The organism is Synechococcus sp. CS-197, assembly GCF_025128215.1.
GTDB lineage: Bacteria > Cyanobacteriota > Cyanobacteriia > PCC-6307 > Cyanobiaceae > Synechococcus_C.
In genome coordinates, this window is the sequence record NZ_JAHLZC010000020.1 from 1 (window position 1) to 110430 (window position 110430).

Consider the following 110430-nt stretch of genomic DNA (forward strand, 5'->3'; position numbering starts at 1 on the left):
CTCGGTTGTGAAACGCAGCAGCGGCGACGATATTTGGGGGGTAGCCCCCTGAGAAAATAGCTCGATGCCAGGTAAAACATTCTGATCACGGACGTGATCCAAAGAAAGCCATCCCGGTAGGGGTGGCTTTTTTTGTGGCTTTGATCCAGAGCCAAGCTCAGAGTTTGATCTCGCCCAGATTGTGGATCATTTGATGATCACCGCCATCGCTAAATGGATTGCCTTCGCGCAAGCAAAATCGGGTTTCCATTCCTGCTTCGGCTGCCGCATCGCATTCTCTAGGGTGATCGCTCACAAAGAGAATTGATGCTGGCTTGAGGCCAATGGATTGACTAATGATTCGATAGCTATCTGCATTGAGCTTTGGCCCTGTGCGCGTGTCAAACCATTGGCTGAATCGATTGGTGATATCTCCGTCGGTTGTGTGGGCATAGAGCAACTGTTGTGCTTTGACACTCCCCGATGAATACACGGCGAGTGTGATTCCTTGCTGTGTCCATGCATTGAGAGCAGGAACGACGTCTCCATATAAAGGAGACTGGAGTTCGCCAGCGGCATAGCCTTGCTCCCATATGATTCCTTGGAGCTCCTTCAGTGCCGTTGATTTTCGATCATTTTGTATGAGATGGTCGAAATAGTGAATGATGTCCTCTGATGTCGGTTGGTTCTGATTGCTTGCCCGAAGTAAGAGTGCTTGGCTTTTGGATTCGGGATCATTCTTCCATTCGGCAATGGCCTCTTCGATTGCCGCTGTCACATTGGATGGTCGGTTCTCGCTGCAAATTGTTTTTGAGAGTTGTCGGCGTGCAAAGGGGAACAGCGTCTGTGACACAAAAGTGACAGGGCATGTTGTCCCTTCGATATCAAGAACAATGGCTTTTATCACAGTGTTCTGTTGAGTAGATGTTGTCTCCATGAAAGCTCAAGCAGGAATTCAATGATTTCAGTATGCCGCTGGGCTTGAAAAAGATCCTCCCCCCATGCGTAAAGGCCATGACCTGCGACCAGCAAGCCTGAGGGTGCTTCCTTTAAGAAGTGGCTTGCTTGTTTGCTTAGGACCTCTAAATCCTGATTGTTTTTGATGATCGGCAGCTCAACTGTTGTGTCGTGGGTGCTGATGCCTGACAGCCCCTTCAGCATCTCCCAGCCCTCCAGTTCTAAGTGACCAGCTGCCTGATGCAAGCTGGAAAGGAGAGTTCCATTCACTGAATGGGTGTGCAGAACAGCTCCTGCAGAGCACTGTTTGACGATTTGCAGATGCATCAATGTTTCTGCACTGGCCTTCCCTTCGCCATTGATCACCTCTCCGTGACCATTGACTTCAATCAGATCTGTTGCATTTAAGGATCCCTTGTCAACGCCGCTGGGAGCCATGATCAGTTTCAGTGGATCTTGTTCAGCTACGACGCTGAAATTTCCGCCGGTGCCGTCACACCACCCGCGGTTGTGAAAGTTGCGGATGGTGTTGATCAATCGCTGTCTGTAAGCGTGCTGTCGCATGGTTCAACGTTGGCAGACAGGACACCAGTGGGTGCTGCGTCCTCCGAGGCGTTGCCGTTCGATAGGAGTGCCGCAAGCCAGGCAGGGTTGGCCTGTTCGCCGATAGACCGATGCCTGGCCCCCATAGTTGCCATTCACACCTTCGAGGTCGCGAAAATCACTGAAGGTCGTCCCTCCGGCTCCGATGCTCATTTCGAGCACATCCACCAGGCATGTGCACAAGCGTTCCAGTTCAGGGAGGTTGAGTTCACCCGCCTTGCGATGGGGGGCAATGCCCGCTGCAAAGAGGCTTTCGTCGGCATAGATGTTGCCAGCGCCAGCTACCACCGCTTGATCCAAAAGAGCGGCCTTGATCGATCGCGTTGACCCCTTCAGTTTTTGTTCTAAGTAGGTTGCGTTGAACTCTTCACTGAAGGGCTCAGGACCCAACCGTTGGAGCCCTGTCATCACAGCGTCGATCGAAACGTTCTGGGGCACAAACCACATTTCCCCAAAACTGCGCAGATCGACAAACCGCAGTTCCTCGCCAGCGGTATTCCAGAGGCGAACGCGTGTGTGACGGCAGGGTTCAGTTGGTGTTGGGTGCCATTGAAATTGCCCCGTCATGCGCAGATGAACACCCCACACACCGTTGCAATGTCCCGTTTGCGGATCGTGGAGCTGCGCGACCAGGTACTTCCCTCGTCGGCTCCAGGCACCGACCTTTTGCCCACGCAGACCAAGGCGCAGAGCCTGCGGTCCTCCTGGACTCGCGACTGCGCGGTCACGAAGAACCTCGATGTCGTCAATCACGAACGACTGGAGACGATTCGCTAATCCTCGGCGAACCGTCTCAACTTCCGGAAGTTCCGGCAACGGACTCAGGCTGGCTCGAGTTCCGATTCAGCGAAGTTGTTCGTATTGATGCCGCCTTCGGAACCGGAGATGCCGTTGTAGTTCACCTGCTCGAAGCGAACCACAACCGGATAACGAATGCCGGAGGTATCGATGGAAGCCACTTTGCCGACTTCGTTGTACCAGTAGGACTCGGGGCGCTTGATGCGCACCATGTCACCGCGGGAGATCGCCATCGCTGCGCTGAAACTGGGATGCATCAGGAGCGTATCTCGGTGTCGGCACCCCGTTGCTGATGCGTCACACAATGTCTTCGTGAGGTTTCACCTGCTCCGGCGGGTGGCATGGCAGCATCCAACCTCTGTTGTGATGCGGTTCGTGTTGCCCTCGTCCCCTGAACCTCCAATGTTGGAGCTCGATCTGCCCGATCCGGAGCAGGACGACATCAGCACCATGGAGTTTCTGGCTCGGCTGGAGGAGGCATGGACGGTGTGCGACAAGTTCGACCTGCAGACCGAGATCTGGAGAGGACGAATTCTCAAGGCTGTGCGTGATCGCGAAAAGCGCGGTGGTGAGGGACGGGGTGCGGGGTTTCTGCAGTGGCTTCGAGAACGTGAGATCAGCAAGACGCGGGCTTACGGCCTCATCCAACTGGCGGAATCGGCTGAGCAGATGCTCGGAGAGGGTGTTTTGGAGCCCTCCAGCGTGAATCAGTTCTCAAAGAGAGCCTTCATGGAAACCTCCCTGGCAGAGCCGGAGGTGCAATTGATGATCTCCGAAGCCGCCAATGAAGGACAGGAAATTACGCGGAAGCAGGTGCGACGGCTGGCCGACGAGTTCACGGCAGCGACAAGTCCTCTCCTGCCAGAGGAGATCAGGGAGAGGACGCAGCAGAACCTTCTGCCTCCCAAAGCTGTGGCGCCCCTGGTGCGGGAACTCTCCAAGCTTCCAGAGCCCCAGCAAGAGGATCTGCGCAAGGTTCTTCGCGACGAACCAGAGCTCGATCGCATCAAAGACGTCACCCACACAGCGCGATGGATCACCAAGGCCACGGAATCGGGAGAGGCCGTGCGTGCGTTTCAACAAGGTGAGCTGGATCTTGAGAAAGCGATGCAGGAAGCCCAGAGGCTTGATGCGCTTGGGCTCCTCGCGGATGCCGTCGGTCAGGCCCATGCCCTGGAGTCCGCCGTGCTCAAGCTGCACACCTCCTGGCGCCGGCTCGGCGGTCTTCAGGAGCGGCTGTGGGTGGAGAGCGGTAGCAGCACGCCTTATCTAAGAGATGTGCTGTCCGCGCTGCAGAGCCTGAGTGGAGCCACCATGCGCGTCTCCCTGGGGGAACTGGCTGGCGGCAAGCGGGTTCGCTTGCAATTGGTTGAGGAATCACCCGATCAGCTGGACCCACCTGTTCTCTAGATCTGGCGCTCGGTATGGTGGACACACCACCTGTGGTGTGTCGTGGATTTGCTGCTGACGGCGCTGCAGCGTTATTACGGATGGTCATCCTTTCGATCGGGCCAGCGTCCCGTCGTGGAGTGTCTTCTGGCAGGCAAGGATTGCCTTGTGGTGCTCCCAACCGGTGGTGGCAAGTCGCTCTGCTATCAACTTCCGGCTCTTGTGCGCTCTGGCTTGGTGGTCGTGATCTCACCGCTGGTGGCTCTGATGGAGGATCAGGTTCTCCAGCTACGCCGTCGGGGGATTGCAGCAGCCTGCTTGCACGGAGGGATCGAGCTCGAGGAGCGTCGCCGCATTCTTGAACAAGCTGAGGCCGGAACTCTCAGGCTTCTTTATCTGGCACCGGAGCGGCTCCAGGGGGAGGCAACCCGTTCTCTCTTGCAGGAGCAGACGGCGTCGGGTCAGGTTGTTGCGCTGGCTGTTGATGAAGCCCATTGCATTAGTGCCTGGGGCCATGACTTCCGCCCTGATTACCGACGGCTGGGGCAGCTGAGAGAACTTTGCCCAGGGGTGCCGATGGTGGCACTGAGCGCCACAGCGGCGCCTCGCGTTCGCGCCGACATCCTCCGCTTGTTGCATCTTCGCCGTCCACTGATTCAGGTGGGATCGGCCCGTCGGACCAATCTGCATTACGCCATGCGCAGGCGTGTGAAAGATCCCCTCCAGGAGGTGGTTGCAGCCATTCACCAAGCCAGAGGCGCTTCTCTGATCTATGCCCGGACCCGTCGCTCGGTGGAGCACTGGGCTGAGAGGCTCCGCTCCACTGGCATTGAGGCCATCGCTTACCACGCTGGGCTTGACCCGGACGTTCGACTGCGAGCTCTTGAGCATTTTCTTGGCAGCGATGGTCCCGTGCTGGTGGCCACGGTCGCGTTCGGAATGGGCGTGGATCGCTCCGATGTGGGCTTGGTGCTTCACCTCGATCTGCCGAGCACCCCTGAGGGTTATCTGCAGGAATCTGGTCGCGCTGGTCGTGATGGATTGCCGGCCCATTGCTTGGTGTTGTTCTCCCCTGCTGATCGCACCACCCTCGGCTGGGCGATGCAAGCCTCTCTACGCCGCACAAAAAGCCAAGACAACACCGACGAAGCCCATCGCGTTGCCTTGGCTCAGCGGCAGTTGCGGCGGATGGAGGCTGTGGCCGAGGGAGAAGGGTGCCGGGAGCAAGCACTCTTGCTGTCTGTCGGTGAGCTGGTGCCACCTTGCGGTCGCTGCGACCGATGTCAGATGGAGTGTCGTCGGCAGAACTGGTCGGATGAAGCCCAAATCCTCTTGGAGAAGCTCGCGGAGGACTGCGGAACCGATGCCAGACGGCTGAGCGATGTCTTGAACAGCGAAGAGGGACCGTCAGCCCACTGGGGATGGCTCGCCAGACGTCTGGTTCAGGAAGAACTGATTCAGGAGAGTGATGACGGCAACCAGCGGCTTTACATCAGAGAGAGCGGACGACGCTTCATGCATCGCCCATGGCCTCTTCACTACGCGGCCTGAACCCTCGCTCAGCCCTTCGCGGATTTGCAGCGGTCCTTCAACAAATCGCGTTCGAAGTTCGACTGGGGCGCAATCCAGGTCTTCCAGTTTCCGTTAGCGCCCGTCACGTTGATCTTTCCAGCCGAGCAGTTCACGGCCACATAAAGCGACTGTCCATCGCTATTCAATGTTGGTGCGACGTCACTGCCTCCCATTAACTGCCAGTTCGCCCAGTCCACCTGAAGAGGGCCGTAGGTCTTCCAGTTCGCTTTGTTCGGTTGACTGGCAAGGGCTGTTTTCGCTGCGTTGGCCTTGGCTGTGGTCACCGGCTGGACCTTGGCTGCGGGCTTGGGCTTGGGCTTGGCTGTAGCTGTAGCTGTGGGCTGGGGTTTGACCGTTGCTGTTGGCTTGGGTTGCTCGTTGCTCTTGGGGACAGCGGCACGTTGAGGCTGGTCGTTACTGGCCACTGCGGTGACGGGTTGCGTGGCGCTGGCTCGAAGCATCAGCTTGGTGCCAACGGTCACCTGGTTGGGGTCCTCAATGGCATTGATGCTCACCAGAGAAGCCACAGGAATCTCATAGGCCTTGGCGATCTGCGTGAGGGTTTGGCCTCGGGCCACGGTGTGGCTGGTGGCGTTGGGATCAGCCTTCACCGGCACAGGCTTGCGCTTGGGTTTGCTGGCTGTTTTTGGTTTTGGCAGTACAGCGTTGCTGGGTAATTTGAGTGTCTGACCCCGTTCCACATGATCGGCACTGGCGAGGCCGTTCAGCGTCATCAGCTGGCGCTCGCTCACGCCGTACTGCACAGCGATCCCACTGAGTGTGTCTCCAGAGCGCACCGTGTGCCGACCCTTACCGGCCGTGACGCCTGCCGCGGCGCCGCTTGGAAGACGCAGGGTCTGCCCCGCTTCCACATGGTTGGAGTCGCGAAGTCCGTTCTCGCGCATCAAACGGCCCACGGACACTCCGTAGCGAGCCGCGATGTCGGAAAGCGTTTCTCCGGCTTTCACGGTCACATTCGCAGCGCCTGATGGAAGGGGGGACAGGGCGATGAGGGCGAGGAGTGTTAAGAGGGTGCGGCGCATACGTCTCCGGCGGCTGGGCGAACCATAAGGTGCCTCCCGCGGGACGCCAGCCCTGCTTCATCCGCTCGTCAGAGAAACTCAGCTCAAGAGGCGACGGAATGTTTCCGGCTTCAAGGTGTAGGGCGGATAGCGCTGCGGCAGATCGAGCCAGAACGGCCGTTTCAGCACCGAGCGTTCATGTGAAAACGTGCGGAATCCAGCCTCGCCATGGTGGGTGCCCATGCCACTGGCTCCGACGCCACCGAAGGGAAGCCCTGGCACACCCGCCTGAAGGATGACGTCGTTGAAACAGACGGTGCCGGAGCTCGTGGAGTGCAGCAGTTGGTCTTGCTCACTGGGATCTCCACCAAATAGATAAATGGCAAGGGGTTTGTCCTGCTGTTGAAGACGGGTGATGGCCGCTTTGAAATCGGGAATTTCAATCATCGGCAGCAGAGGGCCGAACAGTTCATCGGCCATCAGTGGGTCACTGTCGTCTTGGATGCTGATCAGTGTTGGGGCAATCCTGCGCTGGGTTGCATCACATTCCCCTCCAAGCAGCACGCGGCCTTCAGACCGTGCTGTGTCGAGCAGGCCTGCCAAGCGTTGGTAATGACGTTCTGAAATCAGTGACGCCAAGTGCTCTGACTGCACTGGGTTGGCTCCATAGAGCGCACGCCGCTGGTCGGTCATGGCCTGAAGGAGTGGCTCCCTCAGGCTTTGCTCCACCAGGATGTGATCGGGAGCCACACAGGCTTGTCCAGCGTTGAATCCCTTTCCCCAGATCAAGCGCCTTGCTGTGACCGCGAGATCAGCCCCTGGAATCACCACCGCAGGGTTCTTGCCCCCCAGCTCCAGGGTCACCGGCGTGAGATTGGCCGCTGCCCCTTCGAGCACTTTGGCTCCAATCCGCCCTCCTCCTGTGAAAAAGATGTGGTCAAAGCGGAGCCTGACCAGATCCGCCGCCACGCGGGAGTCCCCGTTGACGACCCGAACCACATCAGCGGGAAAGTAGAGAGGAACCAGCCGTTCAATCAACTCAGCCGTAGCCGGCGCCTGCTCAGAAGGCTTGATCACGGCCGTGTTCCCCGCGGCCAGGGCACTGACCAAAGGCCAGAACGTGAGACTGAAGGGCAGATTCCAGGGACCGATGAGAAGCACGCAGCCCAGTGGTTCCCGGATCAGCTGGGCACGTCCGGGCTGTTGCACGAGCGGGACCCGAATCGATTGAGGGCGCATCCACCGGCGCAGGTTCCGCCGGGCCAGCTTCAATTCCTGCAGCAGGGACACCACCTCGGCCATCCCCTCGAGAGGAGGCTTGAGGAGGTCCTGGTGGAGCGCGTCCAACACCTCCTGCTCGTGGCCACAGACGAGAGCATGCAAGCGATCCAGCTGGAGACGACGCCAGGCTTCTGGACGGCTTGTCCCTGTCACCACGGGCGCGCGCAGCGCATCGAGATCTGTAGCTGAGAAGGGGCTGCTCTCGGCGATCTGAACCATCACGGTTCCCTGCGACCGTTGCATGTTTGCAGGTCTTCCCCTGCATCTATTGCGAAGGGGATGACGGAAGCCTCCGTCGTCATTACCACGGAGTGAGAAAGCATCAATCGGATGCCGAAGCAGCAGCCGTGGTGGAACGGCGCCGTGATCTACCAACTGATCGTGCGCAGCTATGCCGATGGCAACGGCGATGGCGTGGGAGATCTGCAGGGATTAGCGAGTCGGTTGCCCTATCTGCGCTGGCTTGGGGTGGAAGCGATCTGGCTCACTCCGGTTTACCCATCCCCCCTGCAGGACGGTGGGTATGACATCACTGATTTCAAGGCGATCCATCCAGATCTGGGCGATCTGGCGGCCTTTCATCGCTTTCTCACCGCAGCCCATGGACAGGGTTTGAAGGTGGTGATGGATTTGGTGCTGAATCACACCAGCACGCTTCACCCCTGGTTTCAGAGAGCGCGTTGGGCGCCGCAGGGAACGCCGGAGCGAGAGGTGTACGTCTGGAGCGACGATCCCCATCGCTATGCGGATGCTCCCGTGCTGTTCCGCCATTTCGAATCATCCAATTGGGAATGGGATGACGTCGCGGGGCAGTATTACCTTCACCGCTTCCTGCGTCATCAGCCCGACCTCAATTACGCCAATCCCCTGGTGCAGGAGGAGATGCTTGAGGTGGTGGATTTCTGGATCGAGCGCGGCGTCGATGGTTTCCGTTTGGATGCGGTGCCCTTTCTCTGCGAAGAGGAGAATTCCCGTTGCGAGGGTTTGCCGGAAACCCATGCCTTTTTGAAGCGGTTGCGGGAGCGGGTGGATTCCCATGGCCGCGATGTGCTGCTCCTTGCCGAGGCGATCCAACCGGTGAAGGAGGCTGCTCCATACCTCGCCGACGATGAGCTGCATGGTGCTTTCAACTTTGTTCTCACAGCGCATCTGTTCGCAGCCATTGCCAGCGGATCCACGGAGCATCTGCGTCAGTGTCTTCAGGATGCCCAGGACGCTGTTTGTGGATGTCGCTGGGCCTTACCCCTGCGTAACCACGACGAACTCTGGCTTGGAGACGGTCATCTGATTCCCGAGGAGGTGATCCAGATCATTCGTGCTGGGCTTCATCAGGGCCAGGGCCACTGGCTCAACTGGGGGATCAATCGACGCCTGGCGCCTCTGCTCAACGGCGACCCGGGGTCGAATCGTGTACTGCACGGTTTGCTTTACAGCTTGCCGGGGATGCCTTGTCTTTATTACGGCGACGAGCTCGGCATGGGGGATTGGCCTGGCTTGCGAGACCGGGATCCCAACCGCACGCCGATGGCTTGGACACCAGCCCGCAATGGAGGTTTCTCGTCGGCCCCTGATCCTTTGCTGGTGTTGCCGCCCATCACAGCGCCTGGATACGACTACCGAGTGGTGAATGTGGAGGTGCAGAAGCAACTCCCGGGATCACTGCTCAACTGGCATCGGCGCATGCTCACCTGCCGTCGGTTGCTGCCGGCGTTGCGCCATGGTGATTTCGAGTTGCTTCCCAGCGTGCATCCCAGTGTGCTCAGCTACGTGCGCTGCGACGGAAGGATGACCGTGTTGGTTGCGGCCAATCTCTCTGCAGCAGGAGCATCTCTGCAACTCGATCTCAGCCGCTGGGAGGGAGAGAGAACCCGGGAAGTGATGTGGGGGTGTGAGTACCCACCCGCCTCAGCGAACTGGTTTGTGTACCTGCCAGCCCACGGCTTCAACTGGTGGTTGCTGGGTGAGGTTGAAGAGCAGAGCGACGGGTTGCAGGACAGCTGACGGGTGGCTGGGGACCGCAGTCAGCGGGACAGATCCAGGGCCTCCGCATCAGCACCGCCGTGGCCAGCCTGCGCCAGCAGTTCGCTCACGTTCGGGCGCAGTCGCTCGGCATCCTGCTGATCCACCATGCCCAGGCGTGTGCGCCGGCAGAGCACATCCGTGACGCCGCGCGCATGCTCATGGGTGATCGCATGGCGAAGCTCACCCCGGCAGACAGGAATCACCTCGCTGAGGGGCTGTCGGTCGTCGTTCGACCAGCTCGACACCCACTGTGCTGCTGCAAGCCCGTGGTTGGCCTGGAGATGGGCAATCTGCTGCGAGCGCTGAGGCGTGTCTGGCAACAGTGATTCCAGAGAAGCGTGTTGGGTCTGGAGCAGAGCAGGCGTTTGCAGGGGATCGGGGGCGCTTCCGATCAGAGGCAGTGCCCCAGGCGCTTTGAGGGTGTGTCCGAGCTGCTGCTCCACCGCTTGGAGGGTGTCGATGGCCATGGGCCGGCAGGTGGTCCACTTGCCTCCCATCACACTCACCAGCCCGCAGGCCAGGGTTTCCACCTCGTGCTCACGCACAACACGGCTGCTGTTCACATCGGCACCGGCCGGCTTCAGCAGGGGGCGTCCCCCGGCCCAGCAGCTGCCCACATCAACGGGGTCGCGTGCAGGAAACCAGCGCTGCACGTAATCCAGGAGGTACTTCACTTCGTTTTCCGCTGGAACGGAGGCTTGCTCTTGGGGGCAGGGGGTGTCGGTGGTGCCCACCAGGGTTCGCCCGAAGAACGGAAGCATGAACAGCACCCGCCCGTCATCGGTGGACGGGAGCAGCAGGCCGACCCCCTCTGGGCAAAGGGTTTGCTTGAGCACGAGGTGAATGCCCCGGCTGGTGAGCATCCTCTCCTCGCAGGAGGGATCAGCCATTCTCCGAATCGTGTCGGAGTGAATCCCAGTGGCATTCACAACCACCTTCGCCTGCCAGCGCTCGTTCTGCCCGCTGGCGCTTTCACTGATCGCACCGCAGAGCCTGCCGCTGCTGTCGGTTTCCAGAGCGACAACCCGCGTGCGGGTGCGCACGACCGCGCCCGCTTGCTCCGCGGTGAGTGCCATCAGCAGGTTGAGGCGCGCATCATCAAACTGCCCGTCGCTGTAGGCCACACCTCGGGTGATGTCGTCTCGAAGGGCGGGCAGGGCATGGCGCAGCTGTTGGCTTGACAGCAGGCGACTGCTTCCAATCCCTGAGCGGCCCGAGAGTGCGTCGTAAAGGCCAAGCCCGAGGCGGTAGTAGGCCTGGCCGATCACTCCGTCTGTGGGCAGGGCCAGTTCGAGGCGTTTGGCCAAAAAGGGAGCTTGCTGGAGCCAGTGACCGCGCTCCAGCAAGGCTTCCCTCACCAAGCGCAGCTGCGCTGTGTCGGCGGTTTTGAACGCAAGCTCGAGGTAGCGAACCCCTCCGTGCAGCAACTTGGTGCTGCGGCAACTGGTGCCACCTCCCAGGTCATGGCCCTCCAGCAAGGCCACACGCAGGCCGCGGCGCACGCCCTCGTAGGCAACGCAGGCACCGCTGGCACCTCCGCCGATCACCAGGAGATCGAAGCCTGTGTCATTCATGCCAATGGAGGCTCCGTGAAACGGCGTCATCCCAGCGTCGCAACCAGGTCTGTCGCTGATCAAGATCAAGGCGAGGCATGAACAGTTGGGTGTTCTGCTCACGCTGGGGAAGAAGGCTTTGCAGATCGGAAACCACATCGCACTGAAGGCCTGCCAGCAAGGCGACGCCCCGTGCGGTGCTCTCCAATTGGGAAGGGCGCCGCACGCGCAGCCCTGTGCTGTCGGCTTGGGCCTGAAGCAGGGGATCTGAAGCGGCAGCACCGCCATCGACGGCCAGTTCACCCAGTTCATGGCCGCTGGCCTGCTCGGCCAGTCGAACCAACCCCGCCACGGAGAGAGCAATTCCCTCGAGCGCGGCTCGGGCGATGTGTCCCCGCCGGCTGTCGCGGGTGAGGCCCATCAGCAGGCCGCGGGCCTGGGGATCCCAATGGGGGGTGCCCCAGCCGGTGAAGGCTGGGACGAGCATCACCCCCGCAGCGTCGTCAACGGTGAGGGCCAGGCGGTTCACCTCCTCGGCTGAATCAATGATCTCCAAGCCATCACGCAGCCACTGCACGACGGTGCCGGCATTGAAAAGGCTGCCCTCCAGGCAGTACGTGGGAGTGCCCTGGTCATCGGTCCAGCCGAGGGTGCTCAGCAGCCCAGCGTCACTGCGCTTGATTTCGCTCCCGGTGTTGATCACCAGGAAAGCACCGGTTCCGTAGGTGCATTTGGCTTCTCCTGGTTCCAAACAGAGTTGTCCGAGTGTTGCCGCCTGCTGGTCGCCCAGGAGTGCACAGATCGGCACTCCGGCGAAGGGGCAGTCGCTGGCGATCGTTCCGAAGTCGCCGCGACAGGGCACCAGATCAGGCAGGGCGTTGCTGGGGAGCCCGATGTGGTCACAAAACGCAGGTACCCATTGGCGTTGCTCAAGATCCATGAGCAGGGTGCGACTGGCATTGCTCATGTCCGAGCAGTGGCGACGGGCCCCGCTCAGGTGCCACAGCAACCAGCTTTCCACCGTCCCGAAGCAGAGGTCTCCCTGGGCGGCTGCTCTGGAGGCTTCGTCGTGGTTTTGGAGCAGCCATTGGATCTTGCTGGCGCTGAAGTAGGGGTCGAGCATCAGGCCTGTGCGTGTCCGCCAGTCCCGTTCCAGTCCCTCCCTTTTCCAGGCTGCGCACACATCGGCGGTGCGCCCGTCCTGCCAGACCAGGGCGGGTCCGCAGGGAGCGCCGTCGCTGCGGCGCCAAAGGATGGTGGTTTCGCGCTGATTGGTGATGCCACAGGCCACCACCGCCTGGCGTTGCTCTGCGCTGATCGTCTGCTCCAGACGCGCCATCGCCTGGCGCTGACTGGCCCAGATCTCCATTGGCGTCTGTTCGACCCAGCCATCGGCGGGGTAGTGGATGTTCAAGGGGGCAGAGGCGCTGGCCACCGCCTGTCCCTGCTCGTCAAACAAAACAGCGCGTGAACTGCTGGTGCCTTGATCCAGTGCCAGCAGGAGGGGCGAACGAACCATGGCACTCCTGTTTTTTCAGTGCTAGCGGTGGTGATGCCCGGCTGCAAAGGTCATGCTGCGGGATGTCGCAACGGTGAGCACGCCCGCTTGGGTGTCTGAAGCCGTGGTGTATCAGATTTTTCCCGATCGCTTCCGGCGCAGCGGCAGGGTGAAGGCGCAATCCAGCCTCGTCTTGCAGCCCTGGGGCACCAGCCCTCAGCAGCAGGGGTTTCAGGGGGGGGATCTTTACGGCGTGATCGAGGCTCTCGATCATCTGCAGGAGCTGGGGGTCACCTGTCTGTATCTCACCCCTGTGTTCAGTTCAGCGGCCAACCACCGTTATCACGCCTACGACTATTTCCAGGTGGATCCTCTTCTGGGTGGGGATGCTGCTCTGGATGCCTTGATCAGAGCGCTGCATGGCCGCGGCATGCGTCTGATCCTCGATGGCGTGTTCAATCACTGCGGCCGCGGCTTCTGGGCCTTTCACCACCTGCTTGAGAACGGCCCATCGTCCCCTTACCGGGACTGGTTCACCGTGCATCGCTGGCCCCTGATCCCTTACCCCCGCAAAGGACAGTCTTGCGGTTACAGCTGCTGGTGGAATGATCCGGCACTACCCAAGTTCAACCACGCCAATCCGGCGGTGCATGACCATCTGCTGGCGGCGGGGCGGTACTGGCTTGAACGCGGTATCGATGGCTGGCGCTTGGATGTGCCCGATGAGGTTCCCCATGGGTTCTGGGTTGATTTCCGCCGCATGGTGAAGGCCGTCAACCCCAACGCCTGGATCGTTGGCGAGATCTGGGGAGACGCCCGCCCCTGGTTGCAGGGCGATCAGTTTGATGGCGTGATGAATTACCGCCTGGGCTGGAGCAGTCTCTGTTGGGCTGCTGGTGCCAGGTTGAGGCCAAGCGATCGCAACCCGATGTATCCGCTCAACCGCCTGAATGGTGAGCAGTGGATTGCCTGTTTGAACCAGACCTTGGGTTGGTATTCCCCCGAGGTGAACCGCAGCCAGCTCAACCTGCTCGACAGTCATGACGTTCCCAGGGCTCTACACACCCTGCGGGGTGACGCCAAAGCACTGCGACTGGCGTTGCTCCTGTTGTGCCTCCAACCTGGAGCACCCTGCCTCTACTACGGCACGGAGGTGGGGTTGAGCGGAGGCCCAGAGCCCGGGTGCCGTGAGGCCTATCCCTGGTCAGGACCTGTCCCTCAGGACCTGCAGCCAATGGTGAAGGACCTGTTGGGTTTAAGACGCTCCCTTGCTGGCCCCATCGCTGACGGCTGGACCTGGTGCGTGCAGGGAGACGAGGGATTGCTGGGGCGGTCTCGCCACAGCCCCACGGTGTCGGTGCTGATCAACCGCAGCCGCCGTTGTCGCCTCGCGTGCCCGGAGAACGTCGACAGTGTTCTCTGGGAGGCCGGCACGTTTCATGCCAGCGAAGGCGTGCTGGCCCCCCAGTCAGCTGTTGTGTTCTCCTCGGTGCCTGGAGAAGGAATTGAAGCCCTTGTCGAGACTTGAACTCGAGACCTCTCCCTTACCAAGGGAGTGCTCTACCGCTGAGCTACAAGGGCATGTGGTGGATGGGCCGGGTTGGATTTGAACCAACGTAGGCAGAGCCAGCGGATTTACAGTCCGCCCCCATTAACCACTCGGGCACCGACCCGAACCACACCGGAAGAACTTACCAGCCCACCTGACCTGGGTGGTCGATACGATCGGGTCCCAGCGTTCCTGCGGGTGATGCGTCTGCTGCTGCTCAATGGCCCCAACATCAACCTGCTGGGTCAGCGGGAGCCTGGGCTTTACGGGCACCAGACGCTGTCGGACATAGAACTGCGTTTGAGAGATAGGGCCTCGGAGGCAGAGGTGCAACTCGAAACGTTTCAAAGCAATTTCGAGGGAGCGTTGGTGGAACGGGTCCATCAGGCGATGGGCTCGGTCGACGGAATCCTGATCAATGCCGGTGCTTACACCCACACGTCCATCGCCCTGCGCGACGCTCTGCTGGGGGTGGCGATTCCATTCGTGGAAGTGCATCTGAGCAACATTCATGCCCGCGAGTCCTTCCGGCACCACTCCCATCTCGCCGACCGTGCCCTGGGTGTGGTGTGTGGATTCGGCGCCTTCAGTTACGACATGGCTTTTGATGGCTTGGTGAACCACCTCAGGGGAGTGGAGGCATGAGCCACGCCAGTTCAACGGTGAACCGCTCAGATTCATCGATTGCCTCGATCCGCTGGTTGGCAGCTCCCACGAGTGAGCGCTGGGTTGAACAGGCCAATGCCAGGCCCATGGAGGTGTTGATCGACCATGCCCATTGCGAGCGCAAGGCAGCGGGATCGGCGGTTCAATTGATGTTCCGCTATCTCTGTGAACCAGGACTGGGCGAAGTTCTCAGCCCTTTGGCGCGGGAAGAGCTGGAGCATTTTGAGCAAGTGCTTGCGCTCCTCAAATCCCGTGGCCGCTATCTAGAACCACTTCGTTCTCCTGCCTATGGAGCCCTTCTGGCCAAGCAGGTGCGCCGGGGAGAGCCCGAGCGCATGCTGGATTCCTTCTTGATCGCAGGCTTGATTGAGGCCCGAAGCCACGAACGCATGGCGTTGCTGGCCCAAAACAGTCCGGATCCGGGTTTGAGAGAGCTCTACGGAGGCCTTTTAAAGAGTGAAGCGCGTCACTTCGGTCTCTATTGGGTGCTGTGTGAGCAGCGCTATTCGCGCGATGTGATCATTCCTCGGCTCGAGCAGTTGGCCGCTGCAGAGGTTGATGCACTGAAAGGGAATCTGAGCTGCCCTGAGGACGTGCGCATGCACTCAGTTGGTGTGATCGCCTAACGCCTCAAGATCTGATCGATTTTGTTGGGTTTTAGAAAAATGTGCTGCCAGTGATCCAAGCCTGGAAGGGGGCTCTGGCTCCTTCCAGGATGGCCAGGTAGCTCGTGCTGAAGATGCCAGCAAAGGTGATACAAACTCCGACTGCAATCAACAGCTCGTAGAGAGTCTGGGTGCTGTTTGTTGCAGGTCTTGGAAGGGTGCGACGACGAGCCATGGATTCTCCTATGCCTCTTTGTTATGAACATCATTCCTCGGCTGCGCTGTTGAGACGAGTGAATGTCAATAAGTCATTACCTTGTGAAGGCCTGTGAACCAGCCATCTCTTGATTTTGCGAGAGATGAAGATTGTTATTGATTGTCCTCGGGATTATGAAGTCTTTTGTGGCTTCTTTCGGCCGCTTCCGGGTGGACGGCTTGCGCGCCTCGCCAAAGCCTTCTGTTTGCAGTTCTTCGGGGACGAGGTCGCTGCTTCGCAATGGTTCGCCACTCGCGTCCAAAAGAAGTCTGAAGAGATGTGCCAGTGATCGAGTGGCAGTTCTAGGATTGACCCAGTCACCGTTGTTTGTCGCGTGTCTGACCCCGTAACAGCTGTTGCCGACTCCCTGCAAGCGCTGCGCAATGGCACCACTGATGAGCAGTGGGAAGGCTTGAAGGCCAACCCCCTGGTGCGCGATCTGATTAGCCGATGTGCCGATTTGGAGGCAGCCTGGCTTCTTGGCGACCCAGATTCCGTGGGGACCCCTCGCGGCCGCCGAGAGAAGGAGCTGAGGTCTTCGGTGGATACTCGTTTGCTTCTTGTGGCCTGAGGATGTACCGAAGCCTTATGGTCTGGAATGATGTTACAAAATAGAATTTTTATCCAATAAAAAAGCCCCAAGTGCTGGGGCTTTTACAACTTTTATAAACGGGCCTCATTTTTTTGCATTTGCATTGATAGCTGCAGATCCAAGTGTGGCACCTGCTCCAATTGTGGCAGCAGTTACAGTTCCTGCGGTAACGATAGTAGCAGCTGCAACTGCCGCCTTGGCTTTTGCCTTTTCACCACCGGCTGCAGCCATTAATTCATCATCAGTAGTGGTTGTGAGATGCTCTACAAGAAATTGAATCATCTCAGCTTTGTCAGCTTCTGTGATATCAATACCAGCTTCATGCAGTTTAGAGATGCGATCGCTCTCATTGAGGTTGATGAAAGCTTCATGCTGATCAGAGCTCATGGAATCAATGAAGCTCTTGAGCTTTTCAATGTTGGGGCAAGCCATAATTTTGAATCGACAATAAAGTGATGGGAAATTTAAGAAATTAAAAAATAAGTAATTGGCCTCTACGGCCATTAGCCAAGTGAGGCATCTGCTTGGAGATAGCCCCATGTGCTGGGTCTTTCTGAATACATCAAGGTGACGTTAGCTGTTGCTGTTCTTTTTAATGGCTGCTGCGCCCAGTGTGGCACCTGCTCCAATTGCGGCAGTGGCTACAGCGCCTCCTGCTTTGATTGAAGCTGCTGCTACGGCAGCTTTAGCGATCTCGCCGCCGGCTGCAGCCATTAGTTCATCATCAGTAGTGGTTGTGAGATGCTCTACAAGATATTGAATCATCTCAGCTTTGTCGGCTTCTGTCAGATCAATCCCAGCTTCATGCAGCTTGGAGATACGATCGTTCTCATTGAGATTCAAGAAAGCTTCATGCTGATCAGAGCTCATAGAGTCGATGAAACTCTTGAGCTTATCGATATTGGGGCAAGCCATGTTTTAAATGGATAATAGGGTGGTGGGAAATCAAGAAATCAAAACCAAATCAGCTCGCCTCGATGGCTGCTTTGCCAAGTGTGGCGCCTGCTCCAATTGTGGCAGCAGTAACAGTTCCTGCAGTGGCGATAGTAGCAACTGCAACAGCCGTCTTAGCTTTTGCCTTTTCACCACCGGCTGCTGCCATTAGTTCATCATCAGTAGTGGTTGTGAGATGCTCTACGAGGTATTGAATCATTTCAGATTTGTCAGCCTCTGTCAGATCAATACCAACCTCATGCAGCTTAGAGATACGATCGTTCTCATTGAGATTCAAGAAAGCTTCATGCTGATCAGAGCTCATGGAGTCGATGAAGCTCTTGAGCTTTTCGATGTTGGGGCAGCCCATTGAAATCGTTGAGTGAGTGTGGTGTTGTTGATCAAAAAAATAGTCTTGACAGACTAGATTTTGACCCAACCAATGCATAGTTAAATACATTGGTTTTATAGATGCATAAATGCAACTCTGTTATCATAACGCGTTGATTGATTAAAAAAAATTAAGTTGCCATTAAAGATAAGACCAAATGTGAGTTTAGAGCCTTAAGAGACCCGTCCATTCACGGAGAAATGGGAATATGTAGCTTGCAGGGGCTCTATAGCGTAGTGTTGCATTAACATTCAATGATGAACCAAACGTAATGGGTGTTTTTGGTCCGTTTCCTCCAGTCCAGTCATAGCCAGACTGTGTGTTTGGATTGATGTCCAGTCTGGCAACGCCGGAATAAATCAATCCTTGTTGGATGAGTTGCTCCGCCTGAACCGACGAACCTGTTGTGGCAATTAAGTTCTCTCGACTTGAGGGAAGCGTGGATATAGAAACAAGTTCACCACGAATCCCACCAAATTCCTCTTGGCTAAATCCTTCGGGAGTTAACGACAGTTCATCGCCTGGTTTTAGGAGATGACTGTCCGCATTGCGAAAGAAAATCACTGCGGTATTGGGCGCATAGGCGGAGGTAAGACCTTTTTGACGTTCACTTGAGTTGCTGTCCTCCATCATCAACCCTTTTTGTGCATCAAAGACCAGAGTTGCAATGAGTTGGTTCGTTTGAATTAGATCACCTGGAAGCAACGATAAACCGAATACAGTCCCTTTTGCTGTTGCTTGAATATCCCCAACTCGCTTCAGTCTATTGAGCTCTAGAGTGGCCTGCGAACGTTTTTCAATAAAGTCTAAATTTCTCGACAACCTTTGCTCTTGATTTTGAAGGTTGAGCTGTTTTTTGTTTTCTAATAATTTAAGTTTTTCGATCTGTAGCGATTCGATGGATTCGAGTTGGGAGGAATAATTTCTTTCCGCCGACAAAACGTCTTGCTCGCTGATTCCACCTTCTTCACGTAGATTCTGCGAGTTTTCCAAAAACTTCTTGTAGTTATTTGCTTGATTCTGGCGTATGGAAATTTGCCGATTAATTACCTCAATTTGCTCTGATACATCTTCTTTTTGGATGTTTAGCAGTTGATTGCTCCCTTTATTGAGAGTCATGTATGTATTGTCAAGCTTATTGATTAGGTTTTGACTATTGCTAACATTTAACTCTAGATCGGGTATTTGTAGCTTTACTAGAGTATCTCCCGGCTTAACACGGTCTCCATTCTTCACATTGACTGATTTAACTGTACCATCAGCCTCACTGAAGACTCTTAAAATATTTCCTGGACCAATCAATAAGCCTTTCCCTGGAACAGTTTCAGGAATGCGACCTAGAAATGCCCAAAATAATACGATTAAAGTGAACCCGGAAAGGGAAGCGATCCATAGCCGATCAGAGCTTGACGTTATCGATGCTGCTTCATCGGATCCATCATGAACCGCCGGCGAATTTAGAAAACCTGTTGGATCAGACATTAGAAAGAGTTGGATCGCTTTGTTTTTTGAATGCTCGCTTCAGCATCTAATTGTGATCTCACGAGTGACCAAAATGCTGATTGTTTACTAACGAGCTCATCATAACTACCTGATTCAACGACTACACCTTTATCCATCATTAAGATGCGATCGGCCGTTTTGATGGTGTTGAGTCTGTGAGCAATAGTTATTCGTGTGCAGCTCATCGTTGCAATGGCGTTCTCGACGATGGACTGAGAGACGTTGTCGAGAGCACTTGTCGCTTCGTCCATGATCAAAATCGAGGGCTTCTGTGCGAATGCTCGGGCAAGCATGATACGTTGTCTTTCGCCTCCAGACATGTTTGCTCCACCACTGGTTACCGGTGTTGAAAGTTTCAGTGGCAAATCCTTCACTTTATCTCCAATAGCCGCGTTGTTTAATGCAACCCATATTTCATCTTCGCTTATATTTTTACCAGCTTTTATATTGTCGCCTATCGTTCCGGATAATAATTCTATATCTTGTAGTACAGCGCCAATAAATTTTCGAAGTGAGGGCAAGGAAATTTTTTTAAGATCTTGGTGGTCGTAACTTATAAAGCCTGACTGGATTGTTTCGAAGCCCAAAAGCAATCTGATTAGCGTTGATTTTCCGGAACCCGATGTTCCGACTAGGGCTACATGTTCACCAGGTTCAATATTAAGATTCACCCCTTTAAGGATTTCTCGATTCGAATTTGGATACGTAAATCTAAGGTCGCGTACCTGAATCGACTGCACTGGCTTGGTGATGACTTGAAACTTAGTGCCTGTTTCAACATCATGCGAAAGTACACTGGAAAGCCTGTTCCAGAGAAAGGTCACTTGTTGCTGCACAACAACAATTGTGCCAATGAGAGATAATGCCGCACCAAGAAAAACACCCATAGCGGAATTAAATCCCAAAAGATTTGCCAAGCTCAGTGTTTGACTGGCTTGACCAGGACTAAACAAAACATAGGCCGTAAAAAGAAGTATAATAATACTTAGTGATTGGCCAATACCCTCGGAGATAACAGATGACCGTTCATTGATAGTATCAATACTATAGTCAACTTTTTGCTCGGCTCCAAATAATTTTGCCCACTCTCGTATCAAAAAAGCTTCGCTCGCTGTTGTTCTCAGTGACTCTATTGAACTTAGAATTCCTTGCGTAAGACCAGTGACCTTGGATTCGTATTGAAAGCGTTTAATTTGCAATTTGATGGTTGCGCGTATGGCTGTAATGGCAATAATTGCCAACAAGACGGTGACAATTAGGGCGATTAAAGTTAGATCTTTAGAGTAATAAATCATCAACCCGATGTTGACAATTGAAAGAAGGCCATCAATAATTGCGATTAATGTTTGGCCACTTAGCACGCTTTGAACTTCTGCAATAGCCTGAGTCCTTTCAATTAGCTCAGAAGATGTAAACTGATTTAAATGTGACACAGGTAATCGTAGAATGCGATCCCAAAGGGCAGGACCTAATCTCAATGCGATGACACTTTGAATCCGGAGCACAGATTCATTTCGCACTAAATTCAATAGATTGCCAGTTAACAATGCTGAGACGAGAACGGCAGCATATTGAAGTAATAAGGATATAGATGCGTTGGGAATTGCGCTACCAATAATTTGAGAAAGCAGAAAACTTGGCGCTAAACCTATGAGAGAAATTCCAAGAGAAATTGCAATAAGTACAAATAAGTTGCCCAATAAAGAACTTTTTATGATCTGCCACAGTTGGTTCAGGTAGACTCTGTCATGGTTGCGAAGTGTCGTATAGAAAAGATATCCATGGTCAATAAATTGATCTTTATTCTTGCTGTTAATTAGGATATTTTTGGATAGAAGAGGCGATTCAGCCTCGTAGCACGGAGGTGACTGATTGCGTCTCCACTTGAAGAGGCAGGGGTCAATTTGCTCTGATGTGAAGCCAAGAATTGTGCCCGAATCCCTGGTTGGCCATCCAGGGGTTAATTTGATTTTTCTCCATTGAAGATCATTGGCCTCACAGAAATCGATAATAAGCTGATGGCCTTTAGAGGATACTTGTGGGTAAACACTCCTATTATCCGATAGCTCTTTGAAAATGGAGTCTAAACATTTTAAGAGCGATACTGAACATGCATCGTTAGCAACGAGATCTTCGATTCTAGAAGATGTATCCCGGTGCACTTTCAAGACCGAGCTGAGCTCTTCGAGTGACTCTTCGTAAGCCTTTTGAATATCTAAATTTAAATCAATGTTGTTTTGAGTCATGCGAATTTTACGCCTCCCCCTGTTACGACATTGGTTTGATTAGGTTTAAAATCAACGAGTGCTGAATAAGCTCCCTTTTTGAGCAGCAATTCTCTATGGGTACCTTGTTCAACTATATGTCCACTGTCTAAATAAATGATTTGGTTACAGCTAACGATTGTGTTGAGTCGATGAGCAATAACTATTTGTGTGCAATTTAAATCATTTAAGTGACTAACAATTTTCTCTTCTGTGCGTGCGTCAAGGGCACTTGTGGCCTCATCAAGGAGTAGTACCTTGGGTTCTCTAACCAAGGCTCGTGCAATATTTAATCGTTGTCGTTGACCGCCACTGAGTTTGAAATTTGCTTGATCAGTCATTGTTTCATAACCGTCAGGCATTAGCAGAATGTCATCGTGAATGCATGCTGCTTGACAGGCTCCAATGACATCAGCCTTGGAGTAATGTTGATTGAACAGCCTAATATTATCAAGGATGCTTCCTGGAAGTAGAGGTGAGAATTGCGTGACATAAGAAACTGATTCATGCCAATGATTCACCCCAAAATCACTAAGATTCTTGTTGTCGTAGTGAATTGCTCCTGAGGTTGGTTTGTAAATGCCTGCAATGAGCCTCATAAGTGTTGATTTTCCACATCCAGTTGAACCCACCATGCCTAGTCTTGAACCGGTGGGAATTTCTAAATTAATTCCATCAACAACATCCTGGATGGCACCTCCAAAGCTGAAATGCAGATCCGTCAATTTGATTGGGAAACCTTTTACGGTTGTTGGTGAAACTGATGATGATGACGCCTGAGGTCTCTCATGGCTCAAAGAACTGATATTCACGATTGAACTATAACTGTCAGGTGTTTCTGTTAACACATCATCTAATTTATTGACATCGCCAAAGAGTTGTTCAACTGAGCTCCAGGAATCTGCAATTTCAATCAGAGGTGCTGAAAACGAGCTATATATTTGCCTGTAAGAAATGAGCCATCCAAGAGCTAGGTATCCATTGATGACCAGAAGGCCACCACCAATCAGTATTGCAATTGTCAATAAATCACCAATAATTTTTCCCGATGTTGAAATTCGATTGCTGACTCTCGTTAAGCTCTGCAGTTCATTCGTATATTTTGCGTGCTGACCAGTCCATCGTCTGAAAATTTGATCCTCAATTGCAGATGATTTCACAGTTTCAATTGTACGCAGTGTGTCATAAGTGGTGGCAAAAAGTTCACCTTGTGCTTGCGATAATTTAATGCCACTCTCGGTTCGTTGGTTTTCTGTTTTACGAATTATTGTTATTTGAAGGCTTTGGATGATAAAGCAAAAAATAGCCAACGGCCAGGAAATCAAGAGAAGAAATATGGCGTAAATAGCCATTGATGTAATATTGACAATTGCTTCACCATTTGTACTTGTAAGAACTTTGGCGACTGACTGATTAAGCGAAAGTCGTTGATTGACTTCGGATGCATGTCTTGCTTCAAAAAAACTGATTGGTAACTTCAGTAATTGAGTAATAAAACCGAGAGACATGTCCCTCGATAATATGATTCCAAGTTTTCTGAAAATTACTTTTTCAAGCCTTATGCCAGGCAAAAGTAAGCTGATCATGATGATAGCTAAGAGCATCAAGCCATTCAAAAATTCTCTTTGTCCCTTAATAAATACAATGTCAATCAGTGTGGATGTGATTGATGCCAGCGCAATATTTGGGACCGTCGAGAGAGCGCTTAAAAGTACCAATGAAACTATAACAGACTTGTATTTTTTGAGGCGATCATATAAGCCTCTCCATATATTTGGCGCCTGACCTTCTCGTTTGAAATCCTTTGTGGGTAGGAGCTCAAGCATGATCTTTGTTGGAGTTGATTGATTGAAATCATCGAGACCAATCTTTCTCCGTCCACTTGCGGGGTCTGATAAGTACACTTGTCCATTTTTAACCCCTTCTACGACAAGAAAATGTGCACTTTCCCAATGGCAGATAAAGGGAAAGTTTTGGCTGCCAAGGTCATCGATTAAAAATCTTTTTCCTTTGACTTGTAGTCCGAATGTTTGTGCGTAATCTCGGATTCTTAAGACATTTGTTCCATCCCTTGAGACTCCGAGCCCAGATCGCAGTTCTGAGAGAGGTATCCACTTCCCGTAGTAGCCAAGAATAATTGCTAGTGATGCTGCGCCGCATTCCGCGGCCTCGAATTGCAGAACTGTCGGAGTCCGTATCAACCGCTTTGTCATAAAGATTACTTATTAATTTGATCCTTGGCAATGTTATTCGTCTTGCTTTCGAGCATGGCCTGGACGAGAGTTTTAATTTGAGCTAATTCTGCGCGAATAAGTCTGTTTTCTTCTTTTATGGAGTTATTTTCAGCTTTGAGTCGTTTAAAGTTTTCGATGGAGGCTTGCTCAGATGATGGCTCTTTGCTTGATTTCTGCACGAATAGTGGGAAAGAAAATCCGATCCTTCCGGCTATACTAGAACTTGAGTTATTAAAGTAATCAACTGAGTCTGTGAAACTAATGGCGCCATTTAAGTGGAGCCGATTATTGATTTTGATAGCACATCCGGCTGCGAACGCATAGCTGTTGCTAATACCCCCTGTTCCGATTCCGCAGCGTGCAGGCTCGTCTTCACCGGCACTCATCGTGGGAACTGCACTCATGGCAGCGACGAGTGCACCCGTTGAATTTATGGCGTATGGTAAATTACCAGTCTTCATTTTATTATTATAAGTATCAATAATTTCATTCGTTAGGTCTTTGGATGATTGTGTGCCCGCAACGCCATTCTCATCAACTGTTACAAGCTCAGCCTCTCCTGATTGATACTTATTCCCTGCGAACTGTCCATCTTTCGCCAGTCCAGGAAGCGTTAGTTGACTTCCAGGTTCACCGATCTGAACTTCGGTAGTTTTTGTTCCGCCGATCACGATTAAACCCTCCTTATCGCTGACCGCTTCGAAGCCAATTGCAGTTGAAAAGTCGCTTAAGGCTGCTGATCCTGGCCCGATTGCAGTTGATCCTGCGCCAGTTGCAGCTGCAAGATCTCCAGCTGCAAAGCTCGACGTTCCTGATGACACAGCCTGTGTTCCAAGTGCTACGGATCGAACCCCAGAAGAAATGCTCTGGGAGCCAACTGCCACAGAACCAGAACCTGATGCAAGTGCTTCAGAGCCAACGGCGAGTGCTCCCGTGTCGGCTGCTTCTGCCAAACTTCCAAGTGCTGTGGATAAAAAGCCACTTGCGGTACTTGCCGCACCGATGGCGACTGATGCTTGAGCTTTAGCAGAGGCTGCGTAGCCTTGAGCAGTTGCGAATGGTGAATCTGCAGTTGCAAGAGCTCCGATTGCGATTGACTGGTCACCTGATGCGGTGGAAATATCACCAACTGCGATGGCCTGCAATCCCTGTGCTCTTGCTTCTGGGCCGTAGGCGGTAGCGGCAATTCCACTTGCCTGGGACAGCAGGCCGACGGCTACGCCGTGGTAGCCAGACACTTCTGAGGACGATCCAATCGCAACGCCAAATTCTCCAGCTGTCACATCTTGTTCTGGAACTGAGGTTCCAGTGGTCAGCACTTTTGCGTTCTGTCCAATGGCGATGCTTCCTTCTGCTTGAGGCTCTGGAGGTGTGGCTGCAGTTGGAGCACAGCGCGGATCAGGCAGGCCGAAACTTGGGCAAGCTCCATTGACAAGGCCGGTGAACTGACCAGTCGTATTGTCAAAACCACGATGATCCGGCTTGTACATCGATCCAATCGCAATTGAATCGATTGGAATCGTTGGGTATGTGTAGTCGCTATAGCTCAGTTCCCAACCAGTTATTGCTGTGAAAGTGCTGTTTATAACAGTTGGATTTGCTGTGTTGAAGGGGGTAACGTTTCCAAAACCAACGGATTGGGAGCGCGCTGCTGGAGACAGAAAAGCGCCGAGTGAAACGAAAGCTGCGATCGCTTTTTTCATTGTGCGTTGTATTTGGATGTAGCTTAGGTCCCTCCCCGCCCCTTGTCCTAAGAGAAAGTTAATTTATTATTGACCTCTGCCGGACTGCTGTTGTTTCATTTTTTTTCAGATGGATTGCCTTTGTTCTTTGATTGGCGAATCGTCGGTCAATTTCTTTTTAAGTGATGTTTACGAGCAAAGGATGGCGCACTATGCGGGTGTCTTGAAGGGCGCCATGGGTTTTTCGCTTGATGAGTTTGAGGCTATCCTCGGCATGCCTGGCTTAAGGCCTTATCTACGGCTTGTTGCTAATCAAGTGGAAGATTATGACCCAAAAATAGTGGCTAATGATGGACATTTGTGTAAGCCTTACGTATTGTCTAGATTTCATGAGGGCGCTTCTATTGTTGTGAACGAAGTGCACCGTTTTTCGTCTCAATTGATGGATTTGGCTTCTTCGTTGTCTGAAGAGCTTGGCGTTCAATGTGTGGTTAATGCTTACCTGACACCTCCCCAGTCTGTTGCTTTGTCTCCTCACTTTGATAGTCATGATATTTTTGCGCTTCAGGTGGTTGGGCAGAAGCAGTGGTTTGTTGATTCTGAGCTTTCTTCGTTAACAACCAAATCAACTTTTCAGCCCATTTTGAGTGCCGATCAGGCTAGTTCGGTTGATTTTCGGGAGGTTGTGATGGATGAGGGTGATGTGATGTATCTGCCTCGTGGATGCGTGCATCATGCGCGCACGATCTCTTGCCAATCCATGCACCTTACCGTAGGGCTTTACCCACTCGAATGGAGTGAATTTATTGCCTCCGCTGTTGAGATTGCTGCGTCTGCTCCTGAGGCCCGTGGGTTGCGCACGTCTGTTCCGCTTGGCTTAAAGCGTCAGCATCCGTCTTTTTACCGTCAAGAATTGCTCGACCGGCTTTCTGGTCTCTTCACTGATGATGTGATTGAGAAAGCACTTCGTTCCCGTGAGAAAGAGTTCAGTGCTGGCCAGCCTTCATCCTTTGTTGGCGGTCTAGATGCTGATTCTTGGCCTGCAGGCAGCATCGCCTCTGATGATGCATTTGAACGCTGCGCAGAAGCTGTTTACTTTTACCCTGCTGTTAGCGGGCTCAGGGTTGTTAGTTCTGGATATGGCTTCACCCTGAAGCATCCCAACCCAGATCGCATATTGAAGGTCTTGTCCCATAAGAAGTTTTTTACTCTAGGTGAGTTGACTGGCGGCGATGAATGCTCTTTGAATGATATTGCCTGTATTCAAGCGTTGCTTCGTCGTGGTATTTTGCGTCGCTATCGGAATGCTATCTGAGTAATCGTATTGAATCGCTTGATTCGTTAGTCGCGCAATTTTGAAAACCTCTCAGCAATCGGATCGTTTGTGAAGTTGGCGACCCAGCCGTTGGGGTTGTTGAAAAAACGAATTGCGCAGAAATAGGGCTTTTCTCCCATGTCAAACCAGTGCCGGGTTCCAGCAGGCACGCTGATCCAATCGTTGGTTTCGCACGTCACCTGAAGCACTTCGCTTTTGATATGCAGGCAAAACAGGCCGCGTCCTTCCACGAACAGGCGCACCTCGTCTTCGGCGTGGGTGTGTTCACTGAGAAACTTTTGGCGCAGGGCCTGGCGATCCGGATGATCAGGCTTCATGCGGATGGCATCAACGGTGGGGTAATCGCCGAGGGCCTGGATCCGGTGAATCTCCTCGGCGTAGGTCGAGAGAATGTCGGCCTGATCGGCATCAAGCGCGATCTCCGCTTTGCTCGCGCAGCGATCAAACGCAATGCCTCGCAGGCTGAGCTCGTGTTGGATGCGCGCCGAATCCAGCGTGCTGAAAACCGGCTCGCCTCCCTGTTCGGAATAGATGCTCAGCTCACTCATGGCTTCAAACCCTGTCTGGGGTGTTCTCGTTGCACTTGTTTCAGCATGCTGGAGCGGTTGTCGCCTGCGTTCAAACGTTGCTCAAACCTTCAGGGTCATCGTCGAATTCCCTCACGCTTGTGGGTGTAGGCCCCGGAGATCCGGAGTTGCTCACGATTGCTGCTGTGCGGGCTGTGGAGCAGGCGGAGGTCGTGGCCTATCCCGTGGGCCGGGTGGGAGGCACAGGCATGGCGCTCACCATTGCCGAGCGTTGGCTGAAGCCTGATCAGCAGCGTTTGCCCCTGTTGTTTCCGATGGTGGCGGAAGCGGGGCCCCGGATCGATGCATGGCGCTGTGCTGCTGATCGGCTGGCTCAGCTGGTGGGGGAAGGTCGTCGGGTCGTTCTTCTTTGTGAGGGTGATGTCTCCTTGTTTGCGACCGGTAGTTATGTACAGCTGGCCCTGCGCGAGCGCTATCCCGATCTTCCTTTCCGTTTGGTTCCCGGTATTCCTGCGGTCTGTGCGGCCGCCGCTGCCGCGCCATCGCAGGGCTTGGATCTGCCGCTGGCTTTTCAGCAGGAAGGCTTACTCATTCGTCCTTGCCCCGAGTCCAGCGCTCCACTGGAGGTCCTTCTTCAGGTGGCTGAAGAGAACCACACTGTGCTTGGCCTGATCAAGGTGGGGCAGCGCTGGCCTTGGGTGCGCACCGTCCTGCAACGGCGGAATCTTCTCGAACAGGCTGTGTTTGCTCAGCGGGTGGGTTGGCCTGATCAGTGGATTGCCCGCGCTGCTGAGGTGTCTGAGGAGACGAAACCCTATTTTTCTCTTCTGCTGATCCGACAGTTCTGGCCCCAAGTGTTGCCTTGATCGCATCCTTCCCCTCGCTGACCCCTGTGCAGTGGTTGGCGCTGGCGCATCCGGTGTTGATCATCCTGTTCGTGTATCCCGTGATCGGTGCCACCATTCGGTTGGGCATCCTGGCTAGGGAGCGGCGGCTTCAGATCAATCCCATTGCTGCCACGGTTCCCGTTGAGCATGCGGATCACGGCCGTTGGGCCACCGGGGGATTGCTGCTGGCCGTGCTGCTGGCCTTCAGTCACGCCTTGGCCTCAACGCAGGCCGGTGTGCATCTTTGGGGCAAGGCGGCTGTGGCCGCCTCAGTGGCCGTTGGTTCGTTTGTGTTGCTGCTGCGCTCCAGGCGCCTGGTGCCAAGGCTGATCGCGGCCTGGGGCTGTTGGCTGATGCTGCTTTTGATGGCGTTGCAGCCTCTCCCAGGTGCTGCCGAGGCGCTCGGGGAGACCATGATTTGGCACTCCCATACCTGGGGCGGACTGCTGCTCCTAGCGCTGTTGCTGCTCACCATGGCCGTTCAGAGGGAAATCGCTTCCAGGCTCTGGCTTCGCCGGATGCATGTTCTGGTGAATGGTTTGGTGGCGCTGCTCCTGGCCACCCAGGCCATCAGTGGCACCCGCGACCTTCTGTTGCACTAGGCCGCAGCTTCAACCAACAGGGCCTCCCGAATCGGTAAGGGAAGCCTGCTGCATCAGGCAGCGCTGAAAGGGACGTCTCGATGGTGCCGTGAACAGCCTGGCCAGCAGAACGGCCAGGGCTTTCCATTCCGGAGGGGCCATGCGATCGCGCCAGCAGTTCGGACGGCAGAACAGCCAGCGGATCAGCTGCTTGCGCTCCAGGGCGCTCAAGGGGCCCCAGCGGACCGCCAATCCCAGTCCGCTTGCCATCTCCAGTTGCACCGGCAAGGGGGGGACCTCCTTGCACCAGCAGAGGGTGGTGCTGGCCACCAGGGGTGTTGTTTTGGCGTGCAGTTGCAGCTCGGCACCGCTTTCACTGATGGCCTTGAGGGTGCAGGCATGGCGATGGCCTCCAGCATCTTGAAGCCAGGCCATGCTGTCGATGGCCTGCCATGGTGACGGATCCCGGGACGGGGGGTCCCAGCAGGCGCGCAGAGCGATCACGAGGCTCAAGAGGTTGAGCACAGCCCACACAAGGCCAAGAGGGCGACCGTCGAACGTGGCGGAATCCAGAGCGCTTTGCGGTTGGAGCAGACCGCGGAGATTGAACAGGTTGAGGGCCAGCAGGGCCAACAAGGGAAGTGAGAGTTGCACGCTCCAGCTGCCCCGATCGCGCCGCTGATGCTTCGGTGTCACCTTGAACCCACCAAGGCGTCCCATCAAATTCGCCAGCACGGTCACGGTGAGTGGAACGGTGAGCACCCAGCCGGTGAGTTCGCTCAGGAACGCGGTGCGCGATCCGCGGTTTAACCAGCCCACTCCCATCAGGAGCGTCGCCCAGAGGGGCAGCAGCAGACCGACGGCATCGCCTGCGCTGATCAGGATCGGCACGGTCCCGAGCAGTCCGTAGCTCAGGGGCATGAGCATCAGCACCAGGCGCGGCAGGTTGTTGATCCAGTGCACAACGCCCTCGAGATACGCCACCCTCTGCCAGGTTGTGAGGCCACCTCCACGCAGAGGCCCTTCCGGTAAGCGCAGGCTCTGCAAGGTGCCGCTTGCCCAGCGCTGCCGCTGGCGCACGAAGTCCGCCATGGTTTCTGCTGCCAGACCGGCGCTCAGCTTTTGTTGCAGATAGAGGAGGCTCCAGCCCTTGCGTCGGAGGTTGATTCCGGTGACGAAATCCTCTGAGATCGCCTTCTCCACAAAACCACCTACGGAGTCGAGCGCGGAGCGACGGGCCAGAAATGCCGTGCCTGCGCACACCACCGCCCCCCAGCCGTCACGGACCGGTTCGATCCAGCGGTAGAAGCTTTCCTCATCGGACAGCAGCCAGCGTTCCATTCCCAGATTCCGCATCACGGGATCGGCGTTGATGAAGGTTTGAGGCGTCTGCAGGAGCCCCACCTTTGGGTCGAGAAGAAAGCCGATGCTGTTCTCGAGGAACGTGCTTTGAGGGATGAAATCGGCGTCGAAGACGGCCACGAGTTCTCCCCGGCACCGGCGCAGACCATGGTTCAGATTCCCTGCTTTGGCGCAGGCGCGGACCGGTCGATGCACATAGGCGCAGCCGTGTTGCGAGGCCAGGGCTTTCACCTCCTGGCGTCCGCTGTCATCCAAAACCCACACCTGGGTGTGGGGATAGGTCTGGTGACAGCAGCCGATCAGGGTTCTCTCCAAAACATTGATCGGTTCGCCGTAGGTGGGCACGAGGATGTCCACCGTGGGAGTCCATGAGCTGTGCTGCCATTGCTCCCGCAGCTGATGCATGGCTGGTCGGCGGTCGGGGAAGCGGCGCCAAGCGAGCACCAGCGGCACCATCCCGCTCAGCAGCAACCAGCCCTCCGCTGCCAGCAGCAGCAGGCTGAGGGTTGTGCTCAGTGGGGTGCTCAGATTCATGCTTGCGCTGACCCTCCACAGCAGATAGCGCAGGGTGAGAACGCCGATCAGAACAATCAGGCTTCGCCTGCGCCAGATCGGACTCAATGGCTCCGGCGTCCGGCTCAGCCAGGCCGGCCAAATCAGAACCAGCAGTGGCAGCCAGCTCACGCCAATTGGTCCTGCTGCTGGCGCAACAGGCTGAGGGCTTGATCCGGGGTGGGTGCTCGCATCAGTTGCTGGCGGAACTGGGACGCTCCGTTGAACCCAGTGCAGGTCCAGCTCATGTGTTTCCTGGCGATCAGCAAACCGTGATCGCCACGAGCAGCCACGAGGGCCTGGAGCTGGTCCGCCGCAATCGTGAGGCGTTCACGCGCTGAGGGCGTCGGCGGAACCGGACGCCCCTTGAGCGCTGCGTCGATCTGACCCACCAGCCAGGGAGCACCCATGGTTCCCCGGCCGACCATCACCCCATCGGCGCCTGTGATTTCAAGGCATGCCCGGGCATCCTCTGGGCTGAACACATCGCCGTTGGCGATCACAGGAATCCGCAGCGTGCGTTTCACTGCCGCGATCGCCTCCCAGTTGGCGCGACCGCTGAAGCGTTGTTCCCGGGTGCGGCCATGCAGGGTGAGCAGCTGAGCTCCGGCCGCTTCCAGCCTTCGGCACCAGTCCATGGCCGCGGCGTGGTTGTCTGCTGTTTGAGGATCACTGCACCAGCCAAGGCGGGTCTTCACGGTGACCGGGATGCCGACGGCGGCCACCACGGCCTCCACGATGGAGCAGGCCAGGTCGGGATCACGAATCAGGCCGCTGCCCCCGCCCTTTCGCGCAATTTTGCGCACCGGGCAGCCCATATTGATGTCGATCAGAAAAGCGCCGGCAGCTTCAGCCCGTCGCGCCGCATCCGCCATCGCCTCAGGCCTGTGATCAAACAGCTGAACACCGATGGGCCCAGCCTCCTGTTGGAGCTCTTCCACCTTCCCGCGGCCATGACCCAGCTCGAGGCTGGTGGCATTGACCATTTCGGTGAAGAGCAGCGCATCAAGGCTCCAACGGCGCACCAGAGCTCGGAAAATTTTGTCGCTGACGCCGGCAAGCGGTGATTGCAGCACTCTGCTTGTCAGCACACGACACGCGCTGCTGCCGCTCAGATGCAGATCCGAAAGAAGGTTCGGGGGCATCGAACGAAGACTGTGTCCTTTCATTCTGGCCAATCGGCGCAGATGCCTGGCTCAGGCCACCGACTCATCGAGCCCCAGCCGTTGACGGCTGCGACGCGCGTGCGACTCGATCGCGTTGCGCAACCAAGCTTGCGTCGACCAGTCCTCCTGCGTCGCCAGTCGTTCCACGTCCTGCATGAGGTCGAGGGGCAGCTGGAGCGTCACACTCTGGATGCTGTGGGGGCTTGCCGGACCTCCTTTGGGAATCGCGTCGAGATCGAGCACCTGCACTTTGAGCACCTGCAGCCTGCTGCCAGGGCGCGGATGTCGCCGACGCACTTGACGGATCGAGAGCCTCACCCTGCTTCCCACGCGAATGCGTTGGACGGCGCTGCGGCTCAGGGGCTGATCGCGGCGGTCGGAGAACACCGGTGTGCTGCTCCCGTGTTCGGCACTGAAGCTGAAGGTGACGAGCCCATCGACGTTCCAAGGCGCACTGGGGTCTTGCTTTGGATCATGGGATGCCACGAGGCGCACATGATCGTGCTTTGCCGCTTTCATCACCTCGCGGGGGAGGCGGAAGACCAGCTTTTGAAGGTGCGCGTTCCCGTGCAGGGTCGTGGCGGCCTCGAGCGAGGTGTCAAACACATACATCCCTTGAAGGTAATGGACTCTTTAAGGGGTTGCTAGGGCGATCGGCTCGCAGTTGTACACAAGTTTTAGGCTTGGCCGCATGGAGGATTCCCTGTCCTGGCCCTTGAGCCGGTCGCTCTTAGACGCAGTGCTTGCAGATCGTCTCAGTGACCGTTTGGTGGCTGAATTGGTCTGGGAGCGTCTGGGGTACCGGCGCCAGCGCGATGGGGATGCTCCGTGGTTGGCCGGGCCGCAAACGCCGCAGGCCTGGCGCGATGCATTTCCTGAAGCTCCAGAGGTGGTGGCCACTCGGCCGGCTTCGGTGGCTCTCACCCGGTCGATTGCGCGAGAACACAAGCAGCTGTTGAAGAAGCAGCTGCATTTCGCGGGCTATCGCATCGGTGAGCTGTACCCCCGCAGAACGCGCCGGGCGACGGTGGTGAGTTGGTTGTTGGCCTGGCTCGCTGCTCGGGGGGATGTCTTGCCGGCGGACGGCGCTCTCCCCGAGCTGCTCGATCCCCCGGTGAACCCTGTGCAGGGGCATCCCGGAGACGCCCCGGTTGGCTGAGCCTCAAACCTGGATGATCACCTTTGTTCCCTTGCGGGTGTTGTCGAAAAGCCAACGGGCCTGAGCCGTGGGCATGCGCACGCAGCCGTTGCTGCGGGGCACCCCGAACGACTGGCCCGCGTCCTCTTGCCAAGGGGCGCCGTGCATGCAGATCAGCTCGTTGGCGGTGATGCACATGGCGTAGGGAACGCCCGGCGCCACGTAATTGCGCCCGCGCATGGTGACAGAGCGATATTTCGTGAGCACCGAGGCATGGCCAGTGGGGGTGGGGGTGGACGCTTTCCCCGTGCTTACAGGGATCACCCGCACGATGTTGTCTTGAGGATCCAGAACGGTGAGCTTTTGCTCGGAGAGATCCACGACCAGGGTGGCAATCAGGTCCAGCATGGAGGTGTGACAGCGGCGGTACTGCACCATCGCTAGCTGTCTCAATTAAGACTCATTAGTCTTCCTTGGAAAGAATTCCCATTCGTCCGGCGGTTGCGGGGCGCGTCAGCGTGCCTCTGTACTGTCAAGACAGTGTTTGCATCGGTCTGACTTGGCGCGTCCCGTCGTGGCGATCATCGGGCGCCCCAACGTTGGCAAGTCCACGCTGGTCAACCGCCTCTGCCACAGCAGAGAAGCGATTGTGCACGATGAACCCGGTGTGACCCGTGACCGCACCTATCAGGACGGCTACTGGGGTGACAGGGACTTCAAGGTGGTGGACACCGGCGGTCTGGTGTTCGATGACGACAGTGAATTTCTGCCTGAGATCCGTGAGCAGGCGGCCCTTGCCCTCGAAGAAGCCAGTGTCGCCCTGGTGATCGTGGATGGTCAGCAGGGGGTGACGGCTTCGGATGAAGCGATCGCCGAATTTTTGCGCGGGCAGCGTTGCCCCGCTCTGCTTGCTGTGAACAAATGCGAGTCGCCGGAGCAGGGGCTGGCGATGGCCGCCGAGTTCTGGAGTCTTGGCCTGGGAGAGCCGTACCCCATCTCTGCGATTCATGGGGCTGGAACGGCCGAGCTGTTGGATCAGGTGCTCACCTATCTGCCACCGAAGTCTGAGGAAGGTGACAGCGAGGAGCCGATTCAGCTCGCCATCATCGGTCGCCCCAACGTGGGCAAGTCGAGCTTGCTCAATGCCATCTGCGGTGAGCAACGGGCGATCGTGAGTCCGATCCGCGGGACCACCCGCGACACCATCGATACCAGTCTCGTGCGCGAGAACAGGCCCTGGCGCCTGGTTGATACCGCTGGCATCCGCCGCCGCCGCAGTGTGAATTACGGCCCTGAATTCTTCGGGATCAACCGCAGCTTCAAGGCCATCGAGCGCAGTGATGTTTGTGTGCTGGTGATCGACGCTCTCGATGGCGTCACAGAGCAGGATCAACGGCTGGCTGGTCGCATCGAGGAAGACGGACGCGCCTGTGTGGTGGTGGTGAACAAATGGGATGCCGTGGAGAAGGACAGCCACACCATGACGGCCATGGAGAAAGAGCTCAGGGCCAAGCTCTATTTCTTGGATTGGGCTCCCATGCTGTTCACCTCAGCGCTGACAGGCCAGCGGGTGGACAGCATCTTTGCGTTGGCCGCTTTGGCTGTGGAGCAGCACCGCCGCAGGGTCAGCACGTCGGTGGTGAATGAGGTGCTGAAAGAGGCCTTGAGCTGGCGGAGCCCGCCCACCACGCGAGGGGGCCGCCAAGGCCGCCTGTATTACGGCACCCAGGTCGCCAGCCGCCCTCCCAGTTTCACGTTGTTCGTGAACGATCCCAAGTTGTTTGGCGACACTTATCGCCGCTATGTGGAACGACAAATTCGCGAGGGCCTCGGTTTTGATGGCACACCGTTGAAGTTGTTCTGGCGCGGCAAGCAGCAGCGCGATGCCGAACGTGATCTCGCGCGTCAGCAGAACCGCCAGGGCTGAGGGGCATGGACTGGCTGCGGCAAATCCCGATTGGGCAATACGTGGATGGCCAGGAGGGATGGCTGCGTTGTCTTGATCCCCGGCTCAAATTTGCCTGGGTGTTGATGTTTCTGCTGACCCCTGTGCTTGCGGGACCGATCTGGAGGGTCGGCCTGGTGCTCGGCCTGCTTCTCGTGACTGGGGTGAGCGGTTTGCCACCGCGACTGTGGTGGCGTTCTTTGCTCTTCCTTGCAGCGCTGGGATGTGGCATTGGTCTGTTGGCGATGCTGTTGCCCACCGGAGACCCAGGGGCCTCGCTGAGTTTGCGCTCAGCCCGTGAGGTGCCCGGGCTTCTGCTGCAGGCACCGTCCTGGGAATTGCTGAAACTTGGCCCCCTCCAGCTGGGGCCGATCCAGCTCGGTCCATTGGTGGTGGACCGGCGTTCCGCCGAACTCGGCCTGAACAGCGCAACGCTGATTGTGACGGTGGTTCACAGCGTGAATCTGATGTTGCTCTCGACCCCAAGTGAAGATCTGATGTGGGCTCTGCGTTGGTGGTTGGCTCCGCTGGCTTGGCTGGGAGTGCCGATGGACAGGCTGAGTTTTCAGCTCTTGCTCGCCCTTCGCTTCCTGCCGTTGGTTCAGGAGGAGTTGCAGAACTTGCTGCGTTCCCTCGCAAGTCGTGCCGTGAATCTGCGACGTCTTGGCTTCAAGGCCTCGTTTGGCCTTGTGCTGGCTGTTGGTGAACGGCTGTTGGCCAACATCCTGCTGCGCGCCGAGCAGGGCGCTGAGGCGCTGCTCGCACGGGGGGGTGTCTGGTTGCCAGCGGAAGCGTTTCGGCCTGGTTCTGTCTCTGCTGCCGCAGGCCAGCGGGCTCTCAACTGGTTGTCGGCTTTGCTGTTGGTTCTCGTGATCGGTCTGCGTGGCAGGTACGGTGACCTTTGAATCACGCAATGAGTCCTGTGAGCGCTGAGGGTTATCTGAATCACCCCACGTTCGGGATGTTGTACCGGGTTGCCCCGGCCGGAGATGGCCGTGATGTTTTCGCAACGCTCTACGCCCAGAGAATGTTTTTTCTGGTCACGTTGCAGCCGCGGGGTGCTCAGTTTGAGGTGATCCCCTACCTCGATGCTCGCCATCACGCGGAGCTGAATTTGGCGAGGCGCCGCCGGGACGGGGCCGCAGATCTGGAGAGCTGGAAGCAGCTGTTTGACCAGACCTTTATCTGAACCGTCTGAGGGGGCCGCACTTGTGACGTCGATTGAGAGCCGCTGGCATCAGCTGACCTCAGCGTTGCCCAGTGGGGTGAACCTTCTTGCAGTGAGCAAGGGACACCCGGCGGACGCGATTCGCGATCTGGTGGCATGTGGTCAGCTGGATTTCGGCGAAAGTCGCGTGCAGGAGGCTCTTCCGAAGCAAAACGCTTTGGCTGATCTCCCTCAGATTCGCTGGCACTTCATCGGTCGTCTCCAGGCCAACAAAGTGCGAGCGGTGGTGAAAGCCTTTCGCTGGATCCACTCCATTGATTCGCTGGCCCTGGCCGAGCGCACCTCGCGCATTGCCCTTGAAGAGCAACAACAGCCCACGGCGCTTCTTCAGGTGAAGTTGAGGGACGATCCGGCCAAGGGGGGCTGGGAGATTGATGCCCTAAAGGATGCCTGGCCTGAACTTCAGGCGCTTCAGGGCCTTCAGATCTCTGGGCTGATGACGATGGCTCCCCTGGGCGTTGGTGCCGAAGACCGCAGTGCGCTGTTCAGGGAGTGCCGTCATCTGGCGGATGCCCTGGGGCTTGAACATTGTTCGATGGGGATGAGCGGAGATTGGCGCGAGGCCGCCGCAGCCGGGGCGACCTGGGTGCGCCTGGGTTCTGTGCTGTTTGGTCCTCGCCAGTTGCCAACATGAGGCGTCAATCGATCCGGACACGCTTGCTCACAACTCCATGGAGCGCTATTCAGGGTCAAGGTTCTGCAGTTTCCAGGTGTCGCTGATTTCTCGCCTTCGTGCTGTTGTCGCAGGAGATGACTATCTCGATGGCGATTACGACGATCTCGACTACGACGCTGGGGAGCATGACGACAGCCCTCAGGCGATGGCTTCCGCATCTAGTGCCCTTGCGCCCCTCGATGCTGCCAACCCCTTTGACATGGACCAGGGATTCAGCGGCTCCAATGTGATTGGAATGCCTGGAATCAGTTCCAGCGCCGCCGAAGTGTCTCTGATGGAGCCCCGCAGCTTCGATGAGATGCCCCGTGCGATTCAGGCCCTGCGTGAGCGCAAGACCGTGATCCTCAACCTCACGATGATGGAGCCCGATCAGGCCCAGCGTGCGGTGGATTTCGTGGCAGGCGGCACGTTCGCGATCGACGGCCATCAGGAACGCGTCGGCGAGAGTATTTTCCTGTTCGCTCCCAGCTGCGTGACGGTGACCAATTCAGCCCATGAAGAAGCCAGCACACCCACGGTCGTGACCAAGGATGTGGAGCAGGCGTCTGCCGAGGCCAGTGTTGCTCCCGCGCCTGCCTGGGCAGCCCCTGGTGCTGCTGCGCTCTGATCCTGATTCGTGAGCTTCGCCGTTGGTGTGATCGGCATGGGGCGCATGGCTCAGGCCTTGGTGCGTCCCCTGGTTGAAGGTGGATCTCTTCGCGGATCTGATCTGATTGCAGTCGTTGGTCGCGAGCCCTCCGTGGCCCATCTCCAATCCCAACTGCAATCTGAAATCACTGTGATTTCCAGTTCCGATCCTCGGATGCACGAGGCATGGGAGGCCCCGGTTCAGCTTCTGGCTGTCAAGCCTCAGCAGCTCGATCAGGTCGCGGCATCCGTCCCGACCCCCCCTGCAGGTGCGGCCCCGCTGCTGATCTCTGTGTTGGCTGGAGTCACCTTGGAGCGACTGCAGAGCACATTTCCCGGCAGGGTTTGTGTGCGCGCCGTACCCAATACGCCTTGTTTGGTGGCTGAAGGGCTGTGCGGCCTTGCCTGGGGGTGTGATGTCACGTCCGAGCAGCAGGCATGGGTGCGTCGCATGTTCGAGCCTGTCAGTGAAGTGCTCGAGTTGCCGGAATCGCAACTCGACGCTTTCCTCGCGCTCACGTCCTCCGGACCGGCTTATGTGGCGTTGATGGCCGAAGCGATGGCTGATGGTGCCGTTGCTGCAGGCCTGCCGAGGGATCAGGCTCTAAGGCTGGCGCAGCGCACCTTGGCCGGGACCGCCGCGCTTCTGGACCAGCAGCAACTGCATCCAGCGCAACTCAAAGACATGGTGGCCTCTCCGGGAGGCACCACCATCGCTGCGCTCCGTGTTTTGGAAAAGGCTGGATTGCGTTCAGCATTGATCGAGGCCGTGGTGGCGGCCACGGAGCGGGGGCGAGCACTGCGTTAAGCGGCCATCGGTTCGTGTCGCATCACATCGGCGTAGAGACGCTCCAGGGCATCGATGTTGCTGGTCATGGTGTAGCGCTCAAGGACCCGCTCTCGAGCCTGTCGTCCGAGTTCGCGGGTGAGCACGGGTTGATCTCTGAGCACGGGAAGCAGCGTTCGCAGCTGGGTGGTCACCCCCTGGGTGCTCATCACGATGCCTGCTCCGTCTGCCAGAACCTCGCCGTCAGCTCCGGCATCCGTGGCCACACAGGCGCAACCGCTGGCCATGGCTTCCAGAAGCGCCAGGGAAAGCCCCTCAACCAGTGAGGGGAGCACAAACACCTCGGCCGACTGCAGCAAGGCCACTCGGGTCGCCAGCTCGGCTTCGTAGCCCCACCAGAGCACCTCGTCGTTGCTGTAGGTGTTCTGAAGGGTCGCGTGCAGTGGGCCATCCCCAACAATGACCAGGCGGCATCCTTCCGGTTTCACCAGTCGCCAGGCCCTCAATAAGGCTTCAACGTTCTTCTCGGTGGCCACGCGCCCCATGTAGAGGAACATCCGCTTGTTGCCGATGCGTGCACGCACGGAGCGCAGAGGGCTGTCCACGGTGGCGAGGGTTGTATCGGCCGGCCGCCAGCAGTCTGGGTCCACCCCGTTGGGGATGACGGCGAGCCGTTCCTCGCGGACGCCCAGACGGGCCAGCACTTCAGCTTGGAGATCGGAAAACACAATGACCCTGTCGTACTTGGCGAGAGACGGGGCGTAGAGCTGGTAAGTGAGTTGCTGGGTTCCCGCGGTGAGATTGCGCAGTCCGGCATCAAACGGCGGGTGGAATGTGGCCACCAGGGGAACGCCGAGTTGCTGGCAGAGGTCGGGGAGCCGGAAGTCGAGTGGCGACAACGTGAGGCTGGCGTGCACCAGATCGGGTTGGAGACGCTCGAGAGACTCCCTCAGTTCCCGTTGTGCTCCCGGCGAAGGAATGGTGTAAACCTGCGATTTCACCAGATAGGGCAGGCTGACGTCTGGATCGTTCGCCAGCAACGACGTGTCGCTGCCGGGGGCTCCGGGGTTGGCGAAATGAATGAAGCTGATCTGGTGGCCACGCGCCCGCAAGGCTTCCGTGGTGCTGAGGCCGTAGGTGACGTTCCCGCAGAACGGAGATTTTTTGCCGAGCCAGGCGATATGCCTCACCGCACCGTTCCAGCGCTGGCTCTGAAGTTAGCAGCGTTGCCACGGACGCTCGATCACCGCTGCAATCAGAGCCAGAGCCGCCAGCACCCAAAGCACCGGAAGCAGGCCGACGCTGCTCACCAGGGCTCCGGCCAGGACGAGGGGAAGACTGAGGGCAATGTTGATCAGATTGTTTTGCAGACCGAACACCCGGCCGCGCTGGGACTCAGGCGTGTCTTCCTGAATGGTGGTCTGCGCGGGGATCGCCACCAGAGCGGCTCCGAGCCCGAGAAGGCCGCAGAGTGCCAGGGTGTAGCCAAGGTTTCCGCGAAGCTGGCCCAAGAGCACCAGGCTCCAGGTGATCGCTCCCAGGCCGGTGGCCGCCAAGCGGCGACGGCTGAAGCTATGGCCCATCTGGGCCACCACCACCGCTCCGATGGCCATCCCCAGGCCACTCATGGCCAGCAGTGTGCCGAAACCCGTGGGCCCCAGACCCTGAATGGCCGAAGCCAAGCTGATCGCCAGCACGTACAGCGCTGCCAGCAGGCTGTAGAGCAAGACCAGATGAACCATGGCGGTTCGTACGGATGGTCGTTCACGCAACACCTGCAGACCCGCGACAATCTCCCGCCAGACCGATTCGCCGGCTTGGGATCGAGGCTGCTCGCGCATGCGGATCGTGCTGAGACAGAGGGCCGCCATGCCGTAACAGAAAGGCAGGAGCAGGAACTCGCCCCCACGCAGCCCAACCAGTTGAAACAGGTTGTTGAGGCCGCGCAGGATCGGATCGCCAAGGGCGAAACCAACGATCGTGGCGCCCATGCTGGTGGCCTGATAGAGCGAATTGGCTGCCAAGAGATGACCTTTGGGCACAAGCAGGGGGATAGCTGCCTGTTCCGCTGGTGCGAAGAATTGGGTGAGCACGGATTCCAGGAAGGTCATCACCAACAGGGCCCAGTAGCCCCAGCTGAGGCCGAGCCAGTGCGGTCCTGGGAGCAGAAACAGCGGGGTGAACAGCACGAGCAGAGCGCGCAGCCCATTGGAGGCCACCATCACGCGCCGTTTGGGCCAGCGGTCCACCCACACCCCCGCCACGGATCCCAACACCATCGCTGGAATGGTGTTGGCCACGTAAACACCGGTCGCCAGGAGCGTGATTCGCTGGGCTCTGGTTTCGAAATCCATGCGGATCGCTGAGGCGATCTCCGCAAGGGCCCCGTTCTCCTGCGGGGTGCTCGTCACCCAGTACTGGGCAATGAGATACACCATCAGCACGATGTAGAACTTGTCCGCGAGCTGGGAGAAGATCTGGCCGATCCAGAGTCGGCGGAACCCGTCGAAGCGCACCACGGTCTGGAGACCACGGGGACCTTCCGCATTCCCCTCGGTGGGACGTGTTGGTTCCGAGTTGTTCAGGGAGGATCCGCTCAAGGGTCCTGGTCAAGTCGGCTCATGATCGCTCAAAGGAGCGGCGCTCAGGCAGTCACGCACCATCGCAAGGGAGCGCACCGGGCGAGGCAGGTGGGCGCGGCACCAGCACTCGAGCAACGCGAGCAGCTTCAGCCACACCGGTCGCGGCCCGAGGAGCTCCCCATTGCTGCGGCGAGGCAAGTCGGGCCGAGGCAGCCGTTGCAGGAGCGCGAGCTCTGAGGGGTTCAGCTGGAGCCTGGCACCAGCCAGGGCCCCGAGAGCCAGTCCTTCCTCCGGGAGGACGCTGCATCGCCACTCCCACTGACCAATCGGGGGGGTCAAGGCCGCCCCGCTGCGACAGCAGGCCTGGAGGGGCAGCCCATACCCTCCCAGCGCGAGCAGATGCACGCCGGCCTGCACCACGTTCGCCAGGCAGAGATCGGCCTCTTCCCCTGGAGTGCGGCTGAGGCGTTCCAGGCGATCGAGGTGGATCAGCACCGCCTCCAGCAATCCAGGGACGGGATCATCTGAGCTCACCAGTGCGATGGCCAGCTCGGCGAGTGCCTGGGCTGAGGCCAGGGTGTCCAGGCGCTGCCCGAGGCCGCTGTAGCTGCGCAGCACCCGAAGCTGACGAACCCGCGCCAGGCCGCGGCGACCGACCACCTGAAGGTCCAGGCAGGTCAGGGGCACGGCAGCGGCCAGACTGCTGCGGGGGCGTCTGGCGCCTGGAACGGCCAGGCGCACCACGCCGACGTCGTCGCTCAGCAGTGTGAGCAGCCGGTCATGCTCACCGAGGGGGCCCACCTTGAGCGCTAGCCCCTGCAAGCGTCTGTCGCCACTCATTCCGAGTGCCGTAAGGCCTGAACCAGGGCAGGGCCGTGGCCTGTCCCAAGGGCTGTGGCACCGGCTTCGACCAAGTTGAGGGCGTGCTCCAGGGTTTTGATGCCACCAGCCGCCTTGAGGCCACAGCGTCCACCTGTGAGCTGCCGCAAGTGCTTGACCTGGTCTGTTGTCACCGCGCCGCCGAAGCCATTTCCCGCTTGCAGCGCAGCCGCTCCCGCATCAAGAGCCGCTTCGGCTCCAAGAGCCAACTGCTCTGGCGAGAGTTGATTGACATCCAAAACCACGGTGATGGGCAAATCAACAGAAGCGATTGCGGCCAGTTCTTCGGCGTAAACGTTGGGCTGTCCGTTAACCAGCGCCGCCAGGTTGGGGGTGACATCGAGGGCATCAGCGCCTTCTCCGGCAGCCCATTCAGCCTGGGCTTGCTTCAATTCAGCCGGAAGGTCTCCGAAGGGGAAGCCCACAGCGGCGATCAGTTTCACCGGCCCGCTTCCCCCGAGACGTTGGCGGATGGTCTGCAGGTGAATCAGGCTCACCCCCACGCCACCGAAGCCGTACAGACGGGACGCGTCACAGAGGCTGTGCAGGTCGTCGTTCAGCAGCAGGGGGTTGAGGAGCGCCTGATGAATCAAGGGGGGCAGGTCCGGAAGGTCCTGCCGGCGCGCTGACGCGGTCATCACGGGAGCTGGCGAATCGCTGGCTTGTGCGCGTTCAGTCGCGCGCTTCGATCACGCCATAACCCCCGTGGTTGCGGCGATAGATCACCTGCAGGTCACCGCTGGCGCTGTCGCGGAAGAGGTAGAAGTCGTGATCGATCAGATCCAGTTGCTGCCTGGCCTGTTCCAGGGTCATCGGTGGCATGGAGAAGTACTTCCGGCGCACGCCTGGGCTTGGCAACTGCACCTCTTTGCCGTCGAGCAGGGATTCGACGATGGCTTCGTCATCGAGCACTGATTCGGTGGTTGGGGTCTCGCTGGCCCGGTGCCCGTGGCTGTGGTGATGGTCGCTGTGGCGGTCTTTGAAGCGCCTCAGTTGGCGAGCCAGCTTGCTGGCCACCAAGTCGATGCTGGCGTAGAGGTTTTCACTGCGTTCCTGGGCACGGATCACGGTTCCGTTGGCGAACACGGTCACCTCCGCTGTTTGCTGCGGGACCCGCGGGTTACGGGCCACCGAGAGGTGCACATCCGCCTCTTTCACGAGATCGCCGAAATTGTGAATCGCCCGGTCGAGCTTGGTTTCGGTGTAGTCGCGCAGAGCCGGTGTCACGTCCAGGTTGCGACCATGGATCAACAGCTTCATGGCATCCCTCCGGTGCCTCGTCCTATCGGCAACCTAGAGACGACGACCGATTCCGGAACAGGGTCTGCGGCATTTCTTTTCCAGCCAGCGCACCTGGTGCCGTTTGTACAGGCCTGGACGTGGCAGCGCCTCTGGCAGGAGCGCTTGCTGAAAGGAGCAGATTCAGGGGGCGATCCGCCGCCCGAAGCGGTCTGGCTGCTACAGCACCCACCCTGTTACACCCTGGGACGTGGCGCGTCGGAAGACCATCTCCTCTTCGATCCCGAGCACCCTCCCGCCCCGCTGCACCGCATCGATCGCGGCGGGGAGGTGACGCATCACGCTCCAGGGCAGCTTGTGATTTATCCAGTGCTGGATCTCCATCGCCACCGCACGGACCTGCACTGGTATCTGCGTCAGCTCGAGCAGGTGGTGATCGATGTGCTGGCTGCGCTCGGTCTCCGCGGCGAGCGAATCGAGGGACTGACAGGGGTCTGGCTCGATCAGTGCAAGGTGGCGGCCATCGGTGTGGGGTGCAGGCGTTGGATCACCCAACACGGAGTGGCCCTGAATGTGAACTGCGCCTTGGAAGGGTTTGAATCCGTCGTTCCCTGTGGTCTTGCCGGGCGGGCCGTGGGATGTCTGAGCGATTGGTGTCCTGGCCTGCACGTCTCGGAGGTGCAACCCCTTGTCTGCGATGCGTTGGCAGCACGGTTCGGTCTGTGTTTGGAGCCCAATGCGGACGCTGCGATTGCCGAAGGTCGGTGTTGGTGATAGGGCTGGGCGACTGCGATTCACTCCTGTGACTGCCACCGCACACGCTTCCTGGCGTCCGACCCCGCGCGAGCAGGCTGCCCTGGCCCGTCAGCACCACGTTCAGAGTCTTGGGCGCGTGGATCAACTCTGGCCTTGGCTCGCCGAGCACCACGGGTCGGTGCTCGCCGTTGAGGCTCCCCATGCCACCCATCCCGAGCGCTTCAGCTACGCGGAGCTGGCCGACAGGATCAGCCTGGCCGCAGCTGCCTTCCGCAGGTTTGGAGTCAAACCAGGAGATGTGGTGGGCCTGTTCGCGGAGAACAGCCCCCGATGGCTGGTTGCGGATCAGGGGCTGATGCGCGCGGGAGCCATCGATGCGGTGCGGGGTGCGGCAGCACCTGTGGAAGAGCTCCGCTACATCCTCGAAGATTCAGGGTCCGTTGCCTTGGTGGTGCAAAACGCCGAGCTCTTGCAACGGCTTCAACTGCCGGCAGCCTGGCGAGAGACCCTGCACTTCGTGCTGGTTCTCGAGGGAGACGCACCGGCGGATGCCCTCTCCTTCGATGCCTTTTTGGCCCAGGGCGCGTTGGCGTCGGCGCCAGATCCTTTGCTCGGCAGGGATCGCGCCTCCGCAACCAGCACCACCGCCACGCTGCTCTACACGAGCGGAACCACGGGCAGACCCAAGGGTGTGCCGCTCACGCACGCCAACCTGCTCCACCAGATGCGCAGCCTGGCCTGTGTCGCTCGCCCTGAAGCAGGGGATCCAGTGCTGAGTGTGCTGCCGATCTGGCATGCCTATGAACGCAGCGCTGAGTACTACTTCTTTTCCTGCGCTTGTTCGCAGAGTTACACCACGATCAAGCAGCTCAAACAGCTCAAACGGGATCTGCCCCGCGTCCGGCCTGTGGTGATGGTCACGGTGCCTCGGCTCTGGGAGGCGGTTCAGGCCGGTTTCGATGATGTTTTGAAAACCTTCCCCCCCGCTCGCCAGCGCCTGCTGAAGGCAGCACTGGCCAACAGTGCTGCCTTTGCTCTGGCCCGTCGCCGCAGTCGCAATTTGCTGCTGGATCCCGTGCGCAAACGGGACCGTGTCCTTGCTGCTGCCGAGGCCTCCAGCCGCTGGCCGGCCCATGCCCTGGCCTCCCGGCTGATCTGGCCCAAGGTGCGCCTTCAGCTCAGTGGTGGTTCTCTGCGTTTCCCAATCAATGGTGGCGGTGCCATTGCTCCCCATGTGGATTCCTTCTTCGAAGCGGTTGGCATCGAACTGCTGGTGGGGTACGGCCTGACGGAAACCAGTCCGGTGGTGAGTTGCAGGCGCCCTTGGCGCAACATTCGAGGCAGCTCCGGGCTGCCCATGCCTGAAACGGAGTTCCGGATCGTTGACGGCGAAACCCGGCGGCCTCTCGGCTATCGCCAGCGAGGGGTCGTGCAGGTGCGAGGGCCGCAGGTGATGGGGGGCTACCTCGGCAAACCCGAGGCCACAGCCAAGGTGCTCGATGCTGAGGGTTGGTTTGACACCGGTGACCTGGGCCTGCTGCTTCCGGATGGATCGGTGGTGCTCACAGGCCGTGCCAAGGACACGATTGTGCTCAGCAGCGGCGAGAACATCGAGCCGGGCCCTCTTGAGGAAACCCTGGTGGCCAGTCCTCTGATCGAGCAGGTGATGCTGGTGGGACAGGACGAACGACAGCTTGGGGCCCTTGTTGTGCCCCGTCTCGAGGCGATGCGTGGCTGGGCTTGTGATCAGATCGCTGACCCAGGTGAGGATCTCGGCGGATCTCCAGGAGATCCAGGGTTGAGGCGGCTGTTGCGCGGAGAGCTCAACCGTCTGCTGAGCGAACGGGTGGGCGCTCGGGGGGATGAGCGCCTGGTGGGTGTGGCCCTGGTCGATCCGTTCTCGATTGACAATGGATTGTTGACGCAAACCCTGAAACAGCGGCGCGATCGCATCACTGAGCGGGATGCTGAGGCGATCGAGGCGCTGTACGGACGCTGATCGCTGGGGCGCTTGTGTGGGTTGACCATCGGCCGTTGGGCTGAGACGCTTGGCGCTTCTTCCTGGCTCCCATGTCCGACGGCACCACCCTGTCGATCAAGCGCTCCATCACCGTCCGTGCTGTGGTCACTCCGGCCTGGAAGGAGGAAGCCGAGCGTGAATTGAGCACGGCGATCGCCACCACCGACCAGCAATTGGCACAGCTGGAGCAGGAGGGCCAGCAGGTGGTTGATGACGTGCGCCGTCAGAGTGCCAATCCTTTGGATCCCCGGGTTCAGGAGCAGGTGGCTCAGGTGCAACAGCAAGTGGCGGCCAAGCGGGCGGAGCTTGAGGAGCAGAAGCGCAACCTGCTGCAGCAGCAGGCTCAGGTGCGTGAGCTCGAGATGGAGCAGATCGTGGAACAAGGCCAGCTGGAGAGCTTCTGCGATGTGCAGGTGGGGGACAACCTCGTCAGCAAGATGCAGGTGGCTGTTGTGGTGCGCGACGGCGTGATCGAGTCGATCGAACAGGGTTGATCCCGTCAACGGGCCGCGATCTGCCGGCCCGTAAAATCCCTCTCTACACAGTCCATCCGGAGACGGCTTTGGCGACCCACGACATCTTCATGCCTGCCCTCAGCTCCACCATGACGGAGGGCAAGATCGTGGAGTGGCTCAAAAAGCCTGGTGACAAGGTTGCCCGGGGTGAGTCCGTCCTCGTCGTTGAGTCGGACAAGGCCGACATGGACGTGGAGTCGTTCAACGACGGCTTCCTGGCGTCTGTGCTGATGCCTGCGGGCAGCACGGCACCGGTGGGAGAAACCATCGGGCTGATCGTTGAATCAGAAGCGGAGATCGCGGAGGCACAGGCCAAGGCTCCGTCCGGTGGTGCAGCGGCTCCAGCCAGCGCACCAGCGGCAGCGGCAGCACCACCGGCAGCACCATCGGCGCCCACACCGGTTCCCTCGGCTCCGGTCTCTTCCCCGCCGCCTGCAACGGCTCCACCGGCCCCTGCTGCTGTGCCCGCTCCTGCGCCAACGGGTACCGGGCGCTTGATCGTCAGTCCGCGTGCCAAGAAACTCGCCGCCCAGATGGGTGTGGATCTCTCGTCGCTGCGCGGCAGTGGTCCGAACGGACGCATCCAGGCGGAGGATGTGGAGCGTGCCGCTGGTCGGCCTGTGTCCGTTCCCCAGGTGGGTGAAGGCACTGCACCCGCTGCGCTTGCGGGTGGCGCCGTGCCGGCTCCGCCGAGTGCTCCCGCTGGCAACAGCTTCGGGCGCCCCGGTGAGACGGTGCCGTTCAACACCCTTCAAGCGGCGGTGAACCGCAACATGGAGGCCAGCCTGGCTGTGCCCAGCTTCCGTGTGGGGTACACCATCACCACCGACAAGCTCGATGCCTTCTACAAACAGGTCAAGCCCAAGGGCGTGACCATGACGGCCCTTCTGGCCAAGGCGGTGGCCGTCACGCTGGCGCGTCATCCCCAGGTGAACGCCGCAACCACCCAGGCAGGAATGGCCTACCCCGCGGATGTGAATGTGGCGGTGGCCGTGGCCATGGAAGACGGTGGGTTGATCACGCCCGTGCTGCGTCAGGCCGATCGCATCGACCTTTATGAACTCTCCCGCCAGTGGGGTGATCTGGTGAAACGCTCCCGCAGCAAGCAGCTGCAGCCGGAGGAATACAGCACCGGCACGTTCACCCTCTCCAACCTCGGGATGTTTGGTGTGGATCGCTTTGATGCGATCCTCCCTCCGGGCACCGGTGCCATCCTGGCTGTCGCGGCTTCTCGGCCAACGGTGGTGGCCGCAAAAGACGGCTCAATTGCGGTGAAGCGCCAGATGCAAGTGAATCTCACGGCGGATCACCGGGTGATCTACGGAGCGGATGGAGCCGCCTTCCTCAAGGATCTGGCCGAGCTGATCGAGATGCGTCCTGAAAGCCTGGCTCTCTGATCCTGGCTTCGGGCTCTGCGCATCAACACCAGCGGCCTAAAGCGAAGAGTTTTGTCACTCTTGGAGTGGCTTGGCAGGACCCGTGTCCGTTTCGATCTTTTCGCGACTTCTCGGTCGCCCGTTGCCGCGCTCGAGCAGTGCAGGGGAGCGCCTTCCCAATTTCCAGGCTCTGCCGATTCTGTCGTCGGATGCGCTGTCATCTGTGGCTTATGCCACCGAAGCGGCGCTCGGCATCCTGATCCTCGGCGGTAGTGCAGCTCTGCGCCTCTCGGTGCCGATCACCCTGGCGATCATCGGCCTGATCGCCATCGTGGTGTTGTCGTATCGCCAGGCCATTGCGGCCTATCCCAATGGTGGCGGGTCCTATGTGGTGGCACGCGACAACCTTGGCCGCAATGTGGGATTGGTGGCCGCCGCCGCGCTGCTGATCGATTACACCCTCACGGCGGCCGTGAGCTTGATGGCTGGAACCCAGGCGTTGTCGTCGCTCGCTCCCAGCCTTCTGCCTTACGAAGTGCCGATTGCCTTGGTTCTGCTGGTGCTGGTGGGCTGGGCGAATCTGCGCGGCGTGAAAGAGGCGGGCCGGGTGTTTGCGGTTCCCACTTATGTGTTTGTGGTGATGATCGCCTTGCTCACCGTCGGTGGCCTGAAGGATCTCACGTTTCACCATGGCTGGACGCCCGATGCTCCCCCACTCACGGCCGTGCTGGAGCCCATCGGCTTGTTTCTGATTCTGCGGGCCTTCAGTTCGGGATGTTCAGCGATGACCGGTATCGAAGCCATCGCCAACGGCGTGAAGGTGTTCCGGGAGCCAGCTGCGCAGAATGCCCGCAAGACGCTCCTGGTGATGGGGCTTTTGCTCTCCGCCATGTTTTTTGCGGTGAGTGGGATGGGGTTCATGTACGGGATCGCTCCCAATCCCGACGTCACCGTTCTGGCCCAGATCGGTCAGCGCGTGTTCGGTTCCGGCAGTGTTCTGTTTTGGGTGCTTCAGATCGCCACACTGCTGATTCTTGTGCTGGCGGCCAACACAGCGTTTGCCGGATTCCCGCGGCTTGCAGCCATGTTGGCGGAGGATCGCTGCTTGCCTTTGCAGATGAGCTGGCAGGGCGACCGCCTGGTTTATCAGAACGGAATCGGTGTACTGCTGGGCATCACCGCAGCGATCATCCTGGTTTGTCGGGGCGACACCACGGTGGCGGTGAACCTCTACGCCCTGGGGGTCTTCAGCGCGTTCACCCTCTCGCAGCTCGGGCTCGTGCGGCGTTGGTGGCGGCTGCGTGGTGAGGGGTGGCAGGGACGCATGGCAATGAACGCCTTGGGTTCATTCACCACCTTCGTGGTGCTGCTGGTGATCGTGGTGAGCAAATTCGACGAGGGCGCCTGGACGGTGGTGATTGCCATCCCCTTGCTGGTGTGGGGTCTGGCAGGAATCCGCCGCCGTTACCGGGAGGTGTATGAGGCCATCGCACCGGACGAGACCATGCCTCCACTTCAGTTGATCCCGAGGGATCCTCCTCTCGGCCACCACGCCATCGTTTGGATGGCAGCGCTGAGCCGCCCCTCGTTTGAAGCTGTGCGCTACGCCTGCTCCTTTGCTGATTCGGTCACGGCCGTGGTCGTGCTGGCGAACCCTGAGCAAGCCGGTCCGATCAGTTCAGCCTGGGATCACTACGCCGGGCGTGAAACCGGAGCCTTGGACCTGGTTCTCCTGGAGAGTCCATACAGTTCCCTTCTCGATCCGTTTTGCGATTTCGTGATGGAAACGGAGCAATCGCAACCGGATTGCATCACCACGGTGGTGATGCCGGTGGCCATACCGCGCGACCGACTGGACGCCATGTTGCTGAACCAGAGGGCCCGCAACCTGTTCGCGGCACTGTCCAACGATCACAGCCGGGTGTTTTCGATCGTTCGCTATTTCATTCCGAAGCCGTCGCCTGGGGCCTCGTCCTGACCCTGAGGCACGATGGAAGGATGATCAAATCCGAGTGTGGCTGATCCCAGGGATCTTCAGCTGAGTGCCTACGACTATGAGCTTCCTGAAGCTCGGATCGCTCAGAGGCCGGTTGAGCCGCGCCATGCTGCAAAACTGCTGATGGTTCCGCCCCTGGAGGCGTCCTCCCTGCAGGGGCGGCATGGGACGGTGTGGGACTGGCAGAACGAACTCCGCAGCGGTGATCTGTTGGTGGTGAATGACACCCGGGTGCTGCAGGCCCGCTTGCGGGTGAGGCGTTCCGGTGGCGGTCTGGGGGAATTGCTGGTGCTGGAGCCGAGGGGAGAGGGACGTTGGTTGTGTCTCGCCCGTCCCGGCAAGAAGTTGCGGCCTGGTGATCAGGTTTGGCTCGAGGCCCTTGAACAGGATCCGCTGCCCCTTCAGGTGCTGGCGAGCGATCCCGCCAGCGGCGGACGCATTGTGCAATTCCCGCCGGCTTTTGTTGACGCCATGGCCATTGAGGCCCTGCTGCAGCGTTACGGAGAAGTTCCGCTACCGCCTTACATCACTTGCCACGACGACTCGGATCAGGAGCGGTATCAGACGCGCTACGCATCACGCCCCGGTGCAGTGGCTGCACCAACCGCTGGGCTGCATCTCAGCGATGACCTTCTGCAGGCGATTCGTGCCCGTGGCGTGCAGATGTCGAGCGTGACCCTGCATGTGGGACTGGGAACCTTCCGGCCCGTGGAAACCGAGGACTTGAGCGAGCTCAGCCTCCACAGTGAATGGGTGGAGGTGTCGACGCAGCTCGTGGAGGCTGTGCAGGCCTGCCGCCAACGCGGGGGGCGGGTGATTGCCGTGGGCACAACGAGTGTGCGGGCTTTGGAAGGGGCTGCTGCAGCTGGCGGTGGAGACCTGCAACCGCTCAAGGGGCCGGTGGACCTGGTGATCCAACCCGGTTACCAATTCAGAGTGGTGGATGGATTACTGACCAACTTCCACCTGCCCAAAAGCTCCCTGCTCCTTCTGGTGAGTGCCCTGATCGGCAGAGAGCGACTGCTGGATCTCTATGCGCTCGCGATCGCAAACGACTATCGCTTTTATTCCTACGGGGATGCGATGTGGATCGCACCGGGAGCGGTGCTCATGGATGCCCGCCCCCGGTGACGGGTTCGCTCAAACAGCAACAGGCTGTTCGATGATGCCGGTGGGCACATCCGCGAACATCACCGACGACAGGTAACGCTCGGCCAGGTCGGGCAGCACCACCACGATGGTTTTGCCGGCGTAGGCATCCTGTTGCGCCAGCCGGATGGCGGCAGCTGCTGCTGCACCGCAGGAGATTCCCACCAGCAGCCCCTCCTCTTTGGCGAGGCGCTGAGCCATGGCAATGGACTCCTCATTGGTCACCTGCTCCACCTTGTCGACCACGGAAAGATCGAGGTTCTCGGGGATGAAGCCAGCGCCGATGCCCTGGATCTTGTGAGGACCAGGCTTGATCTCCTCACCATTGAGGGTCTGGGTGATCACGGGGCTGTGGCTGGGCTCCACGGCCACAGACTCAATCGCCTTGCCAGCCTCGTTCTTGATGTAACGGGACACGCCAGTGATCGTGCCGCCGGTGCCGACGCCGGACACCAGAACGTCGATGGCTCCGTCACAGTCGTTCCAGATCTCAGGCCCTGTGGTTTTGAAGTGAATTTCAGGGTTGGCAGGATTCTCAAACTGCCCGGGCATGAAGTATTTGGCGGGATCGCTGGCTGCGATCTCCTTGGCCTTGGCAATGGCACCGGGCATGCCTTTGGCGGCCTCGGTGAGCACAATCTCAGCGCCGAGCACGGCCATCACACGGCGACGCTCGATGGACATCGACTCGGGCATGGTGAGCACGAGCTTGTAGCCGCGCGCTGCGGCGGTAAAGGCCAGGGCAATGCCGGTGTTGCCGGAGGTGGGTTCCACGATCACCTTGCCTTCGGTGAGAGCCCCTCGCTTTTCAGCGTCCCAGATCATGTTGGCGCCGATGCGGCACTTCACGCTGTAGGCCGGGTTGCGACCCTCAACCTTGGCGAGCACGGTGGCTTTGCAGCCTTTGGTGACGTGGTTGAGACGCACCAGGGGGGTGTTGCCGATGGCCTGGCTGTTGTCGGCGTAAACGCGTGACATGTCGGTGAAGGCGTTTCTAGTCCACCGATTTTAAAGAGCGCATCCCGTCTGGAATGTGGGTGTTAAGAGGATCTACAGGTCAGGCTGATAGAGCGCGCTCAAAACGGCTCCAGAGTTGGTTGGGATCTTCCAGTCCCACGGAGACCCGCAGCAGATGGGAGGGAACCCCACAGGTTTCGGCCCAGGGCAGTTCCCCGTAATGGGCCAGCAGCACATAGGGGCAGGCAAGGGTGAATGCGGTACCGAGGCTGGGCCCTTTGCACACCTGCAGAGCGTCGTAGACCCGCGCGGCTTTGTCAGCGCCTTCTTTCAGCGCGAATGACAGCAAACAGCCATGGCCTCCATCGGCACGACGAAGCCCGTTGAAGCTCTCGCAGGTTCCCGGATGGAACACCTGGGCGACGGCGGGATGCTGCTGAAGTCTTCTCGCCAGTGACAGGGTGTGGGCATTGAGCACGGAAACACGCTCGCGCACATTGCGGCTGCCCTGCTCCAGGGCGATGGCGTCGGCATCGGCGAGATCCGCAACGCCCTGCGCTGATCCGGGGCTCTGGCTCCAGGTCTCCGACCAGCGGGAGAGTGGACTGATCACCAGGCTTCCCGCCATGACATCGCCCCGTCCGGCAAAGCTTTTGGTGAGGGAGCTGAACACCAGATCCGCGTGGGGCAGCGCATCGATGTTGAGTGCGGAGCCGATCGTGTCATCGGCGATGACCGGAATCCCCCGTTGATGGGCCAGCGCTGCAATCTCGGGCAGATTCACGCAGCGAAGCAAGGGGTTGCTCGGCAGTTCCACCACGATCGCTCCCGGTTGGAGACGATCCAAAGCCGCTCGCACTTGTGCGGGTGAGTCGTCGAGGAGCAGTTCCGCTCCGCTGAAGACCACCTGGGGCAGCTTCAGCACATCCACGTAGGGAAAGCCGATCTGCAGCACTGGTCGCCCGGGATGGAGGGACGCGATGCGTTGGAGCGCTTGGTGCAGAGCCGCCATCCCGGAGGGATGCAGGCTGATGGCGTCCTCTGCGCAGCCATAGATCCCTGCCAGGCGTTGGATCACCGTGCTCAGGGCTGCCTTGGCGATCTCCGCATCAGGCGACGCCTCCCTGCCGAGGGCGATGGCCGCCAGTCGCGATGATGCACCCAGGCCGGTGTGTTGCCAGAAGGCTTTCGCGGCCGTTGTTCTGAGCGGGTCGGCGAGGAGGCAGGGCACTCCCCGCACCCTTTGAATGGTGCTGAAGCCTGCCGGAGCCATGCGCTGGCAATGATGTCCGGCTGTTTCGGCTGCGGCTTCACTGGGATAGGGCCAGCTGCTGAATCCTGTTGACGTCGCTAAGCCAGACGCTTTGAGTGCCAGATCGGCCAGTTCCTTGACCAGTGGATGCAGTCCGAAGCGTGGGTAAACCGCGCGAAGCGTCGCACGACATGAAGGCACATTTTCTTCGTAGTCGATCACGTCCCTCCAGCGGGGCAGCGCAACCGAAACCGCATGGACGGCATCCGGCAGGGGATGGCCGAGATCGTGCCCCTGCCAGCAGGGATCCTCCAGCAGGTTGCGGGGGCTCATGACAGCGTCGCCAAGGCCTGATCGAGATCCGTGATCAGGTCGGCGACGTCTTCACAGCCCACGGAGAGACGAATCAGCCCATCGGTGATGCCCAGCTTGCTCTTCACCTCTGGGGATACAGCGGCGTGGGTCATGGTGGCGGGATGGCAGATCAGGCTCTCCACGCCCCCCAGGCTTTCGGCCATGGTGAACCAGCGCAGGGCTTTGCATACCGCATACGCCTGTTCGCGGCTTGTGTTGAGGCCGATGGTCACGATGGCTCCACCGCCTTGCATCTGCCTGAGGGCTACAGCCTGCTGGGGATGGTCCGCACGGTGGGGGTAGCGCACCCAGTCCACCTGGGGGTGCTCGGCGAGGTGGTTGGCCAGCACGGCCGCGTTTTCAATCTGTTGGCGCAGCCGCAGAGGCAGGGTTTTGATGCCCCGGGTGATCAGCCAGCAGTCGAAGGGGGATGGCATCAGTCCCAAAGCCTTCTGGGCGAACACCATGCGTGCATGCCAGTCAGGGGCATCTGTGCAGACGGCACCGCCGAGGGCATCGGAGTGACCGTTGATGTATTTCGTGGTGCTCGTGAGCGAGAGCGTGGCACCCAGCTGTAAGGGGCGCTGCACCAAGGCTGTGGCGAAGGTGTTATCGACCACAACAGGCACCTCTGCTCCTCTGGCTGCGCTGCAGACCGCTTCCAGATCAATCACTTTGAGCAGTGGGTTGGTGGGGCTCTCCAGCCACACCATGGCGGGCTGGCGCTCAACGATGGCCGTTAGTGCGGAGGGATCCGTGAAATCCACCCATTCCGTGCGCACGCCGAATTTGGCGAACACCTGTTCGAACAGACGCACGGTGCAGCCATAGAGGTTCTCTTCGCAGAGCACCAGGTCTCCCTGTTGGAGGGTGGAGGCGATGGCCGTGATGGCACTGACCCCCGAGCCGAACACCGTGGCGTGATCACAGCGCTCCACTGAGGCCAGTACACCCTCGAGAATGCGGAAGTTTGGGTTGCCTGAACGGGTGTAGTCGAAGCCACCAGGATTGCCATGGGCAAACGTTGAGGTGGCGTAAATCGGCGGCATGACCGTGCCGGTGCCATCCGCGAAGCTCTCGCCGTGATGAATGGCAAGGGTGGCATCAGCGGGTGCGGTCGCGGGATGCTGCAAGAGGTGAATGCGCTCAGCTGCCAAGGCTAGGAAATGGTCATCGCCAGCCCACTAGGGTCAATCCTTAAAACGAGGCGTGACCGTGGCTGAGATCCCTTTGCAGTCCCAGAAAGACGAGTGGAGAGACCATGTTCTCAGCGAAATCGTCACGTTTCTGAGCGAAAACAAAGAAGCGATTCACTCCCGCTACCTCGAGCAAGGAGAAGGCAAGATGACGCGCGATTTGGTTGAAGAGGCAGGGTTAATGGATTTCGAACTTGCGATCACATTCCTTGAAGACAAGCCGAAAGGCTTTGGATTGGGTCTCGGTTTTTTCAAGGCCAATCTCATTCGTTGACACGTGAGTTCAACGTTTGAACGGTTGTTTTGCGGAGACGAGCTGTAGCGATTCGTCGTCCCAAAGGATGAGTGAGAAGCAGTCCCAGAGCTGGTTAAGCCGGAGTCGCTTCACCTCGCCGAAGTTGTTTTGCTTGTCTTCGTGGCAGCGGCGTAGGCGATAGTTCGGGATTCTTTCAGACAGGTGATGGACGTGGTGGTAGGCGATGTCGGCGGTGAACCAATTGAGAATGCCTGGCATGATCAGAAACGATGAGCCGTTAATGGCGCCTTTTAAATAACTCCAGTTATCATCACCGCTGGTATAGGAGTCTGGAAAATTGTGTTGAACAAAGAATACAGCGATCATGATGGATGCACTTGTACTCATGATTGAGATATAAAGCATCCAGAAATGCCAATGCCCGATTGCGCTTCCGATCCACCACCAGGCAAGAGAAACGCAAGCTGTATTTGCAATCGTGTCGTAGACCTCTTCTTTGGTGTAGAAAAATCTGGAGTTATGGGTTTTAATAAATAAGAATGGATTGAACGATTTCCCGCTTGAAAGTTTTCGGAATCCATCAATGGCTCCAATGGTGCATATTTCGATAAAACCCAAAAGCAAAGCCACTCTCGGTTTGATCACTAAATAGTAAAAGCCTCCAGGAAAGAGGGTTGCTGGGTGGCGGAGTAATTGATAAAGAAGCTGTGAATTCCTGCTCTTTTTTTCGTATTCGCGACGCGTTGTTAGTGCCGATGGGCCTCTGTACTGGTTCCAGTTGCCATTGTGTTTGTGGTGGAAGGCATGGCCCCTTGACCAGGGGTGGTGCGGCATCGCATGGATGATGCTGAGTAAGAATGCGGCAATGCGATTGATGGCTTTGGATTTGAATAAGCTCTGATGACCGCAGTCATGCATTAATGAGAAGCTTCTGCTTAGGAATAAAATGATTAATATGAATAGAATAGGCGTTGAAATAAGCGACAGCGAATTTGAGCGTTCGGTGGTTTTGGCGATCGCAATGCAGCATAAAAATAACGGAATTATCGTGTTGGCTATCTGCCAAATTGCAATCCTGTTGTCGCTTGCCATGTATGGCTTGAGATTGAAGTCAATGCGCCTCAGCGGTGTGGGTGGCAAGGCTTTGGCGGTAGCGCTAGTCAAGAAGATGCTCTTTGTTGGTCAGTGGTGGGGATGCGAGACATCCGCTGCAATGGTTGTGATGAGGTTGTGCCGAATGCCGGAACAAGTCGTACGAATCGCTTCAACATGGCGTGAACGTTCGTGGCTTCGCCATTGTTTGGCCTGACCTTAGTGGTTTGAGCGAATGGTTGACCCCGCGCCGCTCCCTGCAAAGCCGAGAGCCCTGACCTACACAGAGATGATGAACGGCGGTCGTGCGCAGATCGATGCGGAAGATCACGCGCGGGAGCTCGAATTGAAACAACGCGAGGCGACCCTGGAGCTCCAGGTCAGCCATCTGGAGCAATCTCTCAACGGTGCTGAGCCCTTGCGCTGAATCGAGCACGATCAAAAAAAACTCCTGCCCGCCAACAGTCGTGGGAGCAGGAGAATGACCAGGCTCTTGGACGTGCTCCAAAAGCCAGTTAGTGACTGAAGGTCAGACCTTTCTGGAGTAGTACTCCACCACCAGCAGTTCGTTGATTTCCAGGGCGACCCACTCGCGTTCGCAGCGGCCCACCACCTTGGCGTTGAGCTTGGGCTTGTCGAGTTCCAGGTGCGGGGGCACGTTGGCCAGGCCTGGAAATTCCAGGTTGCCTTCGGCCAGTTGCTTGCTGCACTTGCGCTCACGGATGGCGATCACATCGCCGGGCTTGCACTGATAGCTGGCGATGTCTGTGACACGACCGTTCACAGTCACGTGTCCGTGGTTCACCAGCTGACGGGCGCCGGGGACGGTGGGGCCGAAGCCGAGGCGGAAGCAGACATTGTCGAGACGGTTCTCGAGCAGCTTGAGCAGGTTGGTTCCAGTGGAACCCTCCTGGGCGCGCGCTTTCTTCACGTAGCGCACGAGCTGACGCTCGGAGACTCCGTAGTTGAAGCGAAGCTTTTGCTTCTCTTCCAAACGGATGGCGTATTCGGAGCGCTTGCGACGGGCTTGGCCGTGCTGACCGGGGGGATAGGACCGCTTTGCGGCCTTCCGGGTGAGACCAGGGAGGTCTCCCAAGCGCCGCGTGATCCTCAGGCGAGGGCCGCGGTAACGAGACATAGGGGAAGGAATGGTTGGACCTTCACGCCGTTGACGCGCCATGCTGAACGCAGTGCCAGCATCGCGACCAACATGCGCGAATCAACCATCGTATCGGGCGATCGGAACCCATCGGTTCAGCAAGCCCTTAACCGTGGGCTTGCCCAGGTGATGTTGGCGCTGATTGGTTTTTATCGCCGTTGGTTCTCTCCCCTGCTCGGTCCTCGCTGCCGCTTCATCCCCAGCTGCAGCGCTTATGGGCTCGAGGCCATCCAACGCCATGGCCCATGGCGTGGTGGATGGCTCACGTTGCGTCGCATCAGCCGTTGCCATCCTTTCACCCCCTGCGGTTGCGATCCGGTTCCGGATTGAAGCTCCCATGATTCAGGTCTCATGACACGCGTACTGACGCTCTACGGCCGCCAGGGTTGCTGTCTGTGTGAAGGGCTTGAGCAGCGGCTTCAGGCCCTTGATCTCACGGCTCTTGAGCCTCCGCTTGCTCTGCAGGTGGTGGATATTGATGCCCCTGGGGTGGACCCTGGCCTGAAGGCTCGTTATGACCTCGAGGTTCCAGTTCTGGCTCTCAACAGCAGCCCCTTGCCGCGGGTGTCTCCCCGTCTGTCTGGGGAGGGACTGTTCAGCTGGTTGCAACGGGTCTGCACCAGCGCTTCAGGATCGGTCTAGAACAATCTCCGATGCGGGGATTGGTGATGACGCAGACGCTCCATGCCCTGCTCAAAGCTGTGGGTTTGCCTGTGCCTGCTGGAGTGGCCAACGCAACGGTGACGGCGCTCACCTGTGATTCTCGCTGCGTTGGCCAGGGCAGCCTGTTCATCGGCCTGCCGGGAGAACGGGTGGATGGAGGCAGCTTCTGGCCTGCAGCGCTGGCCTCCGGTGCCGCAGCGGTGCTGATTGGCGAGCAGGCGGCCGCGGCCCATCCACCGGCCCCTGGAGATTCCGTACTCGTGGTGCCGGATCCCGTGGCTTTCTGGGCTGGGGAGCTGGCGTCGGCCTTCTGGCAGCGGCCCTCCATGCGCATGGAGTTGATCGGTGTGACCGGCACCAATGGCAAAACCACCACCACCCACCTGATTGAACATCTCAGCCAGGCTTGCGGCCGGCCTGCTGCTTTGTTTGGAACCCTGGTGAATCGATGGCCCGGCCACAGCCTCACCGCCACGCACACCACCGCGGCGGCCGACCGCTTACAGGCCCAGTTGGCAGAAGCCCTGGAAGGGGGCACCCAGGTGGCAGCTATGGAGGTGAGCTCCCATGCCCTCGATCAGCAGCGTGTGGCGGGATGTCGCTTCTCGGGAGCCGTTTTCACCAATCTCACCCAAGATCATCTCGATTACCACCCGTCGATGGAGGCCTATTTCGAGGCCAAGGCCCTGTTGTTCGCGTCGCCCTATCTGGTGGGTGAGGGGCCCAGGGCGGTGGTGAATGTGGATGATCCCTGGGGCCGGCAGCTGGCGGATCGGTTGGGGGAGCGTGCCTGGCGATGCAGCCTTGCGCATGAGGCTGATCTGACCATGGCTGACTTGCGCATGACATCCAACGGTGTGGATGGAGCGCTTCGCACGCCTCTGGGTGAAGGCCGGTTTCATTCACCGCTGGTGGGACGCTTCAATCTGATGAATGTTCTGCAGGCTGTGGGCGCCCTGCTTCAGCAGGGATTGCCCTTGCCCCTGCTGTTGAATGCGCTTCCTTCTTTCCGCGGCGTGCCAGGACGGATGGAACGGATTGTGCTGACCGGCTCAGCTGCGGAGGATCATCCGGCCGTGCTGGTGGACTATGCCCACACACCCGATGGTTTGCGCAACGCATTGGAGGCCTGCCGTCCCTTTGTGAGGGGGCAGTTGATCTGTGTGTTCGGCTGTGGTGGTGATCGCGACCGGGGTAAGCGACCGCAGATGGCGGCCATCGCTGCAGCGCTGGCGGATCAGGTGGTGGTGACCTCCGATAATCCGCGAACGGAAGATCCCGGTCAGATCCTTGATGATGTGGTGGCCGGACTCCCGGCCGATGCTGAGCGCCAGGTTGAGGTTGATCGTGCCAAGGCCATTGCATTGGCCATTGCGCAGGCGCGCTGCGGTGATCTGGTGTTAATCGCCGGTAAAGGGCATGAGGATTACCAGATCCTCGGCACTGAGAAAGTGCATTTCGATGATCGGGAACAGGCGGAGCAAGCCCTGCGCCACTGGCGGTGAGGTTGTTGTTTAGATCAGTGTGTCGAGGACACGCAGGCAGGGAATCCGGCCGATCAGCAACCCAAGGCTCACTGCAAATCCCATCACGAGCAGCAGCACATAGAGACGAAAAAACTGCGTGTCTGAAGCCTTCAGGAAAAAGCCTTGCCCTGCAAAGCTGCCGGCCAAGGTGACTGGAATCAAGATGAAGCCGGCGGTCGCGTTGATGGGAGTGAGCAGGCCCAGGCTGATCAGAGGAATCAGTTTGAGGACGTTCTGAACCAGCATGTAACTGAGCTGGGCAGGAACGAAGGTCCCCCGGTTCAGCCCGTGGCGCAGAAAGTAGAGCGTCATCAGCGGGCTGCCGGTGTTGCTCACCGTTTGGCTGATCCCCACTGCGGATCCCATCAGCACGAGGCCACTGGCGTGGGGGGCGCCTGCTCCTCCACCGAGGTTCGCCAGCCAGTCTCGGAGGGTTAGCAGCAGGCCATACACCAGGCAGAGCAGGGCTACGAGCAGTTCGAGGCTCCGGTGAACTTCGGCTTCCTCCCCGCTGGAGACCAGACCCCAGAGGATCAGCCCGCCGATGGCAGTGCCGATCGCTGCACTGGGTAAGAGGGGCAGGAGCAGGGTGCGTCGTGCCCCGGCGCGATGTTGCCAAACACCGAGCAGGGCTGCTGGAAGCATCAGGAGCGCCACAACGGCGACACCATTCACAGCACCGATGGCGAAGACCATCAGGGGTGAGGCGATGAATCCCCCTGTGCCCAGGCCACTGCGGCCGAACCCCATCAGAAAGGCTGAAAGGATCGCGAGAACAACGGCGAGCCACGGGATGGGCTGGCTGGTGAAGGGTTCCAGCAAGGGATCAGCTCGTTCAGATCAAGCCTAGTGATGAACGCTTGCGTTGCGTTTGCGTTACGCGTCTGACGCGGTGACGTGGCGAATTGCTTTGACGAGGGTCTGCAGGTCGTTGTCGTTGCTGCAGACGTGGGTGCAGGCTCTCAGGCAGCTCGGATCGGCGAGATCGCGGATCCAGATGCCTTGCTCTCCCAGTTGCTGCACCACCTGAGCTGGTTGAAGCGTGGTGCTGTTCGGGTCGAGTTGAAAACTCACCAATCCTGCAGCGGGAGGGCCATCGAGCAGAGGCATCACCCCGGGAACATCCGAGAGCTCTTGCCAGAGACGCTCACTCAGAAGGCGGATGCGTTCCAGGCGCTGGCCTGGTCCCCCCTCGTGCTCCAGTTGATCGAGGGAACAGCGCAGCCCTGCCATCAAGGGCACGCAACTGGTGGCCACTTCGAACCGGCGGCTGTCGGCGTGGAAAGGATGGGGATCGTCGAGGGACGCTCGGGTTTCATCGCGTAGGCTCCGCCATCCGATCAGGGTTGGGTTGGACTCCTCGAGAACGCGCTCCGACAGAGCGACGCCGCCAAGCCCCTCAGGACCGCAGGCCCATTTGTGACCCGTGAAGGCATAGATGTCTGCGGCAGCAGCAGCCTCATCCACTGGAATCTGGCCCATGCTCTGAGCGGCATCCACAAGCAGAAACGGTTGGGCCGGGTGCTGTTGAAGCTGGGCGGCGACGGCCGCGATCGGCATCCGCTGGCCGGTGTTCCAGAGCAGATGGGAGAGCACCACCAGGCGGGTTTTTGCAGTGAGCTGCTGCTCGAGGGCCTCCAGAACGGCGGCGTCCGTCTGGTCCTGATCGTTGCGCCCTCCGCGCAGATGCTTCACGGGAAGGGCGTGCACGCTGAGGCCCATGCGGCGGGCCAGTTCCAGGCAGGCTGCCACGACACCGGGGTGCTCGCAGTCGCTAATGAGAACGTGGTCTCCTTCACGGATCGGCAGCCCCCAGAGCGGCAGAACGCAGCCACTGGTGACGTTTTCACTCAGGGCCAGGCGATGGGGAGGGACGCCGCACAACGTGGCCAGCTGAGCCCGCGTGCTGTTCACTTCGGCGCCGATGTAAGGCCAGACATCCGTTGTGAACGGGCCCAGCTGTTGGATCCGTTTCCAGCTGGCTGTGATCGCATCCAAAGAGGGATCGGGCAAGGGCCCCTGCCCCCCGTAGTTGAAATAGGTCTTGCCGCTCAGGGCTGGGCAGAGATCTCTCAGCATGCGATCAGGCGGGGTGGCATGGATGGGTCGGTTCAGGCTCATGATCGCGAACCTCCTCTTCAACGCGCATCACGTTCAACTCGCATCACGGAGCTGCCGGGTGCAGGAGATGGTGCACTCTCTGTCGTTGAGATCGCATTCGCTGATGCATTGGAAGTAAACCTCCACGGCATCCCAGGTGGCTTCGCGGTCTTTTGGCTCCACCAAGACCTGCAGCGATTGGATTCGATGGCACTGAAGTTGATTCATGACCGGCTCCGTTGACTGCTTTCAGCTTCCTCCTGTTCAAAGGTGAGGCCGCGCCAGGCAACGAGCGGGTTCCCACCCGGTGGATCTGCCTATCCCATGGCTACGTTTCCGGTGCGGAGAGATCTCTATGACGACCGTCGACTGGCTCGGCATCCTTCACCCCGCGTTGGCGGTGGTGATCATCTACCCCCTGATCGGGATGGTGGTGCGATTGGCGATCCAGACCCGGGCGCGACGGTTGCAGACGCTGAAGTGTCCCCCAACGGTTGGGCGTGAACACAGTGATCTGGGCCGCTGGCTGGCGGTGGGCGTGGTGGTGCTGGTGCTCGTGGCCCTCACCGTGGCGATTGCGACGGATCAACCCTTGAGGGCCTTTCAAGGCGGAGCTGCAAGGGCTGCGCAGTTGCTTCTGGTGCTTTGCGGCAGCCTGGCTGGATTGGCAGCGTTGTGGGTGTCCAAGGCTCCGGGGCTGAGGCTCGCGTTCGTGCTGATCACCTGGGCCGGGGTCCTGGGTCTGGGCGCTCAGCCTGAGGTCTGGCGTCTGTCCGACGATCCGTTTTCGCCTGCTTTCTGGCAGTCCCATTACTGGTCGGGGGTGGCTGTGGTGGGCCTGATGCTGTTTTCTCTCGGTGCCCAGCCAGAGATTCAGCGTGACCTGCGCCTGCGGCGGCTGCACGTCAGCGCCAATGTGCTGGCTGCCGTGCTGTTTGTGGTGCAGGGCATCACCGGCAGCAGAGATCTGCTTGAAATCCCCCTGAGCTGGCAGAAGTCAACGATCTATTCCTGCAACTTCACGGCGCGCACCTGTCCGCCGCTTGCAGCCCCAACCTCGGCGCCGGCCGTCACTCCTTGAGCGGCGCTGCCCCCCTGTGATCACAGGTCAATCCCGCTGATTCTGGTAACTCAGGGTTCCAGGGTTGGGGCTCGATCATCCCGAAATCCTTGATCACCTGGAACCGCCCTTCGGAATCGGCTCGCGCCAGGAGGGACCGTTTCTTGAAATGCAGACTCGGCATCATGTGAAGAGAGCCCTGGGGTGCCAGCACACGGCGGCCCATCAAGGCGGACCGCACAGCGTTGGTTTCTGTGCTGCCAGCAGCCTCCACCGCCTGAGCCCAGAGGTGTACCAGGCTGTACCCCGCTTCCGCCGGGTCATTGACAACGCGGTGGTAGCCGTACCGTTGCCGGAAGCGTTGCGCGAAAGCGGTGGATTCCGGTGTCTGCAGGTTCTGGAAATAACTCCAGCTTGCATAGGTACCAGCGATCTTGCGTCGTCCGATCGCAACCGCCTCTTCCTCCGACACGGACAGACTGAGCACCTTGAGGTCCGAACGCTGATTCAATCCCTGCTTTTGCAGGGCCTGGAAGAAAGCGATGTTGCTGTCGCCGTTGAGGGTATTCACCACGGCAACCGGACCTGCCTTGAGAGCAACTTGAATGTCTGCGATCAGCGGTTCAACAGCTGCACTCCCAAGCGCCAGGTAGCGCTCGTTGAGCACACGCGCTTGTGCGCGCTGCGCCTGGGCGCGGATGATGCGATTGGCTGTTCTCGGATAGACGTAATCCGAGCCGATCAGCAGCAGCCGTTCGCTGTGATTGTTCAGCAGCCAATCCAGGGCCGGTTCGGACTGCTGGTTGGGAACCGATCCTCCGTACACCACAGCAGAAGAACACTCCTGTCCCTCGTATTGCACCGGATAGAACAGAAGCCTGTTGTTGGTCTCCATCGCTGGAACCATGGCTTTGCGGCTGGTGGAGGTCCATCCACCGAAGATCGCCACCACCTTGTCTTCGTTCAGCAGTTGTTGTGCTTTGCGAGCGAACTCGGCGGGATCTGACATGCCGTCTTCTTCAATGGCCTTCACCAGCACCGCCCGGCCGTTGAGTTTGAGGCCGCCAGCGGCATTGATCTCTTCGATCGCCAGACGCTCCGCCTCGGCCACTGTGGCTTCCGAGAGCGCCATGGTGCCGGTTCGCGAGTGCAGGATGCCAACGCGAATTGTGGCGGTGTGCGGCGGCCCACTGCGCTGCCCGCAGCTGAGCAGCAACAGTGAGCTCAGCAGGCTGATCAGGCCTGGGAGGCTTCTCCTCGTCGCAGTCGCGATGCCTTTGTTCATCGTCGTCCCCAGCTGATCACCGCGGTCAGCACCAGCAGGCCCAGGGAAAGGAACTGAAAGCGGGTGTCGGCTTGATTGATCCGCCGCATGGTGCTCGCCTTCTGTTCATCCGGTGCAGCCACGTAGGCGTTGTACCCCCACGTGAACAATCCGAACAGAGCCATGGCGATCAGATAGCTCGTTGTGAAGAGATCATCAAGGAAGGTGGTGTAAGGAAGTTTCGGCAGGGAAGAGTGGTACGACTGCTGCAGAAAAATCAGGGTGAGCAGGGCCGTTGATGGAATGGCAAGGCGTACGTCGGAGAGGGTTCCCTCCACCGATGGCGCCATCAGCACGATCGAATTGATGATCATCAGGGGGATGATCCAGTTCACGATTCCTGGCCAAAGATTCGACTGGTAAATCACTTCCAAGCGAACCTGGCTGAGCTGGGGGCGATACCAGGTGCCCAGGCTGTTGGAGCTCCGGCGCAGAAATGGTTTGAAACTGGCGCCCTGAAGCTGGTAGCCACTGAGAGAGCCCAGTTCTCCCACGAGATTGTCGTTGGAGGGGGTCGGCAACAAACGCAGGTCGGCGTATTTCTGGGAGGTCCAGAGCGGTTCAAGCTCGATGATGATCGGCACCTTCAGCACATCGAAGGGATCCCTTCGGAAGTCCACCGCATCGTCGTAGAACCGACTCGAGAAGCGGAAGAGCAGCTGACGTCGCCCCCCTGAGAGCTCGCGCACTCCTGCAGCGGATGGTTCAAAGGTGGAGTCCCACGTCTCGATGCGATTGGTCAGTGAAATCAGATCGGCGGCGTCGGTGTCGTACCGCTGAAGCAATGCCTCAACCTCGGGGAGCCATTCCAGCCAGATCTCACCATCTGCTGTGAAAGTGCGCGAGTTGAGATTGAGTTCGTAGATCTTGTCGAGATGAATACCCGCATAAATGAACGGGTGTTTGGCGACGAGCGCATCGGAGGGCTGGACGGCCTCCAGCCCCGCGGTGCCTTCCATCTCCTCTTGCACCGCGGCAGGATGAATCGTGTCCGCATTTGGGCCGCGATCAACGAACGCGCGTGTGCCCAACAGCAGAGTGATTGCCAGAACCAAGGCAATGAGCAGAAATCCGAAGCGTCTTGAGATGGGCAGGCGCATTCGTCCACTGGCGTTCACCCAGGATGGCTGCGGAGAGGTGTTGCGTCAGAGCACCTGCACCACTTCGCTCACCTCGGGAATGGCCTCGCGCATTTTGCGTTCGATGCCCATCTTCAGGGTCATGGTGCTGCTGGGGCAGCTGCCGCAGGCTCCCTGGAGCCGCACCTTCACCACCGGCCCGTCGATTTCCACCACTTCCACGTTGCCGCCGTCGGCCATCAGGAAGGGGCGCAGCTCGTCGAGCACCTTCTCCACGTTTTCGCTGGTCAGCGGCATCGTTTCGGAGCTCATGGCCGGATTCAGAATCTTTCAGCCCAGCGTAGGCATGCGTCCCTCGGGGTTGATCCATACCCTTGAAGGAGGGTGACCTTCTGCTGTGGATCGATACGACGCTGTTCTGGTGGGCGCTGGGATCATGAGTGCCACCCTGGCATCGCTCCTGCATGCCCTGGACCCCAGGCTCAGGCTGCTGCTCGTGGAGGGCTTGGAGGCCCCAGCGCTTGAAAGCAGTGCTGCGATGAACAACGCCGGTACCGGTCATGCAGCCAATTGCGAGCTCAATTACACCCCCCAGTTGGATGACGGATCGGTCGCGACGGAGAAGGCCCTGGCGATCAATGCGTCGTTTGAACGCAGTCTTGAGTTCTGGGCATCGCTGGCGGAGTTGGGGTCCCTTCAACCGGACCGTTTTCTGCATCGGGTTCCCCATCTGAGCTTCGTGTGGGGCGAAAAGGATGTGGCCTTTTTGCGGCAGCGGCACCGCCAACTCAGTGCTGTGCCGGCGTTTGCGGCCATGGAGTGGAGCACGGATGCCGGAGAGATCGCCGACTGGATTCCGCTGATGATGGAAGGGCGGAATGGGCGTGAGCCCATCGCCGCCACCCGGGTTCAGCGCGGCATGGATGTGGATTTCGGCAGCCTGACGCAGATGCTGCTGGCTCCACTGCAGAGTGCGGGTGCCTTGGATGTGGTGTTCGGCACGCGTGTGCAGAGGCTCAAGCGTTGTCGCACCGAACGGATGACGTCCGGTGATTGGCAGATTGATTTGCGCAGTCCCTCCGGTGCCCGTCAGGTCAGGGCTCCGTTTGTGTTCCTGGGTGCTGGAGGTGGTGCTTTGCCGCTGCTGCAAAACAGTGGGATCCCCGAGGCTGCCAACTTTGCTGGGTTTCCTGTGAGCGGCCAGTGGTTGGTCTGTCAGCAACCGGAACTCGTGGAGCATCACTTCGCCAAGGTGTACGGAAAAGCGAAGGTGGGAGCGCCACCGATGTCGGTCCCCCATCTCGACACCCGCTGGATTGATGGAACGAGGTCGTTGCTGTTCGGTCCTTACGCCGGCTTCAGCAGCAAGTTCCTCAAGACGGGCTCGCTGTTGGATCTGCCCAAGTCGGTTCGCATCAGCAATCTCCAGCCCATGCTGCAAGTGGGGGTGAACAATCTCCCCTTGGTGAACTACCTGATCACGCAGTTGCGCCAAAGCCCGGCCGATCGCATGGATGCCCTTCGGGATTTCCTTCCCCAAGCCAGGGAACAGGACTGGACGCTTTCCGTGGCTGGCCAGCGTGTGCAGATCATCAAGCGAACCCCTGACGGCGGCCGCCTGCAGATGGGGACGGAAGTGGTGAGCTCCGCGGATGGCTCTTTGGCTGCCCTGCTGGGAGCCTCCCCGGGTGCCAGCACATCAGTGTCGATCATGCTCACCGTGCTGGAGCGTTGTTTCGCCGAGCCCTTGGCAACGGCGGCCTGGCAGGAGCGCCTCAAGGCGCTGATTCCCTCCTTCGGCCACGACCTCAACGCGGATGGCGACGGTCTGCGCCGAACCCGCGAGCGCAGCGATGCGCTTCTCGGCTTAGCTGGCTGATTCAGCCTGCCGGCGGGCACGCTGCTTCACCACCCCGGCGATCAGGGCCAGGGCAAACACCCCCAGAAGGGCTGCGCCCAGAAGAAGCTTGCCTCCGCTGAAAATCCCGGCTCCAAGCGCCACGATCGGGGCATCACTGAGCAGCACGCTCACGAGCAGGGGCAAGGAAAAGCCACGCCAGCTCGTGCCACCGAGGCCGGCGGCATAACTCACGAAATCAAACAGACCTGTCATCAGAAGACCCGTCAGTAAAAACGGGTTGCCTTCCAATTGATGTCGGCTGAATCCTTCCACCTTGGCCATGGCCTGGTTGCCGACAAGACGTTTGATCGGTTCCCGGCCGTAGCTGCGCGCCAACAGAAAGGCGGTTTCGCAAAACAGCAGATCAGCGATCACGATGACGATGAAGCCGGTCTGAAAGCCCAGGAGAGCGCCGGCGAGCAGGGAGTAAGCCGTGCTCGGCAAGGCTGGCAGCAGGATGCTGATTCCGCGGAGCAGCACGATGCCCAGGGGAGCCCAAACCCCCAGGCGTTCCACCTGGTTGCGCAGCGGCTCAAGCCCGTGCACCTGGATCAGGTGAAACAACACGGCGAGTCCGGCGATGCTTGCAGCGATCAGCAGGAATCGGCGGAGGCGAAGCATGGGCTGTTAACGCGTAAATGCCATTGAAGTTCCCACAGGTAGTGGGATGTTTGTGCATGGATCAGCGTGAGCGCAATGCTGTGGTCAACCTTTGGTGAGGGGAGACGACAGATTCACGATCAGCACCCCCGCTGTGATCAGCCCCATCCCGATGAGCTGACCGCCTGTGGGGACCTGGCGGTACGCCACCACGCCAATCAGCACAATCGCCACAATGCCGATTCCGCTCCAGAGGGCATAACTGATGCCCATGGGAATCGTTTTCACCACCCGCGACATCAGCGTCATCGAAAGCCCATACGCTGTCAGAACCGCAAGGGTTGGCCATGGACGGCTGAACCCGTCCGACACCTTCAGGCAGGAGGTGCCGATCACTTCAGCGCCGATGGCCAGCAGCAACAGTGCCCAGGGGGAGAGGGATGGCATGGAATCGGCTTGCTGATCGTTTCAGTGTGCCGATCCAGCCCCCGTAGGATCACCGCGCTGAATGCCGTCTCCAATGGCCAATCTCGACCAGGCTCCCAGCCGCAGCATGCCCAATCTGTTGCATGTGCTCCCGGCCTTCGCCGACGAATCTGAGCTGCGACTGAACACGATCGTGGAACTCAACTCCAACACGATCAACAAGTACGAGCTGATTACAGAAACCGGTCATCTGAAGCTGGATCGCGTCGGTTATTCCTCGCTGGCCTACCCCTTCGCTTATGGGTGTATCCCCCGCACCTGGGATGAGGATGGCGATCCGCTTGATATTGAAATTGTCAACGTCACCGAACCGCTCATTCCTGGATCAATCGTTGAGGCCCGCATCATCGGCATCATGACCTTTGATGATGGTGGTGAAGTCGACGACAAGGTGATCGCTGTGTTGGCTGACGACAAGCGCATGGATCACATCAAGAGCTTCGAGGATCTTGGTGATCACTGGAAAAAGGAAACCACCTATTACTGGGAACACTACAAAGATCTCAAGAAGCCCGGAACCTGCACGGTGAACGGATTCTTCGGCACTGAGAAGGCCGTGGAGATCATCAAGACCTGTGAGGCCAGGTACATGGCAGAGATTGATCCCAAGCTTGTTGATTGAAGCGATTGGAAGTTTTGAGATCCGTTGGACCTCCTCCATCCTTGATGCCGCTCACCGTGCTGTGAGCGGCTTTTTTTTGGTTTTAACGATCTCAGGGTTTGATCAATAAGGGGCCCGGTGTGGCTGGGATGTTGTACTTCATCCTCAACTCCACAACGGGTTGATCGGCGATCGCCCAGAAATCAAGGTCTTGAATGAGATTGATGGAGCAAGCCAAGCCTTTTTCATAGCCAGCCATGGCGGCATCAGGAATGAACTGACCGGTTTCCGGAGGGATGATGCTGTTGCTTGTGCTGAACGCCTTGCCGAGGTGGAAGTCGAGAATCACTTCCAGCAAAGATTCGAAGCCGAAGCCATCGGTGAACAGTCCGGCCTGAAAAGCCGCCACATTCATCTCTCCAGCGCAGTCGGTGTTGAATCCGCCAAGGATGTGGCAGCAGTCGTGATTCACCAGAAGCTCTGAAGTGCTTTTGTGCTCCCCTGGCAGAGCCCAGCCACGGTCGCGGTACCAGTGAAAGAACGTGTGGCCGAGAGTTCCTTCCGCGTACGAGTCGAGCGTGGCGTAACGGCTGGCGACGGACGCATCACCGATGGCCTGATGAACAGCTGCGATCACACCGCGAACAAAGCGAGAGGGTGTGTCAAGCCCTAAAAATTCACCCATGCTCCTGCGCCCGTAGTCGAGAAGCAAGCGTCTGAGGTGGTTGTCTCTCACCTGGTGCAGGTCTTGGAGCGTCTGGGGTGCGATGTTGAGGAATGATGCGAAATCATCCACAACTCCCACCATGCGTGGATCCACATTCATGTCCACATAGGGAATGAGCACAAGGATCTGAATCAGCTGGTTTCGCTTGCTTTGATCGCTGATCAGCGCGGGGTAATCGGGGGGATGGCGAATCTCAAGGGTTTCGAGATCCACTGAGGAATGCAGAACATGGCGCTGAATGGCCTCCATCATCTCCAGAGTGATTGGCTCCAGAGCAAGCACGCCTCCCGCTGTTCCGACGGTCTTGATGGCTTGCAGAAAAAGGCGTGCTTCCGCGTCCGTCCAACGAAGCTGCTGAGGCATTGATCGCGTTCCGGTGCACCGATCTAGCACCCAGGCCCGTGATAACGGTGTCGCTGCCCTGACCAGACGAACGGGTTCTTCAGAAAGTTCTCCGATGGTGGACGGTTTTTGCTCTGACCGATGAATAGCTTGAGACCAGTAAGTCTTGTGTGTCTTGGAATGAAGCGCATCTGTTTCGAGCGGAGTGCCTGCTCTGCGGCCGTCGTTGCTGCAGCTCTCCTGGGCGGAGCTGCTCCCGGTTTGGCTTCGAGAGCGCCTGTTCCGGCGGCTGAAGGCACGCTGATTCATCTTGATCTGAGACAGCGGCGCATCAGTGTGATCCGCAATGGCGAGCGCATCGGGCCTTGGCCTGTGGCCATTGGAGATCCCAAGACTCCCACTCCGACCGGTGTGTTCCAGGTTGAGAACAAGCGAGTCAATCCTCAGTACCAAAGCACCAAGTCAGGCCGCGTTCATCCGGTGACTGGACCCTCCAGTCCCTTGGGCCACCGCTGGATTGGTTTTCTTCAGCAGGGACCCAACCAGTTCGGGATTCATGGAACCCCCTGGCCCCATTGGGTGAAGATTCGAGCGGCAGTCTCCAATGGCTGCGTGCGCATGCTCAACGCTCACGTGCAAAAGCTTTATGAGCTTGTGGATGTCGGAACCCCGGTGAAGATCACCCGCTGATGCCGAGCGCCTTCAAGACGGGGAAGCCTGCACGTAAACCGGTGAAGATCATCTGCACCGCAATGGAGGTGAGAAGAAGTCCCATGATCTTGGTGAGCACTTGAAGTGCTGACGCACTGATCTTGGAGGAAAGCATCTCCCCTGCTTCGAAGATCACGTACACCACCACGGTGAGCAGCAGCACCACGCCACTGATGCCGAGTTTTCCGCCCATGCTCGCCGCATTCGGATCTGCGATCACCACGGTGAGGGTTCCCGGGCCAGCCAACAGGGGGATGCCGAGGGGAACAATCCCCTTCACAGCGGAATCCTGATCGCGTTCGATGGACGCTGGATCATGGTGAACCTTGGATGGTTCTGAGCGCAGCATGGAGAGGCCGATCAGAACCACGATCAGCCCGCCGGCCACCTGGAATGCCGGGCGTGAAATTCCGAAAAATCCCAGCAGGTCGTTGCCCAGCCAGGTGGCCAGCATCAGGCTGACCAGAAATGTGACTGCACTGCTGCGGGCGATGGCGCGATCTTTGCGCCGGTTCCCATCGGTAAACGACAGGTAGATCGGCAGATTGCCGATGGGGTTTGAGATCGTGAAGATCCCGACAGCTGTGTGCAGTAGAGACATGGTTACGCTTCGGGGCGCATCTCTGCGAAGATCTCCTGAAGGATCTCTCCCGCACCGCGGGATTTCAAGTCTGCCGCCAATGCTCGGCCGATGGCTTCGGGATCGGTGAGGCTTCCGCGGCGCTCGTCACGGATCAGGCGCTGGCCATCCAGGCTGGCCACCATGCCCGTGAGGATCAGCTCCGTTCCATCGATGCGGCTGTTCACGCCAATCGGAACTTGGCATCCACCCTCCAGTTCGCGCAGGAAAGCCCGTTCGGCCAGGCAGCGCCCGGCAGTGGGTGCATGCTCAAGCACCTGAATGATCTTCAGGACTTCAGGTCGATCGCAGACGCACTCGATTCCGAGAGCGCCCTGCCCAACGGCATGCAGGGAGATGTGGCCAGGGATGATCTGGTGGATGCGGTCCCCGAATCCAAGCCGGCTTAGGCCAGCGGCCGCAAGGATCAGGCAGTCGTATTGCCCAGCATCGAGTTTCTCGAGGCGGGTGATCACATTCCCGCGCACATCCTTGAATTGAAGATGGGGAAAGTGATGGCGTAGCTGGGCCAGTCTGCGCAGGGAGCTTGTGCCAACCACCGATCCTTCAGGAAGGGTTTCCAGGGTGTGCTCCGCGTTCTTGCTGTTGACCACCAGGGCGTCGGCGGGATCCTCGCGTTCGGTGATGCATCCCAGCATCAGCCCCTCAGGGAGGTTGGTGGGCAGATCCTTCAGGGAATGAACGGCAATCTCCGCTCTGCCCACGAGCATCTGCGCTTCGAGTTCTTTGGTGAACAGGCCCTTGTCACCGATCTTCGCCAGGGCCACATCGAGAATCTTGTCGCCCTGGGTGGCCATCGCCTCCACCGAGATCGCCAGGCCAGGGTGGGCTTTTTCAAGCTCTGCTTTCACCCAGTTGGTCTGGACCATGGCCAGCTGGCTGCGGCGGGATGCGATGCGCAGGTGCTCGAGAGCCATGGACATTTGAAAACGATGGGTCACCCTACGAAGCCAAGGGTGCCAAACCCTTTCTGGTTGAAGGAAGTGACACGGAACTCATGCGCTGGATCCCATCGCCAGCCGTTGCCTCTTCGCGCGGGGCAACCTCTGTTCTCAGGGCCCAGGACGCCGACAAGCCGGCCTACGATCAATCCTTCATCGATTGGGTTTCATGCCAGGACCTGTCGTCAACGGTGTGAAAGTGGGACGTTCCGCATCTGCTGAAGCAGGCCAACAAGCGGCTGAAGCTCTTCCGTTTCTGCCGGTACTCAGTGAGGGAACCATCCGCGTGGTGCTACTCACCAGTGGCTTGTTGGTTGTGACACGTCTGCGGCAGACCACCGATTCCGATGGCGATCGCGCCTATCAATTGATCCGTCCCCTTCGCCTGGTCGGCGACCTCGGCGGAGATGAATGGTCTCTGCAACCGTTTCTGGCGGGGCTAACACCGCAACGCAATATCGTGATGCTGAAGGCAGCAGTGGCTGCAGTGCTGGAACCTGAAGCCCGGATTCTTCAGGTGTACACCCGCTCCACCAACCAGGAATGCCCGCCATCGGAAACCCCTGTGGAGCGGTTGAAAAAAGCTTTTCAGGAATTCACAGACAGCATCGAGCCCAGCTGAGGCCAGTTCAGGAGAGCGATGGCGTTCTCCTGCTTGCGATTCACTAGGGCTTATTGAGCGAAAGACTGACCTCATCGCGGTCTGATGTCAGTCCAGCGCAGGATTCACTATTTGATGTATTCCTTGAGAACGCCGTTGCGGTTGGGATGGCGCAGTTTGCGCAGCGCTTTGGCTTCGATTTGGCGGATGCGTTCGCGGGTGACATCGAAGATCTGCCCGATCTCCTCCAGGGTCTTCATGCGACCGTCATCGAGGCCATAGCGCAGTCGCAACACATCCCGTTCCCGAGGGCTGAGGGTGGCCAGCACGCCCTCAAGGTCTTCCCTGAGAAGGTTTTTGGCCACATCCTGTTCAGGATTCTCGATGTCGGCTTCAATGAAATCGCCCAGGCGCGAATCTTCTTCCTTGCCGATCGGTGTTTCTAGAGAAATCGGCAGCTGAGCGCTCTTGGCGATGAAGCGCAGTTTTTCGATGGTCATCTCCATCGATTCGGCGATTTCTTCCTCTGTGGGCTTGCGGCCAAACTCCTGACTCAGAACTTTGGTGGTTTTCTTGATCCGTGAAATCGTCTCGTAAAGGTGAACCGGCAGACGGATCGTGCGGCTCTGATCGGCAATGGCGCGCGTGATCGCCTGACGAATCCACCAGGTGGCGTAGGTGGAGAACTTGTAGCCCTTCTCGTGATCAAACTTCTCTGCTGCTCGGATCAGGCCCAGACTGCCTTCCTGAATCAGATCCTGGAAGCTCAGGCCCCGGTTCATGTACTTCTTGGCAATCGACACCACCAGCCTGAGGTTGGATTGCACCATCTTTTCCTTCGCTCGGCGGCCCAACATCAGTCGCCGGCGGAAGCGAATCACTGGCATCTCCACCAGGGCAGCCCATTCCTTGGTGTCGGGCAATTTGCCGTTGTCGCTTTCAAACTGGGCTGCGAGTTCCTCGAGATGGAGAAGATCGGCGATCTTTCGGGCCAGCTCAATCTCTTCATCGGGGCGAAGGAGTCGGATGCGACCGATCTCCTGGAGATACACGCGAATGGAGTCTTCGGTGTAAACACCTTTTGGCCCGACCTTGATGCTGGCAAGAACCTTGGCCTTGGCATCTGCTTTGGCCTTCTCCTCTTTGCTGGCCGAGGCAGCGTTCGCTGCGGCCTTGGTGGGAGTCTCCGCACTCTTGCCTGCGGCCTTGGCCAGCAGTTGATCCGCTGCTGCATCCAGGTCTGAAGAGGCGGGAGTGGCTGCCTTGCTGCGGCTGCTTGTGCTGGTTTTCGCCGTTTTGGTTGTTTTCGCGGCAGGTTTGGCCTTGCTGCTTTTGGTTGACGTGGAAGCCTTGCTGCTCTTGGGCTTGGCCTTGGCCTTAACCGTCAGCTCCTTGGGTTGACCGTTGGCATCGGCCATCATCACGATCGCTGGGGCTGTTTTGGCGTCAGCCTTAGCTGACTTGCTTGCAGCAGGGCTCATAGGAATCAAGCGAAGAACTTCGATGTCGAACTTGCAACTGTGGCGGCTGAGCAGTGCTCAGAAACGCTTCACTGTGTTCTGATCTCCCCGTTGCTCAGGGGCAGACAACACGAGACAGTGATCAAGGTCTAAGAGATGGGTTGGGTTGATGCAGGGCTGTCAGGGGCTTTCTCAGACCGGTGAACCGATGGGTAAACCCTGGTTCGAGCTTCGTGTCTTCCCACTGGACGGAACTCTGCATTGTTCCGACAACAGCTTATGAGCTGTCCAACATCGTCATCTTAAGAAAAAACTTGTGATGTCGGCAACCCCCGAGGAATTCTTTCAACCAGAAGGTGTTGCCCGCCCACTTCAGGTGGTGGACGTGTGGCTTGAGGCCGGTCGGGAGGGGCGGACGTTCACCTACGTGGACCATCGCCGACTGGGGGTCGGCCTTGGAGATCTTGTGATGGTGCGTCTGCGCGGTCGGCGTTTGCAGGGGTTGGTGACTACGTGCCGCCCTCTGCGCGCCGACGAGCAGGAGCGATCCCAGCACCTGCAGCCCGTGGAGGCACTGATCCAGAAGGCTGCTGTGGACTCTGACTGGCAGGCCTGGCTCGATGCCATGGCGGCCTTCTGTCACACCAGTTCCTTCCGGATGCTCAAAGCAGCTTTGCCACCAGGCTGGCTAGGGCAGCGGGCGAAGCCCCCTGCCTCCGGCCGAAAGCTGTGGTGGGTTGCTCTTCAGCCGGCAGGCGAGGCGCTTTCGCCTTGCTCCACCCGTCAGCAAGCGTTGCTGGACTCTCTGGAAGCCGCTGGGGGTGGCGCTTGGCAACGGGATCTCCTGAACCAGGGGTTTCATGCCGGGATGGTGCAGTCCCTGCACACCAAGGGGTATGTGCGCCGAGAGCAGCGGCTCGCGTCGGCGTCTGGCCCCTCCAACGAACGCCATGGCGCTTGCTGCGATCAAGACAGGCTGGAGCCACCACGCCACCTCACCGGAGAACAGCAGGCGGCGATCGATCAGTTTCAGGCCTTGCCTGACGGCGGTGGTCTTCTGTTGTGGGGAATCACAGGCTCAGGCAAAACAGAGGTGTATCTGCAGTTGGCAGCTGCGGAGATCGACCGCGGTCGTCATTGCCTTCTGCTCACCCCTGAAATCGGCTTGATTCCCCAGTTGGCGGATCGCTGCCGCAACCGCTTCGGCCGGCGGGTGCTCGAATATCACAGTGGCTGCAGCGATGGGGAGAGGGTGCGCTGCTGGCGCCGCTGCCTCGAAGCCGATGAGCCACTTCTGGTGGTTGGAACCCGCTCAGCGATCTTTCTGCCTTTGCGTCCCCTCGGCCTTGTCGTGCTCGATGAAGAGCACGACAGCTCCTACAAGCAGGAATCCCCGATGCCCTGCTACCACGCCCGCGATCTTGCTTTGGATCGGATTGGTCGTCAGGGAGGACGACTTCTGCTTGGGAGTGCCACGCCCTCTCTGGAGTCCTGGAGCCGGCTGAAGCCGAAGGGTTCCCTTGAACTGGCGCGGCTTTCTTCGCGGATCTCGAGCCAACCCCTGCCGCCGGTCCGCATCATCGACATGCGCCATGAGCTGGCGGAAGGCCATAAGCGGCTCATCAGTCGCGCTCTGATGGATCGATTGGCAGCACTGCCTGCCAAGGGTGAACAGGCTGTTGTTTTGGTTCCGCGCCGCGGCTACAGCACCTTTCTCAGCTGCCGCAGCTGCGGTGAGGTGGTGATGTGTCCGCATTGCGATGTGGCCATGACTGTGCATGGCAGCCGTTCGCAGCAACAGTGGCTGCGCTGTCATTGGTGTGACCATCGCGCTTCTGTGACCGACCACTGCACAGCCTGTGGTTCGTCGGCGTTCAAGCCGTTTGGGGCAGGCACGCAACGGGTGATGGAACGGTTGTCTGAGGAGTTGGACGGGCTGCGCCTGCTCCGATTTGATCGCGATACGACAGGGGGACGAGACGGTCATCGGCGCCTGTTGGCCCGATTTGCCGACGGAGAGGCTGATGTGTTGGTCGGGACCCAGATGCTCGCCAAGGGGATGGATCTGCCCCAGGTCACCCTGGCGGCGGTGCTCGCGGCTGACGGCCTGCTGCACCGCCCTGATCTACGGGCTGGTGAGCACGCTCTGCAGCTCATGCTCCAACTCGCCGGTAGGGCAGGCCGTGGGGAGAAGCCCGGTGAGGTGCTGGTTCAGACCTACAGCCCGGATCACCCGGTGATTCAGCACTTAATCGACGGCCGCTACGAACGCTTCCTCGCCGAGGAATCGATGCTTCGAGAACAGGCGGGGTTGGTTCCCTACGCAAGAGCCTGTCTGTTGCGGTTGGCGGGGCGTTCAGCAGCGGCCACGGCAACGGCTGGCACGCTGCTGGCTGAACAACTGCGCCCTCTTTGCTCTGCTGCCGGTTGGCAACTGCTTGGACCAGCGCCAGCACCGGTCGCTCGTGTGGCCGGGCGCAGCCGCTGGCAGCTGTTGCTGCATGGACCGCCGGAGTCGGCTATCCCGTTGCCTGAGGGTTCGGCGCTTTGGGATGGTCTCCCCAACGATGTGACCCTTTCGGTGGATCCCGATCCCCTGCAGCTTTGACCTCAGGAGGGAAGCTGCGGATATCCAAAGCCGAGAGATTGCCGGATCGACTGCAACAGCGTGCTGATCAGCAGGAGCCCGAGGATCCCAAGGCCGCCAAGCCCGAGTCGGCTCCATTGCCATCGCTGCCATTGCAGATGGTTCACCGCTCCCTGGGCGAGGGGCCAAACGATGCGTTGGTTGTCGAGACGCGCAGGGATCGGCGCGCTGCTCACCTGACGCAGGTCGGTGCCGGGGCCAATGCTGATCAAGAGGGAATCGCTGGGAAGGGAGGTGATCTCCGTGAGATCAAGGTTCAGGGTGAGGTTCTGCTGCACGCCCACCAACCAGTTCCGTTCATGCAGGGAGAGGCTGGGTGGTGGGAGCGATAGACCTGCGGTGCGTCCCGCGCGGGCAACGGAGTCGGCCAACAACTTTGCGGCCGTGTCGGTGTTCAGAGGCCGACTGGTGAGATTGAGTTCCCCTTCACGCCCTTGGGTCGCTGTCCAGTTCGGCTCCTGATCGCGCAGCGCGGCTTGAAAATTGTTCTGCCAGGGCAGTGTGCTGCCGCTCAGGCTGTTGATATGCCAGCTCATTTCAAGGCGGTCTGGGCCCACAAGATCCAGGTCGGCCCGGATCTGAACGCAGCCGCCGAGCAGCAGGGTGAGACCCACGAGCACCGCGAGCACCACTGCGGCAAATCCTGCCGATGGCGCTTGGGTTGGCCCCGTTGGCGGCGGTGGAGGTGGAGCCGGAAGCCGACGTCGTCGGCTCAGGCGGGGCCGCTGACCTGTGCGCGGGGTCATCTCCAGGGTGGGAAGCTGCATCGACCAGCGCGCAGGCCGTTCCAGACTTGGTGCCTCCAGCACATTCAGAAGCTGTCTGGCCCGGATGCGCAGGTCTGGGTCTTTGCAGCGGGTGAGAAGCCTGCAGGTGCTGATCGCGCGTCGTTCTTCTCCTTGTCCCATCCATGCTGTGACCATCAGCATGCGGATCAACGCCCCTTCGGGTTCGTTGATGGGGTGGGTGGTTGCCAACGGTTCGAGAAGACGCAGGCACTGGCCGTAGTCACCCCGATCCAGTGCCTGCTGGGCTTCGGCCAGGCCAACGGTCATGGTTCAGCTGCGCCCTAGCACCATGGTGCCGATTCCCGCATCGGTGAACACCTCCAGGAGCAACGCATGCGCGACCCTGCCATCCACGATGTGTGCGGCGGAGACGCCCTGGGCGAGGGCTCGGATGCAGCACTCGGTTTTCGGGGTCATGCCACCGGCAACAATGCCGTCGTCGATGAGCTGTCTGGCTTCCGACAGCTTGAGTTGCCGGATCAGCGACTCCGGTGACTCCCGATCGCGGAGAATGCCGGGGGTATCGGTGAGCAGGATCAGCTTTTCCGCCTCCAATGCCGCCGCCAATTCACCGGCAACGGTGTCGGCGTTGATGTTGTGGGCAACGCCCTCAGCGTTCGCGGCGACGCTGGAGATCACAGGGACATAGCCCCGGTCGAGTAGGGGCTCAAGCACATCCGGGTTGACGCGGGCCACATCGCCAACCAGCCCGTGGCTGCCGTCGCCCCAGGCGCGGGCTTCCACCAGGCAGCCATCGCTCCCACTCAGTCCGACCGCTCGGGCTCCGAGGCGATTCAGCCCATTCACGATCTGTTTGTTGACCCGGCCCACCAAGACCATCTCCACCACGTCCATGGTGGCTGCATCAGTGACCCGCAAGCCTTCTCGGAACTCAGGGTCAATGTCGAGTCGCTTCAACCAATGGTTGATCTCAGGTCCCCCGCCGTGAACAACCACCGGTTGCACACCCACGCTGCGCAGAAGGGCGAGATCCCTGAACACGGCGGACTGCAGTTCGGCATGGACCATGGCCGCGCCGCCGTATTTCACAACAATCCGCCGCCCGGCAAAGCGCTGGATGTACGGAAGGGCTTCGCTCAGGACGGAAACCCTGAGAGCATCATCCATCGGTTCGTGATCAGGACTCACCATGCTCGCCCGCCGAGGAGGCGCCCGCTGGCAGAAGGGTGAGATCGAGGTTGTCGCCGTCGAGTGGCGTGATGGTTGCCGTCAGCCCTTTGGCGAAAAACCGGCTGAGCCGATCTCTGCGCTCTTGCCAGCGCTCGAGTGGAACCGCTTCACAGGCAAAGCGCAGGCGCAGTCCATAGCCCGCTTCGCCATGGAGCTCCTCGATTTCCAGGAGCTGGGGGGGGCGATCCTCGTCCCAGAGCTTCAAGGCTTCTAGGGAACTTTCAAGATGCGCTTTTTGACCGTATCTCCAGCGCGTCACATCGCCGAGCAGTTTGCCGAGCTCCGGTGTCGCGGCCTCCCTTTCCCGTTGCAATTGGTTCTTGGGAACCACGCGTCGGGCCGGCGGCAGTTCCGATGACTTCAGAGCCAGTCCGCCAAGCAGGATCGGGATTCCATAAAAGATTGTGGGAAGGCTGAGGTTGGCGTTCCCGGTGGCGTAGGCCACGGCTCCCACCACGGTGAGGACCCCTCCGCCAACAGTGACCAAACTTCCCGGTGAAAGCAGATCCTTCATTCGCCCTCGGTGATTTGCTTTCAACAGTGGCGACATTCTGCCGGCGTGGGAGCCAGGATGGGCCGATCACCGACGACCTCGATGGAGAGCAGCACACCACGGGACATCCCGCCGCACCCAGTTGAAGGGATGTCGGAACTGATCCAACAGCTGGAACAGGACAGGGCCTGGCTGCTGGAGCAGATCGATCGTGGGCGTTGGGCCGACTTCCGGTTGGATCTGGCTGCATTGGAGCGAGAACTCGGTCAGCTGCTGCGCAGAGCAGCGGAGCAGCGATCATCCGACCCTTAATCAGAAGGGAATGTCGTCGGTGTCAGGCACCAGCGGAGCGCTGTTCCACTGCGCGGCGGGTTCTGGAGCAGGTGCATGGGAGGCTGCAGGCCGGGGCGTTGCTGCTTGAGGGGCGGGCTGGGCGCGCGGCGTGGCTGGAGCCGCCTGCATTCCAGCCGGAGTGGCGCCGACGGCATGCAGACGCGACAAGGTGAATTCGGCTCGTTTCTCTTTCGTGCCGTCCTGCCTGGGAACAGTGTTCATCCGAAGCCTGCCTTCGATCACCAGCCGTTGCCCAACCTGCACGCGGTTCTGGAGGTCCTGGGCGAGGTTGCCCCACCCCACAACTTTCAGCTGTCCGCGGGGATCATCCGGCCGGAGCGCATCGAAGCCCACGTCCATTTCCGCGATCGGAGTTTGATTGTCCTGGGTGTAACGGAGGGTGGGAGCCTGGAGAACATCCACTTCCAGAACGCAGTGATTCATCCTCGATCGATGCGGTGAGCGCCATCCTGATGCACCGACGCACGAATCGCCAGATCCACGTTCTTGTGTTTGCAGGCACCGGTGAGGGCCCTGCGCTGGTCGCGGCCCTCGCGCAGGCAGGCAGGGATGTCAGCGTCAGCGTCGTCACGGAAGCCGCCGCACGGGCGTACCGATCGGCAGACCTCAACACTGTGCATGTGGGTTCGTTTCGCTCTGTCGAAGATCTCAGCGCTCACTGTCTGGCCCATGCCGTTGATGCAGTGGTGGATGCCACCCATCCCTTCGCGTTGCTGATCAGCGCGCAGCTGCATCAGGTCTGCAGTCACCTTTCCCTGCCTCTGGTGCGGTTTGAACGTCCGGGATGGACCGCCCCCCAGACGTCTTTGCTCAGCGGGGTGGATGCGTTCGCCCAACAGTCCTTGCACGGGCACAGGGTGTTGCTGGCTTTGGGCGCCAGGCATCTGGCAGCGGCCACGCAGGCCGGCCGGGCTGCCGGTGCCATCGTGAAAGCTCGGGTCTTGCCTACCCCCGCGGCGATCCGGCTTGCGGGAGCTGCGGGGCTCTCCGGGGACAACTTGGCGGTGCTGCGACCCCTGAGCGGCATGCGCCCAGGGGCTGTTGAAGCCGCTCTCTGTCGCCGCTGGGCCATCACCGATGTGCTCTGCAGGCAGTCGGGAGGTGTGGCTGATGCGCTCTGGAGCACTTTGTCCGAGTCGCTTGGATTCCACTTGTGGAAAGTGAAGCGTCCTTCCCCCCCCGACACTGTGCCTGTGGTTCAGAGCCCGCAAGAGCTTCTTGCTTGTCTGGATGGCTTGTTGGTTTAGCTCAGGTGCTTGGCGACCAAGTTCTTGAGCGACTCCTGGGACCGTGGCCCGAGCTGGGTCACCACCTGTCCCGCGCAGATGGAACCGATCTGCCCGCAGGTTTCCAAGGCAAGTCCCTGGGTGTAGCCATGCAGAAAGCCGCCGGCATAGAGGTCGCCAGCGCCTGTGGTGTCGATCAGATCTCCCAGGGCGTAGGACGCGATGTCCCAGCGCTGGTCACCACTGAGCACCACAGACCCTTGCTCGCCGCGGGTGAGCGCGGCCACACTGCAGCAGCCTTTCACCTGCGCGAGTGCAGCGTCGAAGTCATCAGTGCTGTACAGCGATTTGATTTCACTTTCATTGGCGAACAGCACATCCACATGGCCGTTCACCAGCTCGAGGAAGCTGTCGCGATGCCGGTCGACGCAGAAACCATCGGACAGGGAGAGGGCGACCTGGCCGCCTGCGTTCTTGCAGGCTTCAGCAGCAGCGATGAAGGCACGCTTCGCTGCAGGGCTGTCCCAGAGGTACCCCTCGAGGTAAAGCACTTTTGTTTGCTTCACCATCGACAGATCCAGGTCGTCTGGCTCGAGCTGTGTGGAGGCGCCGAGAAACGTACACATGGTGCGTTCGGCATCGGGAGTGACGTAGATCAGACAGCGCGCTGTGGTTGCCCCGCTGGTGGCTGCTGGGGTGTCAAACCGAGCTCCCACGGCGCGGATGTCATGGCTGAAGATCGATCCGAGTTGGTCATCCCGCACCCGTCCGATGAAACCCACCTGGCCACCGAGTTGGGCGATGCCCACCATCGTGTTGGCCACTGAGCCTCCGGAGGTCTCCAGCCCAGGGCCGCTGGCGTTGTAAAGCACTTCTGCCTGCTGCTCATCAATCAGGGCCATGCCGCCTTTCTGAAGGCCCTGCTGCTGAAGAAACGCATCGTCGGTTTGCACGAGCACATCAACGATGGCGTTGCCGATCCCCACCACGTCAAACGTGGCGGAGTCTTGGGCGAATCGTGATGGGCTCATGGGGGCAGAACGCGTGAACCGAGGCAGTCTCGCTCTTCGCGGCCCCCGCATTGCGGCAGGCTGCCGTTGATCAGGCGCTGAGCAGTGCCCGTTTCGGTCCGTGGATCGGATCCTCCACCACGATGGTTTGGTCGCGGCTGGCCCCAAGGGACACGATGGCGATGGGAACTTCCATCAGGTCGGCGAGAAAGCGGAGATAGGCCATGGCTTTCTCCGGCAGATCCTCCAGGCGGCGACAGTCTGCGGTGGAGCACTGCCACCCCGGCAGGGTTTCGTAGATCGGCTTGCAGCGGGCGAAAGCCTCAGAACAACTCGGGAAGTGTTCGATGCGCTCGCCGTCGAGTTCGTAGGCGACGCAAACCTGGAGGGCATCGATTTCATCGAGGACATCCAGCTTGGTGACTGCCAGGCAATCGAGTCCGTTGACTTCGACGGCATAGCGACCAATCACACCATCGAACCAGCCGCAGCGACGACGGCGCCCAGTGGTGGTGCCGAATTCACCACCTCGGTCGCAGAGATGATCGTTGAGACTGCCGTCGAGCTCGGTGGGGAATGGACCCTCTCCCACTCGGGTGGTGTAGGCCTTGGCGACGCCGATCACGCGGTCGATCAGGGTCGGTCCGACGCCTGCACCGATGCAAGCTCCCCCGGAGACCGGGTTGGAGGAGGTGACGTAGGGATAGGTGCCGTGATCGAGGTCGAGCAGTGTTCCCTGAGCACCTTCGAAAAGAATGTTTTTCCTGTTGCGGGCAGCTCCATGAATGGCCCGGGAGCAGTCCACGACGTGGGGGGCCAAGCGCTTGCCGTAGGCGAGATACTCGGCGATCACCTCGTCGGCGTTGAGGGGATCCATCCCGTAGATGGTCTGCAGGAGTTGATTTTTCTCCTGAAGCGGTCCCTCAAGGCGGTCCCTCAGCCGTTGTTCATCGAGCAGATCGATGACTCGGATTCCGCTTCTCTGCGACTTGTCCGCATAGGTCGGACCAATGCCTCGACCGGTGGTTCCGATCCTGCGCTCGCCCCGCTGCCGTTCCATTGCCTGATCCAGCAAGCGGTGGTACGGCATCGTGACGTGGGCCGTTGACGCCAACTGCAGGCCAGAGATGTCGATGCCGTTTTCAATGAGCATGTCGAGCTCACCGAGCATCACCCGGGGATCCACCACAGTGCCGGATCCAATGAGACAGATGGTGTCTGGGTAGAGGATCCCGGAGGGAATGAGGTGCAGTTTCAGGACCTGACCATCCACCACGATGGTGTGTCCGGCGTTGACTCCCCCCTGGTAACGGACCACCACATCCGCGGAACGACTCAGAAGGTCGGTGATTTTCCCTTTTCCCTCGTCACCCCACTGAGCACCGATGACGACAACGTTGGCCAAAGACTCGGCGGCCCGAAGCCGCGGTTCTGCACAATCCGTAAGTCTCTCAGACTCACCTGCCGAGGGTCAAAGAGACTTCGGATTCTGTGATGCAGATCGGTCCGTCGGCAGATCAGGTGCCGCGAAGAGCCGCCTTTTCCGCTTTGCTGAGTTCCTTCTCAACGCGAGTTTTGAGGGCTTCCGGAACCGGACGGTTGGTGTAGGTGTTGTAGTGACCCTGCAGAGAATTGAGCGCTGTCTGCATCGTGGTGAATGAGCTCAATCCGTTCACCTGGGGCCTCGGGCGGTACCGGGACATGTAGTCATTGATGAGATCATGAGCTTCATGCTCCGAGTCCTGAAGGCTTTCCGCGTCGGCAGGCAGCGCCAGAGTGTTTTGAAGCATGTGGACCACAGCCACGGTGTCTTCGACATAGTCCCCGGAAAGCAAGGACGTGGTGCTGTCACCACAGGCGGTAAGCAGTAGGGCGAGTCCGAGACAGAGCGAGAGGGTGAGGCTCTTGAGGTGTCGGCCCAGACGGGTCAGCGCAGCGTGCATGGTTCAGAGGATTTGCGGAACTGTAATGGGGGTGAGATCCCGAATCACAGGTGGGTGGAGATGGAGTCCTTCACTTGTTGGAAAGCCTCTTGATGGGGAACCGATGTGGAACAGCGTGTTGACCGCTCCACCACTTCAACCTTCCCTTCACCAGCGTCTCTTCCCACCACGATTCGCCAGGGAATGCCAATGAGATCAGCATCCTTGAATTTCACGCCGGCCCGTTCGTCACGGTCGTCCAGCAAGGCATCGATGCCTGCGTCTAAGAACGACTGATAGAGCTCTTCTGCGAGGGCGACCTGCGTTGGATCCTGAATTTTGGCAATCACCACGATCACCTGGAACGGAGCGATTCCCAAAGGCCAGGAGATGCCGGCCTCGTCGTGATGCTGTTCCACAGCTGCCTGGGCAAGCCTGGAGATGCCGATGCCGTAGCAGCCCATCAGCAGCGCTTCCTGCTGTCCCGCGCTGTTGGTAAAACGAGCATCGAGGGCTTCCGAATATTTCCTCCCGAGTTGAAAAATGTGCCCCACTTCGATTCCCCGGCACTCCGACAACGTTTGGGAGGGATCGTGCACACACTGATCACCCGCGCGGGCTGTTCTTAGATCAGCTTTGATCTGCGCCGGCATGGCATCCCATGTCCGTCCCCAGCAGTGTTGATCCTTGCTGTTGGCTCCACAAACGAACCGTGGCAAATCGAGTGCCGTTGCATCGGCCAGTCTCAGGAAATGGTTTTCCCAGGAGCGGCATCCCTTCAGAGCTGTGTCGCTGAGATCAGGGCCGATGGCCCCGAAAGGAAACTCCGATAGATCTTGTTGACAGAGCTGATTTTCGGAGATGGGCCTGATCTCCAGCACAGCAGCATTCAGCGAGCGGCTCACCGCATTCGCGAGCTTCACCTCATTGAGATCCTGATCTCCTCGCAGGCTGACCAGGGTCGGTTGCTCCCGTCCGTCGTCGAGACGGGCGAGCAGCACAAGCACTTTCACGGTTTGGGTGGGATCCAAGCCATTGGCTGCACAGAGCTGTTCGATTGAGCTCTGATCAGGGGTCTCGATCATGCGCTCTTCACCGGCAGCAAGCGGTAGGGCCACAGGGGGGCGAGAGGTTGCTTTCTCCTGATTGGCTGCGTAGAGGCCATCGCTGCTCGTGAGAATCAGATCTTCACCGGCTGCGGCGGTCACCATGTATTCCTGGGACGCAGCACCTCCGATGGCGCCGCTGTCTGCGTCTACGGCCACCGCTTCGAGTCCACACCGTTCGAAAATCCGCGCGTAGGCAGTCGCCATCGCTTGATACGTGTTTTCGAGGTCCTCCTGGTTGGCGTGGAACGAATAGGCATCCTTCATGATGAATTCCCTGCCACGCATCAAACCGAAACGGGGACGGATCTCGTCTCGAAATTTGGTTTGGATTTGATAGAGCGTGACCGGCAGCTGTCGGTAAGACCGGAGCAGGTCTCCGGCCAGTTCGGTAATCACCTCTTCATGGGTTGGACCAAGGCCGAGTTGGCGATTCTGGCGATCCTCCAGGTGGAACATGATTCCCTCCCCTTCGGTGTAGCCCTGCCAACGCCCACTCCTTTCCCAGAGGTCAGCAGGCTGGAGCTGAGGAAGCAGAGTCTCGAGGGCGCCAAGATGATTGAGTTCAGCGCGCACAATCGCATTGATCTTGCGAAGCACCTTCCACATCATCGGCAGGTAGGCATAGATGCCTGAGCCGATGCGACGGATGTAACCCCCTCGAACAAGCAATTGATGGGAGGGGATTTCCGCGTCAGCAGGGACGTCCCTCAGCGTCACCAGCATCAGGCGGGAGACGCGCATGACATCCAAACAAAAGAACCGTTGAAAGTTATCACCGCTGATAAAACGGTCGATCTGAGAAGTGTCCCTTTGGCTGTGATCGTTGCTGGCATCACGAGTCTCAGCTGCTAACGTCGGCCAATTCCAAGCAGTCCCAGAGCCGTCTCATGTTTCCTCGCCCGCTTGATGGTTCAGTCACTTCTGCGGCCGATTCAGTTGGGTTGGGTGGAGAGATTGGCTCTGTCCTTTCTCAATCAGATGCTTTGGTAGGGATCGATGATGTTCAGAAGTCGTTGAACCGCTCAAGGGCTTCTGTGTATCGCTACACAAATACTGACCCTCGTAATCTCAATCCACCCTTTAATCCCCGGAAGCTTAATCCTGAATATCGAAGTGATCAAAAGGATCCTTTGTTGTTTCACCCCAACGAGGTGGCCCGCTTCGCGAAGGACGTTCTGCGGATTAAAGAGGTCACCGTTGAGGTGCTGAACTCGCCGTCGACCGCAACGCAGCAGGTTCTCGCTGCGATTCTCGATGAATTGCGTCTGATCAGGTCCCAATTGGACGGTTTGCCTGAGGCTCCTTCGGATCTGGCTTCAAGGCGTGACCGTCAGGACCGACCTGCTGCTTGAGAAGCGCAAAAGTGCCAGAATGGCCTCGACAGATCGTTTGATTTGTCATTCCCGCTCGAGGGCCATGGTTCTCGAATCAGCCTCGTGCTGACGTCGGGATGTCCCTGTATCCCCTTGAATGGACCCTGAGCCTGTAGCCGAGAGCACCCCAGCAACCGCTTCGCTGGTCGCCGCTCCTCTTCTTGTCCTCCTTGGCTTCACGCTTGCTATTGCGGGGCTCGGAGTTCCGATGGCGGCTGTTTTAAGCGACAGGCCGGCACTCAAGTCTTTCGCTGTCACAGAGAACAATGGATCTCAGGGCTCTTTCCCCATCTCCTTCTCCAGGACTGGTGAACCTGCTGGTGGAGATTCCAGCGGGAAGCCGGAATAAATACGAATATTTCAAAGATTGCGGGGTGATGGCTCTCGATCGAGTGCTCCACTCCTCTGTGCGTTACCCCTTCGATTACGGGTTCATCCCAAACACCCTCGCAGAGGATGGCTCTCCCCTGGACGCCATGGTGATCATGGAGGAGCCCACGTTCGCGGGATGTCTGATCCAGGCCCGGCCTATCGGCGTTCTGGATATGCACGACATGGGGCACTACGACGGGAAAATTCTCTGTGTTCCCGTGGCGGATCCCCGCCAAGCGAAGATCCACAGCATTCATCAGATTGCTCCCAACCAATTGGAGGACGTGGCCGAGTTCTTCCGCACGTACAAAAATCTGGAAGGCCGGGTGACTGAGATTGGTGGCTGGAGGGATTCAGAAGCCGTGCAGCCCTTGCTGCAGGCCTGTATCGAGGCCGCCCATCGCTGAAGCGAAGGTGACGTTCGAGCAAAATTTGGCTTCTGGCTCCCGCCAAGTCCCCCGCTGCTTGTAAGTTGGTTCGCGCCAAGCCTGTGATCGACCGTGCCCACCATCCGTTTTGAGCAGGAAGGCCAGCAGGTCGGTTGTATCGAAGGTGCCAATCTGCGCAAGGCAGCTCTTGATTCGGGGATCAACCCCTACAAGGGTCTCAACAACCTGAACAACTGCGGTGGGGTCGGCCAATGCGGCACCTGCGTTGTTGAAGTGCTGGAAGGATCCCAGAATCTCTCTCCTCGCAGCGATGTTGAAGAGGTGTATCTCGCCGACCGTCCGGCGAACTATCGCCTCAGCTGCCGGACGAGCGTGAACGGAGACGTGACGATCCGTACCCGTCCCGATGATGGAGTGGGTAAGGGGTCCAATAGCCTTCTTGGGGCTGTGAAGAGCCTTCTTGGTCGGTGATGGGGCCATGGCGCTCCTGAAGGTTTACAGCTACTCCCGCTGTTCAACATGCAGAAAAGCATTGGCATGGCTTGATTCCCAGGGAATCAGTGCCGATGTCATTGATATCACTGAGCATCCTCCCGATCGCCACACCCTCGCGACAGCGCTCCAGCAGTTTGGACGCGTCAAGCCTCTCTTCAATACGAGTGGTTTGAGCTACAGGGCCCTTGGAGCAGCTGTCGTGAAGGCCATGACGGACGACGAGGCCATCGACGCACTCGCTGCTGATGGAAAGCTGATCAAGCGACCCTTTGTTTGCTGTCCTGATGGCTCGTTTCTGGTGGGATTCAAGCCTGAGGTTTGGATGGACGCGCTTCTGAGCTGAAGTTCAGGCCATCGAGCTCTGTAATCAGTTCATCCACATCTCTCTGGAGACGAAGCTGGTTCATGCTCGTGCGCTTGAGATCGTCTAGAAAAATGGCGATGAGCTCCTGACTACGCTCGAGTACCGCGCCTGTTTCGAGTTTGTGAGCCAATTCTTCCCAGAAGCGGTCCGCTGTTTCGACCCCAAGGTTTTCAAGAACTGGATCCTTCTGACCGAGCCGATCTCCAGCATTACGCGACAGATTTAACAGTGAGTCGACTAGGCCGGTCGACAGCGTTTGACTCAGTTTCTGTTCAGCATTCTCCAGTCCTGGAAGAGTTCTCAGAGGACCTGGAAGCATGGTTTCCTCCAGATTGCGGCGCAAAATATGGCCCACAAGAGCAACCAGCTGGGGGCGAAGTGCAGGTCCCACTTGGATGAGAATCAGTGGGAGCCAGAGCCTGAGGAGTTCGGCAAGTTCTGGTTCACCCTCATCGACCACACTCTGATGGGTGCACAAGCGCCGAATTTTTTCGGGTAGGTGGGGTGATTTCACCACATCCTGCACAGTGTCCAGGATTCTCAAGGTGATCACTTCGAAGAGCTCGATGGCGAGAACAGCCACCACACCCCGGCTGATCACAGCGCGCAACGGCTCCAGTTGGATCAGTCCGCTCGTGGAGAGGCGCTCAGTGACTGGAATGATGCGCAGCAATCTCCAGAAGGGAATCAGCAGCGGTAAATCAATCCAGCGGCGAAGCAGTGCGTCACGCCAACTGATTCCCGGGTAACGCCGTTTCAGGCGAAAGCTGCGGATCAGAATGTCGAGAAGAAAAAGGATTTGGAAGGGAGTATCGATCTGCCAGGCCCGGTCGATCGCCTGTCCGTTTTCATCGGTTCCGCGCCAGTAATTGGTCGCGGCCAAAGGAAGAATGCTCTTGTTCCAGAAACGCCTTTCCTCTTCCCAGTTCCGTTGCGAAAGGTAGTCGTCACCGAGTAGATGGGCGGCCGCCTGTTTCGCCGAATCCATGCCGGCTCGGGCACGAAGGCGGTTCTTGAGCTTTTCGAGGGTTCCCGCCTTCCCCGAGCTCACGAAGGGATTTTCGTCGATCAGTTGACTGTTGCGAACCACCATTTCCAGGCGGAGTTGGCGAACCGCTTGGTTGTCGATCCCTTTGGCGGCCGCGGCCTTTTCCAGGCGCCGGAACTGATTGATGTAGCCCTGCGTGTCCCGATGGGGTTCGATTCCTTTGATCCCGTCGTACGCCGGCGTGATGTTTGGCAGCCATGGGAGAGGAACCGCCAGGTTGAGTGAAGGCAGCGGAAAGAGGGTTCGCTGGAGCCAGAAATTTCGCAGCGGGACGTAGGTCACATCAAAGATGACCCAGGCGAGATTGATCGCAGCGATTGTTGCGATGGTCCTGTCCCAGCTGAGCCAGAAGCGTCTGGCCGCGCTGGGCCGTACGCCCTGCCAGCGGGGTCTGACCATGGCTCCTCCATCCTTGACTGAGGCTAGGAGCTCATCGTTCCACGCCTATCGTGGGCTTCGTCAGGCCATAGGTTCCCGTTGCCCAACGTGCAGCACGACCCATCGTCATCGGGTCCCGCTCCCTCAGCACCCACTCGCTCTCATCCCTTCTGGGATTTCTGGGGCCCTGTTTTGTTCACGCTGGCCCTCTATTTCGGCATCCGCCACTTCGTTGCTGAAGCACGCTTCATCCCTTCGGGTTCGATGCTCCCTGGTCTGCAGATCCAGGACCGGTTGTTGGTGGAAAAACTCACCTACGGCTCACGGAGCCCTCAGCGCGGCGAGATCGTGGTGTTCAACTCACCCCATGCCTTTGATCCTGCTCTTCGATCAGCAGGCTCACCCTCTGCGTTGCGTTGTGCCCTGGTGAGCTTTCCGCTGCTCGGGCTGATTCCAGGGCTCGGGCATCCCGCCTGCGACGCTTACATCAAACGTGTGGTAGCCGTCGGTGGTGATCGGGTGGTGGTCAATCCCCGCGGAGAGGTGTCCGTGAATGGCCAGGCTTTGAACGAGCCCTACGTCACGAAGTTCTGCCCCCTGGATGACCAGGGCATGAGTCTCTGCCGCACCCTCAACGTGACGGTTCCCGAGGGGCATGTGCTGGCACTCGGAGACAACCGCAGCAACAGCTGGGATGGTCGTTACTGGCCAGGCGGTCCCTTCCTGCCTGAAGACCAGATCATCGGCAGAGCGTTTTGGCGTTTCTGGCCGCTCAACAGGGTCGGGTCGCTGGGATCCTGAGTCCGCAATCCATCACCCGGCCCTGCAGGGTCTGGCCGAGGAGAGGCAGGTTGGCTGCGCGGGGTCCCATCGGGTCGGGACGTGCGGGCGTCCATGACTGGTCTGGATCAAACAGCAGCCAGCGGTTGCTGCCCACAGCGAGGCATTCTTCCCTGAGACCCAGCAACCTGGATGGCCCGAAGCTGATCATCTGCCACAGCTGCTCAGGGCTCCAACCCTCAGTCACCACCAGGGTCTGCCAAAGGGACGGCAGAACCAGATGATGCCCGGACACTCCCCGCGGGCGCTGATCCGGCGGCAGCAGGCATTCCTCGTCATCCAAGGGCGTGGCCTGTACGGCGATGGCCTGAATCAGGTTCTCCGCTAAGGCTCTGATCAAGGCCTGGCGATCCGTGGCTGATCCCAGAGATGGATCCACGAACCACGTGGATGCGCTTGCGCTGCTCTGAGAGGAATCAGCCACCACATGCCACCAGTTCACCGTGGCTTGCGGGGGCATGGGCATCTGTTGCAGCAGCTCCACAGCGCCAGCGGTGGAGAGTGCCATCAAAACCAGCCGGCGGTCGGGGTGACACTGCTGGAGTTGGCCAAGCTGGCTAAGGGGCAGTGTTTCACTGCTCGCTGGGTCTGAAGGCCATCCCGCCCTCAAGGCGCAGACGCTCTCCCGCAAGAGCCCCTCGCCCCGGAGAGCCAGGTCCAGAGGAGGGATCAGCACGGGTGCTGATCCCATGTCTCCAAGCGTCAGAGCGCGATCAAGAAGTGCAATGGGTGGCATGGACCTGCCATCGCTGAGCCCGACGGCTCCGGCGTCCAGCAGATCGGCATGGGCCGTTAACTCCACGCCGGCGCTACCGCTGCTGAACCCTCCCCAGAGAAGAACGTTGACATCGCAGTCGCTCGGCGCGAATCCCTGGAGGTGGTCTGGCTGCTCCCGTGGACCATGCACTGTTTCAGGCAGCAGGGCGAGCTGGCCGAAACCGGACGATCCAGCGCTTCGCACCAGGCTCAACAGGGTTTCTCCCCTGCCGTGGAACGGTTCTGGAAGGTCAGAGTGACAATCCACCAGGCACGGAGCCAAAAGCTGCTGGCCCGCATCCTGTGGTTCCAAGGCCTCCAACCGACCGATTCGTCGGGCTTCGTCGCCAAAGGCTTCAAGGCGCCGGTTCTTGATCAGAACGGCCGATTGCTTCTCAACAGCCTGACCCGGTCCGACCAGGACCTGAACCGGGTCTAGCAGCATTGATGCATCCATCAGGGTTCACAGTGCTCCAGCAGCCGTTCTGTCCAGAACCCCTCCGAGATGGGAAGTGAGATTCAGACAGGCGACCACTGCAGGCTGCCCTGGTTCTGTGGGCATGTCGACCACAGTGACCCCTCCATTGCCCTGTTTGACAGCCCAGATGTCGCCAGCACTGAGGCCGAGGAGCGAACAGAGAATGGTTTTGTTCACTGCATCGTGGGCCACCACGAGAGCCGTTTCCGACGCATCCAAGGAGTCCGCAATGGTGTTCCAGCTGCGGACGGAGCGCTCCCAGACATCCTGGATGGTCTCTCCTTCAGGCATCTGCACCGTTTCTGGCGTGCGCTTCCACTCATCGAGAAGTTCAGCCCATTCAGCCCTGATCTCTGATTCCAGCTTTCCTTCCCAAAGTCCATGGCCGATTTCAACGAGTCCGCGGGTCACCGTTAGCGGCACTCCGGGATGGGAGCGCAGGATTCCTTCGGCTGTCTGGCGCGGCCTGGACATCGCACTGCTGTAAGCACGCTGAATCGACACGGTTTCCAGAAAGGCCCGTGCTGCTTCGGCTTGGGCGTGACCATTGCTGTTGAGAGGAATGTCGATCTGCCCCTGAAAACGGCCATCACGGTTCCAGTTGGTTTCTCCATGGCGCACCAAAATCATCCTTGCGCCGGCTCCTTTGGGAGGGAGGGGTGGGTTGAGATGGGCCGTGCTGTTCAGACACTCGATCTGCACCTGGTGGCCACTCCCCTGTGGAATGAGATTGAAAACAGACAAGGAGGCATTGTCGAGCCGCAACCGACGGAAGCCCCCTGCAGGGTTGCCCAGCAAGGTGGTGATCAGGCAGCGCAGGATGGCGTTGTGGCCAACCAGCAGCACGGTGTCGTTGCCGTCAACGGGATGACGGGCCAGCAGTGCGTCAAGAAACTGGCTGGCCTGTTGCATCAGCTCCTGCAGGGGCCGGTAGCGGGTGCCGTCGTGACGGCACAGTTCCAGCTGCTCGGGATGACTTCTCCAGGCTGCGTACTCCTCTGGAAAACGCTCAGCACGCTCGGCTGCCGTCAGGCCGCTCCAGGGTTCCAGATCAATTTCCAGCAGGCCTTCCTCGAAACACGGCTCAAGTGCATCGCTCCGGGCTGCCAGAACCCCTGCCGTGGTTGATGCAGCCCGTTGGAGCGGTGAGCTGTACACAGCTGTGATCGGCACATCCGCGAGGGCCGTGCCCGTGCGGCGTGCCTGGTCCTCGCCGGTTTCGGTCAGCGTGGACAGGTCATCACGACCTTGGATTCTGCGTTCCACATTGAAGCTGCTGAGTCCGTGGCGAACGAGGAGAAGACGCAGGGTCACGGCTTCGTGCGTGCAGGGCGCCGCCATCGTATGAGTGAGCCTCGGTTTGCTCTGGCTTCGCCCGCTGCACGCGTCACCCACCAGAATCGTCTCGAGTTGCCTCAGACGTGTTGACCAGCCCACCTTCCGGACGTCCATCGGCTGACCGGTTTTTGAAGGTGTTTCTGGCCTTCGTCTCTCTGGTTCTGGCCACGTTGGTATGGATCCTGGGGCTGGTGGACAGCTTCGGAAAGCCATCCGTTGCACCCGTTTTGTCGTTGGAACAGCAGGAGCTCTCCCTGTTGGCCCAGCCAGAGGTTCCAGAACCCCTTCAACCGCTTGTCGTCGGAGCCGATCCCACTGCGGCCCTGCTGCGCACCCTGCGCGAAACCCCGCTGGACCGACTCGACGATCGCCAGATTCTTTTGTTCACGGCCCTGGAGCAGGACGAGAGCTTCAAGCAAAGTCTTCGCCAGGTGAGCGTTAGCCAACCAGAGCTCATCCCGCTCCAGCAGGCGCTGAATGGGACCAAGGCTCCGGGGCTGGATCGATCTGAATTGCTGGCTTTAGCTCCGGATCCCTTGATCCGAAGGGTTGGCTGCCAAGCCTTGGGAGGCTCAGCGGCTGACTGCATGGATCCAGCTCCGGCCGCAGCCGCCGCACGTCGTCTGATCGTCAGCGAAGTGTTCCCACTGGCGGCTCTGATCCTGGGAGGCCTGCTCCTGCTCAGGCACGGTTGGCAGCTCCTGCGCCGCCGGTTGCCGCCCTGGCCTCCCCTCGTCTCGGCCCCCCTTGGCCCCCTCGACATGGTGTTGCTGGTGGCCGGTGGCTTCGTTGTTTTGGGCGAGGTGCTGGTTCCACTGTTGATCGCCCCGTTCACTGGCTGGCTCAGCCGGGGCCTCTCGCCTGCGCTGACTCAAGGAGTCACCGTCCTTCTTGGCTATGCCGCGTTGGCGGTTCCACCGTTGCTCATCCTCCGCCAGCAGTTGTCGCAGTGCGATCAAGAGGCTCTCCCCCCCGGAGGGTGGCTGCAGTGGCAGGTGCGTCCCATCCATTCCGCCGTTCTGCAGGGTGCGCGGGGGTGGCTGATGGTGATGCCCCCGGTGGTGCTGAGCGGCTGGCTGGTGAGTCGATGGATTGGGGATCAGGGGGGGAGCAACCCCCTGCTGGAGATTGTGCTGAACAGCCGAGACCCCTTGGCCTTGTCCCTACTGGCCATCACCGCTGTTGTGCTGGCACCGCTGTTTGAGGAAACGGTCTTCCGAGGGGTCTTGCTGCCGGTTCTGGGACGCTCTCTCGGGCGTTCCGGAAGTGTGTTGGTCAGTGCGCTGGTGTTTGCGATCGCTCACCTGAGCATCGGCGAACTGCCTCCCTTGCTGGTTCTCGGCCTTGGATTGGCGTTGCTCAGGTTGAGCACAGGACGCCTGTTCCCATGCGTGGTGATGCATGCGCTCTGGAATGGCGTGACGTTTCTCAATCTCTTGCTTCTCGGGGGCTGAGCAAAGCCCCAGTGTTGATCAAGGTTTCAGCCTTGCGGCTCCCCCCTGCAGGTGGTTCACTGGCGCATTGTTGAACCTCACCCGTGGTCGCGGTTCCCCAAACCCAGCCGGTGTCCCCGCAGCGGTCGTCCAGTGCCGGACCCTTCGAGGTCATTCAAGGTTCGCTGTCGGCGCGTCGTGCGGCCCGCCATTCCCCTCTGCTGGCCGGACTTCATCGTGCTGCCGATGGAGGACTCCTCGGGGTGTTCGCCGCCGTTCTCGTCCTCAGCGGGCTCACGCTGCACTGGCAGCACCGCTGGACGATGGCCTTTCGTCAACTTGAGTTGACCCGCACCCTCTCCCATCGGCTGACGGAGTCGACGGCGATGCTCGAGCGGCACCTCCTGGAACGCTCCAAGGTCCCAGGGCGAATGGTGCCCACCACCGTGGCCAATCTTCTGTACCTCGACCGACCCGGAGCGGTTTCATCCCAAGACGGTCCCGATCATCTCGCCATGCTCGGTTCTCTGATGGAGCGTCCGATCAAGAACGGTTACTGATTCATGGGTCGCTCGCCAGCCGCAGGACGGCCGAAAAAGCCCCAATCCCGACGGCGTGTGGTGCCGCTGGAACAAATTCCTGCCGGGCGCATGCGCTGGGTCTTTGCTCTTCTGTGCCTGGGGTTGGTCGGTCTGATGGGCCGCATGGCCTGGCTGCAGATGTTTCAGGCTTCGGAGCTTGAAGCACGGGCTCGATCCGTGCAGACCCAGCGCACCAAGCCGCTGGGAACCCGTCGGCCGATCATCGATCGCACCGGACGGCTCATCGCTCTCGATGAGGAGCGCTATCGCCTGTGGCTCCACCCCCGTTATTTCAATCTTCCCGGCGACGATCCAGCCCTCATCCGTCCATCCGCGGATGTGGCGGACCGTTTGGCCCCTCTCCTTCCCCTCAGTTCGGCTGAAATTCTCAAGCGGATCGGCAACCGCCCTTCCGGCATCAAACTTCTGGAGGGGTTGGATCCGGAAACAGCCGCTGCTGTGCGAGGGGCGGGAATCAGTGGTGTTGATCTGGAGTCCTATCCCCACCGGGTGTATCCCCAGGGTGATCTGTTCGCCAATGTGGTGGGGTTCCTGAATCAGGAGCGGGTGCCCCAGGCTGGCCTGGAGCAGAGCCGTCACGACGATCTCCAGCGTCATGAGCAGGCCCGCAGCCTGCGGCGTGGTGCTGACGGCACTCCGTTGCCGGACAACCTGGATGCCGGCGTTTTCTTCGGAGATGACCTCCGGCTTCAGCTCACCCTCGACGCCCGCCTCCAGGCACTGGCTGCCAAGGCTTTGGCCTCACAGGTGAAGCAATGGAAAGCGAAGAAAGGCGTTGCCATCGTGATGGATGTCACCAATGGCGAGTTGCTGGCCCTCGCATCAGCTCCCACCTATGACCCCAACCGTTACTGGGATTTTTCTGCGAGTCGTTTCAGGGAGTGGTCTGTTCAGGATCTCTACGAGCCAGGCTCAACCTTCAAGCCCATCAACCTGGCGCTTGCCCTTCAAGAAGGTGCCATCAAGGCCGATGGACGGGTGCACGACAACGGCACCCTCACCATCGGCGGATGGCCGATCAACAACCACGATCGCCAAGCCAATGGAGTGATTGATTTCGCCACGGTTCTGCAGGTGTCTAGCAATGTGGGGATGGTGCAGGCGATGCGTCGCCTGCCGGCCGATCGCTACTGGGACTGGCTCAGTCGGTTGCGCCTGGATGCCCGCCCCGATACCGATCTGCCAGGAGCTGTGGCTGGTCAGCTCAAGTCGAAGGAACAATTCACCAGGCAGCCCATTGAGCCCGCCACCGCATCCTTCGGCCAGGGCTTTTCATTGACGCCGCTCAAGCTTGTGCAATTGCATGCGCTGCTCGCCAACGGAGGGCGGCTGGTCAGTCCCCACATCACCAGGGGATTGCGCACCGGGGATGCCCTTGCGCCGGCTGGTACCCGTCCAGGTCAGCCCTTGCTGAAGCCTGAGGTGACCCGCACGGTGCTCGCCTGGATGGAATCTGTGGTGGAGAAGGGAAGTGGCAAGGGAGCGCGCACACCGGGGTATCGGATCGGAGGCAAGACCGGAACCGCACAGAAAGCGCTCAATGGTGTGTATGTGCCTGGTGCGCTCATCTGTAGTTTTGTGGCCACACTTCCCATCAACGATCCGCGTTACGTCGTGCTGGTCGTTGTTGACGAGCCGCAAGGAGGGAACGCCTACGGTTCAACGGTGGCGCTGCCCGTGGCGAAATCGATCATCGATGGTCTTCTGGTGATTGAAAAGATCCCCCCGAGCACCGCGCGAACGCCTGAATTCATTCCTCAAGGCTGATCCCTGCATCACAGCCTGTGCAGAGGAATACCTTCACAGATGCCACTCTGAAAAACGGAGCTACGTTGCGTTTATCGAGACTTTCAGCGCTATGGCCAGTCTGCTTGAGCAGCTCTCTGCGATGACCGTTGTGGTCGCAGACACAGGGGATCTGGAGGCAATCCGTAAGTTCACCCCTAGGGATGCCACCACCAATCCCTCCTTGATCCTGGCGGCAGCCCAAATTCCTGCTTATCAGAGTCTGATTGATGAAGCTCTGCGTTCCTCCCGCCGACTGATTGGCGACAACGCACCCGTGGAGCAGGTGGTGCGTGAAGCGCTCGATGAAATCAGCGTGATCTTCGGCAAGGAAATCCTCAAGATCGTTCCCCGGCGTGTGTCCACCGAGGTCGATGCTCGGCTCAGTTTTGATACCGATGCCACGATTGAAAAGGGTCGCAAGCTGATTCGCCTGTACAACGACGCAGGCATCAGCAACGACCGTGTGCTGATCAAGATCGCCTCCACCTGGGAAGGCATCAAAGCTGCTGAAGTTCTTGAGAAAGAAGGGATTCACTGCAACCTCACACTCCTGTTCGGTTTCGGTCAGGCCGTGGCTTGTGCCGAGGCAGGTGTCACGCTGATTTCACCCTTCGTCGGCCGTATTCTCGATTGGTATAAAGCAGATACCGGTCGCGACTCCTATCCCGGTCCCGAGGATCCCGGCGTGCTGTCGGTGACCCGGATCTTCAATTACTTCAAAACCTACGGCTACAAAACCGAGGTGATGGGAGCCAGCTTCCGCAACATCGATGAAATCACCGAGCTCGCTGGCTGTGATCTGTTGACGATTTCACCCAAGCTTCTCGATCAGCTGCGTGAGAGCCAGGCCACGCTCACCCGCAAGCTCGACGGTGAGAATCCATCCAGCAGCGAGGCTCAGATCCATGTGGACCGTGAGCAATTTGACGCCATGATGAAGAGCGATCGCATGGCCTCCGACAAACTCGGTGAAGGCATCAAAGGATTCAGCAAAGCGATCGAAACCCTGGAAAGCATGCTGGCTCACCGCTTGGCCGAACTTGAGGGTGGCAAGGCGTTCGGCCATGCCGTTCAGGAAATCTTTCTGTTGAACGACATGAACGGCGATGGCTGCATTACCCGTGATGAGTGGCTCGGGAGTGATGCGGTGTTCGATGCCCTGGATCTCGATCACGATGGTCGTCTGACCCCGGAGGATGTTCGCCGCGGATTTGGTGCGGCTCTGTCGCTGACAACAGCCTGAGCCTGCGGTTTCCATTACCGGCTCTTGATGTGCGCCAATCACAATTCAGTGAGTTCGATCAGCTGACGTGAACGCTCTCGACACCATGCGTGCCCTCGCTCAAAAGAGCGAGGTGCACACGTTCAATCCCGGCGACATCATTTTCAAAGCAGACGATCCCGGGTCTTCGATGTTCGGGGTGCTGGAAGGTTCAGTGCGCCTGTCTTGGCAGAACGACCACGGCCATCAGGGATATGAGCTCATTGAAGCCGGCAATGTGTTCGGAGCTGGAGCCCTGGTGATGGATGGTCACCGCCGCCTTGGAACGGCGCAGGCGGAAGGCCCCTGCCGTCTGATTGAGATGAACAGGGAAAAGTTCCTCTTTGCCGTTCAAGAAGCGCCGATGTTCGCGATTGAGCTGCTGGCTTCAGTGGATTCACGTCTCCGCGATCTGAAAACTACGTCCGTCAACTGACCGGCGTTTCTATCGTCCGCTTATTCCACTCGGCTTTGGTCGTGATTCATGACCCTCCAGCTGGTCTGGTTCAAACGTGATTTGAGGCTGGTGGATCATCAGCCCCTGGCCAGAGCTCTGGCCAGGGGGCCTGTGCTGCCTCTTTACATCGTTGAACCTGAACTCTGGAGTCAACCGGATTGCTCAGCCAGGCAGTGGGCCTTCTGCCGGGAATCCCTTCAGGATCTCCAGCAGGCCTGTGCTGCTCTTGGCCAGCCGCTGATCATCCGCAGCGGTGATGCCGTTGACGTGCTGGAACGGGCCCGGTGTCAACTCGGGGTATCGGCCCTCTGGAGCCACGAGGAAACAGGTAATGCCTGGACGTTTGTCCGTGACCGTCGGGTGGCGGCATGGGCGAGGGAACGGGGCATCCCCTGGCATGAACTGCCCCAATTCGGAGTGGTTCGTCGGTTGGGCACGCGCAGGGGGTGGGCCCGCCGCTGGGAAGCGCGGATGGGGGAGGCCATGACGCCGGCACCCACAAGCTTGACGCCTCTCCCGGGCATCGCTCCCGGTGATCTGCCAACCAGCGAAGCGCTGGCTCTGCGCTCTGATCCTTGTCCGCATCGGCAGCACGGCGGCAGGGGGATGGCTCTCCAGGAGCTGGATGATTTCCTCGCGCATCGGGTGCAGCGCTACTGCCGTTCCATCTCCAGTCCGAATCTGGCTTTCAACGGCTGCTCAAGGCTTTCCGCTTACATCACCTGGGGCTGCCTCTCCATGCGTGAGGTTCTGCAACGCAGCCGTGATCTCAAGGGCCGTGGGGTGAGCAGCTTCACGTCGCGGCTCCACTGGCATTGCCACTTCATCCAGAAACTGGAAGATCAACCGCCGATCGAATGGGAGGATTTTCACCCCTTCATGCGCGGCATCCGCTCTCTGGATCACGAGCGCTTTGCGGCCTGGGCCGAGGGTCAAACAGGTGTTCCCTTCGTGGATGCCTGCATGCGGGCTCTGCGAGCCCATGGCTGGATCAACTTCCGCATGCGGGCCATGTTGATGTCGTTCGCCAGCTACAACCTTTGGCTTCCCTGGCGTGAGACAGGTCTGCATCTGGCCAGACAGTTTGTGGATTACGAGCCGGGTATTCATTGGAGTCAGTGCCAGATGCAGTCGGGCAGCACCTCCATCAACACGATCCGCATTTACAACCCGATCAAGCAGGGGATGGATCATGACCCTGAAGGGACCTTCATCCGCCGTTGGTGCCCCGAACTTGAAGATGTTCCTGCTGTGCATTTGCACGAACCCTGGTCTCTCGGCGGTACCAGGCCGAAGCCCATTGTTGATTGCGCTCAGTCAGCCCGTGAAGCCAAAGAGCGCATTTTCGAGATTCGCCGTTCCTCAGGGTTTGATCGCCATGCCGATGCCATCCAGCAGCGCCATGGCTCCCGACGTTCAGGTCTGCCCTCGACCCGGCGGAGACGATCGAGACGGCAGGCTGCTGACCCTGGGGTTGAGCAATTGGCGCTGGACCTCTAGCCCCGTTGCAGGAGAAGGCGACGGATCACCCGTTGGGCGATATCGCCGTAGCCCATCTCCCCGGAAAGGATCTGGGCAATTCTTCGCGGAGCCGTGGGTCGCTTGATCCCAAGCTGGTACCCCACGCCGGGGAAGCGATAGAACACCTGGGCGATGCGGCGGCCCCAGGCCATGGAGTCCCCCCAGCGCTCCCGCATGCTGCGGCTGTAGCCCCGCAAATCTCGACTCTCGCCTTTGAGCCATGGGCTTAGAGATCGAGCCGCCTCGCAGCCACTCATTAGGGCGGGGCGTAGCCCCTCCGCCAGAAAGGGGTCGCACAGCGATGCTGCGTCTCCCACCACCACAATGCCGTCGCCATCAAGACGGTGATGGCCGTTCCACACCTGCAGTCGCCCCCGTTGACGGATCCCAGCATCGGCGGCGAAGCCCAGATCCGGCAGCAGCTGAGCCAGCACCTGCTCCGGGTCGGCGTCCTGCTTGCCGATGAAGCTGCCCACGCCGATGTTCACCCCGCCGGCGAGGGGGAAGGCCCAGGCGAATCCCTGTTTCACGAGGCCGAATTCAAAGCGGGTGGTGCCATCGCTGAGCTTGCCTTGACCCTCGAGCCGCACCGACATGGTGGTGGCCATTTGGGGTTGTTTGGCTCCCAGGCTGAGCTGTTGAGGCCAAGGGGACCCTGAACCATCGGCGATCACCACGGCCCGCCCCTGCCAATGGCGCCCATCGGTCGCTGTCACCTGCCAGACATTGCCATGACGACGGATGTCATTGACCTCAACGCCTGTCAGGCGTTCAGCCCCCGCTTGTATGGCCTGGTCGGAGAGCAGTTGATCCAGCGTTTCCCGGCGCACGATCCAGAAGGGTGCATCGCCAGGGAGCTCGGCGACCACCGGATCCTCCAGGCACCAACTGAAATTCACCTGACCGATCACCTGCTCGACGGCCGGCTCCAGGGAAAAGGGGAACCACTGCTGCACTGAGGCCGCCATGCCACCACCGCAAGGTTTGATCCTCGGCTGAGAATCGCGCTCAAGGGTCAGGACATCATGGCCCGCTAGCGCGAGATGCACCGCTGCTGCACCACCAGCGGCCCCGGACCCGACCACCAGAACATCTCGGGTCCGATCCACGTCGTTGCTCAAACCTTGAGGATGTCGGCTTCCTTGGTGGCGAGGTGCTGTTCCACTTCAGCGATGAACTTGTCGAGCGTTTTCTGCACACTGTCTTGTGCGTCCCGGCTCTGGTCTTCGGAGAACTCGCCCTCCTTTTCCTGCTTCTTGATCTTGTCGATCGCGTCGCGGCGCAGGTTGCGCAGGGCAACCTTGCCTTCTTCGGCGTACTTGGAGGCCAGCTTGCAGAACTCCTTGCGACGCTCCTCAGTCAACGGGGGAACGTTGATGCGGATCACCTTGCCGTCGTTGTTCGGGGTGAAACCCAGTTCACTCATGGCGATCGCTTTTTCGATCAAGGCCAGAGCACTGATGTCAAACGGCTGAATCTGAATCGTCTGAGAATCCGGTGTGGAGAGGGTGGCCAGCGACTTCAGCGGTGTTTCGGCGCCGTAGTACTCCACGCTGATCCGATCCAGCAGGGAGGAATTCGCCCGTCCGGTGCGGATGGTGTTGAAGTTGCGCTGGGTGGCTTCCACCGACTTGCGCATGCTGGATTCGAGATCGGATTGAGACATGACGATGACTAGTTGCTGATGCGGGAACCGATGGGCTCACCTGCCACGGCACGGCCGATATTGCCGGCTTCGAACAGATTGAAGACCACGATGGGGATGTTGTTGTCTTTGCAGAGGGCGATGGCTGTGCTGTCCATCACCGCCAGTTCGCCACTGAGAACCTGCTGGAACGTCAGTGTGTCGTAACGCACTGCATCGGCGTATTTGTGGGGGTCTTTGTCATAGACCCCATCCACCTTGGTGGCTTTGAAAACAACATCCGCACTGATCTCAGCAGCCCGTAGAGCTGCGGTGGTATCGGTGGTGAAGAAGGGGTTGCCGCATCCCGCGCCGAAGACCACTACACGTCCTTTTTCCAGGTGTCTGATCGCCCGCCTGCGGATGTAAGGCTCGGCCACCTCTTGCATTTCGATAGCGGTCTGCACCCTGGTGGGAATTCCAGCCCGCTCGAGGCCATCCTGCAAGGTGATGGCATTCATGACAGTGGCGAGCATTCCCACGTAATCCGCCGTGGCCCGATCCATCCCCGCGGCTGACCCCTTCAGCCCTCGGAAAATGTTGCCGCCACCAACAACGATTGCCAGCTGGGTGCCGCTGGCAACCACACCGGCCACGTCTTTGGCGATGGCCTGAACAATGGCTGGATCGATCCCGTAGCCCTGATCTCCCATCAGCGCCTCACCGCTGAGTTTCAGGAGTGCGCGCGCGTAGGCCATTCATCCACCTGATCCTGCTGACAGTAGCAAGCGAGATCGGACGGTCCCATCACTGGCGCCAAGCGGCGGGAGCCGCTTGGATGGGGAATCCAAAGGGAATGCATGGCTGAAGAGAACGGTGCACGCAGTTCGGTGATGGCCCGTCTCACCCTGTCGGCTCTTGATCGGGCCAGCCAGGATCCTTCCTGCTGGCGTGATCCCTTGGTGCATCGCGCACTCCTGGTGAGTGGGTTGTCAGTTTTGACGGCAGCGATGGGGCTGTTGCGGAGCGACCTCGAGCAGCTCTGATCTCTAAAACTCAATCCCTGCTTGCGCCTTAACACCCTGCTCGCGAAACGGGTGATGAATCAGCGTCATTTCTGTCACCAGATCGGCTGCGTCCACGAGCTCTGCAGGTGCTCCTCGCCCGGTGACGGCGACGTGGGTGAGCGTGGGCCGCTCCTTTAACCCTTGAATCACGGTGGCAGCGTCGATGTAGCCCAGTTTCAGAGCCACATTCAATTCATCGAGCAGCACCAGCTTCACCGCTCCATCCCGCAAATACTCGAGGGCTGTTTGCCAGGCCCTCTCCACCAGCTGCTGATCCCGTTCTCGGTCCTGGGTTTCCCAGGTGAAGCCTTCGCCGAGGGCGTGCCAGCGCACTTGGTCACCAAACGCTTTCAGCGCCCGTGCTTCTCCAGGTTCCCAGCCCCCCTTGATGAACTGCACGATGGCCACCCGCTCGCCATGGCCAAGCGTGCGCAGAACAAGACCTAGGCCTGCAGTTGTTTTTCCCTTGCCTTGGCCGGTGAACACCAGGATCAGCCCTTTCTCCTTGTTGCGCTCCTCCACCCGTTGCTTCTGCACTTGCTGGCGTCGTTCCATCCGTTTGCGGTAGCCGGCATCGTCTGATTCAGGGGCGAGCTTTCCACCCATGCCCAGCTCCGCTGCCGATTGATCGAGATCGTTCGTACTCATGACTGTTCCGGTTGGATGGGACGCATCGCAGTGATCAGCTGCAGCGCCTGCCCCGCGAGAAGTTCCTGCTTCACGGATGTGAAACCAAGCGCTCGTAGTTGGGCGGGCAGATCGTCTTCCAGCATGGCGCTCGCGGTGTCTGTTTCAAAAAGCTCACAGAAGATCTGCTGAGGCAGTCGCAGCCAGGGGCCGGCCGGATGCAGATCCACCACCACCAACCAACCCCCGGGTTGGAGCAGGCGCAGAGCACTGCGCAGCACCATCGCCCGCTCAACGCGTGGAAATTCATGCAGGGCCACGCTTAGCTGAATCGCGCTGAAACTTTCGGAACGCAGTGGCGGGTCTTCCGCAAGACCTTCCACCCGCTGCAGCGTCGGGTGGCGAGCCTTGGCCAATTGCAGAGCACGGGGGGAGACATCGAGCCCTGTCACCGCAAAGCCTGCGGCGAGCCAAGGAGCTGCGGCCTCGCCGCTGCCGCAACACAGATCCAGCACGGCTGCCCCCGGTTGCAACTGCGGTTGTAACGCTTCAAGCCCTAAAGCCCGCAGGGTCTTGACGCCGCCCACGCTGAGGGCCGACACCGCTGTGACTGTGTCGTAGATCCAGCGATAGCGATAGGCCAGGGGGCGAAGAAATGACGACATCAGATCAAAGGGGGTCAGGCTCGATGACGGGCTAGGGCTGCATCCACCGCCTGCTGCTGATCACGGCGAGTGATCCAGTGGTGATAGGTGCGGGTGTGAATGGCCACCGAGTGGCCCATCATCCTGGCGGCAACGGTGTCCGGCAGGCCGATGTGAATCGTGCGCACGGCCCAGGCATGACGCAGGTCGTAGGGGGTGATCGGCAGTTCATAGCGGCGGAACTGCTCGCTCACCCGTCGCCCCACCTGCTGCAGGGTGGTGCGACGCAGATCGGTGCTGATGCTCGGCAGCGCTTTGGTGTTATCGGCCAGCTCCTGAAGGCCGAAGCGCTCGACCCATTCGGGATGGAACGGCCAGCTCTGGTGTTCGCCTGTTTTGGTGGTGGGCAAGACGCGCAGCACGCGATCTCCGCCTTCTCCCAAGGCCGAACAGTCGCAGAAGAACACCTCATGGTTCCGCAGCCCATAGGTGGCCATCAGGCCATAGGCAAGGCGCCAGCTTGGATTGGGGATGGTTAGAGCGGCTTCAAGGATCTGGCGATCTGTGGGCAGCTGACGGAACCGAGCCCGGTGCAAGCCGTAGCCTCCGGCTTCTTCGCGCCAGTCATCAGGGAGCGGAATCTCCAGAAAGCGAGCCAGGGCCGCAAGCGCTGTGGCGCATTGCTGGCGGCTGCGGCTGCCGTCCTCATAACTCATGAGAGTGCGCATCAGAAGGGCGGCGTCGATGGTGCTGCCATCGGCCTGTTTCGAGAGTCGGCGCAGGTAGGGCAAATAGGCACCGCTCCAGGTTGTGCGACTGCCCGACGGAGAGCGGCGACGCCTGGGATCCGAAAAAAAGGCTTTTTCGAATCGCTTCAAGGCAGTGTCGACAGCCTGGGTGGGCTCCAGTGCGTGGGGACTGCGTCGCCGGGCTGACCAGGCTGACCAGTCAAAACAGTTTTGTTCGAGCTGCAGTCGAACCAGGGCTGCAGCATGGAGGGCGTGGTCGAGCCCATCCGGGTCGGCCATCACGCCCAGGCTGATGCGCTGGAGTTTGGTCTGGCTTGGATCCAGACGCAGCGGCAGCAAGCCGCGAAGATTTAAGCGTGAGCCGCGCTGCTCGATGCGCAGTTTCGAGCCCTGCGCCGCCAAACGGGTATTGGCGGAATCCAGCGCCTTCTCAAACTCCATAAATGTGTCGCCTGCGCCAAGGATCGCGTTAATGGCCGCTACGCTCAACCCCCTGCATCCGGTGTGTTTGCTATGTCCCGCGTCGGCGTTGTACTACTGAATCTGGGTGGTCCCGAACGCATTCAGGACGTGGGGCCCTTCCTGTTCAATCTCTTCGCTGATCCGGAAATCATCCGGTTGCCGATCCCTGCGCTGCAAAAGCCTTTGGCTTGGTTGATCAGCACCCTGCGCAGCGGGAAATCCCAGGAGGCTTACCGATCGATCGGCGGAGGGTCACCGCTGCGGCGGATCACCGAGCAACAGGCCAGGGAGCTGCAGAGTCTGCTGCGTCAGCGTGGAATCGATGCCACCAGCTACGTGGCCATGCGCTACTGGCATCCCTTCACGGAGTCGGCTGTCGCTGATCTCAAGGCTGATGGGATGGATCAGGTGGTGGTGCTCCCCCTGTATCCACATTTTTCAATCAGCACGAGTGGGTCCAGCTTCCGCGAACTTCAGAGGCTGAGGCAGGGTGACGAATCCTTCGAAAAGCTGCCGATCCGATGCATCCGCAGTTGGTTCGATCACCCGGGTTATGTGCGTGCCATGGCCGAATTGATCGCTGAGGAGGTGCGCCAGAGCGACGATCCCACCCAAGCGCATGTGTTCTTCAGTGCCCACGGCGTCCCCAAGAGTTACGTGGAGGAAGCGGGAGATCCCTACCAAAAGGAGATCGAATCCTGCACGGATTTGATCATGAAGGAGCTGGGCCAGTTGATGGGCCACGACAACCCCTTCACCCTCGCTTACCAGAGCCGGGTGGGCCCAGTGGAATGGCTCAAGCCTTACACCGAAGAGGCGCTTGAAGAGCTTGGCAAGGCCAAAACCAATGACCTGGTTGTGGTGCCGATCAGTTTTGTTAGTGAGCACATCGAAACGCTGGAGGAGATCGACATTGAGTACCGAGAGTTGGCCACCGAGGCTGGTGTGGTGAACTTCCGGCGTGTCCGTGCCCTCGATACCTACCCGCCCTTCATCGAAGGCTTGGCCGATCTTGTGACCACGAGTCTGGAAGGTCCTGAGGTGAGTCTTGATGCTGCGGCTGAGCTGCCCACAAAGGTGAAGCTCTATCCCCAGGAGAAGTGGGAATGGGGCTGGAACAACAGTTCTGAGGTTTGGAATGGTCGCTTGGCGATGCTCGGATTTTCAGGATTTCTGCTCGAGCTGATCAGTGGTCACGGACCACTGCATGCCCTCGGGCTTCTCTAAGGCTTGCCACAGACCATGCCGCCGCCGGGCAGAACGGCAGGCCGAACCTTAATCTTGAAGGTCAGTATGTCGTGATGCCGCTGTGACGCTGACCTCCGCACCCAAGGTCGATGCAGCGTCCGGGAACGGCGATGGCTGCCGGATGACCGGTGCCCATGCCCTGATGGACGCGTTACGGCGCCATGGTGTTGACACGATCTTCGGTTATCCAGGCGGCGCCATCCTTCCGATCTATGACGCCCTCCACGTGGCGGAAAGTGAGGGCTGGCTGCGCCACGTACTGGTTCGGCATGAGCAGGGAGGAACCCACGCTGCCGATGCTTATGCACGGGCAACCGGTCGCGTCGGTGTTTGCTTCGGTACCTCAGGACCCGGTGCCACCAACCTTGTCACCGGCATTGCCACGGCGCAAATGGATTCAGTGCCGATGGTGGTGATCACCGGGCAGGTGCCTCGAACGGCGATCGGCACCGATGCTTTTCAGGAAACTGACATCTTCGGCATCACCCTGCCGATCGTGAAGCATTCCTGGGTGGTGCGTGATCCGGCGGATCTGGCTTCGGTGGTCGCTCAGGCCTTTCATATCGCCGCCTCTGGGCGTCCAGGTCCAGTGCTGATCGATATTCCCAAGGATGTCGGCCAGGAAGAGTTCGACTACGTGCCCGTGGAGCCAGGCACGGTGATCCCCGCTGGTTTCCGCGCCACTCCCCCCCCAGATCTCGCTGCGGTCGCCGACGCGCTTGCGCTGATCAAAGCGGCGAATCGCCCCCTGTTGTACGTGGGTGGTGGGGCCGTTGCCGCCTCAGCCCACGACAGTTTGAAAGTGCTGGCTGAGCGCTATCAGCTCCCAGTGACCACAACTCTCATGGGAAAGGGCGCCTTTGATGAGAACCACCCCTTGGCGCTGGGCATGCTTGGCATGCATGGCACTGCTTATGCCAATTTCGCCGTCACCGACTGTGACCTGCTGATCGCGGTCGGAGCGCGTTTCGACGACCGCGTGACCGGCAAACTCGATACCTTCGCCCCACGGGCTCGGGTGATCCACTTCGAGATTGACCCTGCCGAAATCGGGAAGAACAGGCGAGCGGATGTGGCGGTTCTCGGCGACGTTGGCGCCAGCTTGGCCGCACTTGTGGAACTGAGCCTTCAAGACACTCCAGAGACCCGCACCGCAGCCTGGCTTGAACGAATCAAGGATTGGAAACAGCGTTACCCCCTGACGATTCCTCCCGCTGAAGGATCGATCTACCCCCAGGAAGTGCTTCTGGCGGTGAGAGAGCTGGCGTCTGATGCCATCGTCACCACCGACGTTGGCCAGCATCAGATGTGGGCAGCGCAATATTTGCGCAACGGGCCTCGAGGCTGGATCAGTAGCGCGGGATTGGGAACGATGGGATTTGGCATGCCAGCGGCACTCGGTGCCCAGGTGGCCTGTCCTGATCGGAGAGTCGTGTGTATTGCAGGCGATGCCAGTGTCTTGATGAATATTCAGGAGCTTGGCACCCTTGCGCAGTACGACCTGCCTGTGAAGGTGGTGATCGTGAACAACCACTGGCAGGGCATGGTCCGCCAGTGGCAGGAAAGTTTCTACGAGGAGCGCTACTCAGCCTCCGACATGCTGAAAGGAATGCCGGATTTCGAGATGCTGGCGCGCTCCTTCGGCGTTGAGGGGGTCAAGATTGTGGAGCGTTCCGAGCTCAAGTCAGGGCTCGCTGCAGCCCTTGCCTCGCCCCATCCCACGCTTGTGGATGTGCATGTTCGGCGTGGCGAGAACTGCTATCCGATGGTGCCTCCTGGCTGCAGCAATGCTCAGATGGTGGGCCTTCCCTCACACCCGGAACTGGCCATGGATCCCAAACGCAACTGCCCAGCGTGCGGTGCCGTCACGTCCAGCGACCATCGCTTCTGCCCCTCTTGTGGAAGCGCTCTGTGATGGTTTTTCAGGTTTTTGGGGTGGCACTGGCGCTGATGCTGCTTGTGGTTCAACCCTTGCTCACCCAGGCCGCTGAAGTTCTTCAGGTTCGTGAGGCCACGCTGTTGCAGGTTGGCGATCGCAACCGCAACTACAGCGTGCGCCTGGCCTGCATCGAGGTGTCGCCCGACGACCAGCAGGTGGCCATCGACTGGTTGCGGCAGGCCGTCCCCCGTCGCCGACGCGTCAATCTTCGTCCGGAGGGAAGTGAGGATGGTCTTCTGCTTGCACGCGTGACGCCGATCGGTGACGAACAGGATCTGGGTGCTGCTCTTGTGAATGAGGGCCTGGCCCACGCAACCTGTCCTCCCGTTTGAGATGGCGCGCAACCGAATCGCTTCCGGCATCGTGATGGTCCCGTGCTTCCTGCTCGGCTCAGCATTTTTCAGCACGGCGATCTGGGGTGATGCGGCGTCTGGCAATCGACCGCTTGCCGTTGGGATGGGGGCTCTGTTGGTTCTGGCCGGTGCTCTCGCACTGCTGATTCAGGGAGATGCTCCAGACACGCAGCAGGATCCTGTGACAAAACCCGACGACCCAGGCTGAAATCTCTAGGTTCAGGTTCAGGGTGTGCCTGGCCATGACCCAATCTTCCGAAGCACCGTCCAAGGTCCCTCCCTCTGACGAACCCCTTGGGGTGTCTCGACACGAGGGCCATCGTCGTGGGCGCTCCACTGCGATCCGCTTCTTTCAATCCGGCTGTGTCCTTCTGGCCACGGTGATCGGTTGCCAGGCCCTTTCAGCCAGTGCCTCATCGCGGTCCACCGTCGTGGCCATCACCCACGGTGATGGGGGCGGTGCGAGTGCTGACTTCATGAGCGGGTTTGCCCTCGGGCTGGATCAGGTCAGAGCTTGCGGAGTTGATCCTGCTTCTGTGGACTGGTTGTCCATCGCCCCAGGAGATGACCCCTCGGCGCTTCTCGGCCAACAGGTGTCTGTGTTGGTGGCCCCTTTTTCGGCTGATCTGGCCACCTATGCCCAGCTCGCCAGCCAGCGCAAGCTTGGGGTTCTTCTCCCTTACCAGCGAGGAGACTCCATTGAGAGCCTCTCTGAACTCGATCCTGAAGGACGTCTCCATCCGGTGGTTCCGCCTTACCAACAGGATCTGAACCATCTGGTGGATGACCTTCGCGATCAGGGCATCCAACGGGTGATGGTGGTGGCTGATCCCACCGATCGAAGCGCCGATCAGGCGGAACGTTTTGTTTCGGCCTTCCAGGCAAAAGGCGGAATCGTGGAGTCTTACGAACCTTCCCTGGTGCAGATGCTGAACCCAGGGGATACCGCCGCTCTTGAACGGTTGGTCAATGATGTGAGCTGGAAGGGACCTCAGGCCATGGTTGTGGCCGCAGCCCACGACAGTGCGCTGGCACAGCAATTGGATCAGGCCCAGGCCTCAGGCCGTTTCGGGCAATCACCCGAGGTCTTGCTTCGGGTCTGGTTGCTGCCCCATCACCGCGTTCAGGATCTCTCCGCACGGTCTTGGCCGCAATTGATTCTCAATCAGCCAGCCCACGGCCCTGGTTGGACCGACTTTTCTTCTCTGTACAGCAGGGTGCGCGGAGAGCAGCCCACGCTGTTGGCGGCGTCGGGGTTTGATACGGCTCGGTTGATGGCCCTCTCTGCGTTGACGCCCCCACCGATCTCGACCGAGGGAACGCGGGACCCTCTGGGCTGGCTGGCCCCCGATCAGGAGTCGAAACCCCTTTGTGATGCCATCGGGGACCGGTTGAGCGGAAAGCCCGTGCGTCTGATCGGCGCGGCGAGCGATCTCATGCAGCGTCCAGGGCAGCCACCTTCGGGACAGGCCACGACCCGTCGCATCCCGAGTCGGTAGGTTTTCAAGGGGGACGACCCGGGAGAGCGCACTTGTGCTGAGGCTGAGCGAGCTTCGTCTGGAGCTTGATCACACGGAGGAGGATTTGGAACGCGCGGTTCTGCGCTGCCTGAAAATTCCACGGGATCGCCTGCTCGAGCGCCATCTGGTGAAACGCAGCATCGATGCTCGCCGTCGCGATCGAATTCGCCTGATCTACTCCGTCGACGTGCAGGTGCGTGGAGAGGATGCTCTTTTGCGCCGGAGTGCACAGGATCGCCGGATCCGTCGCAGCCCCGATGAGCGCTACCACTACGTGGCGAAGGCTCCTCCATCCCTCGAAGCCGCTGGGCTGCTTCGTCCTGTTGTGATCGGAGCTGGCCCATGCGGATATTTCGCGGCCCTCCTACTCGCTCAAATGGGCTATCGCCCTGTTCTGCTGGAACGGGGCCAGCCCGTGAAGCAGCGCAGTGCGGACACGTTCGGATTCTGGAGAAGGACCTCGGCGTTTCAGCCGGAATCCAATGCGCAGTTCGGCGAAGGGGGGGCGGGAACCTTCTCCGATGGCAAGCTTTACAGCCAGGTGAGTGACCCTGCCCACTACGGCAGGAAGGTGCTGGAGGAACTGGTCGCCTGTGGTGCCAATCGTGAGATCCTCACGCTGCACCGTCCCCATATCGGGACCTTCAAGCTCGCCACCGTGGTGAGGGGGCTGCGGGCACGGATTGAGGCGCTGGGTGGTGAGGTGCGTTTTGGAACCCGGGTGGATGCACTGGAGATCAAAGCCGGATCGTCCTCAGCCAAGAAACCACTGCAGTTAACCGGTGTGAGGCTGTCCGACGGCACACATCTGGCTTGCGACCAGCTGGTTCTGGCCCCAGGACACTCGGCGAGAGACACCTTCGC

General features: G+C 59.4%; 113 protein-coding genes and 2 tRNA genes (1 of these 115 only partly in view). 54 read left to right on the forward strand and 61 right to left on the reverse strand.

The genetic code is table 11. The annotated features are described in order from the left end of the window. Positions 1 to 157: 157 nt before the first annotated feature. The 4 genes from mtnC to KQ296_RS08950 are packed head-to-tail and all read right to left on the reverse strand — an operon-like array spanning position 158 to position 2570. Positions 158 to 916, reverse strand: coding sequence for an acireductone synthase (gene mtnC, locus KQ296_RS08935; RefSeq protein WP_259726454.1), 759 nt, complete (start codon positions 914 to 916; stop codon positions 158 to 160). After that, positions 883 to 1500 carry a methylthioribulose 1-phosphate dehydratase gene (gene mtnB, locus KQ296_RS08940; RefSeq protein WP_011932450.1) on the reverse strand — a complete coding sequence of 206 codons (618 nt, stop codon included), beginning with the start codon at positions 1498 to 1500 and terminating at the stop codon, positions 883 to 885. The genes mtnC and mtnB overlap by 34 nt, the downstream gene beginning before the upstream one ends. A 3-nt stretch (positions 1501 to 1503) precedes the next feature. Next, complete coding sequence (locus tag KQ296_RS08945; RefSeq protein WP_011932451.1) at positions 1504 to 2355, reverse strand: DNA-formamidopyrimidine glycosylase; 852 nt, start codon at positions 2353 to 2355, stop codon at positions 1504 to 1506. A gap of 5 nt (positions 2356 to 2360) precedes the next feature. Next, positions 2361 to 2570, reverse strand: coding sequence for a photosystem I reaction center subunit IV (locus KQ296_RS08950; RefSeq protein ID WP_011932452.1), 210 nt, complete (start codon positions 2568 to 2570; stop codon positions 2361 to 2363). Between the two features lie 133 nt (positions 2571 to 2703). On the opposite strand from KQ296_RS08950, the gene KQ296_RS08955 reads away from it, so the two are divergent. Both KQ296_RS08955 and KQ296_RS08960 read left to right on the forward strand, forming a co-directional pair. Beyond that, entirely contained in the window at positions 2704 to 3747 is a 1044-nt protein-coding gene (locus KQ296_RS08955; RefSeq protein ID WP_050815913.1) for a hypothetical protein, read from the forward strand. A 42-nt stretch (positions 3748 to 3789) separates the two neighbouring features. Then, complete coding sequence (locus KQ296_RS08960; protein ID WP_011932454.1) at positions 3790 to 5277, forward strand: ATP-dependent DNA helicase RecQ; 1488 nt, start codon at positions 3790 to 3792, stop codon at positions 5275 to 5277. An 8-nt stretch (positions 5278 to 5285) separates the two neighbouring features. Here the strand turns inward: KQ296_RS08960 and KQ296_RS08965 are convergent, their stop codons facing one another. Further along, the gene (locus KQ296_RS08965) at positions 5286 to 6341 is read right to left on the reverse strand and encodes a LysM peptidoglycan-binding domain-containing protein (RefSeq protein ID WP_011932455.1); all 1056 of its coding nucleotides are present in this window, start codon (positions 6339 to 6341) and stop codon (positions 5286 to 5288) included. Between the two features lie 78 nt (positions 6342 to 6419). Continuing rightward, on the reverse strand, positions 6420 to 7844 hold the full coding sequence (locus KQ296_RS08970) for an aldehyde dehydrogenase family protein (RefSeq protein ID WP_011932456.1): 1425 nt from the start codon (positions 7842 to 7844) through the stop codon (positions 6420 to 6422). Between the two features lie 87 nt (positions 7845 to 7931). Here KQ296_RS08970 and KQ296_RS08975 point away from each other — a divergent pair, with 87 nt between their 5' ends. Beyond that, positions 7932 to 9602 (forward strand): alpha-amylase family protein, encoded by a 1671-nt coding sequence (locus KQ296_RS08975; RefSeq protein ID WP_011932457.1) that lies wholly within the window; start codon positions 7932 to 7934, stop codon positions 9600 to 9602. Between the two features lie 20 nt (positions 9603 to 9622). On the opposite strand, the gene KQ296_RS08980 is transcribed toward KQ296_RS08975, so the two are convergent. Both KQ296_RS08980 and KQ296_RS08985 read right to left on the reverse strand, forming a co-directional pair. Beyond that, on the reverse strand, positions 9623 to 11197 hold the full coding sequence (locus KQ296_RS08980; protein WP_011932458.1) for a glycerol-3-phosphate dehydrogenase/oxidase: 1575 nt from the start codon (positions 11195 to 11197) through the stop codon (positions 9623 to 9625). Continuing rightward, entirely contained in the window at positions 11190 to 12695 is a 1506-nt protein-coding gene (locus KQ296_RS08985; RefSeq protein WP_011932459.1) for a glycerol kinase GlpK, read from the reverse strand. The genes KQ296_RS08980 and KQ296_RS08985 overlap by 8 nt, the downstream gene beginning before the upstream one ends. Before the next feature lie 52 nt (positions 12696 to 12747). Here KQ296_RS08985 and KQ296_RS08990 point away from each other — a divergent pair, with 52 nt between their 5' ends. After that, on the forward strand, positions 12748 to 14202 hold the full coding sequence (locus KQ296_RS08990; protein ID WP_011932460.1) for a glycoside hydrolase family 13 protein: 1455 nt from the start codon (positions 12748 to 12750) through the stop codon (positions 14200 to 14202). Here KQ296_RS08990 and KQ296_RS08995 read toward each other — a convergent pair. Beyond that, a tRNA-Thr gene (locus KQ296_RS08995) sits at positions 14184 to 14255 on the reverse strand. The two genes, KQ296_RS08990 and KQ296_RS08995, sit on opposite strands and share 19 nt — an antisense overlap. A gap of 10 nt (positions 14256 to 14265) precedes the next feature. After that, positions 14266 to 14347: transfer RNA gene (locus KQ296_RS09000), tRNA-Tyr, on the reverse strand. Between the two features lie 77 nt (positions 14348 to 14424). Here KQ296_RS09000 and aroQ point away from each other — a divergent pair. The 3 genes from aroQ to KQ296_RS09015 all read left to right on the forward strand — a co-directional run bounded on the left by aroQ (position 14425) and on the right by KQ296_RS09015 (position 16321). Next, positions 14425 to 14868 (forward strand): type II 3-dehydroquinate dehydratase, encoded by a 444-nt coding sequence (gene aroQ, locus KQ296_RS09005; protein WP_011932461.1) that lies wholly within the window; start codon positions 14425 to 14427, stop codon positions 14866 to 14868. Next, on the forward strand, positions 14865 to 15515 hold the full coding sequence (locus KQ296_RS09010; RefSeq protein WP_011932462.1) for a tRNA-(ms[2]io[6]A)-hydroxylase: 651 nt from the start codon (positions 14865 to 14867) through the stop codon (positions 15513 to 15515). Before aroQ ends, KQ296_RS09010 begins: the two co-directional genes overlap by 4 nt. A 569-nt stretch (positions 15516 to 16084) precedes the next feature. After that, positions 16085 to 16321 (forward strand): hypothetical protein, encoded by a 237-nt coding sequence (locus tag KQ296_RS09015; protein WP_011932463.1) that lies wholly within the window; start codon positions 16085 to 16087, stop codon positions 16319 to 16321. A 105-nt stretch (positions 16322 to 16426) separates the two neighbouring features. Here KQ296_RS09015 and KQ296_RS09020 read toward each other — a convergent pair whose 3' ends face one another. The 7 genes from KQ296_RS09020 to KQ296_RS09050 all read right to left on the reverse strand — a co-directional run bounded on the left by KQ296_RS09020 (position 16427) and on the right by KQ296_RS09050 (position 25370). Then, the gene (locus KQ296_RS09020) at positions 16427 to 16846 is read right to left on the reverse strand and encodes a hypothetical protein (protein WP_259726456.1); all 420 of its coding nucleotides are present in this window, start codon (positions 16844 to 16846) and stop codon (positions 16427 to 16429) included. Positions 16847 to 16915: 69 nt separating this feature from the next. Then, positions 16916 to 17257, reverse strand: a complete 342-nt coding sequence (locus tag KQ296_RS09025; RefSeq protein WP_011932465.1) for a hypothetical protein — start codon at positions 17255 to 17257, stop codon at positions 16916 to 16918. Between the two features lie 49 nt (positions 17258 to 17306). Continuing rightward, positions 17307 to 17645, reverse strand: coding sequence for a hypothetical protein (locus KQ296_RS09030; protein WP_041428379.1), 339 nt, complete (start codon positions 17643 to 17645; stop codon positions 17307 to 17309). Between the two features lie 186 nt (positions 17646 to 17831). Then, positions 17832 to 19148: an HlyD family secretion protein gene (locus KQ296_RS09035; RefSeq protein ID WP_011932467.1), complete on the reverse strand. Its 1317-nt coding sequence runs from the start codon at positions 19146 to 19148 to the stop codon at positions 17832 to 17834. Beyond that, positions 19148 to 21415: an ATP-binding cassette domain-containing protein gene (locus KQ296_RS09040; protein WP_011932468.1), complete on the reverse strand. Its 2268-nt coding sequence runs from the start codon at positions 21413 to 21415 to the stop codon at positions 19148 to 19150. The genes KQ296_RS09035 and KQ296_RS09040 overlap by 1 nt, the downstream gene beginning before the upstream one ends. After that, the gene (locus KQ296_RS09045; RefSeq protein ID WP_011932469.1) at positions 21412 to 23646 is read right to left on the reverse strand and encodes an ATP-binding cassette domain-containing protein; all 2235 of its coding nucleotides are present in this window, start codon (positions 23644 to 23646) and stop codon (positions 21412 to 21414) included. The genes KQ296_RS09040 and KQ296_RS09045 overlap by 4 nt, the downstream gene beginning before the upstream one ends. A gap of 5 nt (positions 23647 to 23651) precedes the next feature. After that, positions 23652 to 25370, reverse strand: coding sequence for a YadA-like family protein (locus KQ296_RS09050; protein ID WP_011932470.1), 1719 nt, complete (start codon positions 25368 to 25370; stop codon positions 23652 to 23654). 109 nt (positions 25371 to 25479) lie between these two features. Between KQ296_RS09050 and KQ296_RS09055 the strand changes: the two genes are divergently transcribed. Continuing rightward, the gene (locus tag KQ296_RS09055; RefSeq protein WP_083833630.1) at positions 25480 to 26664 is read left to right on the forward strand and encodes a JmjC domain-containing protein; all 1185 of its coding nucleotides are present in this window, start codon (positions 25480 to 25482) and stop codon (positions 26662 to 26664) included. Positions 26665 to 26690: 26 nt separating this feature from the next. Here the strand turns inward: KQ296_RS09055 and KQ296_RS09060 are convergent, their stop codons facing one another. Next, positions 26691 to 27233, reverse strand: a complete 543-nt coding sequence (locus tag KQ296_RS09060; RefSeq protein WP_011932472.1) for an acireductone dioxygenase — start codon at positions 27231 to 27233, stop codon at positions 26691 to 26693. Between the two features lie 119 nt (positions 27234 to 27352). On the opposite strand from KQ296_RS09060, the gene KQ296_RS09065 reads away from it, so the two are divergent. Next, positions 27353 to 28078 carry a precorrin-2 C(20)-methyltransferase gene (locus KQ296_RS09065; protein ID WP_011932473.1) on the forward strand — a complete coding sequence of 242 codons (726 nt, stop codon included), beginning with the start codon at positions 27353 to 27355 and terminating at the stop codon, positions 28076 to 28078. Continuing rightward, complete coding sequence (locus tag KQ296_RS09070; protein WP_041428763.1) at positions 28078 to 28701, forward strand: DUF4079 domain-containing protein; 624 nt, start codon at positions 28078 to 28080, stop codon at positions 28699 to 28701. The genes KQ296_RS09065 and KQ296_RS09070 overlap by 1 nt, the downstream gene beginning before the upstream one ends. Before the next feature lie 9 nt (positions 28702 to 28710). Here the strand turns inward: KQ296_RS09070 and KQ296_RS09075 are convergent, their stop codons facing one another. The 3 genes from KQ296_RS09075 to KQ296_RS09085 are packed head-to-tail and all read right to left on the reverse strand — an operon-like array spanning position 28711 to position 32372. Beyond that, positions 28711 to 30726: a glycosyltransferase gene (locus KQ296_RS09075; RefSeq protein WP_011932475.1), complete on the reverse strand. Its 2016-nt coding sequence runs from the start codon at positions 30724 to 30726 to the stop codon at positions 28711 to 28713. After that, positions 30723 to 31739 (reverse strand): tRNA dihydrouridine synthase DusB, encoded by a 1017-nt coding sequence (gene dusB / locus KQ296_RS09080; RefSeq protein WP_011932476.1) that lies wholly within the window; start codon positions 31737 to 31739, stop codon positions 30723 to 30725. Before dusB ends, KQ296_RS09075 begins: the two co-directional genes overlap by 4 nt. Positions 31740 to 31790: 51 nt before the next feature. Continuing rightward, a complete protein-coding gene (locus KQ296_RS09085) occupies positions 31791 to 32372 on the reverse strand; it encodes a hypothetical protein (protein WP_011932477.1) in 582 nt (193 codons plus the stop codon). Between the two features lie 79 nt (positions 32373 to 32451). Between KQ296_RS09085 and KQ296_RS09090 the strand changes: the two genes are divergently transcribed. Then, positions 32452 to 32919 (forward strand): DUF1823 family protein, encoded by a 468-nt coding sequence (locus tag KQ296_RS09090; protein ID WP_011932478.1) that lies wholly within the window; start codon positions 32452 to 32454, stop codon positions 32917 to 32919. Between the two features lie 3 nt (positions 32920 to 32922). On the opposite strand, the gene KQ296_RS09095 is transcribed toward KQ296_RS09090, so the two are convergent. Next, complete coding sequence (locus KQ296_RS09095; protein WP_041428764.1) at positions 32923 to 33306, reverse strand: L,D-transpeptidase; 384 nt, start codon at positions 33304 to 33306, stop codon at positions 32923 to 32925. 151 nt (positions 33307 to 33457) lie between these two features. Here KQ296_RS09095 and der point away from each other — a divergent pair, with 151 nt between their 5' ends. The 6 genes from der to proC all read left to right on the forward strand — a co-directional run bounded on the left by der (position 33458) and on the right by proC (position 38182). Continuing rightward, positions 33458 to 34825 (forward strand): ribosome biogenesis GTPase Der, encoded by a 1368-nt coding sequence (der, locus tag KQ296_RS09100; protein ID WP_011932480.1) that lies wholly within the window; start codon positions 33458 to 33460, stop codon positions 34823 to 34825. Between the two features lie 5 nt (positions 34826 to 34830). Further along, the gene (locus KQ296_RS09105; RefSeq protein WP_011932481.1) at positions 34831 to 35748 is read left to right on the forward strand and encodes an energy-coupling factor transporter transmembrane component T; all 918 of its coding nucleotides are present in this window, start codon (positions 34831 to 34833) and stop codon (positions 35746 to 35748) included. A 17-nt stretch (positions 35749 to 35765) separates the two neighbouring features. Then, positions 35766 to 36032 (forward strand): PipX family protein, encoded by a 267-nt coding sequence (locus tag KQ296_RS09110; protein ID WP_011932482.1) that lies wholly within the window; start codon positions 35766 to 35768, stop codon positions 36030 to 36032. A 22-nt stretch (positions 36033 to 36054) separates the two neighbouring features. After that, positions 36055 to 36705 carry a YggS family pyridoxal phosphate-dependent enzyme gene (locus KQ296_RS09115; RefSeq protein WP_011932483.1) on the forward strand — a complete coding sequence of 217 codons (651 nt, stop codon included), beginning with the start codon at positions 36055 to 36057 and terminating at the stop codon, positions 36703 to 36705. Between the two features lie 76 nt (positions 36706 to 36781). Next, positions 36782 to 37354 (forward strand): cell division protein SepF, encoded by a 573-nt coding sequence (locus KQ296_RS09120; RefSeq protein ID WP_011932484.1) that lies wholly within the window; start codon positions 36782 to 36784, stop codon positions 37352 to 37354. Positions 37355 to 37399: 45 nt separating this feature from the next. Beyond that, positions 37400 to 38182 carry a pyrroline-5-carboxylate reductase gene (proC, locus tag KQ296_RS09125; protein WP_399240946.1) on the forward strand — a complete coding sequence of 261 codons (783 nt, stop codon included), beginning with the start codon at positions 37400 to 37402 and terminating at the stop codon, positions 38180 to 38182. Here proC and KQ296_RS09130 read toward each other — a convergent pair. The 5 genes from KQ296_RS09130 to hpf are packed head-to-tail and all read right to left on the reverse strand — an operon-like array spanning position 38179 to position 42882. Continuing rightward, entirely contained in the window at positions 38179 to 39351 is a 1173-nt protein-coding gene (locus tag KQ296_RS09130) for a glycosyltransferase family 4 protein (RefSeq protein WP_011932486.1), read from the reverse strand. The two genes, proC and KQ296_RS09130, sit on opposite strands and share 4 nt — an antisense overlap. A gap of 27 nt (positions 39352 to 39378) precedes the next feature. After that, the gene (locus tag KQ296_RS09135; RefSeq protein ID WP_011932487.1) at positions 39379 to 40761 is read right to left on the reverse strand and encodes an MFS transporter; all 1383 of its coding nucleotides are present in this window, start codon (positions 40759 to 40761) and stop codon (positions 39379 to 39381) included. 9 nt (positions 40762 to 40770) lie between these two features. Next, complete coding sequence (gene recO, locus KQ296_RS09140) at positions 40771 to 41583, reverse strand: DNA repair protein RecO (protein ID WP_011932488.1); 813 nt, start codon at positions 41581 to 41583, stop codon at positions 40771 to 40773. Further along, positions 41580 to 42260: a deoxyribose-phosphate aldolase gene (locus KQ296_RS09145; RefSeq protein WP_011932489.1), complete on the reverse strand. Its 681-nt coding sequence runs from the start codon at positions 42258 to 42260 to the stop codon at positions 41580 to 41582. Before KQ296_RS09145 ends, recO begins: the two co-directional genes overlap by 4 nt. A gap of 34 nt (positions 42261 to 42294) precedes the next feature. Continuing rightward, positions 42295 to 42882: a ribosome hibernation-promoting factor, HPF/YfiA family gene (gene hpf / locus KQ296_RS09150; protein ID WP_011932490.1), complete on the reverse strand. Its 588-nt coding sequence runs from the start codon at positions 42880 to 42882 to the stop codon at positions 42295 to 42297. 12 nt (positions 42883 to 42894) lie between these two features. Here hpf and lipB point away from each other — a divergent pair, with 12 nt between their 5' ends. The 6 genes from lipB (at position 42895) to queA (ending at position 50655) form a co-directional block, all read left to right on the forward strand. Beyond that, on the forward strand, positions 42895 to 43635 hold the full coding sequence (gene lipB / locus KQ296_RS09155) for a lipoyl(octanoyl) transferase LipB (RefSeq protein WP_011932491.1): 741 nt from the start codon (positions 42895 to 42897) through the stop codon (positions 43633 to 43635). 28 nt (positions 43636 to 43663) lie between these two features. Beyond that, positions 43664 to 45616, forward strand: a complete 1953-nt coding sequence (locus tag KQ296_RS09160) for an AMP-binding protein (protein ID WP_259726457.1) — start codon at positions 43664 to 43666, stop codon at positions 45614 to 45616. A gap of 71 nt (positions 45617 to 45687) precedes the next feature. Then, a complete protein-coding gene (locus tag KQ296_RS09165) occupies positions 45688 to 46131 on the forward strand; it encodes a YlqD family protein (protein ID WP_011932493.1) in 444 nt (147 codons plus the stop codon). Positions 46132 to 46199: 68 nt separating this feature from the next. Continuing rightward, positions 46200 to 47549, forward strand: a complete 1350-nt coding sequence (locus tag KQ296_RS09170; RefSeq protein WP_011932494.1) for a dihydrolipoamide acetyltransferase family protein — start codon at positions 46200 to 46202, stop codon at positions 47547 to 47549. An 82-nt stretch (positions 47550 to 47631) separates the two neighbouring features. Further along, entirely contained in the window at positions 47632 to 49506 is a 1875-nt protein-coding gene (locus KQ296_RS09175) for an APC family permease (RefSeq protein ID WP_041428765.1), read from the forward strand. A 36-nt stretch (positions 49507 to 49542) separates the two neighbouring features. Then, complete coding sequence (gene queA, locus KQ296_RS09180; protein WP_011932496.1) at positions 49543 to 50655, forward strand: tRNA preQ1(34) S-adenosylmethionine ribosyltransferase-isomerase QueA; 1113 nt, start codon at positions 49543 to 49545, stop codon at positions 50653 to 50655. A gap of 9 nt (positions 50656 to 50664) precedes the next feature. Here queA and cysK read toward each other — a convergent pair whose 3' ends face one another. From cysK to KQ296_RS09195, 3 genes are all read right to left on the reverse strand, one after another. After that, complete coding sequence (gene cysK / locus KQ296_RS09185) at positions 50665 to 51651, reverse strand: cysteine synthase A (protein WP_011932497.1); 987 nt, start codon at positions 51649 to 51651, stop codon at positions 50665 to 50667. A 79-nt stretch (positions 51652 to 51730) separates the two neighbouring features. Then, complete coding sequence (locus tag KQ296_RS09190) at positions 51731 to 53215, reverse strand: PLP-dependent transferase (protein WP_011932498.1); 1485 nt, start codon at positions 53213 to 53215, stop codon at positions 51731 to 51733. Beyond that, on the reverse strand, positions 53212 to 54369 hold the full coding sequence (locus KQ296_RS09195; RefSeq protein ID WP_041428766.1) for a PLP-dependent aspartate aminotransferase family protein: 1158 nt from the start codon (positions 54367 to 54369) through the stop codon (positions 53212 to 53214). Before KQ296_RS09195 ends, KQ296_RS09190 begins: the two co-directional genes overlap by 4 nt. 76 nt (positions 54370 to 54445) lie before the next feature. On the opposite strand from KQ296_RS09195, the gene KQ296_RS09200 reads away from it, so the two are divergent. Then, positions 54446 to 54706 (forward strand): hypothetical protein, encoded by a 261-nt coding sequence (locus KQ296_RS09200; RefSeq protein ID WP_011932500.1) that lies wholly within the window; start codon positions 54446 to 54448, stop codon positions 54704 to 54706. 9 nt (positions 54707 to 54715) lie between these two features. Here KQ296_RS09200 and KQ296_RS09205 read toward each other — a convergent pair whose 3' ends face one another. Further along, positions 54716 to 55780 (reverse strand): fatty acid desaturase, encoded by a 1065-nt coding sequence (locus KQ296_RS09205; RefSeq protein WP_011932501.1) that lies wholly within the window; start codon positions 55778 to 55780, stop codon positions 54716 to 54718. Positions 55781 to 56015: 235 nt separating this feature from the next. On the opposite strand from KQ296_RS09205, the gene KQ296_RS09210 reads away from it, so the two are divergent. Further along, entirely contained in the window at positions 56016 to 56207 is a 192-nt protein-coding gene (locus KQ296_RS09210) for a hypothetical protein (RefSeq protein WP_011932502.1), read from the forward strand. 102 nt (positions 56208 to 56309) lie between these two features. On the opposite strand, the gene rpsD is transcribed toward KQ296_RS09210, so the two are convergent. Continuing rightward, entirely contained in the window at positions 56310 to 56918 is a 609-nt protein-coding gene (gene rpsD, locus KQ296_RS09215) for a 30S ribosomal protein S4 (RefSeq protein ID WP_011932503.1), read from the reverse strand. A gap of 72 nt (positions 56919 to 56990) precedes the next feature. On the opposite strand from rpsD, the gene yidD reads away from it, so the two are divergent. The 3 genes from yidD to KQ296_RS09230 are packed head-to-tail and all read left to right on the forward strand — an operon-like array spanning position 56991 to position 59107. Continuing rightward, positions 56991 to 57269 (forward strand): membrane protein insertion efficiency factor YidD, encoded by a 279-nt coding sequence (gene yidD, locus KQ296_RS09220; protein ID WP_041428768.1) that lies wholly within the window; start codon positions 56991 to 56993, stop codon positions 57267 to 57269. 21 nt (positions 57270 to 57290) lie between these two features. Next, positions 57291 to 57581 (forward strand): glutaredoxin family protein, encoded by a 291-nt coding sequence (locus KQ296_RS09225; RefSeq protein ID WP_011932505.1) that lies wholly within the window; start codon positions 57291 to 57293, stop codon positions 57579 to 57581. Between the two features lie 26 nt (positions 57582 to 57607). Further along, on the forward strand, positions 57608 to 59107 hold the full coding sequence (locus tag KQ296_RS09230) for a UDP-N-acetylmuramoyl-L-alanyl-D-glutamate--2,6-diaminopimelate ligase (RefSeq protein WP_011932506.1): 1500 nt from the start codon (positions 57608 to 57610) through the stop codon (positions 59105 to 59107). A gap of 9 nt (positions 59108 to 59116) precedes the next feature. Here the strand turns inward: KQ296_RS09230 and KQ296_RS09235 are convergent, their stop codons facing one another. The 3 genes from KQ296_RS09235 to KQ296_RS09245 all read right to left on the reverse strand — a co-directional run bounded on the left by KQ296_RS09235 (position 59117) and on the right by KQ296_RS09245 (position 61456). Next, complete coding sequence (locus KQ296_RS09235) at positions 59117 to 59950, reverse strand: TSUP family transporter (protein ID WP_259726459.1); 834 nt, start codon at positions 59948 to 59950, stop codon at positions 59117 to 59119. Positions 59951 to 60004: 54 nt separating this feature from the next. Next, positions 60005 to 61207 carry an aminotransferase class V-fold PLP-dependent enzyme gene (locus tag KQ296_RS09240; protein ID WP_041428769.1) on the reverse strand — a complete coding sequence of 401 codons (1203 nt, stop codon included), beginning with the start codon at positions 61205 to 61207 and terminating at the stop codon, positions 60005 to 60007. Positions 61208 to 61282: 75 nt separating this feature from the next. Beyond that, positions 61283 to 61456, reverse strand: a complete 174-nt coding sequence (locus KQ296_RS09245) for a hypothetical protein (RefSeq protein ID WP_011932509.1) — start codon at positions 61454 to 61456, stop codon at positions 61283 to 61285. Between the two features lie 127 nt (positions 61457 to 61583). Between KQ296_RS09245 and KQ296_RS09250 the strand changes: the two genes are divergently transcribed. After that, on the forward strand, positions 61584 to 62309 hold the full coding sequence (locus KQ296_RS09250) for a DUF4079 domain-containing protein (RefSeq protein ID WP_011932510.1): 726 nt from the start codon (positions 61584 to 61586) through the stop codon (positions 62307 to 62309). Here the strand turns inward: KQ296_RS09250 and KQ296_RS09255 are convergent. From KQ296_RS09255 to KQ296_RS09265, 3 genes are all read right to left on the reverse strand, one after another. Beyond that, entirely contained in the window at positions 62299 to 63504 is a 1206-nt protein-coding gene (locus KQ296_RS09255; RefSeq protein WP_259726460.1) for an urea ABC transporter substrate-binding protein, read from the reverse strand. The genes KQ296_RS09250 and KQ296_RS09255 overlap by 11 nt on opposite strands. A gap of 65 nt (positions 63505 to 63569) precedes the next feature. Then, positions 63570 to 64712 carry a hypothetical protein gene (locus tag KQ296_RS09260; protein WP_011932512.1) on the reverse strand — a complete coding sequence of 381 codons (1143 nt, stop codon included), beginning with the start codon at positions 64710 to 64712 and terminating at the stop codon, positions 63570 to 63572. A gap of 45 nt (positions 64713 to 64757) precedes the next feature. Further along, positions 64758 to 65003, reverse strand: coding sequence for a NifU family protein (locus KQ296_RS09265; protein ID WP_011932513.1), 246 nt, complete (start codon positions 65001 to 65003; stop codon positions 64758 to 64760). Between the two features lie 85 nt (positions 65004 to 65088). Here KQ296_RS09265 and KQ296_RS09270 point away from each other — a divergent pair, with 85 nt between their 5' ends. Next, on the forward strand, positions 65089 to 66570 hold the full coding sequence (locus tag KQ296_RS09270; RefSeq protein ID WP_011932514.1) for a malate:quinone oxidoreductase: 1482 nt from the start codon (positions 65089 to 65091) through the stop codon (positions 66568 to 66570). Here KQ296_RS09270 and KQ296_RS09275 read toward each other — a convergent pair. Both KQ296_RS09275 and KQ296_RS09280 read right to left on the reverse strand, forming a co-directional pair. Next, on the reverse strand, positions 66559 to 67212 hold the full coding sequence (locus KQ296_RS09275) for a TVP38/TMEM64 family protein (RefSeq protein WP_011932515.1): 654 nt from the start codon (positions 67210 to 67212) through the stop codon (positions 66559 to 66561). The genes KQ296_RS09270 and KQ296_RS09275 overlap by 12 nt on opposite strands. An 84-nt stretch (positions 67213 to 67296) precedes the next feature. Then, complete coding sequence (locus KQ296_RS09280) at positions 67297 to 67638, reverse strand: multidrug efflux SMR transporter (protein WP_011932516.1); 342 nt, start codon at positions 67636 to 67638, stop codon at positions 67297 to 67299. Between the two features lie 73 nt (positions 67639 to 67711). Here KQ296_RS09280 and KQ296_RS09285 point away from each other — a divergent pair, with 73 nt between their 5' ends. Next, complete coding sequence (locus KQ296_RS09285) at positions 67712 to 68299, forward strand: inorganic diphosphatase (RefSeq protein WP_011932517.1); 588 nt, start codon at positions 67712 to 67714, stop codon at positions 68297 to 68299. A gap of 91 nt (positions 68300 to 68390) precedes the next feature. On the opposite strand, the gene KQ296_RS09290 is transcribed toward KQ296_RS09285, so the two are convergent. Further along, the gene (locus tag KQ296_RS09290; protein WP_011932518.1) at positions 68391 to 69368 is read right to left on the reverse strand and encodes a hypothetical protein; all 978 of its coding nucleotides are present in this window, start codon (positions 69366 to 69368) and stop codon (positions 68391 to 68393) included. Between the two features lie 159 nt (positions 69369 to 69527). On the opposite strand from KQ296_RS09290, the gene KQ296_RS09295 reads away from it, so the two are divergent. Then, on the forward strand, positions 69528 to 70037 hold the full coding sequence (locus KQ296_RS09295) for a L,D-transpeptidase (protein WP_011932519.1): 510 nt from the start codon (positions 69528 to 69530) through the stop codon (positions 70035 to 70037). On the opposite strand, the gene KQ296_RS09300 is transcribed toward KQ296_RS09295, so the two are convergent. Then, complete coding sequence (locus KQ296_RS09300) at positions 70027 to 70659, reverse strand: MarC family protein (RefSeq protein ID WP_011932520.1); 633 nt, start codon at positions 70657 to 70659, stop codon at positions 70027 to 70029. The two genes, KQ296_RS09295 and KQ296_RS09300, sit on opposite strands and share 11 nt — an antisense overlap. Positions 70660 to 70661: 2 nt before the next feature. Next, positions 70662 to 71615: a hydroxymethylbilane synthase gene (gene hemC, locus KQ296_RS09305; protein WP_041428770.1), complete on the reverse strand. Its 954-nt coding sequence runs from the start codon at positions 71613 to 71615 to the stop codon at positions 70662 to 70664. Positions 71616 to 71808: 193 nt separating this feature from the next. On the opposite strand from hemC, the gene KQ296_RS09310 reads away from it, so the two are divergent. Then, positions 71809 to 72261 (forward strand): DUF6561 domain-containing protein, encoded by a 453-nt coding sequence (locus tag KQ296_RS09310; protein WP_011932522.1) that lies wholly within the window; start codon positions 71809 to 71811, stop codon positions 72259 to 72261. A 107-nt stretch (positions 72262 to 72368) separates the two neighbouring features. On the opposite strand, the gene rpoD is transcribed toward KQ296_RS09310, so the two are convergent. Beyond that, positions 72369 to 73721: an RNA polymerase sigma factor RpoD gene (rpoD, locus tag KQ296_RS09315; protein ID WP_011932523.1), complete on the reverse strand. Its 1353-nt coding sequence runs from the start codon at positions 73719 to 73721 to the stop codon at positions 72369 to 72371. Between the two features lie 298 nt (positions 73722 to 74019). Between rpoD and priA the strand changes: the two genes are divergently transcribed. Then, on the forward strand, positions 74020 to 76308 hold the full coding sequence (gene priA / locus KQ296_RS09320; protein ID WP_011932524.1) for a primosomal protein N': 2289 nt from the start codon (positions 74020 to 74022) through the stop codon (positions 76306 to 76308). 2 nt (positions 76309 to 76310) lie between these two features. Here the strand turns inward: priA and KQ296_RS09325 are convergent, their stop codons facing one another. Genes KQ296_RS09325 through KQ296_RS09335 form a run of 3 tightly spaced genes read right to left on the reverse strand, consistent with a single transcriptional unit; the run spans position 76311 to position 78840 of the window. After that, the gene (locus KQ296_RS09325) at positions 76311 to 77402 is read right to left on the reverse strand and encodes a DUF3153 domain-containing protein (protein ID WP_011932525.1); all 1092 of its coding nucleotides are present in this window, start codon (positions 77400 to 77402) and stop codon (positions 76311 to 76313) included. A 3-nt stretch (positions 77403 to 77405) separates the two neighbouring features. Beyond that, the gene (gene argB, locus KQ296_RS09330; RefSeq protein ID WP_259726461.1) at positions 77406 to 78263 is read right to left on the reverse strand and encodes an acetylglutamate kinase; all 858 of its coding nucleotides are present in this window, start codon (positions 78261 to 78263) and stop codon (positions 77406 to 77408) included. Between the two features lie 10 nt (positions 78264 to 78273). After that, positions 78274 to 78840 carry a DUF2854 domain-containing protein gene (locus KQ296_RS09335; RefSeq protein ID WP_011932527.1) on the reverse strand — a complete coding sequence of 189 codons (567 nt, stop codon included), beginning with the start codon at positions 78838 to 78840 and terminating at the stop codon, positions 78274 to 78276. A 129-nt stretch (positions 78841 to 78969) separates the two neighbouring features. Here KQ296_RS09335 and KQ296_RS09340 point away from each other — a divergent pair, with 129 nt between their 5' ends. After that, positions 78970 to 79131, forward strand: coding sequence for a hypothetical protein (locus KQ296_RS09340; protein WP_011932528.1), 162 nt, complete (start codon positions 78970 to 78972; stop codon positions 79129 to 79131). On the opposite strand, the gene KQ296_RS09345 is transcribed toward KQ296_RS09340, so the two are convergent. Then, entirely contained in the window at positions 79132 to 79596 is a 465-nt protein-coding gene (locus KQ296_RS09345; RefSeq protein WP_011932529.1) for a single-stranded DNA-binding protein, read from the reverse strand. 14 nt (positions 79597 to 79610) lie between these two features. On the opposite strand from KQ296_RS09345, the gene KQ296_RS09350 reads away from it, so the two are divergent. After that, entirely contained in the window at positions 79611 to 80420 is an 810-nt protein-coding gene (locus KQ296_RS09350; protein ID WP_011932530.1) for a precorrin-6A/cobalt-precorrin-6A reductase, read from the forward strand. Here KQ296_RS09350 and KQ296_RS09355 read toward each other — a convergent pair. The 4 genes from KQ296_RS09355 to KQ296_RS09370 all read right to left on the reverse strand — a co-directional run bounded on the left by KQ296_RS09355 (position 80417) and on the right by KQ296_RS09370 (position 85181). After that, positions 80417 to 81430, reverse strand: coding sequence for an adenosine kinase (locus KQ296_RS09355; protein ID WP_011932531.1), 1014 nt, complete (start codon positions 81428 to 81430; stop codon positions 80417 to 80419). The genes KQ296_RS09350 and KQ296_RS09355 overlap by 4 nt on opposite strands. 70 nt (positions 81431 to 81500) lie before the next feature. Next, positions 81501 to 82814 carry an adenylosuccinate synthase gene (locus tag KQ296_RS09360; protein ID WP_011932532.1) on the reverse strand — a complete coding sequence of 438 codons (1314 nt, stop codon included), beginning with the start codon at positions 82812 to 82814 and terminating at the stop codon, positions 81501 to 81503. A 112-nt stretch (positions 82815 to 82926) separates the two neighbouring features. Continuing rightward, positions 82927 to 83352: a photosystem II protein Psb27 gene (gene psb27, locus KQ296_RS09365; protein WP_011932533.1), complete on the reverse strand. Its 426-nt coding sequence runs from the start codon at positions 83350 to 83352 to the stop codon at positions 82927 to 82929. Between the two features lie 44 nt (positions 83353 to 83396). Continuing rightward, on the reverse strand, positions 83397 to 85181 hold the full coding sequence (locus KQ296_RS09370; RefSeq protein ID WP_011932534.1) for a proline--tRNA ligase: 1785 nt from the start codon (positions 85179 to 85181) through the stop codon (positions 83397 to 83399). 146 nt (positions 85182 to 85327) lie between these two features. Here KQ296_RS09370 and KQ296_RS09375 point away from each other — a divergent pair, with 146 nt between their 5' ends. From KQ296_RS09375 to KQ296_RS09390, 4 genes are all read left to right on the forward strand, one after another. Next, entirely contained in the window at positions 85328 to 85792 is a 465-nt protein-coding gene (locus KQ296_RS09375; protein ID WP_011932535.1) for a hypothetical protein, read from the forward strand. 287 nt (positions 85793 to 86079) lie between these two features. Continuing rightward, entirely contained in the window at positions 86080 to 86592 is a 513-nt protein-coding gene (locus KQ296_RS09380; protein WP_011932536.1) for an inorganic diphosphatase, read from the forward strand. A 93-nt stretch (positions 86593 to 86685) separates the two neighbouring features. Continuing rightward, positions 86686 to 87045, forward strand: coding sequence for a 2Fe-2S iron-sulfur cluster-binding protein (locus KQ296_RS09385; protein WP_011932537.1), 360 nt, complete (start codon positions 86686 to 86688; stop codon positions 87043 to 87045). A 7-nt stretch (positions 87046 to 87052) separates the two neighbouring features. Further along, entirely contained in the window at positions 87053 to 87412 is a 360-nt protein-coding gene (locus KQ296_RS09390; RefSeq protein ID WP_041428392.1) for an arsenate reductase family protein, read from the forward strand. Here KQ296_RS09390 and KQ296_RS09395 read toward each other — a convergent pair. After that, positions 87375 to 88880 carry a hypothetical protein gene (locus KQ296_RS09395; protein ID WP_011932539.1) on the reverse strand — a complete coding sequence of 502 codons (1506 nt, stop codon included), beginning with the start codon at positions 88878 to 88880 and terminating at the stop codon, positions 87375 to 87377. The genes KQ296_RS09390 and KQ296_RS09395 overlap by 38 nt on opposite strands. Positions 88881 to 88967: 87 nt before the next feature. On the opposite strand from KQ296_RS09395, the gene lepB reads away from it, so the two are divergent. Continuing rightward, positions 88968 to 89660: a signal peptidase I gene (gene lepB / locus KQ296_RS09400; RefSeq protein WP_259726472.1), complete on the forward strand. Its 693-nt coding sequence runs from the start codon at positions 88968 to 88970 to the stop codon at positions 89658 to 89660. Here the strand turns inward: lepB and KQ296_RS09405 are convergent. Both KQ296_RS09405 and KQ296_RS09410 read right to left on the reverse strand, forming a co-directional pair. Beyond that, positions 89632 to 90900 carry a dihydroorotase gene (locus KQ296_RS09405; protein ID WP_011932541.1) on the reverse strand — a complete coding sequence of 423 codons (1269 nt, stop codon included), beginning with the start codon at positions 90898 to 90900 and terminating at the stop codon, positions 89632 to 89634. The two genes, lepB and KQ296_RS09405, sit on opposite strands and share 29 nt — an antisense overlap. A gap of 18 nt (positions 90901 to 90918) precedes the next feature. Then, the gene (locus KQ296_RS09410) at positions 90919 to 92247 is read right to left on the reverse strand and encodes a histidine phosphatase family protein (protein ID WP_011932542.1); all 1329 of its coding nucleotides are present in this window, start codon (positions 92245 to 92247) and stop codon (positions 90919 to 90921) included. A 110-nt stretch (positions 92248 to 92357) separates the two neighbouring features. On the opposite strand from KQ296_RS09410, the gene KQ296_RS09415 reads away from it, so the two are divergent. From KQ296_RS09415 to KQ296_RS09440, 6 genes are all read left to right on the forward strand, one after another. Continuing rightward, positions 92358 to 93725, forward strand: a complete 1368-nt coding sequence (locus KQ296_RS09415; RefSeq protein ID WP_259726462.1) for a CPBP family intramembrane glutamic endopeptidase — start codon at positions 92358 to 92360, stop codon at positions 93723 to 93725. Positions 93726 to 93808: 83 nt separating this feature from the next. Further along, on the forward strand, positions 93809 to 94264 hold the full coding sequence (locus KQ296_RS09420) for a hypothetical protein (protein WP_011932544.1): 456 nt from the start codon (positions 93809 to 93811) through the stop codon (positions 94262 to 94264). 3 nt (positions 94265 to 94267) lie between these two features. Then, positions 94268 to 96073: a penicillin-binding protein 2 gene (locus KQ296_RS09425; RefSeq protein ID WP_011932545.1), complete on the forward strand. Its 1806-nt coding sequence runs from the start codon at positions 94268 to 94270 to the stop codon at positions 96071 to 96073. Between the two features lie 91 nt (positions 96074 to 96164). Next, positions 96165 to 97337, forward strand: coding sequence for a transaldolase (locus KQ296_RS09430; protein ID WP_011932546.1), 1173 nt, complete (start codon positions 96165 to 96167; stop codon positions 97335 to 97337). A 67-nt stretch (positions 97338 to 97404) separates the two neighbouring features. Then, positions 97405 to 97791, forward strand: coding sequence for a Crp/Fnr family transcriptional regulator (locus KQ296_RS09435; protein ID WP_011932547.1), 387 nt, complete (start codon positions 97405 to 97407; stop codon positions 97789 to 97791). 48 nt (positions 97792 to 97839) lie between these two features. Beyond that, entirely contained in the window at positions 97840 to 99312 is a 1473-nt protein-coding gene (locus KQ296_RS09440) for a deoxyribodipyrimidine photo-lyase (protein WP_011932548.1), read from the forward strand. Here the strand turns inward: KQ296_RS09440 and KQ296_RS09445 are convergent. The 3 genes from KQ296_RS09445 to pyrH are packed head-to-tail and all read right to left on the reverse strand — an operon-like array spanning position 99309 to position 101715. Further along, entirely contained in the window at positions 99309 to 100442 is a 1134-nt protein-coding gene (locus KQ296_RS09445) for a geranylgeranyl reductase family protein (protein WP_041428772.1), read from the reverse strand. The two genes, KQ296_RS09440 and KQ296_RS09445, sit on opposite strands and share 4 nt — an antisense overlap. Positions 100443 to 100450: 8 nt before the next feature. Beyond that, a complete protein-coding gene (gene frr / locus KQ296_RS09450) occupies positions 100451 to 100999 on the reverse strand; it encodes a ribosome recycling factor (RefSeq protein WP_011932550.1) in 549 nt (182 codons plus the stop codon). 8 nt (positions 101000 to 101007) lie between these two features. Continuing rightward, positions 101008 to 101715, reverse strand: a complete 708-nt coding sequence (gene pyrH, locus KQ296_RS09455; protein ID WP_011932551.1) for a UMP kinase — start codon at positions 101713 to 101715, stop codon at positions 101008 to 101010. 102 nt (positions 101716 to 101817) lie between these two features. Between pyrH and KQ296_RS09460 the strand changes: the two genes are divergently transcribed. Further along, the gene (locus KQ296_RS09460; RefSeq protein WP_011932552.1) at positions 101818 to 102003 is read left to right on the forward strand and encodes a hypothetical protein; all 186 of its coding nucleotides are present in this window, start codon (positions 101818 to 101820) and stop codon (positions 102001 to 102003) included. A gap of 3 nt (positions 102004 to 102006) precedes the next feature. Here KQ296_RS09460 and cobO read toward each other — a convergent pair whose 3' ends face one another. From cobO to KQ296_RS09475, 3 genes are read right to left on the reverse strand one after another with little or no spacing between them, the layout of a single operon-like run. Further along, positions 102007 to 102672, reverse strand: a complete 666-nt coding sequence (gene cobO / locus KQ296_RS09465; RefSeq protein ID WP_011932553.1) for a cob(I)yrinic acid a,c-diamide adenosyltransferase — start codon at positions 102670 to 102672, stop codon at positions 102007 to 102009. After that, on the reverse strand, positions 102669 to 103316 hold the full coding sequence (locus KQ296_RS09470; RefSeq protein ID WP_011932554.1) for a class I SAM-dependent methyltransferase: 648 nt from the start codon (positions 103314 to 103316) through the stop codon (positions 102669 to 102671). The genes cobO and KQ296_RS09470 overlap by 4 nt, the downstream gene beginning before the upstream one ends. 14 nt (positions 103317 to 103330) lie before the next feature. Continuing rightward, complete coding sequence (locus KQ296_RS09475) at positions 103331 to 104485, reverse strand: site-specific integrase (RefSeq protein ID WP_011932555.1); 1155 nt, start codon at positions 104483 to 104485, stop codon at positions 103331 to 103333. A 72-nt stretch (positions 104486 to 104557) separates the two neighbouring features. Here KQ296_RS09475 and hemH point away from each other — a divergent pair, with 72 nt between their 5' ends. The 6 genes from hemH to KQ296_RS09505 form a co-directional block, all read left to right on the forward strand. Continuing rightward, complete coding sequence (hemH, locus tag KQ296_RS09480) at positions 104558 to 105733, forward strand: ferrochelatase (protein WP_011932556.1); 1176 nt, start codon at positions 104558 to 104560, stop codon at positions 105731 to 105733. Between the two features lie 82 nt (positions 105734 to 105815). After that, complete coding sequence (gene ilvB / locus KQ296_RS09485) at positions 105816 to 107669, forward strand: biosynthetic-type acetolactate synthase large subunit (RefSeq protein ID WP_011932557.1); 1854 nt, start codon at positions 105816 to 105818, stop codon at positions 107667 to 107669. Next, positions 107669 to 108025, forward strand: a complete 357-nt coding sequence (locus tag KQ296_RS09490; RefSeq protein ID WP_011932558.1) for a hypothetical protein — start codon at positions 107669 to 107671, stop codon at positions 108023 to 108025. The genes ilvB and KQ296_RS09490 overlap by 1 nt, the downstream gene beginning before the upstream one ends. Position 108026: 1 nt before the next feature. Beyond that, positions 108027 to 108254: a GIVxVP protein gene (locus tag KQ296_RS09495; RefSeq protein ID WP_011932559.1), complete on the forward strand. Its 228-nt coding sequence runs from the start codon at positions 108027 to 108029 to the stop codon at positions 108252 to 108254. Between the two features lie 34 nt (positions 108255 to 108288). Next, positions 108289 to 109545 (forward strand): ABC transporter substrate-binding protein, encoded by a 1257-nt coding sequence (locus KQ296_RS09500; RefSeq protein ID WP_011932560.1) that lies wholly within the window; start codon positions 108289 to 108291, stop codon positions 109543 to 109545. A 34-nt stretch (positions 109546 to 109579) separates the two neighbouring features. Then, positions 109580 to 110430: the 5' portion of an NAD(P)/FAD-dependent oxidoreductase gene (locus KQ296_RS09505; protein WP_011932561.1), read on the forward strand. 805 nt of this gene lie beyond the right edge of the window; the window shows 851 of its 1656 coding nt (coding positions 1–851); the start codon lies at positions 109580 to 109582; its stop codon lies off the right edge, out of view.

Excerpts from the sequence above, each read along its gene's own strand:
- mtnC (WP_259726454.1), bottom strand. The coding sequence starts at position 916 with ATGGAGACAACATCTACTCAACAGAACACTGTGATAAAAGCCATTGTT.
- mtnB (WP_011932450.1), bottom strand. The coding sequence starts at position 1,500 with ATGCGACAGCACGCTTACAGACAGCGATTGATCAACACCATCCGCAAC.
- KQ296_RS08950 (WP_011932452.1), bottom strand. The coding sequence starts at position 2,570 with ATGGCGATCTCCCGCGGTGACATGGTGCGCATCAAGCGCCCCGAGTCC.
- KQ296_RS08955 (WP_050815913.1), top strand. The coding sequence starts at position 2,704 with ATGCGGTTCGTGTTGCCCTCGTCCCCTGAACCTCCAATGTTGGAGCTC.
- KQ296_RS08965 (WP_011932455.1), bottom strand. The coding sequence starts at position 6,341 with ATGCGCCGCACCCTCTTAACACTCCTCGCCCTCATCGCCCTGTCCCCC.
- KQ296_RS08970 (WP_011932456.1), bottom strand. The coding sequence starts at position 7,844 with ATGCAACGGTCGCAGGGAACCGTGATGGTTCAGATCGCCGAGAGCAGC.
- KQ296_RS08975 (WP_011932457.1), top strand. The coding sequence starts at position 7,932 with ATGCCGAAGCAGCAGCCGTGGTGGAACGGCGCCGTGATCTACCAACTG.
- KQ296_RS08980 (WP_011932458.1), bottom strand. The coding sequence starts at position 11,197 with ATGAATGACACAGGCTTCGATCTCCTGGTGATCGGCGGAGGTGCCAGC.
- KQ296_RS08985 (WP_011932459.1), bottom strand. The coding sequence starts at position 12,695 with ATGGTTCGTTCGCCCCTCCTGCTGGCACTGGATCAAGGCACCAGCAGT.
- KQ296_RS08990 (WP_011932460.1), top strand. The coding sequence starts at position 12,748 with ATGCTGCGGGATGTCGCAACGGTGAGCACGCCCGCTTGGGTGTCTGAA.
- aroQ (WP_011932461.1), top strand. The coding sequence starts at position 14,425 with ATGCGTCTGCTGCTGCTCAATGGCCCCAACATCAACCTGCTGGGTCAG.
- KQ296_RS09010 (WP_011932462.1), top strand. The coding sequence starts at position 14,865 with ATGAGCCACGCCAGTTCAACGGTGAACCGCTCAGATTCATCGATTGCC.
- KQ296_RS09020 (WP_259726456.1), bottom strand. The coding sequence starts at position 16,846 with ATGGCCGTAGAGGCCAATTACTTATTTTTTAATTTCTTAAATTTCCCA.
- KQ296_RS09025 (WP_011932465.1), bottom strand. The coding sequence starts at position 17,257 with ATGGCTTGCCCCAATATCGATAAGCTCAAGAGTTTCATCGACTCTATG.
- KQ296_RS09030 (WP_041428379.1), bottom strand. The coding sequence starts at position 17,645 with ATGGGCTGCCCCAACATCGAAAAGCTCAAGAGCTTCATCGACTCCATG.
- KQ296_RS09035 (WP_011932467.1), bottom strand. The coding sequence starts at position 19,148 with ATGTCTGATCCAACAGGTTTTCTAAATTCGCCGGCGGTTCATGATGGA.
- KQ296_RS09040 (WP_011932468.1), bottom strand. The coding sequence starts at position 21,415 with ATGACTCAAAACAACATTGATTTAAATTTAGATATTCAAAAGGCTTAC.
- KQ296_RS09045 (WP_011932469.1), bottom strand. The coding sequence starts at position 23,646 with ATGACAAAGCGGTTGATACGGACTCCGACAGTTCTGCAATTCGAGGCC.
- KQ296_RS09050 (WP_011932470.1), bottom strand. The coding sequence starts at position 25,370 with ATGAAAAAAGCGATCGCAGCTTTCGTTTCACTCGGCGCTTTTCTGTCT.
- KQ296_RS09055 (WP_083833630.1), top strand. The coding sequence starts at position 25,480 with ATGGATTGCCTTTGTTCTTTGATTGGCGAATCGTCGGTCAATTTCTTT.
- KQ296_RS09060 (WP_011932472.1), bottom strand. The coding sequence starts at position 27,233 with ATGAGTGAGCTGAGCATCTATTCCGAACAGGGAGGCGAGCCGGTTTTC.
- dusB (WP_011932476.1), bottom strand. The coding sequence starts at position 31,739 with ATGCCCCCGAACCTTCTTTCGGATCTGCATCTGAGCGGCAGCAGCGCG.
- KQ296_RS09085 (WP_011932477.1), bottom strand. The coding sequence starts at position 32,372 with ATGTATGTGTTTGACACCTCGCTCGAGGCCGCCACGACCCTGCACGGG.
- KQ296_RS09090 (WP_011932478.1), top strand. The coding sequence starts at position 32,452 with ATGGAGGATTCCCTGTCCTGGCCCTTGAGCCGGTCGCTCTTAGACGCA.
- KQ296_RS09095 (WP_041428764.1), bottom strand. The coding sequence starts at position 33,306 with ATGCTGGACCTGATTGCCACCCTGGTCGTGGATCTCTCCGAGCAAAAG.
- KQ296_RS09105 (WP_011932481.1), top strand. The coding sequence starts at position 34,831 with ATGGACTGGCTGCGGCAAATCCCGATTGGGCAATACGTGGATGGCCAG.
- proC (WP_399240946.1), top strand. The coding sequence starts at position 37,400 with ATGGCTCAGGCCTTGGTGCGTCCCCTGGTTGAAGGTGGATCTCTTCGC.
- recO (WP_011932488.1), bottom strand. The coding sequence starts at position 41,583 with ATGAGTGGCGACAGACGCTTGCAGGGGCTAGCGCTCAAGGTGGGCCCC.
- KQ296_RS09145 (WP_011932489.1), bottom strand. The coding sequence starts at position 42,260 with ATGACCGCGTCAGCGCGCCGGCAGGACCTTCCGGACCTGCCCCCCTTG.
- hpf (WP_011932490.1), bottom strand. The coding sequence starts at position 42,882 with ATGAAGCTGTTGATCCATGGTCGCAACCTGGACGTGACACCGGCTCTG.
- KQ296_RS09165 (WP_011932493.1), top strand. The coding sequence starts at position 45,688 with ATGTCCGACGGCACCACCCTGTCGATCAAGCGCTCCATCACCGTCCGT.
- cysK (WP_011932497.1), bottom strand. The coding sequence starts at position 51,651 with ATGTCACGCGTTTACGCCGACAACAGCCAGGCCATCGGCAACACCCCC.
- KQ296_RS09190 (WP_011932498.1), bottom strand. The coding sequence starts at position 53,215 with ATGAGCCCCCGCAACCTGCTGGAGGATCCCTGCTGGCAGGGGCACGAT.
- KQ296_RS09205 (WP_011932501.1), bottom strand. The coding sequence starts at position 55,780 with ATGGCAAGCGACAACAGGATTGCAATTTGGCAGATAGCCAACACGATA.
- KQ296_RS09210 (WP_011932502.1), top strand. The coding sequence starts at position 56,016 with ATGGTTGACCCCGCGCCGCTCCCTGCAAAGCCGAGAGCCCTGACCTAC.
- rpsD (WP_011932503.1), bottom strand. The coding sequence starts at position 56,918 with ATGTCTCGTTACCGCGGCCCTCGCCTGAGGATCACGCGGCGCTTGGGA.
- yidD (WP_041428768.1), top strand. The coding sequence starts at position 56,991 with ATGCGCGAATCAACCATCGTATCGGGCGATCGGAACCCATCGGTTCAG.
- KQ296_RS09225 (WP_011932505.1), top strand. The coding sequence starts at position 57,291 with ATGACACGCGTACTGACGCTCTACGGCCGCCAGGGTTGCTGTCTGTGT.
- KQ296_RS09230 (WP_011932506.1), top strand. The coding sequence starts at position 57,608 with ATGACGCAGACGCTCCATGCCCTGCTCAAAGCTGTGGGTTTGCCTGTG.
- KQ296_RS09240 (WP_041428769.1), bottom strand. The coding sequence starts at position 61,207 with ATGCTGAGAGATCTCTGCCCAGCCCTGAGCGGCAAGACCTATTTCAAC.
- KQ296_RS09245 (WP_011932509.1), bottom strand. The coding sequence starts at position 61,456 with ATGAATCAACTTCAGTGCCATCGAATCCAATCGCTGCAGGTCTTGGTG.
- KQ296_RS09250 (WP_011932510.1), top strand. The coding sequence starts at position 61,584 with ATGACGACCGTCGACTGGCTCGGCATCCTTCACCCCGCGTTGGCGGTG.
- KQ296_RS09260 (WP_011932512.1), bottom strand. The coding sequence starts at position 64,712 with ATGCGCCTGCCCATCTCAAGACGCTTCGGATTTCTGCTCATTGCCTTG.
- KQ296_RS09265 (WP_011932513.1), bottom strand. The coding sequence starts at position 65,003 with ATGAGCTCCGAAACGATGCCGCTGACCAGCGAAAACGTGGAGAAGGTG.
- KQ296_RS09275 (WP_011932515.1), bottom strand. The coding sequence starts at position 67,212 with ATGCTTCGCCTCCGCCGATTCCTGCTGATCGCTGCAAGCATCGCCGGA.
- KQ296_RS09280 (WP_011932516.1), bottom strand. The coding sequence starts at position 67,638 with ATGCCATCCCTCTCCCCCTGGGCACTGTTGCTGCTGGCCATCGGCGCT.
- KQ296_RS09285 (WP_011932517.1), top strand. The coding sequence starts at position 67,712 with ATGGCCAATCTCGACCAGGCTCCCAGCCGCAGCATGCCCAATCTGTTG.
- KQ296_RS09290 (WP_011932518.1), bottom strand. The coding sequence starts at position 69,368 with ATGCCTCAGCAGCTTCGTTGGACGGACGCGGAAGCACGCCTTTTTCTG.
- KQ296_RS09295 (WP_011932519.1), top strand. The coding sequence starts at position 69,528 with ATGAAGCGCATCTGTTTCGAGCGGAGTGCCTGCTCTGCGGCCGTCGTT.
- KQ296_RS09300 (WP_011932520.1), bottom strand. The coding sequence starts at position 70,659 with ATGTCTCTACTGCACACAGCTGTCGGGATCTTCACGATCTCAAACCCC.
- hemC (WP_041428770.1), bottom strand. The coding sequence starts at position 71,615 with ATGGCTCTCGAGCACCTGCGCATCGCATCCCGCCGCAGCCAGCTGGCC.
- KQ296_RS09310 (WP_011932522.1), top strand. The coding sequence starts at position 71,809 with ATGCCAGGACCTGTCGTCAACGGTGTGAAAGTGGGACGTTCCGCATCT.
- rpoD (WP_011932523.1), bottom strand. The coding sequence starts at position 73,721 with ATGAGCCCTGCTGCAAGCAAGTCAGCTAAGGCTGACGCCAAAACAGCC.
- priA (WP_011932524.1), top strand. The coding sequence starts at position 74,020 with ATGTCGGCAACCCCCGAGGAATTCTTTCAACCAGAAGGTGTTGCCCGC.
- KQ296_RS09325 (WP_011932525.1), bottom strand. The coding sequence starts at position 77,402 with ATGACCGTTGGCCTGGCCGAAGCCCAGCAGGCACTGGATCGGGGTGAC.
- argB (WP_259726461.1), bottom strand. The coding sequence starts at position 78,263 with ATGGATGATGCTCTCAGGGTTTCCGTCCTGAGCGAAGCCCTTCCGTAC.
- KQ296_RS09335 (WP_011932527.1), bottom strand. The coding sequence starts at position 78,840 with ATGAAGGATCTGCTTTCACCGGGAAGTTTGGTCACTGTTGGCGGAGGG.
- KQ296_RS09340 (WP_011932528.1), top strand. The coding sequence starts at position 78,970 with ATGTCGGAACTGATCCAACAGCTGGAACAGGACAGGGCCTGGCTGCTG.
- KQ296_RS09345 (WP_011932529.1), bottom strand. The coding sequence starts at position 79,596 with ATGAATCACTGCGTTCTGGAAGTGGATGTTCTCCAGGCTCCCACCCTC.
- KQ296_RS09355 (WP_011932531.1), bottom strand. The coding sequence starts at position 81,430 with ATGAGCCCATCACGATTCGCCCAAGACTCCGCCACGTTTGACGTGGTG.
- psb27 (WP_011932533.1), bottom strand. The coding sequence starts at position 83,352 with ATGCACGCTGCGCTGACCCGTCTGGGCCGACACCTCAAGAGCCTCACC.
- KQ296_RS09370 (WP_011932534.1), bottom strand. The coding sequence starts at position 85,181 with ATGCGCGTCTCCCGCCTGATGCTGGTGACGCTGAGGGACGTCCCTGCT.
- KQ296_RS09375 (WP_011932535.1), top strand. The coding sequence starts at position 85,328 with ATGTTTCCTCGCCCGCTTGATGGTTCAGTCACTTCTGCGGCCGATTCA.
- KQ296_RS09380 (WP_011932536.1), top strand. The coding sequence starts at position 86,080 with ATGGATCTCAGGGCTCTTTCCCCATCTCCTTCTCCAGGACTGGTGAAC.
- KQ296_RS09390 (WP_041428392.1), top strand. The coding sequence starts at position 87,053 with ATGGCGCTCCTGAAGGTTTACAGCTACTCCCGCTGTTCAACATGCAGA.
- KQ296_RS09395 (WP_011932539.1), bottom strand. The coding sequence starts at position 88,880 with ATGGTCAGACCCCGCTGGCAGGGCGTACGGCCCAGCGCGGCCAGACGC.
- KQ296_RS09405 (WP_011932541.1), bottom strand. The coding sequence starts at position 90,900 with ATGCTGCTAGACCCGGTTCAGGTCCTGGTCGGACCGGGTCAGGCTGTT.
- KQ296_RS09425 (WP_011932545.1), top strand. The coding sequence starts at position 94,268 with ATGGGTCGCTCGCCAGCCGCAGGACGGCCGAAAAAGCCCCAATCCCGA.
- KQ296_RS09430 (WP_011932546.1), top strand. The coding sequence starts at position 96,165 with ATGGCCAGTCTGCTTGAGCAGCTCTCTGCGATGACCGTTGTGGTCGCA.
- KQ296_RS09440 (WP_011932548.1), top strand. The coding sequence starts at position 97,840 with ATGACCCTCCAGCTGGTCTGGTTCAAACGTGATTTGAGGCTGGTGGAT.
- frr (WP_011932550.1), bottom strand. The coding sequence starts at position 100,999 with ATGTCTCAATCCGATCTCGAATCCAGCATGCGCAAGTCGGTGGAAGCC.
- pyrH (WP_011932551.1), bottom strand. The coding sequence starts at position 101,715 with ATGGCCTACGCGCGCGCACTCCTGAAACTCAGCGGTGAGGCGCTGATG.
- KQ296_RS09460 (WP_011932552.1), top strand. The coding sequence starts at position 101,818 with ATGGCTGAAGAGAACGGTGCACGCAGTTCGGTGATGGCCCGTCTCACC.
- cobO (WP_011932553.1), bottom strand. The coding sequence starts at position 102,672 with ATGAGTACGAACGATCTCGATCAATCGGCAGCGGAGCTGGGCATGGGT.
- KQ296_RS09470 (WP_011932554.1), bottom strand. The coding sequence starts at position 103,316 with ATGTCGTCATTTCTTCGCCCCCTGGCCTATCGCTATCGCTGGATCTAC.
- KQ296_RS09475 (WP_011932555.1), bottom strand. The coding sequence starts at position 104,485 with ATGGAGTTTGAGAAGGCGCTGGATTCCGCCAATACCCGTTTGGCGGCG.
- hemH (WP_011932556.1), top strand. The coding sequence starts at position 104,558 with ATGTCCCGCGTCGGCGTTGTACTACTGAATCTGGGTGGTCCCGAACGC.
- KQ296_RS09490 (WP_011932558.1), top strand. The coding sequence starts at position 107,669 with ATGGTTTTTCAGGTTTTTGGGGTGGCACTGGCGCTGATGCTGCTTGTG.
- KQ296_RS09495 (WP_011932559.1), top strand. The coding sequence starts at position 108,027 with ATGGCGCGCAACCGAATCGCTTCCGGCATCGTGATGGTCCCGTGCTTC.
- KQ296_RS09500 (WP_011932560.1), top strand. The coding sequence starts at position 108,289 with ATGACCCAATCTTCCGAAGCACCGTCCAAGGTCCCTCCCTCTGACGAA.